Source organism: Paenibacillus sp. 7541, assembly GCF_002276395.1.
Classification (GTDB): domain Bacteria; phylum Bacillota; class Bacilli; order Paenibacillales; family Paenibacillaceae; genus Paenibacillus_AQ; species Paenibacillus_AQ campinasensis.
Map to the genome: position 1 here is coordinate 1 of NZ_NQLZ01000005.1, position 115,343 is coordinate 115,343.

Consider the following 115,343-nt stretch of genomic DNA (forward strand, 5'->3'; position numbering starts at 1 on the left):
AAGTTGCGAATGATTGACTTCATCCTATTATGTGCTTATAATGAATTTCGTGACTTCTGGAATCTAGCATTCTCTCATCTATTTTTATCGGGACGTAGCTCAGCTTGGTAGAGCACCTGGTTTGGGACCAGGGGGTCGCATGTTCAAATCGTGTCGTCCCGATTCATCGAAAGCCGTTTGCCCAAGTTCATTGGGAAACGGTTTTCTTTTTTGCTGCAATGGACTGAAAGGTGGAATCTGCTGAATATTTTAAGAACTGCCAGGCCACAATATGAAAAACATCGGATAGAAGGGGATAACCTTGAGTGTTTTTCGTATTAAAAAGCTGTTTAGAAAACGTTGGAGACGCTGGAGAAGAGCGATCTGGACATGTCTGATCCTCTTGCTCTTCGGTGTGGCGGCATGGTCTGGGCAGAATCTTCAAGAGCAGATGACCAATCTACTCACGGAATTTCGTGCGGAAGGTCCGCTTGCAATCGAAACTTTACATGTTCTGCAAAGTGAGGAAGAACAACAGCATAAGGCAGAGCTTGACGAAAAGCAACGGGAATTTATGCAGCAGCTTAATGAATCTAAAGTGAAACGTCAGGTACATCTGAAGACCACATACGTTTGCGGTGTGGAAGAGCAAAAACTAGGCCGTTTGAATGCGGACAGCATTTACGAACTGTTAAATAAAAATCCGCAATGGCAGGGGCGGATCAATGATGAAGGCGAAGTATGGCTGGAGCGCAGCATTTCGGACCTCTCGCCGGAATGCAAAAGGCAGGCATACATGAGTGTCGATGCCAATGGGAATCTAACGCTGTTTGACGGGCCGCCAGAGGAGGAGAAGGTGCTCCGCACCTTTTTTCAATTGGATATCGGTTCGATGGAGTCCTCGCTTCCGAAAGGGGTCATCAAGCAGCTTGAGGAAGGCATCCGTATTCAAGACATTGATGAGTATAACAGCGTGCTGTCCACCTTCAGCGATTATGCGCGCGATCAGGCCGAAAATGTGATGAGCCCTGCGCCTTAGCGCGGATGGGTTTCGCAAAGCCCGGGAATGTTCCCGGGCTTTTTTTTGTGCGTTCGGGGAATGTGCGCTGTTTGCCGATCGTTAAAAGTTTTTCCTCAACGAACAGCCAATCTTTTGTTATAATGGGAGGACGAATACATATGTTCGCTTCAGAGGAGAGGTTGGTTTGCGTATATTAGGCATTGATCCGGGGCTGGCTATTGTCGGTTTCGGTCTTGTAGATAAAGTTGGGAGCAAAGTGACGCCGGTACAGTATGGCAGTATTCAGACGGAGGCGCACACGCCGGAAGAGGAGCGATTGCAGCTCATCTATGAAGGGATGCTCCAGTTGATTGAGAAGTATGAACCTGAGGCGGTGGCGTTTGAGAAGCTGTTTTTTAACCGCAACGTCACGACAGCCATGGCAGTATCTCAGGCTCGGGGCGTCCTCATTCTTGCTGCTGTCCAGAAAGGATTGCCTGTGGCCGAGTATACCCCGATGCAGGTCAAGCAGGCGATTGTAGGCTATGGTAAAGCCGAGAAGAAGCAGGTGCAGGAGATGGTGCGGATGTTCCTGAAGCTGCAAAGTGTTCCAAAGCCGGATGATGTGGCGGACGCGCTTGCTGTTGCGATCTGCCATGCCCATTCCTACACGCTCAATTCCAAGTTAAATGAGGTATTGCGAAAATGATGGATTACTTGCGAGGCCAGGTGGCCTATTTGGAAAGTGAATATATTGTGGTTGATGTGCAGGGGATCGGTTATCAGGTGTTTTGTCCGAATCCTTATGCTTTTGCCAAAACCGAAGGGACTGTAACGGTCTACACCCATCAGCATGTTCGTGAGGACGCCATCTTGCTGTTCGGGTTTCCAACCCGGGAAGAGCAGAAGCTGTTTCGAAAGCTGATCGAGGTATCCGGCATCGGTCCGCGCGTAGCGCTCGGCATATTGGGCGGCGGTTCACCGGATCATGTGGTATCTGCTATTTATCAAGAAAATGTATCATTTCTTGTTAAGCTGCCGGGGATCGGTAAGAAAACGGCGCAGCGCATGATTTTGGATTTGAAGGACAAGCTGGAGGGTTTCGGAAATGCGGCGTTTACAACGGGGCTGTTTGCGCCACAGGAAATGCAGCCTGAAGACAGCTCGGCGTGGATGGAGGCCCGTGAAGGCCTGAAAGCGCTCGGCTATACGGATGGAGAGCTGGACAAGGTGTGGCTATCCATCAAGGACTCCACAGGCATGAGCGACTCTGTGGACGTGCTGATGAAGCGGGCGCTTCAGCTGTTGTATGCCGGCTGACTGGCCCGGCAGGAAGGAGCTTAACAGATGGATGATCGAATTATTACCGCCAATTTAATGATGGAGGACCAAGCGGTGGAGCTTAGCCTTCGTCCCCGTTATTTGGCTGAATACATTGGACAGAACCAGGTCAAGGAGAACCTCAAAATTTATATTGAAGCGGCCAAAATGCGCAAGGAGGCACTCGATCATGTGCTGCTCTACGGACCGCCTGGTCTTGGGAAAACGACGCTGGCTAACATCATCGCCAACGAACTGGGCGTTAGTCTGCGCACCACGTCCGGACCGGCCATTGAGCGGCCAGGCGATCTCGCTGCCCTGCTGACGAATCTGCAGGAGGGAGACGTGCTGTTTATCGATGAGATTCACCGCCTTCACCGCACGGTGGAGGAGGTTATGTATCCCGCGATGGAGGATTTTGCGCTGGATATTATGATTGGCAAAGGCCCGAGCGCCCGTTCCGTGCGTCTTGACCTTCCGCCATTTACATTGATCGGGGCGACAACAAGAGCGGGGCTGCTTTCTGCTCCATTGAGGGACCGCTTTGGCGTTGTCAGCCGGCTTGAATTTTATTCGGTCGATGAGCTCAGTTATATTGTTTCCCGGGGCGCGGACATTCTGGGCATTGAGATTCTGGGCGATGCTGCAACCGAGATTGCTTTAAGATCCCGGGGAACTCCGCGTATCGCCAACCGATTGCTGAAGAGGGTGCGCGATTATGCCCAGGTGCGAGGCGACGGCATGATCACGCCGGATATTGCACAGGAATCGCTCAAGATGCTCCAGGTGGACCCGAGGGGGCTCGATCTGATTGACCATAAAATGCTGAACGCCATGATTCACAGCTTTCGCGGGGGACCGGTCGGTCTAGATACGATTGCGGCAACCATTGGTGAGGAAAGCCAGACGATTGAGGACGTATATGAGCCGTACCTGCTCCAGATCGGGTTTCTTCAGCGGACGCCGCGCGGCCGCGTAGTGACTCCTCAAGCTTACCAGCACTTAGGTGTGCCAATGCCGGAGGATCGGCGATAATGCATCTTTTACGTCCCTGCTGAATTCGATTGTTATGCGTAACACGAACGTCATCATACGTACACGGATATAGGGTCAGGAGGAGAAATAAATGAAACGAAATTGGAAACAAGCACTGGGATGGTGCGTTAAAGGATTGCTGGCCTTAACCCTGGTAGGAGGGGTATGGCAGAGCCCGGCAGCTGATGCGGCCGGAACGGATTCCATTCGAGTGGCGATGTTTTTGGATCTTGGCAGCACTTATCGCTCAACAACGAATGCTGTGACTTTAGTGCCGGAGACAGCCATGACGGCTTCTATCAAAGCTTCAGGCGGACAAGAACTGGCGCTTCTGCCTGCGGGAAGACAGGCGCGCTTCAGCATTGACGGATTTAGAGTCAAGGTGCTGGAGACGGCGGATTGGCGAGTGGCTTCGGAGGCAGCCAAGAAGCTGCAGGGAACGAATGATAAGCCGCTGCTCTATGTAGACAGCACAAGCGCAGGGCGGGTGTATCAGCTCTATACTGGTATGTACGCCAGCGAGCAGGCAGCAAGAGATGCCGCTTCAAGGGTGGCACAGACGGCGGCCGCGTATTTGAACGGGCAAAATCCGATGGTGAAGGGTGGACTTCATTTGACGGCAGGCCAGTTCAGTTCTGCAGCCGAGGCGGATGCTGTCCGTCTTGCATATCGAGATGCGGGACTCGAAGCCTTCACAGTGATTGTGCCGGTGGGAGCCGGGAAGGCTTATGAGGTATGGGTTGGTGAAGCTGCGAACCAGGCGGACTTGGCTGCTGTTCAGAGCGAAGCCGGCAGAGCGTCTTCTGCAGCTTTGCAGGCCGTACGTGCCGGAACGCATGGACTGATCCTGAGACAGGATGCTTCGCTTAATCTGGACAGTCTTCAACTGGTTGAACACTACACCCTCGCCGGAGACGGCCAGCTGTGGATACAAGGCAACGCAGGGTCACGCACGCAGGTGAAGGAACGCTCTGAACGCACTTACCGGGGGGCCGTCGAGATTGGCAGCCATAACGGTCAACTGTACCTGGTAAACGAGCTTCCGCTGCAGGAGTATCTATACTCTGTCGTCGGCGCAGAGGTGCCTTCGTCATGGGGAGCAGAGGCTCTAAAGGCCCAAGCCGTCGCTGCCCGGAGCTATGCGCTATTCCAAGGGAACAAGTTTCAAGTTGCGAATGTGGTAGATACTACCCTAAGCCAGGCCTATTATGGAACCTCCTATGAGTATCCGTCGATCATTCAGGCGGTTGACGCCACTGCGGGCGAAGTGCTGCTGAGCAATGGGAGACTGGTGGAAGCCGTATTCTCCTCCAACAGCGGCGGCATGAGTGCCGATCCGCTGGAAGTATGGGGGAATGCCAATCCTACATTCGGTGCGGTAGAAAGTCCGGGAGATGCTTCAGCGCAGGCTGAGCTGCATTCCTGGTACCATGTCGTGCTTCCGAGCGGGATCACCGGATATGTGCGGGAAGATAACGTTAAGCTGACCGGCAACACTACGCTAGCCGGGCTTCCTTACATGACGGTAACCGCGAATAATACGAATGTTCGCCCACTGCCCTTGATTCAATCGAGTGCTGAGCCTGTTGCCCGGTTGAATCCGGGAGACACCGCTGTCGTGCTGGAGCTTGTGGCGGAGTCTAACAGTTATGAATGGATTCGAGGTCCCTTTACTTCGGAGCAGTTGGTATCTTCCTTGAATGGAAGGGTGACCGGTTCGCTTCCGGCCAGCATCACATCTCTTGAGGTTGTCGAGCGTGGCCCTTCCGGCCGGGTGTTAAAGGTCAGAGCCAACGGCCAGCTGCTGGAAGTTAGATATCCGGATCTATATCGCTCGGCACTGAACGGCTTGCCAAGCACGATGTTTGATATTGAGCCGACAGGAAGCTATACTGTATTGGGCGCAAATGGCGCGGCCACGACCGTTTCTGCCGGTCAGACTGTTTCGGTTATCTCCGCCAGCGGGACGGGGCCAGTCAGAGGAGCAGGGACGACGGTGCTGAATGGCGAAGGAAAGGCCCGCATCGTTGACAATACCCAGCGCTTTAAGTTTATTGGCAGAGGCAATGGGCACGGTCTAGGTTTATCCCAATGGGGCGCCAAGGGGATGGCTGACCAAGGGTATGATTATAAGCAGATACTGCAACACTATTACCGCAACGTAACTATTTCAAAGGAATGACTTCGAATGAACGTGGACTTGTATGATTTTGATCTACCTGAACATTTAATTGCGCAGACACCGCTGCCTGACCGCAGCGCGTCCCGGCTGCTGACGCTGAACAAAGCGACAGGCCGGATTGAACATCAGGTGTTTGCTGATATTCTGAATGATTTGAACCCGGGTGACACCCTCGTATTGAATGATACCAAGGTGATACCAGCCCGGCTATTTGGAGAGAAGGAGGACACCGGTGCGAAAGCGGAGGTGCTCCTCCTGAAGAATCTGGAGGGAGATCGCTGGGAAGCTTTGGTGAAGCCGGGGAAAAAGCTGCGCAAAGGGAGTGTCATCTCCTTTGGCAGTGGAAAGCTGAAGGCTGTGATCGAGCAAGAAGGCGATATGGGCGCACGGACGCTGTCTTTTGCCTATGAGGGAATTTTTCAGCAGATCCTGGATGAGCTGGGTCAGATGCCGCTTCCTCCTTACATCAAGGAACGGCTTGAAGACCGCGACCGTTATCAGACCGTATATGCCCGTCATGAAGGCTCTGCGGCTGCCCCAACGGCCGGTCTCCACTTCACGGAGGAGCTGCTGGAGCAGATCCGTGGTAAAGGCGTGGATATTGCATTCATCACGCTGCATGTTGGACTCGGGACGTTTCGGCCAATGTCCGTTGATCGGGTCGAAGACCACGTCATGCATGAAGAATACTATATGATGTCCCAGGAAACGGCGGATTTGCTGAATGAAACGAAGAAGCGCGGTGGACGAATTGTTGCTGTAGGTACGACCTCCTGCAGAACGCTGGAGACGGTCGGGAATCAATGTGCCGGCGGCCCGCTTAAAGAAAGCAGCGGCTGGACGGATATCTTTATCTATCCGGGGTATACCTTTACTGTCGTTGACGCGCTGATTACGAATTTTCATCTTCCGAAATCAACACTGGTGATGCTGGTCAGCGCTTTGGCCGGACGGGAGCATATTATGAAGGCGTACAAGGAGGCCATAGAGCGGGAATACCGCTTCTTCAGCTTCGGCGACGCGATGTTTATTTACTAATTCGGAGGTTGAATATCACAATGGCACCAGCTGTTACTTATGAACACATCAAGACCTGCAAGCAATCCGGCGCCAGACTCGGGCGGGTGCATACCCCGCACGGAATTATCGAAACGCCGACATTTATGCCGGTCGGAACGCTTGCTACAGTAAAATCCATGAGTCCTGAGGAACTGAAATCGATGGATGCTCAGATTATATTGAGCAACACGTATCATCTGTTTCTCCGCCCGGGACATGACATTGTAAAAGAGGCCGGCGGGCTTCATCAATTTATGAACTGGGATCGTCCGATTCTCACCGACAGCGGAGGCTTCCAGGTATTCAGCCTGGCTGAGATGCGTAAAATCTCCGAAGAAGGCGTGCATTTCCGCTCCCATCTGAATGGGGACAAGCTGTTTATCTCGCCTGAGGTCGCCATGGACATTCAGAATGCGCTTGGCTCGGATATTATGATGGCTTTTGATGAGTGCCCGCCATATCCGGCGGAATATGATTATGTGAAGCAATCGACAGAACGGACGTCGCGCTGGGCGGAACGATGCTTGAAAAGCCATGCCCGTCCCGAGGATCAGGCTCTGTTCGCTATCGTTCAGGGCGGCATGTATGAAGACCTGCGCCGCCAAAGCGCGCGCGATTTGACTTCCATGGATTTTCCGGGTTATGCTATTGGTGGACTTAGTGTGGGAGAATCCAAGCAGATCATGTATGAAGTGCTGGATTACACGGTACCCCTGCTACCGGACAACAAGCCTCGTTACTTGATGGGGGTCGGATCACCGGATGCGTTGATTGAGGGCTCCATTCGAGGTGTGGATATGTTCGACTGTGTGCTTCCAACCCGAATCGCACGCAATGGGACAACGATGACAAGTCAAGGCCGTCTTGTCGTTCGCAATGCTCAATATGCCAGGGACTTTGGACCGTTGGATCCGGAGTGTGACTGCTATACCTGCCGTCACTACTCGCGCGCTTATCTCCGTCATCTGATTAAGAGCGACGAGATGTTTGGGCTTCGGCTGACCACCTACCATAATCTGCATTTCTTGCTGAATTTGATGCGCAATGTGCGTCAAAGCATTATGGAGGACCGTCTGCTTGATTTCCGCGATGAGTTTTTTGATAAGTACGGCCTGCATGATAATGAAAAAGGTTTTTAATGGTGCATGGTATGCACTAGGGGGTTATGAAAGGAGGGAAAGATATGTTTGAACTTGCAGGAGAGGCAGCACCGGGTGGAAGCATCCTTGGGATGATCCTTCCGTTCGTCTTGATGTTTGTTGTGTTTTATTTTCTGCTTATTCGTCCACAGCAGAAGAAACAGAAGGCTCGTACGGCGATGCTGAGTGCCCTGAAAAAAGGGGACAAGGTCGTGACGATTGGAGGCCTTCACGGTACGATTGTGGAAATTACCGATGATATTGTGGTATTGAAAGTAAACGATGTCACAAAGCTGACGTTTGACCGCAACTCGATCAGCCATAGTGTCGGCTCTGATACATAATCTGCGCTGCACATTATGTGGCGGTTTATAACAAAACAAAGACCGGTTCCTATATGGAATCGGTCTTTGTTTGTTTACGTGTGCATAATGCCCGCATCCAAGTAACATACTAGAAATTCATAGCTGGAGCAGCCGCTGTTTTCCGCATGGTCAGTTCCCCGAAGTAGACACCAAGCGATGCAGCCATCACCCCAAGCATTGTTCCCGCGATCATGTCTGTCAGCCAGTGAATGCCCAAATAGAAAATACTGAACACAATAATCGCTGCGCTGATGCTGGTGATCAGCATCCAAATCTTATTTCCCGACCGAGCAGCCAGTACCGCCATCGTAATGGACAAGGAGGTATGTAGGCTTGGAAAGCAGTTGTCGAGTCCAGACAAAGGCCGGTATACGGCTTCAAAATCAGGGAATGCTTCCAGCATGAAAAAGGAAACCCCAGCAGGCTCGAAGTTCCATGTCTCGTGAACAGGGAAAAACAGATAGAATGGCATCGCCACCACATAATTGATTAAAACAGCATAGCCTGTGGCATAAGCGAACTGATGATTTCGCTGGAACAGATACACACCGAAAGAACCGATAATAAGCGCCTGAAATACGGTGATGTAAAAGTAGACCAGCACTGGCGTCAGCCAGGGAGCATGAAAGAGATGCTGAACCGACTGAACAAACGCCCCTTCAAGCTGAAATACCCAAGGAGTAAAGTCCAGCCTGCTGGCTACCAACAAAGCCTCCAGCTGCTGTTCCAAATAGTTCAACAGGAAAATCGAGACCAGTGCTGCAAGCAGGAGCAAATATCGCATGGAAGAGAACAACTCGCGTGCAATGCCCAGAAACACGTAAACCGGATTTCGCTGTGTGCCCATCCAGAGCAGAAGTACAACATTGATGGATGTGAGTAACGCAATGGCAGTCATAGATTGATACAGCAATACATCATTTCCTTTCTTCCCGAAAACACCAGAATAGTCTATCACAGGTTTCGGAAAGAATATTAACAAATTATTTACTTAAATTAACACCAAACATTCCGCCGATCGTTCCGGCAACAAAAACCGAAAGCAGCAATGTCAGATCGCCCAGGGAAATGGAGCTATTGAGGGCGAGGAAGCCTATGATCAGCAGCAGAATTCCATACATGAGGCCTGTAAGGCATCCATAATACCAGCCTCTGCTGCCCGCACGCTTGCCGCTGACACAGCCACCGATAAAAGCAGCCACGGCATGTACAACAAAGGTGTAAAAAGACAGATCATCCTCTGCAAGTCCGCTGCCCCATAGCAGGAGGGATAGCACAAGCGCGCCAAGCAGCATCCACAAGTAGGAATGAAGCAGCCCTGACAGAATCGGATTGGTGATCCTGATCGTGAAAATGCGACGGATCGGTTCCATGAATCAGCCCCCTTAACGAATCTTGATTACTACACATTGTATGGCCAAGCCTGTACAGATAGTACAAACAAAACAGGCTCTGCACATGAAAAAATACGTATCTGCTCCAGGATACAAACTCCCAGGATCTCTTGAATTGACAGCGGGTCCGTACAACGGATGAGTAGATCGACCAGGAGGAAAACCAATGCCTTATATGCTTAATCTGATTTTGCGAACGATTCTGATGTATGCCGTTATTTTTGTTACGATGCGGATTATGGGAAAACGGGAAATCGGTAAACTGTCGATTTTTGATCTGGTTATCTCCATCATGATTGCCGAAATTGCGGTGTTTGTCCTGGATGATGTGAATAAACCGATCTGGCATGGTCTGGCTCCTATCGCCGTGCTCGTGACGATTCAGGTAGGTCTGGCCTATTTCAGTCTGAAAAGTCGCAAGCTGAGAACATTTGTGGACGGAAGGCCGAGCATTATCGTCTCCAATGGTCAGCTGCACCGCCGGGAAATGGCCAGACTGCGATACAATCTGGACGATTTGATGCTGCAGTTGCGAGGAAAGGATATCGACAGCCTGGCAGACGTGGATTTTGCCATACTGGAAACATCGGGACAATTGACCGTCATCCGCAAGGACTCCGTGGATAAGGACAAGACCTCCCGCTCGAGCGCCAGCTCAGACACAAGTTCCCGCGCTGGCTCTAACACCAATTCAAGTTCCGATTCTGAATCAGGCTCCAAGGACAGTTCCCATTCCGGCGACAGCGAACCGAGCGGGTCTTCGTCGGTGATCAATACAGAAGAACCCATTGAAATCCCTTATGACTTGATGTCCACACAGGGACTCCCCATTCCGTTAATTCTGGATGGTGAAGTGCAGGATGAGAACTTGAAGATTCTTAAGAAGTCGCGCTCCTGGTTGAAAGATCGAATCAGGGAGGGGGGCGCCGACAAGTTTGAGGACGTGTTCCTGTGCTCCGTTGACCATAAAGGGCAATTTTATATTGACCGCAAGAAAACGAATTAACGGGATTTTCGGTCATTCAGCCAGGTGCCAATCAGCGGCATGCGCTCCAGATCACGCAAGGTGACCAAGCGTGTGATGAAAATCAACAAAAGATACATCAAAATTCCACATGCCGTGGCCAGGAGAAACTGGAGCCAGTTCATATTGGCAAAGGGGAGATGACGATAAGCATACAGTACGCCTGAACCCATGATCAGCATGACGGCAGCTGTTTTGATGTAATCCAGAAAGCGGAAACGGAACCCGATTAACCGGGATACGCTGATGCCGTGCAGAATCGTAACGGCTATACTGTTCACGATAATGGCGATGATCGCTCCACGAATGCCGAAGGCCGGATTCGACGCCAGATAGACGATCAGACCCATCTTGATGACAGCGCCCGTCAACGTATTGATCAAGGCCCTACCCGGCCGGTCCAGTGCCTGCAAGGCTGCCTGCAAGGGAGCCTGTACGTAGATGAACAGGGCGAACGGAGCCATCAGCTTCAGCATGGTGCCAACCTCTTTATTGTTATATAACAGCAAACATAGCGGTTCTGCCAGCACGTACATAATGGTAGCGAATGGAGCGCCGGTGACGAGCGCTAGCCTGAGCGCCTGATTCATCCGTTTATGAATCGTCGCCCGGTCGTCGCGTGCCGCAGCTTCCGATAAGGAAGGAACGAGCGAAGTGGCCAGCGACATGGCCATCGCTCCGGGTAGAAGCAGGAGCGGGATGGCCATTCCTTGCAGTGCGCCGTATTGTGCGGTTGCGATACCGGTAGCGATGCCGGCCAGGGCGAGGCTTCTGTTCGTCAGAATCGTCTCCAGCAGATAGGAGAAGGAGCCGATCATTCTGCCGCCGGTCACCGGAAGAGCGATGCCCAGCATACGCCTGAGGATGTGTCTACCCGGCTCGCTTGCTTCAGGCTTGGCGTCGGCAGGCTGAACCGCGTGCTGTTGAGGGGACAGCTTGGATCGCTTGCGATCATCACCGAAGTATTGAAGCAAAATCGCGATCATGCCAATCAGTTCGCCGACAGCGGTTCCGAGCATCGCCCCGGCTGCACCGTAAGCAATCCCTTTGGGCATAAGCAGATGGGCAAACCATAGCATGCAAATTATTCTCACAATCGTTTCAATGACCGAGGAGCTGGCAGAAGGAATCATATTCTGTTTGCCCTGGAAGTAACCCCGATACACAGCCGACACGGCGATGATGATCATCATGGGGGTCATGCTCACAAAGGTTTGGAATACACGCTCGTCCGGAAGCAGCACCGTCGTTACCCATGGTGCCAGCGCCAGGCTGAGCCCCATGAATAAAGCGCCGGTCGTAACCGTCAAAGTCAGGCTGACGCGCAAAATTTGCTTGGAGGCATCCGGCTTGCCTGCCCCTTCAGCTTCTGCGACCATCTTGGCGATAGCCAAAGGAATTCCACCCGTAATGATCGTGACCAGTACAATAAAGAAGGGGTATCCCAGTTGATAAATGCCGACCCCTTCCGGACCGATGATCCGAGGCAGGGCGATGCGGGGAATGAAGCCCAGCAGACGGTTCAAGATTCCGGCGGCCAGCAAGATAAGGGTCCCTTTAATAAAAGATTGCTTCGTCACTGTCCATCCCACTCCCTGGTTATTTAAATACGGCGTGGCCTCTGGCGCAAAAACTTCCAGAACGGTTGCCTTTACAAGGACTGTCCACTTTGGTTACTCTTATGGATATGCCTAACCTGTCCATTCTAATGACTTTACTTTTTTGTGAAAGCACGCTGCGAAAAGAAGGAGTGTGGCGTTTTCAGTCGAAAGTATTCTAGGTAGGCAACAGGGAGGAGGCAATAGGGATGGAACCGGTGGACATGAACAGCGAAGAATTGATGCGTACCATTGATATGATATGTCAAAGCAAGGTCGAGGAATTTCGGCTAATCGGTTACGAATATGTGACAACAGTAGATATATGGAACTGTGTCAGCAGCAAGTATGAGAAGGATGGACTCCCCTCTTTACACAAGCTAGTGAATGATATTCTATCATTGAAGGCGACGGCTCTTATGAATTATATGACAATATCAGCATATAAGGGATCTCCTTTCGGATAGTGGAAGAGGTCCCTTTTCCCTTGCGGTCAACAGGGATATTGCGATACAGCGACAAATTTTGATAAATTGACTGGGTTATATGACATAGCTATAATAGGAATATTGAGTAAAAAGGGGGAAATAGGAACGGCATGAAAAGAATCATCAGTTTCATCGCTACCGTACTCGGTATCACTATTTTAATGGCCGTTACAACTCCGGGCTTGCTGAAAGATGTCCGCCTGGGATTGGATCTGAAAGGCGGATTTGAAATCCTCTATGAAGCGCAGCCGCTGATGGAAGGACAACAGGTGACACCTGAAGCGCTTCAAGAAACAGCAAAAAGCCTGCAGAAGCGTGCAGACGCGTTAGGAACGACCGAACCGGAAGTCACGCCGGAAGGATCGAACCGGATTCGGCTTAAGGTTGCCGGCGTAACCGATGAGGCCGAGGTTCGGAAGACGATGAAAGAACCTGCGAACCTCACGTTTAGAAGTAACGATGGTTGTGAAGAAGGACAAGAGTTCTGCAAAATCGAGCTTCGTGGTGATGATTTTGTTGAGAACGGTGCTTCCATTTCCTATAACCAATTGAACCAGCCTGTAATCGATATTAAAGTGAAGGACAAAGCGAAATTTGCTGAAATTACGGGGCGGCTTCTCGGCAGGGAGCTTGCGATCTTTATGGACGACACGATGCTGTCCGCACCTACGGTTAACGCAATTCTGACTGATGGTAGTGCACAGATCACTGGCTCCTATTCGCTTGATGAAGCGAAGGAGATTCGGGACACAATCAATCTTGGTGCGCTGCCGCTCAAGCTTGAAGAGAAGTATTCCCAGAGTGTCGGGGCTACGCTCGGCATGCAGTCGCTTAACAAAACACTGCAGGCCGGCATCATTGCATCGATCGCTATCCTACTATTTATGATTCTCCGCTACCGGGTACCAGGATTGCTGGCCAGCTTCGCGCTGATTCTGCACACCTGGCTGCTGATTCTTATCTTTGTATTGGCAGACTTCACCTTAACGCTTCCGGGGATTGCGGCACTTATACTCGGGATCGGGATGGCGGTTGACGCTAATATCATTACCTATGAACGCATCCGGGAAGAGATCAAGACCGGCAAAAGGGTATCCTCTGCAGTTAAGGCCGGAGGCAAGTCGTCACTGCGTGCGATTATGGACTCTAACCTGACCACAATTCTAGTAGCGTCGGTTATGTTCGCGTTCGGTACCGGTGCGGTCAAAGGATTTGCGCTTGTATTGATTCTGGAGATTATCGTAAGTATTGCCACGAACGTATATTTCTCCCGCTTCTTGCTCAACCTGCTTGTGAATATCGGTTGGGCTAGCAAACCGAGCCACTACGGCGTAAAGGAGCGTGACATTCGTGAGCTTTAAACAATATGACTTCGTAGGCAAAAGCAGAATTTTCTATATCATTTCCATCGTCATCACGATTGTTGGTCTTCTGTTTCTGTTGACGCGCGGACTTAACTATGGCGTCGATTTCCGTTCCGGCTCGAACGTGGACATGGCATTCTCGCAGCCGGTGACGACCGAGCAGATTCAGTCTGTTCTTGAAGAAGTCGGTATCTCCGAAGGGGCAAGCATTACCCCGGGCAACGACCGGGTAAATGTCCGCTTTAGCGAAGTGTTGGCCGAGGAACAGGATCTGCAGCTTAAAGCAGGTGTCGAGAAATTGGACCCGGAAGCTACCTTTGAGATCAACACGGTAGATCCCGAGATGGCGAAGGAGCTTGGCCGCAATGCGATCTATGCCGTGCTGCTGTCCAGCATCGGGATTATCATCTATGTCAGCATTCGTTTTGAATGGCGGTTTGCGATTGCAGCCATCGTTGCGCTGCTGCATGATGCATTTGTCGTGATCAGTATCTTCTCCATTCTCGGCCTTGAGGTATCGTTGACCTTCATCATTGCGGTGCTTACCATTATCGGTTATTCGATCAACGATACGATCGTTATCTTTGACCGGATTCGTGAGAATTTGAGATTTGCCAAAATCAAGCGATACGCTGATCTGAAAGATCTGGTGAACAAAAGTTTGGCCCAGACGCTATGGCGCTCTATCTTTACGGCTTTGTCCGTGTTCATCGCCGCCTTCTTCATGCTTCTGCTTGGCGGCGAGTCGATCCGAATGTTCTCGCTGGCGATTTGTATCGGTCTGGCATTCGGGGCTTACTCTTCGATCTTCATTGCCAGCCCGCTGTGGCTGACACTGAAAGGACGTAATGTAAGCAACAAACCAAAGGCTCCGAAGCCGAACAAGGACAAAATCGAGGTTTAAGCGACGGATGTTGCTGTAGTTTGAAGAAATGAACTTATACCCGGGAAAGCCGCGTCGCTGGCGACGCGGCTTTCTAAACATTATAAGGATCAATATGGAGGTTCATTCCCGGGGTCCCCGCAAAGTACCTGAATGAACTCGAAGCTAAACCTCTTTTTTGTGGGGTTGTCTTAAGTTAGCATGTATGTTGATGAATGGTGACGACGCGAAAGTGAGGGGCCACAATTGAGTCAAGAACATATAAATACGACTGAGAAGGTTGTCTGGACCGGGATTTTCAGCGATTTGGCACTTGCCATCGTCAAAGGGGCCGTCGGGTTTCTGATGGGCAGCAAGGCGCTGATTGCAGATGCTATGCACTCGGCAGCTACTGCGATGTCGCTGCTTGCGGACCGATGGACGAACCTTGAACGTCCGAGCCGTAAAGGCCGCTGGAGAAACAGGAAGTCTGCGGAACGAACGGAGTTTATTATTCCGATACTAATTGCGGTGTTCCTGATCATGGGGGGCTTGCAGCTGGTTGTTCTGGCGGTGCAGGAGATCTCCACGGGCAATCCGGCCGCGCCGGACCGGTGGGTTTTAATTGCGGGCGTGATCTCCCTGGCGGTGAACGAGGCATTTTTCCTTTTTCAATATCATCAGTTCAAAAAACATAATGACCGCACGTGGGTCACGCTGTCCGAAGACCATCGGTACGGTCTTTATTCCTCATTAACGGTCATTATCGGGGTGTCCTTGTCAATGGCTGGAGGCTATTTTGAGTGGTCTGGTCTGTTGTACATGGATTCCATTGCGGCAATCATCGTTGCATTGCTTGTTGTACGAAAAGGCTATATACTGATTGTTCGTTCGGTTTACGGAACTTTGGTCAAGGAAGCCCGGCATGAATTTGAAGACGAGTTCATGGACACCATTCAGCGCGTACACGGAGTCATTACCGTGGAAGATCTGAAGGTACAGGAGTTCGGACAAATCAAGCAGATCAGCATTGATGTAAAAATCAGCGTTAATCCTCGAATTACCGTATTTGAGGCCAACGAAATTGCGGAGCGAATCCGCAAGCTGTTGATGCATCGTTTTACCCGGGTAACCGAAACGAAAGTGATCGTCGTTCCTTACGACCCTGGCTATCCCTACAAAACCAATTTTGATCTGATGGATAATGATCTGCCAACATTGCCGCAGTGACATCAGATCCATTCAGACCGCTGGGAGAAGGCAGGAAGGAAGGTGAGTCTAAATTGTTGTTTTCCAAATATAAGTGGCAGGTGCAGCGGCCGGAAATGCAGACCGCGAGTATGCTGGCCAAGGAGTTGTCGGTGTCTCCGTTTGTAGCAGCATTAATGGCTGGGCGGGGGATTCGTGATTCCGAGGAGGGGCGCCAATTTCTGAATGGCTCTCTTGAACATAGTCATGATCCGTACCTGATGCAGGGGATGGCTGAGGCGGTTCCGCGCATTCGAAAAGCGCTGGAGGATCAAGAGCACATACTGATCTACGGGGATTATGATGCCGACGGCGTGTCGAGCACATCCTTGATGATCCATTTGATGCGCCATCTAGGGGCTTCATACGATATTTATATTCCTCATCGTTCCAATGAAGGATACGGGCTACATAATCATGCGCTGGACTGGGCTCATCAGCAGGGAGTGAGCCTGATTATTACCGTGGACACAGGCATCAGTGCCGTGGACCAGATCGCGTATGCGAATCAGCTTGGTATTGATGTTATCGTCACCGATCATCATGAGCCGCCTGAGCAATTGCCGGAGGCTTATGCGCTGATCAATCCGAAAATTCCGACCTGTCCATATCCGTTCAAAGGACTTGCTGGTGTGGGTGTTGCCTATAAGCTGGCCCAGGCATTGCTGGGGGACCCGCCCAAGGAGTGGCTGGAAATTGTTGCGATTGGAACCATTGCCGACCTGATGCCGCTGATCGGGGAGAACCGCATACTGGTCAAGCATGGCATTGATTCAATGAGACAGACCCGGTTTGTCGGCATCCGCAGCCTGCTTGAAGTGGGCGGGGTGGAGGTCGATAAAGTCAATGCCGTCAACATCGCATTTTCGATGGCTCCACGCATCAATGCCAGCGGGCGGCTCGACCATGCAGGAAGAGCGGTGACGCTGCTGACGACGGAGAGCCCGGAGGACGCAGACCGGCTGGCCTGGGAACTGGACGGACTGAACAAGGAGCGGCAGCAGGTAGTTGAGCTGATCGTTCAGGAAGCGCTTGGCATGATTGGGGAACGATATGGAGCAGGAGAACTTCCTCCTGTTATAGTCGTCGCCGGTGAAGGCTGGAATGTTGGTGTTGTGGGCATCGTCGCCTCCAAAATATTGGAGAGATTTTACCGGCCTGTCGTCGTGCTTGGCATTGATCCAGAGACAGGCAATTGCAAAGGATCTGCCCGCTCCATCCCTGGACTTGATATATACGAAGCGTTATGTGCCTGCAGGGATTCGATGGACCATTTTGGCGGCCACCCTTCGGCTGCAGGCATGAGTCTTCATCGCGATCAGCTTGCTGCCTTTGAGCAAGGGCTGCATGAATTTGCAGGCCAGGTGCTTCGGGAAGAGCATTTCGTGCCGGTATGCGAAGCGGATGCGGAATGCACCATCTCGGATGTGACGATTGAAGTGATCGAGCAGCTGGATCAGCTTGGGCCGTTCGGGATGGCCAATGCCGTGCCGAAGATCATCATCCGGGAAGCGATGGTGAAGGAAGCGAAGAAGATCGGCAAGGAAGGCAAGCATCTGAAGCTGCGGCTTCAGCAAAATCAGGAGCAGCTGGACGCCATCTCCTTCGGGATGGGGCATCTCGCCGATATTTTGCCGGAGGGGACCAAGGTCGATGTGCTGGGAGAGCTATCCATTAACGAATGGAACGGCAGCCGCAAGACACAGCTTATGCTGCAGGACATCAGCGCGCCGTATCGGCAAGTATTTGATTATCGGGGGATACAGCAGCCTGTCGAGGAAATAAAACGCTGGAGAACGGAGCTGGAGCCGCATCTACGCTGTCCGGCTCACCGGAGCGCCATCGTGTACACGAGGGAATCGAGTCCGGAAATAAAAAGCCAATTGTATGAGATGTGCCTTTGGGTATATGATAGAAATGCTGGCGTTTTGCCGGATAATGACGCTGCCGAAGAACACGGCGCTGATGACATTTCCGTATTGTTCGTATTGGATGTACCGGAGACGGCGGAACAGCTTCAAACGCTGCTGACCGTCTTCCAGTCCGTTCCGAATATATTTTTGGTTCATCCGACCCGGATGCCAAGGGAGAAGCTGCTCATTCCAAGCCGGGATCAGTTCAAACAGCTGTATATCCTGCTGGCTGGAATGGCCGCATCCCCGGTTTCCGAGAATGAAGTCATTGCAAGACTTCGCCAGAAGACGGCGCTGTCTTCCCGAATGCTTGCGAAGGTGCTGGATGTTTTTGAGGAGCTTGTGTTTATCGAGCGCTCCAAAGGGCTGGTCACGTTTATCCCGAAGCCCGAGAAGAAGCCGCTGGATGCCTCCCGTCATTTCCGGGAGCTGAGCGAGCTTGCAGAGATGGAGCAGCATCTGCTGCACGCCGATACGAAGCAATTAACCCACTGGATGATGTCCCGCTCTAAAGGTGTTTCTTAGCCGTTAATTGTACAGGAGGAGATTAGTTTGGATTTTAAAGAGTACATTCGTGTTATCCCGGATTTCCCGCAGCCGGGGATCAGCTTCAAGGACATTACGACTCTGTTGATGAACGGGGAGGCGTACCGGAAGGCGATCGAGGAACTGAAGACGATGGTAGGTGATCTGAAAATCGACGTGATCGCTGGACCGGAAGCTCGTGGTTTTGTTGTTGGAGCGCCGCTCGCTTACGCGCTTGGCGTTGGATTCACACCGATTCGCAAAAGCGGAAAGCTGCCGTATGAAACAATCGAAGCGGATTATGATTTGGAGTACGGCAAAGATAAGCTTGCTATGCATGTCGACGCGGTTAAAGAAGGACAAAACGTTCTGATTGCCGACGATCTGCTGGCTACAGGCGGAACGATTTCCACCTCGGTGAACCTGATCCGCAAGCTTGGCGGCAATGTGGTTGGCGCTGCATTCCTGATCGAGCTTGAAGATTTAAAGGGCCGGGATAAAATGCCGGGAGTGGACGTATTCACGCTGATGAAGTACGATCACTAATTTCAACTGAATTAATTCATGAATCAATCATTCATGAATCCATGCAGCAACATTAAAAAAGCGCGAGTGAAGGGGCAACTGCTCCCTCAGCTCGCGCTTTTGCATATGCAGGCTTTCGCGGGTGAAGCCTGCGGTGTACAGCTTAATCCGGTATTTTCTCAACAATCGGCTGTTCGTTATTCTTCTCGTTGGAAAGGCCGGTAATTTCGAATACTTTAAAGAGCAGAGCCAGCGCAACACCAACGATGGTGGATAAAGCCATCCCTTTTAGCTCGACATTGCCGAACTTTAACGTAACTCCGCTGATGCCGACTACAAGGACGATCGTAGCCAGGATCATGTTGCTGGCTTTGGAGAAGTCCACCTTCTGTTCGACAAAGATCCGCAGACCCGATGCGGCGATGACGCCAAACAGCAGGAGGGACACGCCGCCCATCACCGGACGGGGAATGTTAGCCACGATCGCAGAGAACGTTCCCGAGAACGACAGCAGGATCGCAATGACGGCTGCGCCAGCGATCACGCGAATCGCGTAGACCTTGGTCAACGCCATCACTCCGATGTTCTCACCATACGTGGTGTTGGGCGTTGAGCCGACAAAGCCGGACAGCACCGTCGAAATCCCGTTGCCAAGCAGCGAGCGGTGCAGTCCCGGATTTTTGGACAGATCCTTGCCAACGATGTTGCTTGTGACGAGCAGGTGTCCGATATGTTCGACGATGACCACGATGGAAACCGGAATGATGGTCAGAATCGCTGCTATATCAAATACCGGAGTTGTCACTGTCGGGAACGACAGGAAGCTAGCACTTGTTATTTTCTCAATTTCCACTTCCCCGAGAGCAAAAGAAAGGCCATAACCAGCCACGATGCCGATCAGGATGTGGATGATTTTGGGGAATCCGCGGAATAATACCGCACCGAGCACAGTGACGCCAAGTGTGACAAGCGCGATCGTCACCGTCTTCGGGTTCATGGCCCATGTTTCGGCTTGCACGGGATCTGACGGAGGCAGGAAACCGGCCATATCAGCCGCAACCGGCACCAATTCGAGTCCAATCATGGCGATGATCGCGCCCATGACGGCTGGTGGAAACACAAAATCGATCCAGCGGGTGCCGGCATATTTGACGATTAAGGCGACGGCACAGAAGATCAGTCCGGTTATGATAAAGGCGCCAAGCGCCTTTCCGTAGTTCGCACCCGGATCATCGACAAGCACGAGGCCTACCGGAGCGATAAAGGCGAAGCTGGATCCGAGATAAGCGGGTATTTTTCCTTTACACAGAAAAATATAAAGAAGGGTGCCAATCCCGTTCATCAACAGAATCATGCCAGGATCTACACCGAAAATGTTCGGAACGAGCACAGTGCTTCCGAACATGGCGAACAGATGCTGAAGACTCAGCAGAAAGCCCGGGCCAAACGGAAGCTTTTCATCTACCTGAATTTCGCGTTGCAAGTTATTCCACTCCTCTTATAGGACTTTAAATATAGACCGTTCGCGTACGATCTTTACTAGATTAAATACTATTGTTCGTTTTTTCAAGAGAGGATTTTACAAAAAACCGAAAAGATCGGCTTGATCCTGCAAATTTAGTTCGAGAGAATAAGGGTAAATCAACAGAACCTCCCAGTATGCGTACGGTTGACGTAAACAGGGTTAAGCGTCATAATGATAGGAAAACCAAATTGATAAGGGAACCTGCACGTTTAGACAAAGGGCGGGTTCCATTTTATATAGAAAGGGAAGAGAAGGACTCGAAAATGGGCATAGAGCGATTACTCGAAAAGGCCGGCGCCTATATAAAAGAACCCGATCTTCTCCGCATCCAGGAAGCGTACGAATTTGCGGAGCAGGCCCATCACGGGCAAGTGCGAAAGTCGGGAGAACCTTATATTCTTCATCCGCTTGCGGTTGCAGACATCGTGGTCAACATGCAGATGGACACGTTGTCGATCATAGCTGCTCTGCTCCACGATGTTGTGGAGGATACGACGGTTTCTCTCGAAGAAATTCGCGAGCGCTTCGGTGAGACCTGCGCCATGCTGGTGGATGGTCTGACCAAGCTTGAACGCATCCGGTTCAGGTCGAAGGAAGAGCAGCAGAATGAGAACTACCGCAAGATGTTCATTGCGATGGCCCGGGACATCCGCGTCATCGTAATCAAGCTGGCTGACCGGCTGCACAATATGAGAACCCTAAAGTATCAGTCGGAGGAAAGCCAGCGCCGAATCTCCTATGAAACGCTGGAAATTTTCTGTCCGATTGCCCATCGTCTCGGTATATCCGCGATCAAATGGGAAATGGAGGACATTGCGCTTCGCTATCTGAACCCGCAGCAGTATTATCGGATTGCTAATCTGATGCACAAGAAGCGGGCGGAGCGTGAGCAGTACATTGATAACGTCATTGTCTGTATTCAAGAGAAGCTGGACGAAATGGGGATTTCCGCAGACCTGTCCGGCAGACCCAAGCATATCTACAGCGTGTTCAAAAAAATGACCGTAAAGAACAAACAGTTCAACGAAATCTATGATTTGCTTGCAATCCGGATTATTGTCGACAACATCAAGGATTGTTATGCCACACTCGGAATCATTCACACCTTGTGGAAGCCGATGCCCGGGCGGTTCAAGGATTATATTGCCATGCCCAAAACCAATATGTATCAGTCGCTTCATACAACCGTCGTCGGTCCGAATGGGGAGCCGACCGAAGTGCAGATTCGGACATGGGAAATGCACCGCACGGCGGAGTTCGGGATTGCGGCCCACTGGGCTTACAAAGAAGGAACCGCCGCCGCCGGAAATTTCGACAACAAGATGACGTTCTTCCGCGAAATTTTGGAGCTTCAGCATGAAACGAAGGATGCCTCCGAATTCGTTGAATCTCTTAAAATGGACTTTTTCTCGGATCTCGTATTTGTGTTTACGCCGAAGGGGGAAGTCATTGAATTGCCGGCTGGCTCGGTACCGCTCGATTTTGCCTACCGGATTCATACCGAGGTTGGCAATCGCACGATTGGAGCGAAGGTCAACGGCAGAATCGTGCCGCTGGATCATCAGCTGAAGACCGGCGATATCGTGGAAATCTTGACCTCCAAGCATTCTTACGGCCCCAGCCAGGACTGGCTGAAGATTGCGCAATCCTCGCATGCCCGCAGCAAGATCAAGCAGTGGTTCAAGAAGGAGAAGCGGGAAGAGAATGTGGAGAAGGGGCGTGAAATGCTAGAGCGTGAGCTCAAGCGACTCGGCCTTGAAGTTTCGGAATGGATGACAGACGACAAATTGCTGGAGGCAGCCAAGAAGTTTGCCTTTAACGATATTGAAGACATGCTGTCCGCCGTTGGCTTTGGCGGCATTACCGCCGCCCAGATCTGTACGAAAATCACCGAGAAGCTTCGCAAAGAGCAGGAGGAAGCCAGCCAGCTTGAGCTGACGTCGGAGATGAAGGAGATCAAGCCTGCGGAGAAACGCAGCCGTCCGACCAACGGTGTGCGGGTCAAAGGCATTGATAACTTGCTCGTCCGTTTTGCCCGCTGCTGCAACCCGGTCCCAGGCGATGATATTGTCGGCTATGTTACCCGCGGACGGGGCGTATCGGTCCACCGTTCGGACTGTACGAATCTTCCTTCGGTCATCGAAGGGGAGGATGCAGCGCGCGTCATTGAGGTAGAGTGGGAATCCTCAGTTGAAGCGAATTACAGTGTCGACATCGAGGTTACCGGTCACGACCGGAACGGGCTGCTCAACGAGGTGCTTCAGGCTGTATCCGAGAGCAAGACGAATATTTCGGCGGTGACGGGCCGCTCGGACAAAAACAAGATGGCGATGATTCATATGACGATCCTGATCCGGAACACCGATCATCTCCACGCGGTAGTGGAGCGGATCAAACGGGTGAAGGATGTGTACACCGTCCATCGGATTATGCAGTAAACAGCCATGCGGTTTGCGTTCCTTAGTGGGAAGGCAGGCCGCTATATTTTTGTGCAAAGGAGTAGGTATGAGATGAGAGTCGTTGTTCAAAGATGCAAGAATGCGAAGGTGACCGTAGGTCATGAGACGGTAGGCAGCATTGGAGAAGGGTTGATGGTGCTCGTAGGCGTCACGCATGAGGATGAGGAGAAGGATGCAAAATATGTGGCGGATAAGGTGGCAGGCCTGCGGATTTTTGAAGATGCCGACGGGAAGATGAACGATAGCGTTCTTGATGTGGGAGGGGCTGTACTGTCGGTCTCCCAGTTCACCTTGTACGGCGATTGCCGCAAAGGAAAGCGGCCGAATTTCATGGCGGCGGCCAGACCGGATCATGCCAAGCTGCTGTATGAAGCATTCAACCGGGAGCTGAGAGAGAAAGGCCTCGTTGTGGAGACCGGGGTGTTCGGGGCGATGATGGACGTATCGCTAACCAACTGGGGGCCGGTAACGCTTATCATCGACAGCAGGGCTTAAGCGCAATCCTCCGCATGGAGACGACAACAATCGGGCATCCTGAAGAAAGCGCAATTGATGGTTCTCCAATCTTTCGAAGGAGCTGGCATTCATGCGGCAATCTCCCAAGTTTACGATGTGGCAAAGCGTGGCTGCCGGCGGATGGTCTGGCGGCATAAGAGAAACGTCAAGCCTGGCGCGGCTGACATCTGGACCGGTCAGTCCGGACAGGGATATCATGCAGAAGGGCAGTCCCCGCCAATCGCTTCCACGAAGCTGAACGGCATAGCTGAAATGCAAGGAACCAGAAATTCTCCCGCACTTCATGATGGCCGGGATTTGCAAACAGCTGTTAGTAATGATTTCGGATGGGGTAATAACATCATGTGAACATCACTAGTCGAAGGAGGAGTTAGCAGATGGGCAAAATTGCATTTCTACTCGCCAATGAGTTTGAAGACTCCGAAATGACAACCCCTTACGAGGCTGTCAAAGATGCAGGACATGAAGCGGATATTATCGGACTGAAGCAGGGGACAGAGCTGAAAGGGAAGCAGGGCAAGGCAACGTACACGTCAGATAAAGCGATCGCTGATGCCAACATGAATGATTATGATGCGGTGGTGATTCCTGGCGGTTCCTCTCCGGAGAATCTTCGCCTGGACCCGAATATCCTTCAATTTGTGAAGGAAGCAGACCGTGCAGGCAAGCCGATTGCTGCAATCTGTCACGGACCGCAAATTCTGATCAGCGCGGATCTGTTGAAGGGGCGTACGCTGACATCTTATCCGCCGCTGAAGGACGATGTGGTGAATGCCGGAGGCCAGTTCAAGGATGAGGAAGTGGTGGTTGACCGCAATCTGATCACTTCCCGCACCCCGAAGGATGAGCCGGCTTTTGTCCGCGAACTGCTGAACGCACTGAAAAAAGTCACCGCTTAAGCAGGGCGTATGAGAAGGTAATTACACATCCTTTTACCGGATGAAAGGAGGAATGAACATGTCTAAGCTGATTCAAGCCTATTTCAGAACAGAGGATGATGCCGAAGGGGCAAGAACAAGTCTGCTGGCTTACAACACCGAGCAGCTTGAGGTAGGTGCCCTGCAGGAAGGGATCTCCAGCCGGACGAACCTGCTCGTTCCGCTGGTGCCGTGGACGACGAATACCGGAGGCGGGGGTTCATCGGCAACGACCGGGGTGTTTGGCGGCGGACCTGTCATGGGTGTCGCCCCGCTGCGGGATACGTCGCCAACCGGAGCGACGACGGATCAAGAGCCAGCCACCGCAGATGCTGTGGATGACTTGATGGGCAACGACAACGACGAACTTCGGTATGTGTTGTCGGCCAAGGTTCAGGATGAAGACTACGAGGAAATTGTCCAAAAGCTGCGCGAAAATCACGCGTATGTCGAGCGGCTGGACGATTAACAGGGTGATTCGGTCAAGAGAAACCGTTTTCACTCTTGTAACATAACTGTAATGTTCGTTCAATGTTCTGTTAATATAAGCTGTCTATAATAACAGCATGACCCCCTTTTTATATACTATATTTTGAACCTACAGACGCGGTTTGTAGGTTTTTTTCTTTTTATCGACATTTTATGAATCAGCTTCTTGACTTTATTCGATCGGTTGATTAGAATCTAAAAATATAATGTTTGGGATAAACTATAGTTAGTAATATCTGATTTGATGACGGGAACAAGTACTCCATCCCCACAAGACCAGAGAGGAATCCCCTTAGGCTGTAAGGATTCTCTTGATGAATGGACGAATGACCTCCCCGAGAACAGGCGGCGAAGCAAGCACCGGAAGGCCGGTGGGATAGACAGTAGCCGTTATGCGACAGCCGGGCGTTAACCGGTTAAGCGGACTGGAACACAGCAGCGATAGGAAGCTTGTTGTTCTCTGGCCGGAATGTGGGTGGTACCACGGGTGATATGTCTACACAATCTCTCGTCCCTGTTGTCTTCGATCAGACGACAGGGCGGGAGATTTTTTAATTTTCAGAGAATCGGGGCCGATTTGTAGTGTACAGATCCAGGTCCCATGGAGGGAAGAACGATGGCGAATCAACGATTTGAAAAGCCGACGGGAACCCAGGATATTCTGCCGGGAACCGTCGAGAAATGGCAATTCATTGAACAGAAGGCGCGCGAGCTGTGCCGGCGCTACAACTATCATGAGATCCGCACTCCGATCTTCGAGCAGACGGAATTGTTTGAGCGCGGTGTCGGTGAGACCACGGATATTGTCGAGAAGGAAATGTACACCTTCAAGGATAAAGGGGATCGCAGTATGACCCTCCGTCCGGAAGGAACGGCCGGTGTCGTTCGGGCGTATGTGCAGAACAAGCTGTATGGCGAGCCGGATGTAACGAAGCTGTATTATATCGGGCCGATGTTCCGGTACGAGCGCCCGCAGGCAGGACGTTACCGCCAGTTCCATCAATTCGGGATTGAGGTGTTTGGATCGAGCGATCCGGCAATCGATGCGGAAGTGATCGCGCTGGGCTACTCGTTCTATAAGGAGCTGGGACTTCAGGGCGTCAAGGCCGAGATCAACTCGGTCGGCACACCGGCGGTGCGTGCAGCATACCGGGAGCAGCTATTGGCATTCCTGACGCCGATGAAGGAGAGTCTCTGCGCCGATTGCCAGTCCCGCATGGACCGCAATCCGCTCCGCGTCCTGGACTGCAAGAAGGATCAGGACAAGTTCGGAGGCGCGCCGTCCATTCTCGATAGCCTGGATGAGGAATGCAGCGTACATTTTGAGAACGTGAAATCGTATCTGGATGCGATGGGCATCGAATATGAGATTAACCCGCGGCTTGTGCGCGGCCTCGATTATTATACGCATACCGCGTTTGAGTTCAAGGCACAGGGCATCGGCGCAATCGATACGGTTGGCGGCGGCGGCCGATTTAACGGGCTCGTAGGCGAGATTGGCGGACCGGACCAGCCGGGGATCGGCTTTGGCATCGGTCTGGAGCGTATCCAGCTTATTCTGGAACACCAGCAGGTGGATCTGTCCGGCATGCAGCCGCTGGATGTATATCTGGTGGCCCTTGGTGAAGCGGCGGAGCGTGAAATTGTCAAAATCATCTACGATCTCCGCAGCCGCGGCATTTCGGCCGAGCGGGATTACCTCGGGCGCAAAATGAAGGCGCAGATGAAGTCGGCAGACCGTCTTCAGGCCCGTTACACCGCCATCCTGGGTGACGATGAGCTGGCCCGGGGCGAGATCGCGGTCAAATCGATGGAGACCGGGGAGCAGCGCACGGTGAAGCTTGAGGAGCTGTACCGCGAGTTTATGTAATGCCGCTGCTTGCTGTAAGGCAGCACGGCTTCACAATATAAGCAATTGAATCCACTAAAGGGGAATGATGAGCAGATGAAAAGGACGCATCAATGCGGGCTTCTGACAACCGCAAACATCGGAGAAATCGTAACACTAAGCGGCTGGGTGCAAACCCGCCGGGATCTGGGCGGCGTATTGTTTATCGACTTGCGCGACCGCAGCGGCATTATGCAGGTTGTATTTAATCCGGACTTTTCCGGCGAGGCGCTGGCCGTAGCCGACAAGGTGCGGAGCGAATATGTGATCGCGGTGACAGGCAAGGTGGTCAAGCGTGATCCTGAAACGTACAATCCGAACCTGCCTACAGGTGAAATTGAGGTGCAGGTGACGGAGATCGAGGTGCTGAACGCTGCGAAGACCCCTCCGTTCTTCATCGAGGACGGCGTTGAGGTTGACGAGCAGCTCCGTCTGAAGTATCGCTATCTGGATCTTCGCCGTCCGGAAATGCAGAAGACACTCATGCTGCGTTCGAAGGCAGCCAAGGTGTTCCGCGACTACCTCGACGGCGAAGGGTTTGTGGATGTGGAAACGCCAATTCTGACGAAAAGCACGCCGGAGGGCGCACGCGACTATCTCGTGCCGAGCCGGGTGCATCCGGGCGAATTCTTCGCGTTGCCGCAATCGCCGCAAATCTACAAGCAGCTGCTGATGGTCAGCGGACTGGAGCGGTATTACCAGATCGCCCGCTGCTTCCGTGACGAGGATCTGCGCGCAGACCGTCAGCCGGAGTTCACACAGGTGGACATCGAGACTTCCTTCATGGAGCGCGATGACCTGCTGAACATGATGGAGCAGCTGATGGTGAAATTGTTCAAGGAAACGATCGGCGTCGAGCTGTCCACTCCGTTCCAGCGTATCAGCTATGCGGATGCGATGGGCAAGTACGGTTCAGACAAGCCGGACCTTCGCTTCGGCCTGGAACTGATTGAGATGAACGACATCGTAGCTGGCAGCGGTGTGAAGGTGTTCTCTTCCGTCATCGAAAAAGGCGGCGAGGTGAAATGTCTGAACGCCAAGGGCTGCGGCACTTGGACACGTAAGGAAATTGACGATCTCGGGCCATATGCCGCCAGATACGGGGCGAAAGGACTGGCCTGGATTCAAGTGAAGGAAGGCGAGTTCAGAGGCCCGATCGTGAAGTTCTTTACAGAGCAAGAAATCGAAGCGATCAAGGAACGTACCGGCGCCGAGGAAGGTGACCTGCTGCTGTTCTCTGCCGACACGAAAAAAGTGGTGGCTGATGTGCTTGGAGCGCTCCGTCTGAAAATCGGGCGTCAGCTTGGCCTGATCAACGATAATGAATACAAGTTTGCATGGGTGCTGGACTTCCCGCTGCTCAGCTATGATGAGGAGCAGAAGCGCTATGTTGCCGAGCATCATCCGTTCACCCGTCCGAGAGACGAGGATCTGGAATTGCTCGACTCCGATCCGCTGGCCGTACGTGCTCAGGCGTATGACCTCGTATTGAACGGCTATGAAGTGGGCGGCGGTTCCATGCGGATATACAAACGCGACATTCAGGAGAAAATGTTTGCGGCACTGGGCTTGTCCCCGGAGGAGGCGCACGAGAAATTCGGCTTCCTTCTCGATGCGTTTGAGTACGGCACTCCGCCGCACGGAGGAATTGCCTTTGGCTTCGACCGTCTGGTGATGCTGCTGGCTGGTCGAAACAACCTGCGTGAGACGATTGCCTTCCCGAAAACGGCAAGCGCAACAGATCTTTTGATGAACGCGCCTTCCGAGGTGGACACAGCTCAGCTGGAGCAGCTTCATATCAAGCTGGCGAAGAAGCCTGTAGAGTCGAAGTAATACCGTATTTGCAAAAGGAGGTTGGCATCCTAGCATGCTGCATCAATTTTCCCGGACGGAACTGGCGATCGGTCCCGAAGGCCTTGACATAATGAAGAACAGCACGGTAGCCGTGCTTGGCATCGGCGGCGTGGGCTCCATTGCGGTGGAGGCTCTCGCCCGTACCGGCGTAGGACGTATCATTCTGATTGATAAAGATGTCGTAGACATTACCAACATCAATCGCCAGATTCATGCGCTGACCACGACGGTCGGACAGAAGAAGGCGGATCTGATGGTGGAGCGGTGCAAGCTGATCAATCCGGAATGCGAAGCGATCGCCCTCAACATGTTTTACACGGAGGAGACTTATGAAGAGCTGTTTAAGTACGAGCTGGACTATGTCATTGACGCCTCCGACACGATCATCTACAAGGTTCATCTGATCAAGGAATGTCTGAAGCGCGGCATTCCGATCATCTCCAGCATGGGCGCGGCGAACAAGATGGACCCGACCAAGTTCCAGGTTGCCGACATTTCGAAGACGTCGATGGACCCGATCGCCCGCATCGTTCGCACGAAGCTGCGCAAGGATGGCATTAAAAAAGGGGTCAAGGTTGTGTTCTCGATGGAGGAGCCGATGAAGCCCCGCAAGGACGTCACAGACAAAATTGTGCCGGAGAACGCGCCGAATATTCGCAAGGCGAAGCAGCCGCCGGCCAGCAACGCGTTTGTGCCGCCGGTTGCCGGTTTGATCATGGTCAGCGTGACCGTGCGGGATCTGCTTGAAAAAGGCGGAATCTCCGTATAATTCGATAGCGACAGCCGAGAGAGGCTATAGGAAAGGGTGTCCCGATGAGCAGATTATCTGTCTGCTGCCGGGGCACTCTTTTTTTTTACGTCAAGGACAGAAAGAAGACAGTAGTATAACCTGCGCGGTTATGCTACAATAGAACTCCTTTTTGTGTCACGGCCTGGAAATAACAACCGGATGCAGAAAAATCGTTTCTTAGGAGGTAACTGAAAGTATGAGTGCTTTTCAAAGTGCCTATCAAGAAGAGCAGCAACGGCTACAAGAGGTGATTGTCGAAATTGACCGTCAGCTCGAACGGCTGCGAGGCATTCCGGTGTATACCGGCCATGATTTTACGGAGCAGGTGCTGGAGGCAGGGCGAGAGGAGAAGCGTCAAGCGCTGGCCAAAAGCTTGCCGGAGCCCTATTTTGGGCGATTGGATTTCCAAGAGAACGGAGTCGGGGAGCGCAAGCGGCTGTACATCGGCAAGGTTGGCCTGGATAAGGAAGAGGCCGGGGAATACCCGCTCGTTATCGATTGGCGGGCCCCGGTGGCCAGCTTGTTCTATTCCTTTACCGGTGGAACGGAGCCGGCTTCCTTCGAAGCGCCGGAGGGGATCATTGAAGGGCTGGTTTATTTAAAGCGCAATGTGGTCATCCGAAAGCAGATTTTGGAGCGGGTATCGGACACCTATGATCGGGAAAGCGGCGGTCCTGCTGTGTCAGACGAATTTCTGGTGTATCGTCTCGGGGAGAACAAGGATCACCGCCTGCGCGATATCGTTTCTACCATTCAGGCTGAGCAGGATCAGATTATCCGCGCTGCCAGAAATACGGCGCTCATTATCCAGGGGGTTGCAGGAAGCGGAAAGACGACGGTAGCGCTGCATCGGCTCGCCTATTTGCTGTACCAGTACAAGGAGCAGGTATCGGCGGATAAAATGATCATCTTCGCGCCGAACCTTATGTTTCTGGACTATATTTCGGACGTGCTTCCTGAGCTGGGCGTCGGGGATATTCAGCAGCGCACCTTTGCCGATTGGGCGGCCGAACAGCTCGACATCCACGTAACATCACAGGATCGGCTGGAGACGATGGCACAATGGTTCGAAGGCGATCCTCGTCTTGGGACGCCCGATGTTGACGGGCATACAAGCGGCCGCTACAAAGGCTCCCTCGAGCTGATGAAGCTCATCCAGACCTGTGTGGAAACGCTTGAGGCCGGTGCGCTGCCTGGCGATGATTTCTCTCCTTGGGACGGAGCGGTGCTGCCGCGGGAGACGATTGCGGAATGGTACTTCAAGGAATATCGCCCTTATCCGCTTGCGAAGCGGAAGGAGCGGGTGCTGACCAGAATTCATCGCTGGGTCGAGATGGAGCTCAAGAAATCGCCGTCGGCGGCCGTGATGAAGGAACGGAAGAAAAAAGCAGCCCAGCGTGAAAAATCCTATGCCGGCAAATGGCCGAAGTTTGAACCGCTGGCGTTGTACAAAATGCTGTTCGGGGCGGTCAAATCCTCCGGCCTATGGCCAGAAGAGCTGACCTCTGCGATTCCGGACAGCGTCAAATCAGCGACACGCAGTGATTTGAAGCAGAATGTCGTACGGGAAGAGGATCTGCCGGGGCTGTTGTATTTTCACTGCCTGCTGAACGATATTGCAAGCGACCAGCGCTTTGATCACATCGTCATTGACGAAGCCCAGGATTTCTCCCCGTTTCAGGTAGCGGTGCTGGACATGTACGTCAGAGGCCATTCCTTTACGATCCTCGGTGATCTGTCCCAAGGAATTCATGCTTACCGCGGCGTGCATGCCTGGGAGGAGATGAGCTCGCTGTTCTCGGAGGAGAACACGGCGTATTACGCGCTGACACGGAGCTACAGGTCCACGATGGAGATTATTGAATTTGCCAACCGCGTGCTGGAAAATGGGGTGCGCAGCGATCTATTGGCCGTGCCGGTATTCCGCAGCGGAGATGCGGTGAGGCTCATTCCATACAGCGATCCGGCCATGCGGGAAGAGGATATCAAGCAGGCGATGCGAGCGCTGCTGGAGAAGGAGTACCGGACTGTCGCTGTCCTGACCCGGACGCTGCAGGAGGCTAAGGCGCTTCATGCCGCGCTGAATCCGGAGTGGCCGGAGCTGAACCTGATCGATGGCAGCGAACAGACGTATCAAGGGGGCTTGTCCATCCTTCCCGTCTATCTCTCCAAAGGCTTCGAGTTTGACGCCGTCGTGATGGCCGATGCCGATACGAATCATTATGCGGACAAAGCGTGGGACGCCAAACTGATGTATGTTGGCTGCACGCGTGCGCTGCATGAGCTGTGGCTGCTGCACGGAACGCATGTGCCGCGCTATGTGGATGCTGAGCCGTCCGAGATTGTGGCCAAAGGCTGGCCGCCGGCTTAAGGCAAGCGGCAGCTCACTATTAGACAATCAGCGGGCTGCCCGTTCATGAAAGAGCTGCCAGCTATACGAGGAGCCGTGGAAGGCGGGCCGCGTGGACGGATATGCGCAGCCTGTTCTGACCGGCAGAATGTCACCACCTCCGAAACCATGGTCCCAAGGGCTGTGGTTTCGGTTTTTTCTTTGTGTCCCCCGGGTTTGTTCACCTTCATCCAGCAGCTATGATGCTGAATCGCAATCATCCACGGATGATGGGCGCGGCCTCGGTGAATATGTTATGATATAGGCTGATAAATAGAAACGCATGTTCACATATCGGCATGGATGGACAAGCTTGAATTCAGACAAGGAAGTGTTAAACGGCATGGATTTGTTCAGTTTAAGTCGCGAAGAGGACCGGAACGGACGGCTGCTGGCTGACCGTATGCGTCCGCAAACGCTGGATGAATATATCGGGCAGGAGCACATTATAGGCCCGGGCAAACTGCTGAGAAGAGCCATTGAAGCTGATCAAGTCTCCTCGATTCTTCTCTATGGCCCGCCTGGATGTGGAAAAACAACGCTCGCTCACATTATCTCTACACAGACGAAGGGCGCTTTTGTGCGGCTGAATGCCGTTGAGGCGTCTGTGAAGGATGTCAGGGAAGTGATTGAGCAGGCCCAGAGCAACAAAAGTTTGTACGGAACGAAAACGATTCTGTTCCTCGATGAGGTCCATCGCTTCAACAGCTCCAGACAGGATGCGCTGCTGCCGGCGGTGGAGAACGGGACGATTATTTTTATCGGCGCGACTACGGAGAACCCGTTTCACTATGTGAACGGGGCCTTGATGAGCCGCTCAACCTTGTTTCAGCTGGAGCCGCTGAACAGGGATCATGCCATGATCGCTATGCGAAGAGCGCTGGCGAACGAGGACAGAGGGCTGGGCTTTATGGATCTTCAGGTGGATGATGCGGCGCTGGATCATATTGCTTCCATGGCTAACGGCGATATTCGCCGCGCGCTGAATGCACTGGAGCTGGCCGCGCTCACCACGCCCCCGGGGCAGGACGGCAGCATCCACATTACGCTGGAGGTGGCGGAGGAATCGATTCGCAGACCGACCGTGCGGGCGGATGAGTCTACGCAGTACGATGTATTGTCCGCTTTTCATAAGAGCATCCGCGGCTCCAGCGATGCGGCGCTGTTCTGGTTTCTGTATGCGGTTGAGAAGCTCGGGATGGACCCGATGGTGTTCCTTCGCCGCCTGATCGCCGCCAGCAGCGAGGATATCGGCCTTGCCAATCCACAGGCGATGGTGCAGGCGGTCAGCGCGTTGGAAGCGTACCGGAACAACGGCTGGCCGGAGGCAAAGCTGAATATCGCCCAGGCGATTCTGTTTGCGGTTGAAAGCCCGAAATCGAATGCGGTTGTGGATGCGATATCCAGAGCGATGTCTGCCATGGATGAGGTGAAGTCGGCCGAGGTTCCGCTTCATCTGCGGGATGCGCATTATAAAGGCGCGGTGAAGCTGGGGCATGTTGGCTACAAATACCCGCATGATTATCCGGGGCATTATGTGAAACAGGATTATTTGCCGAAGGAGCTGAACAATCGGGTGTTCTATCAGGCTACGGAGCAGGGGAATGAGGCCAAGATCGCCCATAACCAGCGCCTTCGCCGGAGTGAGTAACCAGGCCCTGCGCTTCGTATGAACGATTCATTGTGCTGGAGGGGAAATAGGAATGACAAGAAAGATGTCGCGTTATATGATTCTGCTGCTGTCCACAGCGATTGTGCTGGGCGGCTGCCAAGCGGGCAAGACGACCGACTCTGATAGCGCTGCGGCCGGCTCGCCCGCCGGGGCTGAGCAGGAGTATCATGCAGCCGGGGACACGCCGGGGGAGCATGACCATCTCCATCATGCGAGCGGAGATTTGCGGGAGGTCACCGCTTCGATCGAGGAACTTCCAACCTTCCTGGATGGGGCGGTAAGCGAGATGCGGACGATTTATGCTCTGGCTGCCCAGGTCAGCGATGTGCTTGAATACATGCCATGCTACTGCGGCTGCGGCGATAGCGCCGGTCATCAGAGCAATCTGAACTGCTTCATTCATGAAATCCGGGAGGACGGCAGTGTCGAGTGGGATGATCATGGCACCCGCTGCGGCGTCTGCCTGGACATTGCGGTGGAATCCGCACTGATGAGAAGCGAGGGAATGCACTTGTCCGATATCCGGGCCGCCATCGACGAGAAGTACAAGACAGGTTATGCCGCCCCAACCCGGACGCCGCTGCCGCCGGCAGAGAGTTAATATATCCATAGATAACCGCTGAACAAAGGAGCTGGCTCGGATCACTATCGTGATTGGAGGTCAGCTTCTTTTTGCGTGTCTCATTCGGACTCGGGGTGTTCTCCATGTATGTGACTTCTCTACGGATGATATGGATCATAATTTTTTTGAAAAACGCCGTCAGGCCAAGCCTCGCCGGCACTTAAACAGAGCCGTTCGGATCCTGCTCGAACAAACAGTGACTTTTGTTACAGAATAAATCAACATATTGATGTTATCTTGTTCTGGCATACAATATATTGATTTGTTTGAATTTCGGCAGGGGAGTGATTGATCAAGATGTTGCAGGTAATGAAGCGGGATGGGAGCTTGACTGAATTTGATATGTCACGCATCGTGAGAGCGGTGAACAAGGCCTTTCGGGCAGTCAAAGGCAGCGCTGAAGACGATGTGTCGGTCCGCATCGGGCAGCAGGTGACGGATCGGGTAGCGGAGGCAGAGAGCCTCACGGTGGAATATATTCAGGATTGTGTCATCCAGGCTCTGAGGGAAAGCCAGTATGGGGAAGTGGCGGATGCCTACAGCCAATATCGGGATGCCCGCGATCTGGAGCGGATCAGGAGAGGGGAGCTGTACAAAATCAGCAGTGATGTGATCGGTGCAGCGAATCCTGATCTGCTTCGGGAGAATGCCAATTTGAACGGGGAATCCTTCAGTGGAAAGATGAGCCGCATCGGATCCGAATACGCCAAATGGATCGCCAACCGCTTTGTTCTTCCTTCGGAGCTGTACAAGGCGGTGAAGGACGGCTATGTGTATGTGCATGATCTGGATCAATATGCGCTCGGAACGACCAACTGCATCTTTATCCCGTTTGACCGTCTGCTGGCTAAAGGCTTTAATACCGGCAACGGATCGGTGCGCCCGCCGCAGAGCATCATGACCGCGATGGCGCTTGTGGCCATTATTTTTCAGTCCCAGCAGAACAGTCAGTTTGGCGGGGTTTCGGCCAATAAAATCGACTGGGATCTGGCCCCATATGTCGGAAAATCATTTCGCAGACATTTCCGCAAAGGGCTGCTCTATCTCGGGGAGACGAGCGGGAAAGCTCATGAAGGGTCTGCAGACGGCAGCCTGGCCCATCTGCTCGAGGATGGTGAGCTTTACATAGACAATATGTCCCTGAAGGCCGCGTATCCGCGAACCTATGCCTATGCCTATGAGGAAACCGTCCATGAGACGAAGCAGGCAGCGGAGTCGCTGATACACAATCTGAACACGATGAGCAGCCGGGCCGGCGGTCAAATTCCGTTCACCTCGCTGAACTATGGCATGTGCACCTCCACCGAGGGAAGGCTGGTGACCCGCGCGCTGCTGGATGCAACGATCGATGGCTTGGGCCGAGGCGAGACGCCGATATTCCCGCAGCATATTTTCCAGTGCAAGCAGGGTGTGAACCAGGCCGAAGGGGAGCCGAATTATGATCTGTTCCTGAAGGCGGTGGAATGCTCCAGCCGGAGGCTGTATCCGAATTTTGTCAATGTGGATGCTTCCTTCAACCTGCCGTATTATCAGCCGGATGATCCGGATACGATCATTGCCACGATGGGCTGCAGGACCCGCACCATTTCCGACCGGTTCGGACGCAACCGGCTCAGCGGCAAAGGCAACCTGTCCTTCAATACGATTAATCTGGTTCGCCTCGGGATGGAATCCGGCATCGTATTTGGCAAACGAACTGAACCGGATCTGGAAGGCTTCTTCCGTCAATTGGATCGCTATATGAACATCGCGGTGGAAGGTCTTGTCCACCGGTTTGAGATTCAGGCGAAGCAGCCGGCCAAAGCATCGGATTTCATGATGCGCGAAGGGGTATGGGAAGGCGGAGACTCGCTGGGTCCTGACGATCAGGTTCGCGAGCTGATCAAGCATGGCACGCTTGCGCTTGGTTTTATCGGACTGGCCGAATGCCTCAAGGCGCTGACAGGCAAGCACCACGGGGAGGACGAAGGCAGCCATCGCCTTGGTCTCGAGATGATTTCCCGCATGCGCCGCTTCTGCGATGAGATGAGCGACAAGTACAATCTGAATATCTCGCTCTTCGCTACCCCTGCTGAGGGTCTGTCCGGTAAATTCACGGCGGTCGATCAGGCGGAGTACGGGAGCATTCCCGGCGTGACAGACAAGGAGTACTATACAAATTCCTTTCACGTTCCGGTGTATTACAAGCTTTCGGCCTTTGAGAAAATCAAGCTGGAGGCGCCGTTCCACAAGCTGTGCAACGCCGGGGCCATCTCCTACGTGGAGCTGGACGGGAATGCGAGAATGAACACCGCCGCTTTCAAGCGTATCGTGCAGTTTGCCCTCGAGGAAGATATCGGTTACTTCTCCGTCAATCATCCGCTCGACCGCTGTCCTTCCTGCCATTATGAAGGCATTATCGGTTCGGCGTGCCCAGGATGCGGCGCAGGCGAGCAGGAGGTGCACTTCCAGCGGCTGCGCCGGGTGACCGGGTATTTGACCGGCAATTATACCGAGCGCTTCAATTCGGCCAAGCAGGCCGAGGTCCGGGACCGGGTGAAGCATCTGTGAACATCTGCGGCTATATTCCGGAAAGCATCAATGAGGGCGCAGGGCTGCGGGCGGTGCTGTTCATCAGCGGCTGCAAGCATGCCTGCCCCGGATGCTTTAATCCGGCGTCCTGGGATTTTCAGGCTGGGGAGCGGTTTACGGAGGAAATGGCCGGGCGAATCATCGGCGACGTGAAGACCAACTCCCTGCTGGACGGTATTACGCTGTGCGGAGGCGATCCGTTCTTCTCTGCCGAGGAGTGCGCGGAATTCCTGATCAAGTTTAAAGCGCGCTGTCCGGACAAAAATGTGTGGGCATACACCGGCTTTACGTTCGAAGCGTTGGTGAAGCGTCCGGAGCTGAAGCAGCTGGCGCTGCTGTGCGACGTTATTGTGGATGGAAAATTCATCGCCGCAGAGAAGGATGTGTCCCTTCCCTTCCGGGGCAGCCGCAATCAGCGTTTGGTTGATGTGCGCGAGAGTGTCCGGCAGGGACGGGTGGTGGAGATTGAATTGTAGCGTTAAGGATGAAACGGGACGACAAAAGACACGCATTGCGCAAGCTTCAATGCCTGCTGCAATGCGTGTCTTTCTGTATCGTATGAGCCTGTTAATAAGGGACTTTATCAGCAGATTCAATCGTTCCGCCGCCGAGACATTCGTCACCTTGATAGAACACGACCGCTTGACCTGGCGTAATGGCCTTCTGCGGTTTGGCAAAAGCGACATGGACGTTGCCGTCTTCCAGGCGGGTGACGGTGACCTCCTGATCGGGCTGGCGGTAACGGAATTTGGCGGTGCAGGTGAAGACGTCTTTGGGCATGGCGTCTTCCCCGGCTATCCAGCTGATCCCGGAAGCGGTCAGACCTGTGGAATACAGGCTGGGGTGATCCCCCTGCACGACATAGAGAATGTTCTTCTCCAAATCCTTGTCGGCTACAAACCAAGGCTCTCCCGTGCCTGATCCCCCGATGCCAAGACCTTGGCGCTGTCCGAGCGTATAATACATCAGCCCGTCATGGCGGCCCTTAATCTCGCCGGATACGATATCAACCATATCACCCGATTGGGCAGGCAGGTAGTGGCTAAGAAATTCCTTGAAATCCCGTTCGCCGATGAAGCAGACGCCGGTGCTGTCCTTCTTCTTGGCCGTGTACAGGCCCGCCTCTTCGGCCAGTCTGCGCACCTCCGGCTTCGGCAGATGCCCGATCGGGAACATCGCCTTGGAGAGCTGGTCCTGATTCAGCGCATTGAGGAAGTAGGTTTGGTCCTTGTTGCTGTCCACGCCCCGGAGAAGGCGATATTGACCGTCCTCCTCAATGACCCGCGCATAGTGGCCGGTCGCGACATAGTCAGCACCCAGATCAAGCGCTTTGTTCAGAAACTCTCCGAACTTGATCTCCCGGTTGCACATGACATCGGGATTTGGCGTTCGTCCGGCCTTATATTCATCAAGAAAATAGGAAAATACTTTATCGTAGTATTCCTTTTCAAAATTGACAGTGTAGTACGGTATATCAAGCTGTTCGCATACCCGGCGGACATCTTCGGCATCCGCTTCAGCGGTACAATGACCGAATTCATCAGTGTCATCCCAGTTCTTCATGAAGATGCCGATGACTTCATAACCTTGCTGCTTCAGGAGCAGAGCGGTTACGGAGGAATCGACGCCCCCGGACATGCCGACAACGATACGCGTGTTTTGTTTGTCTTTTGACATCGTCATCACCATTTTCGTATGAAATTGTGCCCATGGACGTATTTTAACACACTTTTGCAAGCTTAGACATGTCTCGTATTGTCCACCCACGGTGAACAATTTATGTAATTTCCGACGGAAGATTACCCATTTGCACCCTAGATATGTTACCATAAGCTGAGGGTAATGATCGGAATAAGGAGAAAACTTGGGGTTAACGGTCCAAGCATCGGCATCAGGGTCAGATTTCGGCTAATACCCGCTTAATGTACAACAACAACCAAACGATAAGGCACGGTTATAAATTTGAAGTGAGGTGTCACCTTTGAAGATATCAACTAAAGGAAGATACGGTTTAACCATCATGATGGAGCTGGCGGCCAAATTCGGTGAGGGTCCGACTTCGCTGAAGAGCATCGCCGAGAAGAATCAGCTATCCGAGCATTATTTGGAGCAGCTGATTGCGCCGCTGCGCAATGCCGGGCTGGTCAAGAGCATTCGCGGAGCATACGGCGGATACATCCTGTCGCGCGAACCGGAATCCATTACGGCCGGAGACGTGATTCGCGTTCTGGAAGGTCCGATCTCGCCGGTGGATTTCACGGAGGAAGACGATCCGGCCAAGCGGGACCTGTGGCTGCGCATCCGGGACAGCATCGCTGAGGTGCTTGATTCCACCACCTTGGACAACCTGATTAATTATCACGAGCAATCGGCTTCGGATAATTACATGTTCTATATATAAGGGTGGTTGTCATGAGTTCAATTTATCTGGATCATGCCGCTTCGACGCCGGTTCATCCTGAAGTTGCGGAGCGCATGATCCATATACTAACCACACAGTACGGCAATGCATCCAGCGTCCATCAGTACGGCCGTTCGGCCAAAAAAATAGTGAATGGCGCCCGCGACAGCATTGCCGCCAGACTCGGTTGCCTGCCGGAAGAGCTTGTGTTCACCTCCGGTGGAACCGAAAGCGATAATCTGGCGATATTCGGGGTAGTGGAATCGCTTGGCCTGAAGGGCAAGCATATCATTACCTCTGCGATTGAGCATCATGCGGTTCTGCATACCTGCGAGGAGCTGGAGAGCCAAGGCTGTCAAGTGACCTATGTCCCTGTGGACGCCTACGGACGCGTGGCGGTTGAGGATGTGGAAGCGGCTATGCAGGACAACACCGTGCTGGTGACTATCATGTATGGCAACAACGAGGTTGGCACCATTCAGCCGATCCGCGAGATCGGGGAGTTATGCCGAAGCCGCGGCATTTTGTTCCATACCGATGCGGTCCAAGCTTTGGGTGCGGTGCCCATCGTCTGCCATGAGCTTCCGGTTGACCTGTGGAGCTTCTCTTCCCATAAGATTAACGGCCCGCAGGGCATCGGCGCACTTGTCGTACGGAGCGGAATCGGTCTTAAAGCCCGGCTGTTCGGAGGGCTTCAGGAGAAGAAGCGCCGCGCGGGTACAGAGAATATGGCGGGCATTGCCGGCTTTGCCGCTGCCGTGGAACTGACGGTATCGCAGGCGGAAGCCAAGCGTGCCGGACTGGAGGAGCTTCGAAGCTCGCTGATTGCAGCGCTGCGCCGGGAGGTCGGCGAAGAAGCTTTTGTCATTAACGGACACCCTGATCATTACCTTCCTCATATATTAAACATCAGCTTTCCCGACGTGGGAACAGAGACGATGCTGATGAACCTCGATATGGAGGGCATTGCCGCAGCCAGCGGCTCGGCCTGCACTTCAGGATCTCTGGAAATCTCCCATGTACTGCAAGCGATGAAACTTCCGGATGATGTTTTGCGTTCGGCGGTTCGATTTAGTTTCGGTTTGGGTAATACTACTCAAGAAATGGAGTATACTGCCCAAAAAATTGGAACCATCCTTAATCGGCTGCGTAAATAAAGGTTAGGATTTCTCCGTGGACTTGGAAGGGGGCATGAATGTATCCATTTCATCCGAGGATATCAAACGAGGTTTTGACCAGCTGGTGATGGCTTTGATCATAAAGCCGCCTGGCGTTTGAGATCCAAATTACGATAGGATGAGGAGGTGTCCGAGCGTTATATGAAGCTTCAAGAAATGATAGGACTGGCTGTATTCGACGTGGAGAGCGGCAAGGAAGTTGGCAGAATCCACGATTTTATACTAGATGGTAAATGGCTGATAACCGGTTTGGAGCTGGAAGGCAAGGCGCTGTTCTCTTCTTATGTGAAATTCATCGCATGGGAGGATATTACGGCTTACGGTGAAGATGCTGTCATGATCCGCAGCCGGGAGGCGGTCCAGAAGCTTGGGACAGGCCACATCCCTTATACGTACCATGTCGGGAAGCGAAGGCTGAAGGAGATGCAGGTCCTGACAGAGGACGGCGTACTGCTCGGGCGCATATGCGATGTTTATTTTGAGCAGGAAAAGGGCAATACAATATTAGGATTGGAAATTTCCGACGGTTTTGTATCGGATCTTATTGAAGGCCGGAAATGGCTGCCTTGCACCATGGACATGGTAATCGGTGAACATGCGGTGATGGTGCCGCCGATGAGTGAACAGCGACTGGAAAAAGCCATTAATTTTGTGAACGGATAGGGTGAAGTAGGATGAAGTGTCCAAACTGCAATTCCAAGGATATTGGAAAGATCGGTTCCCACCAATTTTATTGCTGGGGCTGCTTTATTGAATTGACGGTAAACGGTGAGAAAATGTCTGTTTATCAGGTAGAAGAGGATGGAACGCTCAGCTCGCTGGATGATCTGTTCTTCGGCGATGAGGTTCAGGAGTTTCCTCATATTCACGCGTCCTCCTGATCGCGGGCGAGGGCGCTACATAGCGAGTTTTACTTGCTTTCAAGGGTCTCTGATCAAGCTGCTTGGCTTGCGGAGGCCCTTTTTGTGATGGTGCGGACGGGCGGGACCGATTAATTCTGAGGTCTTGAACACATACTACAGGGGAAGTCTGGAAAAAAGGAGAGATGGCCCTGTGGAACAGCTGACGGGGAGCAAGTGGTTCCGCTTCATGATCTGGCTGCTGATCGGATTGATATCTTTATATTTTGTCTGGCTATTGCGGCCGATGTTTATGGACATATACCGGTTCCTGAAGGCGATTCTCGCCCCGTTCGCGGTCGCCATGATTATATCCTATGTGCTGAATCCGATCGTCTGCATGCTGTCGGAGCGCAAAGTGCCGCGCAGCATCGCCGTCCTGCTCATTTATGCCGTGTTTCTGACGCTGCTGGCCGTTGTGCTGATCAATATGATCCCGATGCTGATTCGCCAGCTGGAGGAGCTGAGCGAGCATTTGCCTGAAATTTCGATGAACGCGCAGACTCTGATGACGAACCTGGATAGCCGTTTGATTCCGCCGGGGGTGCGGACAGGGGTCAACAGCTGGTTTTTTCAGATGGAGAACAGGCTGGCACAAGGGATATCGACCTTTCTTAACAATATCGGGGATACGATCAGCGTGTTGTTTAATGTGATGATTATTCCGTTTTTGATTTTTTATATATTGAAAGATTTCGACGTGTTCCAGCGCACCGTGGTCGCCTATCTGCCGCGGGGACACCGCCGGGCGATTGTGACGCTGCTCAAGGAGATCGATACGGCGCTTGGCAATTACATTCGCGGACAATTTCTGGTGTGCCTGATCATCGGAATTCTCGCCTACATCGGCTACATGCTTATTGGGATGCCGTATGCGCTGCTGCTCGCCAGCATTGTGGCGATCTTCAACATCATTCCGTATCTCGGCCCGTTTCTCGGGGCGGCTCCGGCCTTGATTATGGCGTCTACGATCTCGTGGAGAATGGTGCTGATGGTGGCGATCGTCAACATGATCTGTCAAACGCTGGAGAGCAATGTCATCTCCCCGCAGGTGGTTGGGCGCAAGCTGCATCTGCATCCGATTCTGATCATCTTTGCGCTTCTCGTTGGCGGGCAGCTTGCCGGAACGATCGGCCTCATCCTGGCCGTGCCAGTGCTGGCGGCGCTCAAGGTGCTGCTTCAGCACGTGTTTGCCTATTATGTACGGAGAAAGTCAGCCTGACAGGTTGGCTGGGGTGCGGCGGTCCATTGACAGATAGAAGAGGCGTCGATATACTTAAAAATGCAAAATCATCTTATAAGTTGTTATAAGTATGGAAGTTAACCGCGATAGGAAATCGCATATGGATGAAAACGATGAGAGAATCAAGTAGGCTGGTGTGCCTTGCCCAGAGAACAGGTTCCTGACGTAAATGACCGTCTGGCTGCGAGAACCTGAAAGTGTCCCAGACCGAAACGCTAATTTTCGAGTGTGAGTCAAATTCACCGGGAGCCCCCGTTATCAGCAGCAATAAGGCGATCGTCTGCGTTCGCCAGGCAGCCCTTCCGTGCGGGGGGCATGTCCTGGAACAGCGGCCGATAACCAGGGTGGTACCGCGAGAATATTCGTCCCTGATTTATTCAGGGGCGTTTTTGCGCTTTCGGCGATATTGCCGAAGCGATACATTATGAACTGGAGGATTAGATGATGAAAGCTAGTGAGATTCGTTCCAAATGGCTGGAATTCTTTGCTTCAAAAGGTCACAACATTGAACCAAGTGCTTCTCTTGTTCCGCACAACGATCCGTCTCTGCTGTGGATTAATGCAGGGATGGCGCCGCTTAAGCCTTATTTTGACGGGCGTGTAAAGCCGGATAATCCGAGAATCGCCAACTCCCAGAAGTGCATTCGCACCAACGATATCGAGAATGTCGGCAAAACCCGCCGCCACCACACCTTTTTCGAAATGCTGGGGAATTTCTCGATCGGTGATTATTTTAAAGAAGAAGCGATTGTATGGTCGTGGGAGTTCCTGACAGACAAGAAATGGATCGGCTTTGATCCGGATCGCCTGTCGGTGACGGTGTATCCGGAGGATGAAGAAGCCTTCAGACTGTGGAAGGAGAAAGTAGGGCTTCCAGAAGATCGCATCATCAAGCTGGAGGACAACTTCTGGGATATCGGGGAAGGCCCTTGCGGTCCTTGCTCCGAAATCTTCTACGATCGCGGTGAAGAATACGGCAAGGGCGCACCGGAATCGGAGCTGTTCCCTGGCGGGGAGAACGAGCGCTACCTTGAGGTATGGAATCTCGTATTCTCCCAGTTCAATCATAACAAGGACGGCAGCTACACGCCGCTTCCGAACAAAAACATCGATACCGGCGCAGGCCTGGAGCGTTTCGCTTCCGTTCTGCAAAATGTGGACTCCAACTTCGACACAGACCTGTTCCAGCCGATCATTCAGGCAACAGCGAAGCTTGCCGGGGTACAGTATAAGGAGAAGGAAGAGTACGATGTGGCGCTGAAAGTGATTGCTGACCATATCCGTACCGTGGTCTTCGCTGTCGGAGATGGCGTGCTTCCTTCCAATGAAGGCCGCGGATATGTAATCCGCCGCTTGCTGCGCCGCGCTGTTCGCTACGGAAAGGTGCTGGGTCTGGATAAACCGTTCATGTATTCGCTGACCGAAATCGTCGGGGATATCATGGGCGTGTACTACAAAGAGGTTATTGAAAAGCGGGATTACATCGAAAAAGTGGTCCGGACAGAGGAAGAACAGTTCCACAAGACGCTGTCCGACGGCTTGAATATTCTGGCCGATATTACGGCCGAGGTGAAGAAGCAGGGCAAAACGGTCATCAGCGGCAGCGATGCGTTCAAGCTGTATGATACGTACGGCTTCCCGTTTGACCTGACTGAGGACTATGCGGCCGAGAACGGGCTGACCGTGGACCGCGAAGGCTTCGATGCGGCGATGCAGGAGCAGCGCGAGCGTGCCCGTTCTGCCCGGCATGAGACTGGCAGCATGAACATTCAGGGCGGCGTGCTGTCGGATTACACGGAGAAGAGTGCTTTCGTTGGGTACAGCGACATGGTCCATCAAGCGAAGGTGCTGGCGATCGTTGCCGGCGACCAGTTCGTGGACAGCCTCAGCGAAGGCGAGACGGGACAGGTCATTCTGGATGCGACACCGTTCTACGCTGAAAGCGGCGGCCAGGTAAGCGACCAGGGGATGATCGAAAGCGGCTCGGCCCGGGCTCGCGTCGAGGAGCTGTTCAAGGCTCCGCATGGACAGCATGTCCATGTCGTTACGGTGGAATCCGGGGAGCTGAAGGTCAATGAAACGGTACAAGCCCAGGTTGACCGTTCGCAGCGCCAGGACGTTGTGAAGAACCACACGGCGACACATCTGCTGCACAAAGCGCTGAAAGAAGTGCTCGGCGACCATGTCAACCAGGCGGGATCGCTTGTGGAGCCGCAGCGACTGCGCTTCGACTTCTCTCACTTCGGCAGCATTACGCCAGAGGAGCTGGCGGACATTGAGCGCCGTGTGAATGAACAGATCTGGAAGGCGACGCCGGTCGTCATTGACAACAAGCCGATCGACGAAGCGAAAGCGATGGGCGCGATGGCGCTGTTCGGTGAGAAATACGGCGACATCGTGCGCGTCGTCCAGGTCGGTGATTACAGCATCGAGCTGTGCGGCGGCTGCCATGTGGACAATACGGCCCAGATTGGCATCTTCAAATTGCTCGGCGAGAGCGGCATCGGCTCCGGCGTGCGCCGTATTGAAGCTGTCACCGGCCGTTATGCTTACGAATATACGGAGGAGCAGCTTGATCTTCTCAAGCAGTCGGCCGGGCTGCTCAAGAGCAGCGTGACCGATGTGCCTAAACGGATTGAAGGTCTGCATCAGCAGGTGAAGGAGCTGGCGCGTGAGAACGAATCGCTGCAGGCGAAGCTCGGCGCGATTGAAGCTGGACAATTGACGGATAAAGTGAAGCAAGTGGGAGATACTTCCTTACTGGCGGCTGAAGTTTCGGCAGGCGGTATGGACGCCCTGCGCACCATTGCAGACGAGCTGAAGACCAAGCTGCCGGATGTTATTCTGGTTCTTGGCGCCAAGGCAGGAGAGAAGGTCAACTTTGTAGTCGCGGTGCCGCAGGAGCTTGTGAAGAAAGGCTACCATGCCGGGAAGCTGGTTAAAGAGGTTGCTTCTGTATGCGGCGGCGGCGGCGGCGGACGTCCTGACATGGCTCAGGCCGGAGGGAAAGATGCCTCGAAGCTTGCGGATGCACTGAAGCGTGCGGAGGAACTTGTCAGCGCGGGTGTATAGTTTCAAGCGGCGCTTCCTCTGTAAGCGATCCTGAATTTTTTGGAGAAGTCTCTAAAAATTTGGGTTGGATTTCCTTACTGAGGAAGGATTATGTTATGATAGAAGGAAAGATCAAAGCTGGTTACATCCATTCGGGCGAAGCATGGTTAACATGTTCTTTGAAGAAGCGAGGTGTCACACATGGACTCCATGGATAAGACAGTCAAGTTCAATGTAAAAGGTGATGAGAAGGAGGCTTCTGCCCAGGACATACTCCTCTCGGTATACGATTCGCTGGTCGAGAAGGAGTACAACCCGATCAATCAGATTGTCGGGTATCTACTGTCCGGGGACCCTGCGTATATACCTCGGCACAACAACGCCAGAAGTTTGATCCGGAAGAAAGAACGAGATGAATTGATTGAAGAGCTGGTCCGGTTCTATCTAGCCAATCATCGTTAGGAGTGCATGCATGAGGGTTATGGGTTTGGATTACGGGGATCGCAGAATCGGCGTTGCCCTGAGCGATGCGTTCGGCTGGACGGCCCAAGGGCTCGAAGTGCTGGAGCGGCGCAAGGACAGCGGCGAGCTGGACAGAATCGCTGAGCTCGTTAAGGAACACGAGGTCAGCGAAATCGTGGTCGGTCTGCCTAAAAATATGAACGGCACGATTGGTCCCCGGGGTGAAATCTGTATGGAATTCGCGAGCACGCTTCGTGAAGCCCTGTGTTTACCCGTTCACCTTTGGGATGAACGGCTGTCAACTGTATCTGCTGAAAGGACATTGCTTGAAGCCGATGTCAGCCGTAAGAAGCGCAAACAGGTCGTGGATAAAATGGCCGCAAGCTTGATTTTGCAAAACTACTTAGATTCTAAAAGGTAAAGGTGAGGGTGATATCACATGGCGAATGAATTTATTGGCATGGAAGAGGAACCGGAAATTATTTATATTCCTGATGACGAGGGCAACGAGGAAGAGTTCGAAGTCATCATGAAGTTTGAGGTGGACGGCTCGGATGCCAGGTACCTGATGGTTGTGCCGAGGGAAGCTGCCGACGAGGAGACCGATGAGGTGTATGCGTTCCGCTATGAAGAGGATGGGGACGATCTCAAGCTGTACATGATCGAAGACGACGAGGAATGGGCGGTTGTCGAAGAGACTTTCAACACCCTGGTTGAAGAGTTGAACGGAGGCGACTAAAGAAGTGGCAGATTTTTCAGTGGAGAACATCGTATGGACTCAGGTGCTGAGAGAAACATTCGGCGAGAGCGTTGAGCTTGAGGATGAGGATGGCCGTATTGAAGTCTATGATATTGCTGCCGAGTTCGAGGTGGACGGTCAAGGCTATGCGATATTGGTTCAGCCGGACCGCAGCGCTGAAGAGTATGAGGTGCTTCGTATTGTGAAGGAGTCTGACGGCAGCCTGAAGCTTGCCACCGTCGATGATGATGAGGAATGGGAGAACGTGTCCGAGCTCTATGATGAGCTGACATTCCCCGAAGGTGACGAGGACTAGGGCAAGAATCGGCTGAAAGGCCCATAATTTCAAATGAAAGTCTGGAAAGGGCGGAGTTCTTCGCCCTTTTTGGTTGTGAAGGGATGAGAATATTGAAAAAGCTGGGTATTGTCATTCTGGTGCTGCTGCTCATTGGCGGCGGAGGCGCCTTTTATATATGGAACGGTCTTCAGCCTGTTCCAGATTCGGATACGCCGGTTGAGTTTACGGTGAGTCCGGGGATGGGCACGGCGGCGATTGCCGATCTATTAGAGGAAAAGGGACTTATTAAGAATGCATTATTGCTGAAAGGTTATCTGAGGCTGAAGGACGAAGGCAGAAATCTGATGGCCGGCACTTATGAAGCTTTACCGGGCACCAGCTTCGAGCAGCTCTTGTCGATGATGAACAATGGCGAGGTCAAGCCGGAGGAGATGATCCGCTTTACGATACCGGAAGGCTACACGGTGAAGCAGATGGCAGAGACGATTGCACGCGATGGGGATGTGGACAAGGAACAATTTCTTCAGCTGGCCGATCAGCGGGCGGGCTGGGACGTGCCGATCATCGAAGAAATTCCGGATAACGAGGATCTGACGCATGTGCTGGAAGGTTATCTGTTCCCCGCGACCTACGAGATTCCGAAGAAGAATGCCTCTGCCGAGACGGTCATCAAGACGATGCTGGCGGAAATGGACAAGCGTCTGGCGGAAATCCCGGGCTGGGAGGATATGCTGAAGGAGCGGGGTGTCACGCTGCATGAGCTGATGACCATCGCCTCCCTGGTGGAAAGGGAAGTTGTTGTCGATCACGAGCGCCCGCTTGTGGCTGGCGTCATCTATAATCGATTGGAGCAGGATATGAGGCTCGAGATCGACGCGACGGTTCAGTATTTGCTTGACAAACCGAAGGAGCGGCTGCTGTATGCCGACCTTGAGGTTCAGAGCCCTTATAATACGTATCGCAACAAGGGGCTTCCGCCTGGGCCGATTGCAAGCCCGAGCCTGGAGTCGATCAAGGCCGCATTGATGCCGGAGAAGTCCGAGTATTTATTTTATGTGACCAAGAAGGATGGGACGCAGGAGCACTTATTCGCTAAAACCTATCAGGAACATTTGAAAAACATCGAAATCAGCAACAAGACGGCACAATAGGTGTAGGAGGAAACGCTCATGATTAGAAAACCAGAGCTGTTGGCGGCGGCTGGTTCTGTCGCTGAAGCGAACGTTTATTTCGAAGCAGGCGCAGATGCCCTTGTCGTCGGTGAAGACCGGTTCGGGATGAGACTTCCCGGCAGCATGAATCCGGATCATATCCGAGAAGTTACGGAGCTGGCCCATGCCAGCGGTCGAAAAATTTATGTATGCATGAACAATCTGATGACCAATGATCTGCTTGCCGATCTACCGGATTATGTAAAGACGCTAGGAGCGATCGGCGTGGATGGGGTAGAGTTCAACGATCCGTCGGTGCTGACGTCCGTGAAGACGATCGCGCCGCAGATCAAGCTGCACTGGAATGCCGAGATGACGGCCACGAATTATTCGACAGCCAACTATTGGGGCAGCAAGGGAGCATCGCGAGTCATTCTTGCCCGTGAACTGAACATGGATGAAATTACGGAGATGAAGCCGCAGCTGCAAGTGGAGGCGCAGGTTCAGATTCATGGTATGACCAATATCTATCACTCCAAGCGCCGCCTGGTCCAGAGCTACATGGCGCATCAAGGCAGACCTGTAGGTGACGAGGAGAATCTGGGGAAAGAAAGAGGCCTGTTTCTGATCGAGGCCGAAAGACAGGAAGAGAAGTATCCGATCTATGAGGATGTGAACGGAACTCATATTATGAGCTCTGAAGATATCTGTATTCTCGAGGATTTGCATCTGCTGATGTCAGCAGGTATCGACAGTTTCAAGGTAGAGACGCTGCTCAAGCCGCTCTCCTACAACGAGAAGGTGCTTCGCATTTACCGGAATGCGATAGACCTGTATGCGGCCGATCCGAATGCATACGCCTTTCAGGAGGCGTGGATGGACGAAATTCGCGCCATTCAGGACCCTGAGCGTGAACTGTCGTTTGGCTTTTTCTATAAGGAACAAGTTTATTAAGGAGTGGACAGCATGGAAGCTATGGCGAAGCCACAATATAAAGGCAAACGTTACCGGTTGGCTAAACCGGAGCTGCTTGCGCCTGCCGGCAACCTGGAGAAGTTGAAGTTTGCGGTGCACTACGGTGCAGACGCTGTATATATCGGCGGCCAGAAGTATGGTCTCCGCTCGAATGCGGACAATTTCAGTTTTGAAGAGATGAGAGAAGGCGTCGAGTTTGCCAACCGTTACGGGGCGAAGGTGTTTGTAGCAACCAATATCTATGCCCATAATGAAGATATCGAGGGCATTGAGGCGTATTTGAAGAAGCTGGAGGAAGTCGGCATTGCTGCGATTATTGCGGCAGACCCGGCGATCATCGAAGTGGCTAAACGTGCCGCTCCGAAGCTTGAGGTTCATCTGAGCACACAGCAATCCACGCTGAACTGGCAAGCGGTAAAGTTCTGGAAGGACGAAGGACTGCCTAGGGTCGTACTCGGGCGGGAGACGAGTCTGGAAGAGATTGCGGCGATTAAAGAACATGTCGATATCGAAATCGAGGCTTTCATTCATGGAGCGATGTGCTCTTCCTTCTCCGGGCGCTGCGTGCTCTCGAACCATTTTACCGATCGGGACTCCAATCGCGGCGGCTGCTGCCAATCGTGCCGCTGGAAATACGATCTGTTCGAGGACGGCAGAAGCGAGGAGAGCTGGGTGTCCGAAGAGAGTATGATGGAGCAGGCTCCACCGGCGCTGTCGCCGTTCAAGCCGGGCGTAACCCAAATTCCGCTGTTTCAGCCGGAAGACAATCTGTTTACGATGGGTTCGAAGGATCTGTGCATGCTTGAACATATCCCCGATCTGATCGAGGCAGGCATCGACAGTTTCAAAATTGAAGGACGGATGAAGTCGATTCATTATGTTGCCACGGTCGTCAATGTGTACCGCCAGGCGATTGATTCGTATATGGCAGATCCGGAAGGCTATGTTCTGAAGCCGGAATGGGTGGAGGAGATCAACAAGGCGGCCAACCGTCCGCTGAACACCGGATTTTTCTATGATACCCCGGACCATGAAGATCATATTTATGAGCCGGAGGAGAAAGCGGTGCCGTATGATTTTGCAGGACTGGTGATGGAATATGACGATAGCACCGGAACCGCGATCATCCAGCAGCGCAATCATTTCAAGCCGGGAGACGAAATCGAATTCTTTGGTCCGGAAGGCACCTTCTTTAAACAGAAGGTAGGCTCGCTTGAAGATGAGAGCGGGGCTCCGCTTGACGCGGCGCGTCATCCGCTTCAGCTCGTTCGGATGAAGGTGGAGCAGCCTTTGAAGAACTTTGATATGATGCGCAAACGGAAAGGATAGTCGGTCCGTAATGGACTGGTTCTAGGTCATATTAACTAGGTTTGACATGAATCCGGGTCGCCCGACGCCCCCCGGATTCTTTTTTTATTCAAAAAAATAGGGATGTTGTATTAATTTTTTTGCGAAAAGCCAAAGAAAAACGCCCCTACCTGACGAAATAAAATAGTAAAGGGGAGTTGTGTCACGTCAACTAACCATATCATAAAAAGAATGTGGCAGGTGAACAGCAAATGTCAGATGTAGAACAGCAGGAAAAGAAACCGAAACAAGACAAGCTGAAGGACAAGAAGAACAGGGAGAAGAAGGACAAGAAGCCGAAGGAAGGAAAGGGCCTCTTCAGTTCTTGGTCATCCAAGGGAATACATAACGTGAAATCGGTTGCATCATCGGCGGTTACCGCGTTTGGTAAGACATCCTTTAACCCGGCTAAGTCGGTAGGAATTCGTTTGTTCCTCGTGTTTTTCACAGCAATCGTAGCATTTGTGGTGATTTTGGGATGGCTCTCCTATAATCAGGCGCGGAACACGATTGTGAAGAACGCAGCCAACGCCAACCAGCAGATGATTATCCAGACGTCGGAGAAAATCGATATTATTCTGGATAAGTACGAAAATATGGGGCGGCAAATTTTTTACGACAACGATCTGCAAAAACTGCTTTATTCTTTCAAGCATGACAATTTGAGCGATTACGACAAATTTACGGTTGAACGGAGCATTCGTGACAGGCTGTCCAACCAAATTACGTCGGATTCGGTCATTAGAGCCATGTATCTGATCCCGACCGATCAGGAAATTATGATCTCGGCAGGGCAGGTATCTGCGGATGCTAAGTCGGTATACGAAGAGCCTTGGTTCATCGAACTGAAGGAAGGAACACAGAAACTGACTTGGGTTCCGACAAAGGCGAACAGCGGAGCGCCTTATTTCACCGTAGCGCGTGCACTCGGCTCCATGAATGATCTGAACAGCACGTATGTCGTTATGATTGATCTGGACGTCAGTGTGCTGAATGAGCAGCTCGCGGGCATCAACCTTGGTGACCAGGGGCAGCTGCAGCTGGTAAGTCCGGAGGGAACGGTCGTATCAAGCTCTGTCATCGGCTTGAACGGAACAGAGACGAATCTGAGCTTCCTGCAAGAGCTTCCTGAGGATAGCAGAACGGACAATCTGACGACAAGAGACGAAGAGCACCGTTCGGTCCTTGCCGTGTACAACAAGCTCGCCACGAACGATTGGAAGCTGGTAGGGGTTGTACAGGAAAGGGAACTGACTAAGGATGCCACCTCGATCCTTTTCATTACTTGGATTGTAGCTGCGGTAGACGTTGTGGTTGCGATTCTGATCGGCATATGGATGGTACGTATGATTGCCCGTCCGCTTGGCAAACTGAACCTTCTGATGAAGGAAGGGGCCAAAGGAAACCTGAACGTTCGTACGGATCACAAAGGCCAGGATGAAATCGGCCAGCTATCGGCCAGCTTTAACGATATGATGGAGCAGATCACCAAGCTGGTGCAGCAAACGAACAATACGGCGCAGGATGTTCTGAGTACGGCGGCTGAGCTTAGCGACGCCTCCAAGAAAACAGCTATTTCCGCTAAAGAAATTGCGGTGGCCACCGAAGAGATTGCCAACGGCGCAAGCAGTCTTGCTGTGGAAGCAGAGCGCGGCAGCGATCTGACCAACCATATTTCCCAGCAGATGAAAGTCGTTGTTAACGCCAATGAAGAGATGGGCAAATCGGCTCGTCATGTTGAAAGCTCCAGTGAGCTCGGTACGAAGCATCTTAACGACCTGCTTGATAAAACGCATCAGACGGAAGATATGACACGTTCGATGATGCGCAAGGTTGATGAACTGAAAGAAACGACATCTTCGGTTGTGAAGGTGCTCGATGTGATGCAGAACATTACGAAGCAAACGAATATTCTGTCGCTTAATGCTACGATTGAAGCAGCTCGAGCTGGCGCTGCCGGCCGCGGGTTCATGGTGGTTGCCGATGAAATTCGTCAGCTGGCAGAGCAGTCCAGACAGTCGATTGACATGGTTAGCCAGATTACAGACCGCATCATGACAGAGATGAATGAAACGGTTCAAGTGCTGCTGGATGCGAACCCGCTCTTTAAAGCACAGATGGATGCGGTGAAGGAAACCAGCGATATCTTCCTGTCGGTAAGACAGCAGATGGGCGAGTTCATCGAGCGGCTGGATTCCGCTACAAGCTCCATTGGTGAACTGAACGATTCTCAGAATGTATTGTCTGAAGCGATGAGCAATGTGAGTGCGGTGGCTGAGGAGTCTTCGGCGACGTCCGAAGAGGTGGCTTCGCTCTCGAACGAGCAGCAGAACATCAGCAATCAGCTTGTGAACCTGTCGAGCAAGCTGGAGAACGTATCGAAAGAGCTGAAAGAAACGCTGTCTCGCTTCACGGTTTAAGTCTAGAGAGAAAGACTCGCCTAAACGCGGGTCCGGGATATGTTAAGGTTAGTCATCCTACGAAACGTCCTTTCAACATGGGGCTTCATGCCCCCATGCGGGAAGGGCGTTTTTCGCATTTATTGGGTTGATCGGGGAAGGCTCCTTTCAGAATGGCAGGTTGCGGGGCGCTGCTACGGGCAATACTGAAAAAGAAATCTTACAAGCGGAGGGATGTTGGATGAAGCTTGACCGCAAGCAGCGGGTCGTCTACGGCTGGCTGATTCTGACCTTATTCATTCTCATACTTGCCGGAAGGCTGGCCTGGGTGCAGCTTGTCATGAAACATCAGCGTATGCCGGGGAGCAATCATACGATGATTGAGGCGTCCTTGTACCAGAGGGAACGGGGCGTGGTGCTGGATTCCGGCCGAGGTCATTTTACGGATCGCTATGGGCAGCCGCTAACAGGGCATCTGATATGGACGGCCGTTCTGTTCCCGATGAATAAGGCAGAGTGGAGCGAGGCTCAGCCCAAGCTGCGGCAGTTGTCCGATATTTTGAATACCGATTATGATGCGCTGACTGACCAATGGCATAAGAGTCATGAACCGATTCTATGGCATGCCCAATCGTCGCCTGTGCCCACCGCTTTGTCTAGTGAACAGATCGCACGGATTCATGAGCTGGAGCTGGAATATATTCAAGTGCTCCCTTATCAGCAGCGCTATCCTGCCGGGCTTTCCGGCATGCAGTGGCTTGGCTATGTGTCGGGGCAGCGCAAGGAGAACCTGTTCTATAAAGATGATCCCGAGATCAAGGGAAACAGCGGGCTGGAGAAAGCGCTGGACCCGATTATACGCGGTGATGAACCGACCATTGTATATTTCCCGGTGAACGGCGGCAACCATGTTATTCAGGATATGGAACCGATGGTGAAGGCTTCGAGTAATCCCTATTATCCTCTGCGTGTACAGAGCACCATCGATGCAGGGATGCAGCAGGCGATTGAGGATTTAACCGAAAAGGCCAACATGGGCAAAGGGGCAGTTGTTGTGCTGGATGCCCGCAATGCTGACATTTTGGCCATGGTATCCAGGCCTTTCTATAATCCCGAAGACATCCATCCGGAAGCGGGGGAATGGGAGAATCGGGCGGTTAAGGCTGCGGTGCCGGGTTCAATCTTTAAGCTGGTCACCGCAGCGGCTGCGCTGGAGCATGGCGTCGTCAAGCCCCGGGAGAAATTTCATTGCAGCGGTGAATACGGAAAATACGGTCTGTCCTGCTGGAAGGAAGGCGGCCATGGGACGATTACGGCTGAAGAAGGGTTTGCGCATTCATGTAATGTTGTGTTCGCCACACTGGCCGAACGGCTGACGCATGAACAGCTTGAAGCGGCAGCGAATTCGCTTGGACTTGGACAAACCGTGGGCTGGCAAGCTAAAGATCTGCTTGGTTTAAGCGTGTTGAAGCCGCTGGACCATGAGGAGCAAGGGACAATATTCGACAAATCAGCGGACAGATCAGATGCCGGTGAGCGGGTACAAACGGCCATCGGACAGCGTGATACGGCGATTAGCCCGCTTCAGGCTGCCAATATGGTCGTTACGCTGCTTCATGGAGGCGAGGTCCATAGACCCCGTTTGATGGACAAGCTGACCTATGCCAATGGTCAGCTATTGTATGAAGCGAAACCCGTGGTTATGGGGAAGCTGGGCGGCAACGGAAATATTTCCCGGGAAACATCCGCTATACTGCGTAAGTGGATGGAGGATGTAGTGCGTGAGGGGACAGGAAAATCACTGTTAAACCACAAGGCCAGATGGGCAGGAAAATCGGGTACCGCGCAAGTTAAAGTAAAGGGCCGCGCCCGGAATAACCAATGGTTTATCGGGTACGGCCCTGTCGAACAGCCACGGTATGCGGTGGCCGTGCTTGTGGAAGATCGCTCGCCTGACAGCAGTCATCAGGCTACGCAGCTGTTCGGTCAGGTGATTGATTTGTTGGCTTCTCCGGACTTTTCTGTTTCCGGCTCAGGATCGGCACGTTGAGTCATATCGAATGGAGATACATCAAACTCTTCGCTGGGCAGATGAATCCACTTTTGCAAATATCCTTGCTGAAGCAACTCTTTAAGCAAAATTAGCAGAATCGGGGCCAAGATAAGACCTGCCACGCCGAAGATAGACAAGGAGATAATCATGAAAGACAGCATAAGGAACGCAGATGAGATGCCGATGGAATTTCCTGCAATTTTCGGTTCGAGCAGCTGACGGGAAACCATGACGACTGCAAGCAGCACAATCAGACCGATCGCAAGGCCGCTATTGCCGACAATAAACAGATAAATGATCCACGGAATAAAAATAACCGGTACGCCGAGCAGTGGCAAAATATCAAAAACGGCACTGAACAGGGCGACAGAAAGCGCATTTGAGGTTCCAAGGATAAGCAGACCGACATATACAATGACAAAGGTAATGCTGACCAGTTTCAGTTGGGCCTTCAGGTAAGCGCCAATCGCTTTGAATACGTGGTCCTTCAGAAACTGAAAAGCGATTTTGATCGTTTTCGGTGTCTTGTCGGTGGCAATTTTTCTCCAGCTTGTAATTTCAATGCTAAGGAAGAAGGCGAGAATCATCGCGATCCCGAAATTGGCGATAAAACTGGAGAATGAACCCATGAAACCAACCATAAATAGAAAGAAAGACTTTGCGACGTTGGCACCGAAATTCGTGATGTTCTGGAAGAAGCTGTTCAAACGGTCGGTCAAATCCGGCGGCAATGCATCCAGCCTGGATTGAAGCACAAGCAGCCACTCCTGGAAATGGGTTTGCAGCGTGCGGGTGTATGCCGGAAGATTATCGTTTAAATGTGTAATTTGAGAAATAATGAGCGCGCCTGCTCCGAGCAGCAGCCCGGCTATAATCATTAGAAAGAGCAGGACGGATATGGCTGCAGCAATCGGTTTTGGCAAACCGCGGCGATGCAGAAATTTCGCAAGTGGCTCTATAATCAAAAATACCAGAAAAGACAGAAATACAGGCGCCGCAATTTGGTAAAGTTTACTAAAAATAAACATAATCAGGTATACCGTTAGTACAACTAAAGCGATGTCAAATGCGGTTCTCCAGTATTTTTTGTATAAGGGAAGCATGGTCTGGCATCGGCTCCTTTTTTTAGAAATGATCAATGATATCATTGTACACGATTTTCTAAAAAAAAGCCTATTTCTTTATGGGCTGTGATAAAATATGATAGTATGTTACAGAAATATAGAGATAAAAGCGGGGAGTTTGTATGCAGACAATACTGCTTTGGCTATTTTACCTTTCATCGTTTTATGCATTTATTCCCGGTATATTAACCCGGATTTTTGGCTTCCGAGTATTCCGCAGGGGGTCCGGGGAGAACGAGTTCGCTTTAACGTTTGATGATGGACCTGATCCTCATTATACGCCCAAGCTGCTTGATCTGCTGCGGCGTTACGATATGAAGGCTACCTTTTTTGTGGTTGGTTCCCATGCGGAGCAGCATCCTGAAGTCGTTCGACGCATTCATGAGGAAGGTCATCTGATCGGTATTCATAATTATGTTCATAAGAGCAATTGGTTGATGAGACCCGTGACTGTTCGCCGGCAAGTCCAGCGGACCGATGATATTATATTCTCGATCACCGGAGAGCGAACAACTTATTACAGACCTCCCTGGGGGATCGTAAATCTGTTTGATTTCGCTAAGAATACAGGCTGCAGAATTATTCTATGGTCATCCATGTTCTACGACTGGCGCAGCAAGATCGGCGCTGACCGGCTGACGCAGCGGATGCTAAGCAAGCTGCGTGATGGAGAGGTCATGCTGCTGCATGATTGCGGGACGACGATGGGGGCTAACCCGGATGCTCCCGAGCAGATGCTGATTGCGCTGGAACGTGTGCTTAAGGTGGCGAAGGAGAAGGGGATGAGAAGCATTCGTATCGACCGTATGTTGGAGAAGGAAGGCAAGGCTAAGGCCAAGAAGCTGTCTCCGGCCAAAAGAATGCTGGTATCAGCGTGGCTCCTGTGGGAGAAAGCGTTCCATGCCCTGTTCACACTTCGGACTGTAACCCCGTCCGACCCGATGCTGCACTTCCGTGTTCGCCCTTATCGGGGGCAGCCGGTTACGCTGGAGGATGGCAGCCGGATTGAGAAGGGTGACAAGATTGTTGAGTTGCATTTTGACAACAAAAAGCTGTTTGAGCTTGGCAGTCGTTCGAGATCGGAGATGCAGCTGGCGATTCAGATGATCCGTGCAGTTCAGAAGGATCTGCCGACACTTGCAGATATGGTGCTGGAGCGGCCGGAGCTTCAAGGATCCAAAGGATTGTACGGTGTGACCATGATTTCCCGGGGGCCGGAGCAATTCGGGTTTCAAATTCTGGATCTGCCGTCAGGCTGGTTCGCCAGCTCGACTCGAATCTATCTGAAGCTGCTGCTTAGCGTCATTCATCCCAAAGGCAAATCGCGCCTGAAGGATGGGACCCAGGCGATGGAGCCCAAAATGCTGTATATGCCGGTTGAAGTATTGATTGAGCGCTACGCCAGCAAAAAGAGGCCATCCTCTGCCGTCGCCGCCATTGCCGACGAGGCTCACGAGCATGACGAGATGAGTGAGCTGACCGCCATGGCAGGCGCTTCTTCCAAGGGCATTACCGCAGTGCCACGATAATAAGGTTCACGCACTTATTCATGGAATACCGTTCGTTAGTTCGTTATATAAGATAAGGGGTTATCCCGTCCGTACCATCTGTGTACGGAACGCGGATAACCCCTTTGATGTTTCAGGCGAAATTCGGTTAGATTTTCAATACGCCGCCGGAGCTGGCGTTAGTGACAAGCTTGGAATAGCGGGCGAGATAGCCTGTTTTTACTTTCGGCTGGAACTCAACCCACTTGCTGCGGCGACGCTCCATCTCTTCATCGCTTACGCCCAGCAGCTGGATGACACGATTGTTCAGATCAAGCTCGATAATGTCACCGTCTTCTACGAAGGCAAGCGGTCCGCCTTCCGCAGCTTCAGGGGAAATATGCCCAATGCTGATCCCGCGGGAAGCTCCTGAGAAGCGGCCGTCTGTGATCAGGCCGACTTTGGCGCCGAGACCCATACCTGCAATCTGGGAAGTTGGGGCCAGCATTTCCGGCATGCCGGGGCCGCCCTTAGGGCCTTCATAGCGGATGACCACCACATGGCCTTCCTTGACTTTGCCGTTCGCGATGCCTTCCAGCGCTTCGTCCTGGGAGTTGAAGCAGATGGCCGGGCCTTTATGGTATCCACCAACCGACGGATCAACAGCGCCGACCTTGATGATGGAGCCTTCGGGCGCCAGGTTGCCGTATAGGACAGCGAGGCCGCCTTTCTCCGAATAGGGCTGATCGATCGGATGAATAACGTTGGTATCCTGGATCTCGCAGCCGGTCACGTTCTCGGCCAGCGTCTTGCCTGTTACCGTAATGCAATCGCCATGCAGCGCACCCGGCTTCTTCAGCAGCTCGTTCAGAACGGCGCTGACACCGCCGGCGATGTGCACATCCTCAATGAAATAATCCGAGGCAGGTGCCAGTTTGGAGATGTGAGGCACGCGGTCAGCTACTTCATTGATCCGCTCCAGCGGATAGTCGAGTCCGGCTTCATGTGCGAGTGCAAGCGTATGAAGCACCGTGTTGGTCGATCCGCCCATAGCCATATCGAGCGCAAATGCGTTGTCGATCGCTTCAACCGTCACGATGTCGCGCGGCTTCAGATCCATCTTCACGAGCTCCATCAGCTGGCGAGCCGATTGCTTCACAAATTCCTTGCGTTCTTCGGCTACTGCGAGAATGGTGCCGTTGCCTGGCAAAGCCAGACCGAGCGCTTCCGCGAGGCAGTTCATCGAGTTGGCGGTGAACATGCCGGAGCAGGAGCCGCATGTTGGACAGCCGAACTGTTCTAGCTCGAGCAAATCATCATCGCTGATCTTGCCGACCTGATGGGCACCTACGCCCTCGAATACGGAAGTGAGGGAAAGGCGGCGTCCTTTGCTGTCCACGCCTGCTTTCATCGGACCGCCGCTGACAAAGATGGTCGGAATGTTGACCCGCAGCGCACCCATCAGCATGCCCGGTGTAATTTTGTCACAGTTCGGAATGCAGACCATGCCGTCGAACCAGTGAGCCGATACGACGGTTTCCAGGGAATCCGCAATGATCTCGCGGCTTGGCAGCGAGTAGCGCATGCCGATATGCCCCATCGCGATGCCGTCATCAACGCCGATGGTATTGAACTCGAAAGGCACGCCGCCGGCTTCGCGGATCGCTTCCTTCACCAATTTGCCGAATTCCTGCAAATGCACATGGCCCGGCACAATATCGATATAAGAGTTGCAGACGGCGATGAACGGCTTGCCGAAGTCCTCTTCCTTAACCCCGGCTGCACGCAGAAGACTGCGGTGCGGCGCACGGTCAAAACCTTTTTTGATCATGTCTGAACGCATTTTTTTTGCTGTCATGATGTCAGTTCTCCCCCCAGATCATTCTAATATTACCGCGCTTTAGTGCGGTTATCCGACAAAGCAATCGGGTACCTGTGAACAAGTACACGATTCGGTTTTAAATGAGTCTATCACAAAAAGGGAGGTTTTTCTACCAGGTGTTCATAGGGAAGAGGGGGAGTTTTATGGTAAACATGAAGAAGCCTGCTCCGGTTGCGAAAGAGCAGCAGGCTTGAAGGGATGGGCGGGACGGGATCAGCGTTTGCCGCCTTTGCGCCCGATTTTCTGATAAAACTCACGGTCATGATTGCGGGAAGTCGCTTCGCCGCCCTTCTGGCCGATTTCCTGATAAAATTCACGGCTATGGTTTCTGGAGGTGGCTTGTCCGCCTTTCTTGCCGATTTCCTGATAGAACTCGCGGCTGTGATTTTTGGCTGTAGCCTCGCCTCCCAAGCGTCCAGCTTCTTCTCGCGTCATTTTTCGTTTATTGTTGTTGGCCACGGTTGTTCACTCCCTACTTGTAGTTGTTATGCTGATGTTATAGGTTACTTACCACCGCCTATTTGTCATGAATCACAATATTTAACTAAAGAATGGAAAATTAACAAGGGATATTCGGCATTCAATTTTGCGGCCGCAAACATCAAAAGTTCATGTTGACCGGCGAAGTGCGCTGTTGAAAAATAAGGAAAAGGTTATGTACAATCGGAGAGTACGATAAAACTTAAATTAAGCTGGCTGAAATAGAAGGAGGACACGCCTTGGCACGGTTGGAGGCAGGAGGGCGCGTAGTACCCTGTAGAGGAGTTTTATTTGACAAGGACGGGACTTTGCTGCATTTCATGGCGCTATGGGGAGGCTGGACCGATTATGTGCTGAACGATTTGGAGCAGCTCCTTGAAATGATGGGCGCCAAGCTCACCTGTCCGCGCGAGCGGCTGCTTGGCACCATGCATGATGCAAGCGGCAGGGTGTGCGATTATGACGTTCAGGGGCCGCTTGCTATGGCCACGGTTGAGGAATCGATCGGTTTGTTGGCCTGGCAGCTGTATGCGGCTGGCATGCCATGGAATGAGGCGACAACGCAGGTACGGCAGATCACCAAAAATGCGATGCACGAGGTGCGGCGTCAGAAACCGGCTTTCCCGATGCCGGGGCTGCAGCATTTTTTGGAGGCATGCCGCAAGGCTTCGCTGCCCATGGGGGTAGTGACCTCGGACAACACGGACGGGACGCTGGAGCAGCTGGAATGGATCGGACTGAAGCCGTATTTCCCGGTTGTTCTCGGACGGGATCGGGTAAGCAGCGGCAAGCCTCATCCGGAGATGGCCGAAATGGCGTGCAGCATGCTTGGCATCGATCCGGCTGAAGCGGTTGTGATCGGGGACAGCAATGCCGACATGCAGATGGCGAAGCAGGCCGGAGCGGCGCTGGCCATCGGGCTGTACCAGGGGCAAGGGGAGCCGGTTCATCTGGTGGATGCCGATGTTGTCATATCGGATTATAATGAATTAAAAGTACTTGTTTGAAAAGCACAGGTGTTATTCCTATATTGGCTGGACGGAGGTGTGTGGAATGGAAAGCAGGCAAAAGATCGAGCAGTTGGCAACTTGGATCGAATCAAGCGAATACATTGTTTTTTTCGGAGGCGCCGGTACCTCCACGGAAAGTGGTATACCTGACTTCCGTTCGGCTGCGGGCCTGTATCAAAGCGAGCATCAATCCCCGTATCCGCCGGAGGTGATGCTGAGTCATTCGTTTTTCATGAAGCATCCGGAGGTGTTTTTTGATTTCTACCGGAGCAAGATGCTGCATCCCGATGCTCAGCCAAACGGCTGCCACCGGCTGCTGTCCAGACTGGAGGAAGCAGGCAAGCTGAAGGCGATCATCACGCAAAATATCGATGGGCTTCACCAATCGGCAGGCTCGAATATGGTTCTGGAACTGCATGGCTCGGTTCATCGCAATCATTGTATGGATTGCCGCCGCTTCTTCTCGCTTCAGGACATCATGGGCATGGATGACCTGGTTCCGCGTTGTCCGGATTGCGGGGGAATTGTGAAGCCGGATGTCGTCCTGTATGAGGAGGAGCTGAACCATCAGGTGCTGACCCGGGCCATTGCAGAAATATCGACGGCGGATCTGCTCATCATTGGAGGAACGTCGTTGACCGTTCATCCTGCCGCCGGACTGGTGACTTATTTTCATGGCTCCAAAACCGTGCTTCTGAATGCGGACCCGACCCCCTATGATCACCGCGCAGGCCTGATCATTACCGACCGCATCGGTCAGGTCATGACGGAGGTTGACAGATTGATTCGCTAGCGGCTGGGACCGGATTCGGTCCATGTCCTAAGCGGCAAAGGCCGGCAAGCAGGTGCAGAGCTTGTCCATGATGCCGCAGGCCGAAGCAAGCGAGCCTGCTGCGGGATCAGGCATGCTGAAATCGGTTTCTTGTAAAAGGATAGGCAAACGGGATAAGATGTACATGTAGTATATACGTTGATAACAGAGAGGCAGGGATCGCACGTGACTTATGTGGCAAGCGAGGATCGCTATGAAGGCATGATATACAATCGCTGCGGCAAATCGGGGCTCAAGCTTCCGGCTATTTCTCTTGGATTATGGCATAATTTTGGCGGTGTCGACACGTTCGAGAATGCGCGCAATATGATTACACGAGCATTTGATCTCGGCATTACGCATTTTGATCTGGCGAACAATTACGGTCCTCCTCCAGGCTCAGCCGAAGAGACGTTTGGCAGAGTGCTGGCGCGAGACCTGAGAAGCTACCGGGATGAGATGGTCATCTCCTCCAAGGCTGGATACTATATGTGGCCGGGCCCATACGGGGAATGGGGCTCCCGCAAATATCTCATTTCCAGTCTGGATCAGAGCTTGAAGCGGCTGGGCGTCGACTATGTGGACATTTTCTACTCACACCGGTTGGATCCCGAAACGCCGCTGGAGGAAACGATGATGGCACTGGATCATATCGTGCGCTCCGGCAAGGCGCTGTATGTCGGGATTTCCAACTATTCACCGGAAAAGACAGAAGAGGCGATTTCGATTCTGAAGAGCCTTGGCACACCGCTGCTCATTCACCAGCCAAGCTACTCCCTGCTGAACCGGACGGTGGAAAACGGGCTGCTGGATGTGCTTGAAGAGCATGGGGTCGGCAGTATCGCATTTACTCCCCTTGCCCAAGGCCTGTTAACGAACAAATACTTAAACGGGATTCCGGTGGATTCGCGTGCGGCAGGCGCCTCGGTATTCCTGAACGAGAAGCATATTACGCCTGAAGTGCTTCGCAAGATTCGAGCGTTGAACCAGATCGCCGCAGCCCGAGGGCAAAGCCTGGCCCAATTCGCGCTGGCCTGGGTGCTTCGAGGCGGAAGAGTGACCTCAGCCTTGATCGGAGCGAGCAAGGTCAGCCAGATTGAAGACAATGTGGCGGCTCTGAACAATCTGGAATTCTCGAAGGAAGAGCTGGATCGGATTGAAGCCATTCTGAAAACGGAGAATGAAGGAGCTTAATCGATCCGATCGGACGTGACGGTATTGAACGGAGTGACTTATAATGAATGAACAAGGCATCCTTGAGGGCAGGACATCACCCGACGGGATGCCTTGTTTATTTGTCTGGCGACGATGAGCGGCCTGCTATTTTTTGGCGGTAGCTGGTGGGAGATTGACCGAAGAAGCGCTTGAACTGTCTTGAAAAATAAAGCGGATCGGTTAAGCCGACCGAAGCGGATACCTGCTCCACGGACAGCTCGGGCCGCTCGCGCAGCAGCCGTTTGGACTGGTCGATTCGAAGCTTGAGCAGATAGGCTACCGGGGTCATGCCCGTTTCCTTCTTGAAAATGCGGGACAGGTAAGCCCGGTTGTAGCCAAGGCTGGCGCACATCTGTTCAATCGACACCGGATGGGCATACTGTGAGGTCATATAGTTGATCATCTGCTTGACGGTGCGCTGAATCTGGGGCTCGGCCATCGTCAGCTGCGCCGGCCTTTCCACGTGGTCCAGGCAATCCGCCAGGATCAGATGCAGGCAGCCGATGGCGGCCATATGTGCGCTTTCCCGCCGGGAGTTGAACCTGGACTGGATCATTGCGATATAGTGAGGAACCTGGCTGTCCAGCGTGACATGCAGAACCGGGTGCTCGGGGGAGAAGCCGGCAGCCTTCGCCTGCTCGCCGGCAAGCTCGCCATCAAAGGCGACCCAGCGATAGCGCCACGGGTTTCCTTCATCGGATACATAGCTGACAAGCTGTCCGGGATGAATGAGAAAGCAATCCCCGGGACCGAGATGATACACATCCGTTTCGGTCCGAAATACACCTTGTCCTGACTCAATGGCGTGCATCAGGTAATAGTCGTATATTTTCGGCCCGAGTGCATGCTTCGGCGGCGTCTGGCTTTCCCCGGCAAACAGCACACGGAGGGTTCCGTTCTCGGTCTGGGCTGGGTTTGAAGCGACGGAGTAGGTTTGAGCATTCATACAAGCATCGTCCTTTGGTTGAGAGGATGGCCTTTACATTGCGCTGATCGAGCGGTGCATGTTTGTTAACATTGTAACTTCAAAAGTCACATAAATCCATATCTAACACACAAGACTTCATTATCGGGCCCTACGTTTCATTATATACTGAGAACAGTGAAAGCACCTTATATAACGGGATGGAGTGATATCGTGAACACACAACTGCTAATAGATCGCTTTATGGAAAAGTATGGAGAGGCTGAACAGGAACTGCGGATTTTTAATGCCCCTGGCCGGGTCAATCTGATTGGCGAGCATCTGGATTACAACGGAGGCTATGTGCTTCCGGCAGCGCTTGAATTCGGAACAACATTGCTGATCCGTCCGCGCAAGGACGGGAAGATTTCGTTTGCTTCCACCAATCTGCCCTATGAGGCGGTGGTCAGCGCCGAGCCGGACTTTGGAGGAAAGAGCGGGGAATGGACGGATTATCCGGTCGGGGTCATCACCGAACTGAGCAAGCTGGACATTCGTTTGTCGCAAGGCTATGACCTGTTGTACCACGGGGACATACCGAACGGAGCAGGCCTGTCTTCTTCCGCTTCGATTGAGGTTGTCACCGTCTACGCGCTTATGACGATGGAAGGCCAGCCGGTGGATACGGTGGAGATCAGCAAGCTGTCCCAGCGCGCCGAGAATCTGTTCGTGGGCGTGAACTCCGGCATTATGGATCAGTTCGCGGTCGCGAACGGCAAGCGGAACCATGCCATTCTGCTGATGTGCGACACGCTGGAATATGAGCTGGTTCCTTTTGAGACAGGCGACTACAAAATTGTGATCGGCAATACCAACAAACGGCGCGGACTGGTTGACTCTAAGTATAATGAGCGCCGCAGCGAATGTGACCGGGCGCTGGAAATGCTGCAGGCTAAAGTGCCGGAACTGCGCTATCTGGCAGAACTGAATCCGGTCTCCTTCGCAGAAGTAGCGGATGCGATTACGGATGAGACGGTGCTCAAGCGGGCCAAGCATGTTGTCGAGGAGAATCAGCGGGTGCTGGATTCGGTGGCTGCACTGAAGAACGACGACCTGGAGGCATTTGGACAATTCATGAATCAGTCCCATGATTCCCTGCGGTATCAGTATGAAGTGACGGGTGATGAGCTGGATGCGATGGTAGAGGAAGCGCAGCGCGTTCCGGGCACGCTCGGTTCCCGAATGACCGGCGCAGGCTTCGGCGGATGCACGGTGTCGCTCGTTCACCAGGATGCCGTAGAGGAATTCATTCGGGAGGTAGGCAGCCGGTATGAGGCAAGAACGGGGTTGAAGCCGGACTTCTATGTGTGCGGTGTAGGCCAGGGTGTGCATGAAATGACCGAAGTGAAGGAGGGCAACTGATCATGGCGATTTTGGTAACCGGGGGAGCAGGGTATATCGGTTCGCATACGGTGGCGGAGCTGCTGGAGCGCGGAGAAGAGGTTGTGGTCATCGACAATCTGCAGACAGGTCACCGGGAGGCATTGCTCGGCGGAAAGCTGTATGAGGGCGATCTGCGCGACAAGGCGCTGCTCAAGAAGCTGTTTGCAGAGAACGACATTGATGCGGTCATTCACTTCGCGGCCAACTCCTTGGTGGGCGAGAGCATGAAGGACCCTGTGAAATACTATGACAACAACGTGTTTGGTACGCTCTGCCTGCTGGAAGCGATGAATGAAGCAGATGTGCGCAAAATCGTATTTTCATCAACAGCCGCTACCTACGGGGAGCCGGAAAAGGTGCCTATCGCCGAATCCGACCGGACCCAGCCAACAAATGTGTATGGTGAAACGAAGCTGATGATGGAGCGGATGATGTCCTGGTTTGATCAGGTGCTTGGCATTAAATATGTATCCCTTCGTTACTTCAATGCGGCGGGATCCCATGCCAGCGGCAAAATCGGTGAGGATCACCGTCCGGAGAGCCATCTCATTCCGCTGGTGCTGCAAACGGCACTGAAGCAGCGCTCGCATATTTCCGTCTTCGGTGAAGATTACGACACGCCGGACGGCACATGTATTCGCGACTACATTCATGTCAGCGATCTGGCGGATGCCCATCTGCGGGCGGTCGACTATCTGCGCCGCGGCGAACAGAGTAATGTGTTTAATCTGGGCAACGGCCTCGGCTTCTCGGTCAAGGAAGTGATCGAAACGTCCAAGCAGGTGACAGGGGTGGACATTCCAGTCGTAGTGGAGGCCCGCCGCGCCGGGGACCCGGCTGTTCTGGTCGCTTCCTCGGAGAAGGCGCGCACGGTGCTGGGCTGGAACCCGGTTCGCGTGAAGCTGGAAGACATTATCGAAAGCGCCTGGAGATGGCATAGCAGCCATCCGAACGGATACGGCGACAATTAAGGGGGACTTGACGATGGAGCAAGTGACAACCAGCGTTCCGGATGATCAGCAGGTGCTGCACGCGATTGAACGGCTTGTGCTGTTTGCCCTTCGCCAAGGGCTGATTCAGGAAGCGGATGTGGATTACTGCCGGAATCTGCTGCTTGACGATTTTGGCTTCAGCGAGCCTTATGCCGGCGAAGTAAGCGAGGAGCATCTTGATGGACCTCAGGCGCTGCTCGATGTGCTGATCGATTACGGCGCAGCTAAAGGTCTCATTCCGGAGAACACCGATACCTTCCGCGATCTGCTTGACGCCAAAATTATGGGCAGAGTGATGGGGCGGCCGTCCGAGATTACAGCCGCGTTCAAGACAGCGGAGCAGGAGCGGGGCATCGAAGCGGCGACCCGTCAATTCTACGAGCTGTGTATCGCTTCGAACTATATCCGGATGGACCGCATATCCCGGAATGAATACTGGAGATATGGCAGCGAGTACGGGGATATCGAGATTACGATCAATCTGTCCAAACCGGAGAAGAGCCCAAAGGAAATCGCGATGGCGAAGCTTCTCCCGCCGCCCGTTTATCCGAAGTGCCAGCTATGCCGGGAGAATGTCGGTTATGCGGGCCGGGTGAACCATCCTGCCCGGCAGAACCTGCGGATTATTCCGCTGGAGCTGAACGGTGAACCGTGGTTTTTCCAATACTCGCCATACGTTTATTATAATGAGCATTGCATTGTCTTCCATCGCGACCACATTCCAATGAAACTGACCAAGGATACGCTGGCCAGACTGCTCAGTTTTGTGGATGCTTTCCCACATTATTTCCTTGGGTCGAACGCCGATCTGCCGATCGTTGGCGGCTCCATTCTGACGCATGATCACTTCCAGGGCGGGCGGCATACGTTTCCGATCCAGCTCGCGCCTGAAATTGCGGAGTTCAAGCATGCCCAATATCCGGATGTAGCCGTCAGCATTGTCAAATGGCCGATGTCGGTCATCCGGCTGTCAGCTACAGACAGAGACGTGCTGCTCGAGTGCGCGAACGGCATCTATGAGGCCTGGAAAAGCTACAGTGATCCTTCGGTCGATATTATCGCCTCCACCGATAGCGAAGAAGGCCCTGTCCGCCACAATACGGTGACACCGATTGCCCGCAGAAATGCGGAAGGCGTGTATGAGATGGATCTGGTGCTGCGCAACAACCGGACCAGTGATGAACATCCGGAGGGCATCTTCCACCCGCATCGGGAAATGCATCATATCAAGAAGGAGAACATCGGCCTGATTGAAGTGATGGGGCTGGCGATCCTTCCTGGGCGACTGAAGGAGGAGCTCGGGATGATTGCCGACATTCTGTCCGGCAACGAGGAGCTGCTGGAGGCGAGCGGACAAGACAGTCATCCGCTGTTCGTCCACCGCGACTGGATTCAGGAACTGAAGGAGCGGACGCCAGGAGCTGCAGACCGGGAGCAGGCCGCTGAGCTGATTCGTCAGGAGGTTGGCCGCAAATTTACGACCATCCTCGAACATGCGGGAGTCTACAAGCAGACAAGCGAAGGGCAGCAAGCGTTTCGCGGATTTTTGGAGAGCATGGGCTATACCGCTCTGTAAACTTATATTCAATAGACAGACGGACGGTCGTTCTTTCCCCTCGGGTGAAAGGAACGGCCGTTTGTATTGAGAAGCGGAAGTGATATAATGAAAATCGTAGCACAAGTTATCAAAACATGATCTTTAATATATGGAGTACGGAGGTAGAGGCGCGATGAGAGCTTTTGAATTTCATAATGGCACACGATTGATTTTCGGTCAGGGCAAGCTGAGCTCGCTCAAGAATGAGGTTCCGAAATACGGAACGAATGTGCTGCTTGTCTATGGCGGCGGAAGCATCAAACGGAGCGGGTTATATGATCAGGTTATCACGCTGCTGAAGGAAATCGGGGCTGTTGTGACCGAGCTGAGCGGTGTGGAACCGAATCCTCGTCTGTCCACGGTTCATAAAGGCGTAGCCCTTTGCCGCGAGCATCAAGTGGATCTTGTGCTGGCTGTTGGCGGCGGCAGCGTGCTCGATTGTGCCAAGGCGATTGCCGTTGGTGCCAAGTACGAGGGAGATATGTGGGATTTCGTTGAGCGCAAAGCGATCCCGCAGGATGCGCTGCCGCTTGGAACTGTGCTAACGATGGCGGCGACCGGCTCGGAGATGAACGGCAACTCGGTCATTACGAACGAGGCAACCCAGGAGAAGATGGGCTGGGCAAGTCCATGGGCTTATCCTGCATTCTCCATTCTGGATCCTGTACATACGTATACGCTGCCTAAGGACCAGACGGTTTATGGCGTCGTCGACATTATGTCGCATGTGCTGGAGCATTATTTCCATCAGGATACCAACACGCCGGTTCAGGACGGCTTCTGTGAGACGCTGCTGCGCACGGTCATTGATACCGCTCCGAAGCTGATCGATGATTTGGAAAATTACGAATTGCGTGAAACGATCCTGTACTGCGGCACGATGGCATTGAACGGAATGGTCAGCATGGGTCTTGCCGGCGACTGGGCAACGCACAATATCGAGCATGCCGTATCGGCGGTATACGATATTCCGCATGGCGGCGGTCTGGCTATCATCTTCCCGAACTGGATGAAGTACAACTTGAAGGCTGATCCGGCCCGCTTCAAGTCGCTCGCTGTGAATGTGTTCGGCATCGATGCTGCGGGCAAATCGGATGAGCAAGTCGGACTTGAAGGGATCGAGGCGCTCCGCAGCTTCTGGAGCTCGATCGGCGCACCGAGCAGACTTGCGGATTATGACATTGACGACAGCCAGATCGAAGTGATGGCTGAGAAGACGGTTCGTTTCGGCCCGTTCGGCAATTTCCGTAAATTGCAGCGCGAAGACGTCATCGAAATTTATAAAATGTCGCTGTAATTTACTGTGCAGATGCTATAATAAGGTCGAAGGCAACGCTTTCCAGAGCTGCTGCCTTCGACCTTTTCTGCGTTTATGTGACATCCGGGACCGGGTGCAGACATTCCATGAACGACAGAAAGTTACATAGCACATTCGGGCTCAAGTTAATCATTCGTGCCAGACATCATCACGGGTCAGAAGTAAGGGTGTAGAGGATCGGGGAGAAGCGAAGCGCTCGCTCTTGTCCCTGACTTCAACCGCTGAGGCGGTAATATCAAGAAACCTGGGGGTGAGCAGCGACCGGAAGTCCCTTCGTTTCCCAAGAGCGGCATACTCCGCTTGATGTCAAACACTGACTTCTGATATGAGCCAATATTTGAACTAGGAATGTCAGGTGTAAAATATTGAAACAAAACGAACTTTTTGCCGTATTACTTGTTATACACAGTGAGGATTCTTGAGAGAGGGGCAGTGCGTATGGAGGCGTTATATTGGGGTTGCCTGTTCGGCGGCATATTGTTTGCGATAGTTTCCGTGTTGCTGGGCGATGTGCTTAGTTCCGCGATGGACGGGGTGCTTGATTTTTTGTCCTTTGATTTCTTCAACCCGATGGTCATCGCAGGCGGAATCACCGTATTCGGCGGAGCAGGAATCATGTTCACACAATATACGAATATGGCGGCAGGTGCTCATGTAACGCTCTCCATTCTATCGGCCATCGTCGTCTCGATTCTCGTTTACTTCGGCTATGTTCGGCCTATGGAGAACAGCGAGAATTCGACAGGCTTCTCGGAGAAAGAACTGGCAGGAAGAATCGGAACCGTCACCGTGCCGCTTCCGGCAGAGGGGTTCGGTGAGGTCATGGTTCGGGTGGGAGCGGGCAATACAGCCCATATCGCTTCCAGCTTTGACCGCAAGATTCTTCCCGCAGGTGCCCGGGTTGTTGTGATCGACGTAGTGGAAGGTGTCCTCCGGGTATCTGAACTGGAAGAACGAAAAGGAGATGAGTAAACAGTATGCCTGAATTTATGGTAATCCCCTCTATTGTCATAGGGGTCATCGTCGTACTGGGTCTGGCGTTTTGGGCCCGCTACAAGACGGTCAGTCCAGATGAAGCAATGATTGTAACAGGTTCATTTCTAGGCAGCAAGAACATTTCGGAGGACGAAACGGGGCGCAAGATCAAAATCGTCCGCGGCGGAGGCGCGTTTATCTTACCGATATTCCAGCGTTCCGAATTCGTATCGCTTCTGTCGCATAAGCTTGACGTAATGACACCGGAAGTTTATACGGAGCAAGGGGTTCCGGTTATGGCTGACGGGGTTGCGATCATCAAGGTAGGCAGCTCTATCGAAGATGTCGCTACCGCTGCCGAGCAGTTCATGGGCAAGCCGATTGAGGCGTTGAAAGGGGAAGCCCAAGAGGTGCTTGAAGGTCATCTGCGGGCCATTCTCGGCTCCATGACCGTGGAAGAGGTATACCGTAACCGCGACAAGTTCGCTCAAGAGGTGCAAGGGGTAGCAGCAAGAGATTTGAAGAAGATGGGTCTTCAGATTGTTTCCTTTACAATCAAGGATGTTCGCGACAAACACGGATACTTAGAGGCGCTTGGTAAACCGCGGATTGCCACGGTGAAACGCGATGCAGAAATCGCAGAAGCTGAAGCGGTTCGTGATGCCCGGATTCAGAAGGCGCGTGCGGAGGAAGAAGGTCAGAAGGCCGAACTCTTGCGCGATACGAATATCGCCGAGGCGGAGAAAGAGAAAGAGCTGAAGGTCGCTTCCTTTAAGAAGGACCAGGATACAGCCAAGGCCGAAGCCGACCAGGCGTATCATATTCAGGAGGCCCGTGCGAAGCAGACGATGGTCGAAGAACAGATGAAGATCGAGCTCGTTCGGAAAGAGCGGGAAATCGACCTTCAGGAAAAAGAAATTATGGTTCGCCAGAAACAATATGATGCTGAAGTGAAGAAAAAGGCCGATGCTGATCGCTATGCGGTCGAGCAGGCTGCGGAAGCGGAAAAGGCCCGCAAAATGCGTGAGGCCGATGCCGTACAATATTCCATCGAGACACAGGCGAAGGCCTCTGCCGAGCAAAAGCGTCTGGATGGTCTTGCAGTAGCCGATGCGGAGCGTGCGAAAGGTGCTGCCGAGGCAGAGGTTATCCGTCTGCGCGGTCTGGCCGAAGCGGAAGCGAAAGAGAAGCTGGCCGAAGCGTTCCAGAAGTATGGCGAAGCCGCGATTCTCGACATCATCGTCAAAATGCTGCCTGAACTCGCTGGCAAAATTGCCGAGCCGATCTCCTCGATCGAGAAGCTCACGGTCGTGGATACCGGCAAGGGCGACGGCGCAGGTGCTGCCAGAGTCAGCAACTATGTTACTGAGCTGATGGCAACCGCACCGGAGATGCTGAAGAGTGTATCGGGCATCGACGTCGAGGCTTTGATCCACGGATTGACGAAGACGAAGTCCCCTGTGCAGCCGCTGGAGCAGCCAGCTGCCATTGAGCAGGATCTCGTCGGGATGGAAGCGAGCGCTGCCAGAGAAGTGAGAGAATAAGGGCGGATGCCTTTTACAGGAAAGCAATGAAGAGCAGCCGGACAGGGCAGGAGGGGAACCTTTGCTTTGTCCGGTCTTTTTATAATAGGTTGCTTGATGAAGTGGAATCGTAGCGTTTCCGCCTGGCATACCGGCAGACGAGGCGCGCCACCTTAACGGCTGCAGGACAGGCAGAATGCCGCTATGAATTGGCTTTGCTGCATCCGCGTATTTCTGTTAAGATTACCGAGTATACGTGTTGATCAAAAGAGGTGCGAATGTGAGCAGCTTACAAGTAGCAAAAGTATTAAATAACAATGTTATTATAGCGAAACATCCACAGCATGATGAGGTTGTCATTATCGGCAAGGGGATCGGCTTTAACCGGAAGAGCAAAGATATGATTCCTGTCTCTGCAGCTGAGAAAATGTTTATTTTGACGAAGCCGGAGGAGCAGGAGCAATACAAACAGCTGGTTCCTTATATCGACGAGAATCTGATTGAGGCGGTCAATGACATTATTATGCATGCGGTGAAATCTACCCAGTCGCCTCTGAATGAACATATTCACATCGCGCTGACAGACCATATTGCCTTTGCTATTAAACGGCATGCTCAAGGGCTCTATATACACAATCCTTTCATATATGAAACGAGAGAGCTGTATCCGGAGGAATACGCGATGGCTGATTATGCGGTTCGCGTCATTCACGAACGACTCGGGGTTGATCTTGGTCAGGAAGAAATCGGATTCATCGCCCTTCATTTTCACAGTGCCCTGACCAATCAGCATATTTCCGAAGTGCGTAAAAACTCGGAGCTGATATCGGACCTGGTGTCAACGGTGGAGCAGCAGCTGGAGTATGAAATTCCGAGGGATTCCCTGGATTATTCGCGGTTATTGACGCATTTGAGGTTTGCCATGGAGCGAATCCGCAGGGGAGATGAAGTGGAAGAGACCAGCTCGCTTGACGGTCTCATGAAACGGGAATATCCTGAAATGTATTCTTTGGCGTGGAAGCTGATCAAAATTATGGAGAAGCGACTCCGTAAGGCCGTATACCCGGCTGAGGCGGGGTACTTGACGATCCATCTTCAGCGTCTCAATCAGCGGAAAGAGCAGGGTGGATAAAAAACGTGAAGTTTTTATGAACATGTCGATTGCTGTTGCAAGCTGTCATGACGGGTGCTACAATAGTCAACAGCCAAGTAAGTTAAAACTTCAGATCTAACGTGTAACTGATTCGATCAGGCATGAGTATTCAACAAGAATTTGGTTGGTATTACCCAATTCTGGGTAATCTAATCCGTGTGATTAGGACCAATCCGTTTCTTGCGCATACTCATGCCTTTTTTTGATTTACTTGGGCAGTATTAATATACATCTTAACCAAATATAGACAGAGGGTGAGATCATTTATGTTCAAACGACTTTTTGGCGTGCTTCAAAGAGTCGGTAAAGCATTGATGCTGCCTGTAGCAATTTTGCCTGCTGCGGGGCTCCTGCTGGGGCTGGGCAACATGCTGATCAATGAGGACTTCCTTCGCTATGCGTCATGGCTCGATACAGCCTGGGTGCAAGCGGCTGCTACCGTTATGATGAATGCGGGGCAGATCGTGTTCACCAACCTGCCGCTTCTGTTTGCGGTCGGGGTCGCGGTCGGATTGGCTGGAGGCGAAGGGGTTGCGGGTCTGGCGGCCATTATCGGTTATCTTGTCATGAATGTGACGATGGGGACCGTTCTGGGCGTTACGCCGGAATCATTGACCGAGTCAAGTTATGAATATGCCAATGTATTAGGCATACCGACACTGGCAACAGGGGTGTTCGGGGGGATTATCGTCGGAATATTGGCAGCCAGTATGTACCAGCGATTCTTCAAAATTGAGCTGCCATCCTATTTGGGCTTCTTTGCAGGAAAGCGCTTTGTCCCGATTATGACGGCGGCAACCTCCGTTCTGCTTGGCTTGCTGATGGTGGTCATCTGGCCTCCGATTCAGGCAGGGCTGAATACGGCTTCACATTTCATGCTGGAGCAAAACCGGACGCTGTCCGCATTTGTATTCGGTGTTGTGGAGCGTGGGCTGATTCCGTTCGGACTTCACCATATTTTCTATTCGCCGTTCTGGTTTGAATTTGGGGAATATGTGAACCAGGCTGGCCAGCTCGTACGGGGTGACCAAAATATCTTCATGCAGCAGCTGCGTGATGGCGTGCAGTTTACAGCCGGTACGTTCATGACGGGTAAGTTTCCGTTTATGATGTTCGGTCTGCCGGCAGCAGCGCTGGCGATTTATCATGAAGCCAGACCGGAGCATAAAAAATATGTTGCCGGCATCATGGGCTCTGCGGCGTTGACGTCGTTCCTGACAGGGATTACAGAGCCGCTTGAATTTGCATTCTTGTTCGTAGCTCCGCTGCTGTTCGCTGTGCATGCAGTATTTGCAGGCCTGTCCTTCATGACCATGCATATTCTGGGGACGAAAATCGGTATGACATTCTCTGGCGGTTTGATCGATTTCCTGATCTTCGGGGTTGTTCCGAACCGAACACCTTGGTGGAACGTCATTATCGTTGGTTTGATTCTGGCGGCGATTTATTACTTCGGATTCCGGTTTGTTATCCGCAAGTTCAACTTGAAGACACCGGGACGCGAAGACCCGGCAGCCGACGGGGGCGAAGGGGCTGGCGGTGAAGAGAAGTCAGGAAAAGGCGGCGATCTGCCGGCCAACATCTTGAGCGCTCTTGGCGGACCTGGCAACATCGCGCATCTGGATGCATGCATTACCCGTCTGCGGGTTGAGGTGAAAGACAAGGGCAATGTCGACAAGTCGCGGCTGAAGCAGCTCGGCGCATCCGGCGTCCTAGAGGTCGGCAACAATGTTCAGGCGATCTTCGGGACTCGTTCGGATACGATCAAGTCACAGATCCAGGACATCATGTCCGGGAAGGCGCCAGCAGCCGAAGCTCCGTCCATCGAGGAGAAGCCAGCCGTTGTTGAGCAGCAGGCCGCCCAGGAGGGGGATGCGCTCATCATGGAAGAGATCGTCTCTCCAGCGGATGGTGAGCTGATGGATATCTCGCTTGTTCCTGATCCGGTGTTCTCCGAACGAATGACCGGGGACGGATTCGCCATCTTGCCAGAGAGCAGCACGATTGCGTCGCCGGTCAACGGCAAAGTGTTCAATGTGTTCCCTAGCAAGCATGCCGTTGGCATCATGTCAGACGGCGGCAAAGAGGTGCTGGTGCACATCGGTGTCAACACGGTGAAGCTCAAAGGTCAGGGATTCAACGTCCTCGTTCAGGAAGGGGACATCGTGACCGCCGGCCAGCCGATCATGGAGGTTGATCTGGAATATGTGAAGGAGAATGCGAAGTCGCTTATTTCTCCGGTCATTTTCTCCAACCTGCCGGAAGGAGCCTCGGTGACGCTTGATAAAACCGGCAAGGTGAAAACTGGCGAAGCTAAAATCATTACGATATCATTGAAGTAACCGCCTTAAAGGTTACTGTTGGGGATTGTTATAAATCCTAGCAGGTACTAACTTATGGTTCACATACAATCAAACTAAAAAAATAGGAAAGTGGGATGAATACAATGCAAAAAACATTCAGAATTATTGACGAAGACGGAATTCACGCACGCCCGGCAACGGCTCTGGTTAACACCGCGAACAAGTTCAAAGATACCGAGTCCTTTGCTGAAGCCAACGGCAAAAAAGTAACGCTTAAATCGATCCTTGGCGTGCTGTCCCTCGGCCTGGAGCAAGGTGACACGCTGACGCTGATCACTGAAGGCGGCAACGACGGCGATGCGCTGGCTGCACTTCAGGAAGTGATGATTAACGAAGGGCTGGGCGAGCTTCATGAGTAATCTCAAGGGGATCGCGGCTTCGGCCGGAATCGCGATTGCCCGGGCGTTCGTGCTGGAGCATCCGGACTATTCCGTCAGCCGCAAAGACGTAAGCGATGTTCAGGCAGAGCTTGCGAAGCTGGATGATGCTCTGGCAAAGTCCCAGGCTGAGCTTGAGGATATCAAGGCCCGCACGCTTCAGGAGCTCGGGGAGAAGAAGGCTGAGATTTTCGAATCTCACCTTCTCATCCTGAATGATCCGGAGCTGATCGATCCGGTGAAGGAGAAGATTACCTCCGAATCGGTCAATGCGGAGTATGCGCTTAATGAAACGGCGTCTCAGTTCATTCAGATGTTCGAAAATATGAAAAGCGCCTATCTGCAAGAGCGTGCCGCCGATATGCGGGATGTGACCAAGCGCGTGCTCAAGCATCTGCTCGGTCTCAATTATGTGAACCCGTCCGAGATCAGTGAAGAAGTGGTTGTTGTCGCGGAGGATTTGACACCTTCCGATACAGCGCAGCTGAACCGGAAATATGTAAAGGGCTTTACAACGAACATTGGCGGCCGCACATCGCACTCGGCAATCATGGCGCGTTCTCTTGAAATTCCTGCTGTCGTTGGCACCAAGAATGTGCTTTCCTCTGTTCAAAGCGGCGATCTGATCATCGTGGATGGACTGGAAGGCGATGTCATCATTAATCCTTCTGAGCAAACGGTAGCCGAGTATCGCGCGAAGCAGGAGGCATACGCCAAGCAGGTGGAAGAGTGGAGAAAGCTCCGTACCGAGCCTACCATCTCCCGTGATGGCGTCCATGTCGAGCTGGCTGCCAATATCGGAACTCCGAACGACGTTGCCGGCGTACTGGACAATGGCGGCGAGGGCGTAGGCCTGTATCGTACAGAGTTCCTGTACATGGGCAGAGACAAGCTTCCTTCCGAGGAAGTGCAGTACGTTGCGTATAAAACGGTGCTGGAAAAGATGGAGGGCAAGCCGGTCGTTGTCCGCACGCTGGATATCGGCGGTGACAAAGAGCTGCCGTATCTCGATCTTCCTAAAGAGATGAATCCGTTCCTTGGCTTCCGTGCGGTACGTCTGTGTTTGGAACGGCAGGATATTTTCAGAACGCAGCTGCGCGCCTTGCTGCGTGCAAGCGTTCATGGTAATCTTCGGATCATGTTCCCGATGATCGCCACACTCGGAGAATTCCGCGAAGCGAAAGCGCTGCTGGAAGAAGAAAAAGCGAAGCTCGCAGCGGAAGGCATCCCGGTATCCGAGGAAATTCAGCTCGGTATTATGGTTGAAATTCCTTCGACGGCGGTTCTGGCCGATCAGTTTGCGAAAGAGGTTGATTTCTTCAGCATCGGCACAAACGATCTGATCCAATATACAATGGCTGCTGACCGAATGAATGAGCGTGTTTCGTACTTGTACCAGCCGTACAATCCGGCTATTCTCCGCTTGGTCAAAATGGTAATTGATGCTGCTCACCGTGAAGGCCGCTGGGTCGGCATGTGTGGAGAAATGGCTGGTGATTCCACCGCCATTCCGATTCTGCTCGGCCTCGGCTTGGATGAGTTCAGCATGAGCGCGACCTCGATTCTTCCGGCACGGAGCCAGATTCGCCGCCTGTCCCAGGCAGAGATGAAGGATCTTGCTGCACGGGCGCTTGAGATGAGCACTGCTGAGGACGTTGTGGCCCTGGTGGACTCGATCTCTGCCTCCGCTGAATGATGTTTTTTTGAGGCGTTTAGATGTCTCCATATCTTTTTTCCAACAAGTATGCTTTTTCTGTTTATAGCATCTGTCCTACCGGGACGGATGCTTTTTTTTTCTATAGCCGATAATCCGGGGCGGCAGGCAACAGAGACAGCTTGGCACGAACCTTGTATAATGCCTAAATATAAGGTTATATGGGATGGACCCAAGCCGGATCAGGACATATGGCATACAATATCCTATGAAAGCGTTTCTTGCATTTCAGCTGCGAGAGGTCTGTCTTATGATTCAGGCGCCTATACTATGAAGTATATTCTACTTTTAAAGTGACGGTGATAGTGATGAATATGGACACGATCCCAAGCAGTGTCGAGGCGAAGCTCGGGGCTGTTTATCATAGTGAGGAGACTGCCTTTCATGTGTGGGCACCTACGGCTCCTCAAGTGACGCTCGTATTGTACGAGGATGCTGGCGTCTACAATGAGGAAGGCAAGGTAACCGACCATGAAGGTGGTATGGAGTATGAGATGGTTCGGACACCAGACGGTGTATGGAGCGTCAAGGTCGCTGGAGATTTGCACGGCACCTATTATATGTACCGGATAGCGTGGGAGCAGGGACGCTATACCTATGCGGTCGATCCCTATGCGCGGGCAGTGTCAGCGAACGGCTGCCGCGGAGCCATCGTGGATCTGGCAAGAACGAACCCGCCGGGATGGGAGAACGATATCAAGCCACCGCTGCTGCAGCCTACCGATGCTGTTGTGTATGAGCTGCATGTACGCGACTTCTCGGTGGATGAACATTCCGGCATGAAATATAAAGGGAAGTACAAGGCTTTTACCGAGACCGGACTTCGGGATGCATACGGGAATGCGATAGGCATTGATCATTTGGTTGAGCTGGGCATCACCCATGTGCATCTGCTGCCGGTGTTCGATTTCAGAACAGTCAACGAATTGGCAGACCCGGATGACCGCACGGGTGATATCTACAATTGGGGATATGATCCGCAGAACTATAACGTGCCGGAAGGGTCGTATGCAACAGACCCGGCGGATCCGGCAGTGCGCATCCGGGAGCTTAAGGAAATGGTTCAGGCCCTCCACAAGCAAGGGATCCGGGTCGTGATGGATGTTGTCTACAATCACACCTATACCGTGGATGATGGACCTTTTGAGCCGATCGTTCCCGGATATTATTACCGACAAGATGCCAGCGGCCGTTTATCCAACGGCTCCGGTGTCGGAAACGAATTGGCTACCGAAAGACCGATGGTTCGCAAATTCATTAAAGATTCGCTGCGTTATTGGGCTGAGGAGTACCATATTGACGGTTTCCGGTTTGACCTGATGGCACTGATCGACACAACAACGATGGCTGACATTGCCGAGGAGCTTCGGCGCGAAGTGGACGAGACGATTATGCTGTATGGAGAACCTTGGACTGGCGGCGACAGCCCGCTTACAGAGCAGACCGTCAAGGGGACTCAGCGCGGAAAAGGCTTTGCCGTATTCAACGATCATTTCCGGCACGCCATCAAGGGAGATAATGACGGTGCGGGCAAGGGTTTTGCCACAGGCGCGGACTGGCACGAGGGAGCTGTTATTGAAGGGATGATGGGATCGATTCATGATTTTGCTCACGAAGCAAGTGAATCGGTCAATTATGTAACGGTCCATGACAATCTGAATCTGTGGGATAAAATTCTGGTGTCCCAAGGTTTAGCCGAAGAAGCAGGGCTGCTGCACATGGCAGAGGGAGAGCTGCCGGGCGGCGGGGATGTTCAGGGAGCGGTCACGGCGGCAGCGCCTTATAGCTGTGTGGATCCGGCCAACCCGCTTGCTTCCATGGCGGTCCGGCGCGCAGTGCTGGCGAACGGCATCGTTCTTCTCTCGCAGGGCATCCCTCTGCTCCATGCCGGTGACGAGCTTCTTCGTACGAAATATGGCGATCATAACAGCTACCGAAGCGGAGATGCAATCAACGCGATCCGTTGGGAAAATAAGCAGCGATTCCGGGCGGTATTTGACTATTACAAGGGGTTAATCACGCTGCGCAAACAATATCCGGTATTTCGAATGTCAGCAAGAGACAGGATCGAGCAGCATGTGGAGGTGCTGCGCTCGAGTGACCAGCTGATTGTGCTTCGTCTGACGGAGCCGGAGCTGCCGATCGAATTGAATCCGCCGGGCGATCACAGCGGGGAAGCGCAGATGGTGGTCATCATCAACGGGAATGCATCCGATATGAAGGTGGAGCTTCCGCCCAGCCCGTCCATGTGGGGGATTCTCGCAGATGACCGCTGCGCGGGGGCAGAACCATTTGCTGTAGTGAACGGTGCTGATGTCATCGTTCCTGGGCTGTCGATCATGGTGCTGCGGGAAGAGGTGACGCAGCCGAAAACCCGGCTGACCCGGATTGAGCTGGAATATGAACGCGATGATCAAGCCTATGATGGCTGGAATGTGTGGGTATGGGGCACAGGCGTGCGCGATGGCCGGATTGATTTTACGCGGCTGCATAACGGCAAGGCGGTGGCGGTTATTCATGCTGCTGAAGGTGTGAGTCGGGTCGGATGCATCGTCAGATATAAGGAGTGGGAAGATCGCGAGGGAGAGCATGACCGGTATATGGAGATTCCGCCGGGTGTCCAGCATGTCAAATGGAGGATTCGCAGCGGCGAAGCCGGGTGGAAGCCGGAAGTGCCTCGGCCGGATATGGCAAGCTAGCAAGACCCGTGTTTTCTATCCAAGCCGGCAAGAAAGTATCACATTCAAAGAGAAGACATGCATGGAAGGGATGGATGATCCGGACTCCGGGGAAGAATGAACGCGGAGACCAATCTGTGTGTCAGCGTAAGCAAAAGCCCTCATCTTCATTAGAAGGTAAGGGCTTTTGATGTTTTTCGTGGATGTGGAAAAAACTGATTCATGGCCGTACGGTGCGGGTAATTATTCGTTAGACTTGTTTTCAGAAGGAGGATATAATTTATGTCGTCAAAAGGAAACAATGTTCAACTTAAAGCCGAACTCCGGACGGAGTTTACCCGTGCATCCCGTCGCAGAATCCGTGAAGGCGGAGGGGTACCGGCTGTCGTATACGGCGCGCAATCCGAGAGCATTCCGGTTGCCGTTAATCTGAAGGAGACATCCAAACTGTTTGTAACAGGACGTTCGGAGGTATTCCATCTTGATGTGGCCGGAAAGGGTTCAGTTCCCGTTCTGATTAAAGATGTTCAGAAAAGCCGCGGGGATGTCGCCCATATCGATTTTTTGCGAGTTTCGATGAACAAGCCGGTTCGTGTCAGCATTCCTGTCGAATATAAAGGAACGGCTGCAGGAACCAAAACAGGAGGCATTCTGCAGACGCAGGTAACGGAAGTGGAGGTGGAAGGACTTCCGTCCGATCTGCCGACCACGCTGGAGGCCGATGTATCCGCGCTGGAGGTTGGAGACAAGCTTACGGTGGCTGATTTGCACATTCCGGAAGGTGTAACCGTCGTTGCATCAGAAGAGGAAGTGCTGGTCAGCGTCATCGTCCCTCGTGCCGTCTCGGCGGCTGAAGAAGTGGCTGAGGGCGAGCAGGAGATCGCTGCTTCCGAAGAATAAGAGAGGCCATAATCAACATCACAACTCAAGTATAAAGGTCGAAGGCCGGCTCGGTTCAGAGCGGGGGTCTTCGACCTTTTGGTGTTTCAAGCGCAGACGGGTGTCCTCTCCTGCGGCTGGTTTAGGGGTGCTGCTGCTCCTCTGGCATCCTCTGATCGTTCGGGGGTGTGCTGCCGAAATACTTTTCCCATATTGCTGCGTAAGTGCCGTCACTTTTCATCGTCAGCAGGGCGTTGTCGATGGCGGCAAGCAGATCGTTGTTGCCTTTGGTCATCGCAGCACACACCTGGTACACATGATCAGAGGACTCCACGGTACGCAGCTTCCTATCCGGAAACTGCAGCATCAGGTTGGCCGCTGATAAGTTGTCCATGACGGCGGCGTCTACCGCGCCCTCCATTAATTGCCGGACCCCCTGTTCTGCATGCTGGACCTCTCTGATATCTGCGCCGATCTGTTCGGCTATATCTCTATAGCTTCCTACGATGGGGACGGCAGTTCGCTGCCCCTTCAGATCAGAGAAGGAACGGATGCGGGTCTCCTCATCGCGAACGACAACCACTGGAAACGAGGTCATGTAAGCATGGGAGAAATCGTACAGCTGCCTGCGATCGTCCCGGACTGCAATCTCGTCGAATACAACATCATATACTCCTTCGCTCAGACCGGGAAGCAGCTGCTCCCAGCTCATCTCTATGAATTCCGGATTCAGCTCCATATGGTATGCCACTTCTTCGGCAATATCAACATCAAAGCCTTTCAACCTTCCTTCCGCATCATGGTAGCTGAACGGGGGATAGTCGCGCTCAATGCCGATACGAAGCGTTCCGCGTTCGACCGCATCCTGCAGCAAGCCCCCGGTGTTGATCCGGTAAGGTCTTACGCCCATATTGGGCGTTGGCACACGATCATGGGAACGGGGGACACATCCTGGCAGCAGCATACAGGTTAAGACTAACAACAGGATGATGTTCATGTACCATCTCCTGCTTCTGCTTCCTCTTCCGCTCATATCGATACCTTCCTTTCTGTCGTTCACGGTCCATCATTATGTTCCATGGCATGGGGTCACAGGTTAGCATACCCCAACCGATGGCAAGGAATTCGCAACCAGTCTATAAGGGGATCAAGGCATAATAAAAAGCCCGCAATGAGGCTGAAATGCAGCATCATTACGGGCTTGTGCTCCTTAACGAAAATGATATAGTCTATCGTGCCATCCAACCGCCATCTACACATAGAATGTGGCCGTTCATATAATCCGAAGCGGAAGAGGCCAGGAAGACGGCAGGGCCTCCGATATCCTCAGGTTTTCCCCAGCGTCCTGCAGGAATTCGGTCGGTGATGGACTTATGACGTTCAGGATCCTGACGAATCTGAGCGGTGTTGTCCGTTTCGATATAACCTGGGGCGATGCCGTTGACCTGTACGCCGCCAGCTGCCCATTCATTCGCAAACGCTTTCGTTAATCCGGCTACGCCATGCTTGCTGGCGGTGTATCCCGGAACGTTGATGCCGCCCTGGTAGGACAGCATAGAGCAGATATTGATGATTTTTCCACTGCCCCGCTCAAGCATATGCTTGCCGGCAATTTGGGACAACAGAAACACCGAATTCAAATTCAGATCGATCACGTCAAACCAATCCTGGGCGCTATGATCCTTGGCTGGTGTGCGGCGGATGATGCCGGCGTTGTTCACCAGAATGTCCACGTGGCCCGTCAGCTCCAGCGCTTGATCGAAGGTCGCTTGCAGCTTCGTGTGGTCGCTAAGATCGACGCTGATTTCGGATGCTTTTCTTCCAACGGACTCAATCTTGTCTATCGTCTCCTTGCTGCTGCTCATGGACACAGCCACAATATCTGCGCCTGCTTCAGCCAGCGCGATGGCGATGCCCTGACCGAGCCCGCGGGCGGCCCCGGTAACGATGGCCGTTTTGCCAGACAAATCAAATAAATGCATGGCCGTACACACTCCTCGTCTTTTTCAATCTGGAACTATTGCATAATCGATACTCCAGTTTCAAGGTAGGCTGCTGCTGTAGCCGCCTCCAGTCCCCGGTCTGTAATAATGGCGGTTAGCTCTTTCAAGGATGCGAAGGTTCTAAGGGCGGTTTGTCCGAATTTATGATGATCGACAACGGCATATACCTCACGCGAGGTCTCCACCAGTGCCCGCTTGAAATCGAGCAAATCCCCCGTATATATCGAAAGTCCATGTTCAGGATGAACCCCGGTTGCCGAGATAAAGGCTTTTTGAATATTAAGCTGACGAACGTAGGCTGCGCCCTCCGGGCCTGCCAGCATGTTGCGGACACGGTAACCGCCGGGAACGACCAGCCGGATGTTGTTCTTGGGCGCGAGTTCACTGATGATGTACACATCATTGGTGATGACAGTCAGTGACTCGTTCTGGAGCTGACGCGCGATTTCGAGCGTTGTGCTTCCTCCGTCCAATGCTACAATGTCGCCGGGGTGTATGCACGCTGCCGCCTTTTGAGCAATCTCGAGTTTCTCATCCGCATGTTTGGTAAGCGGCTCTTGGGACGGAAGGATGCCAAAATGGTCCTTCTGCGCGAGCACGGCTCCGCCATGCACACGCGTAATCAGCCCCTGCTCCTCCAGCTTGGATAAGTCCTCGCGAATCGTTTTCCCAGTGACCTCCAGGCGCTCGCTCAGCTCCGCAACGGTGACCTCTTTCTCGGTTAACAGATATTCCATTATTTTCTCGTAACGTCGTATCGGGTTCATCTGAATTCTCATCTCTTCCGTCGGTAATGATGTTCCTCTCTATTGTAATTCCTTCATCGACACAGGGTCCATATCATCGTATTTTTTATTGTCACCGGCCATGCCCCAAATAAATGTGTAGTTGCTGGTTCCTACGCCACTGTGGATCGACCAGCTCGGGGAGATGACAGCCTGCTCATTGCGCATAACGATATGGCGTGTTTCCGACGGCTGACCCATCAGATGGAAGACAACCGCATCTTCCGGCAGGTCAAAATACATATAAGCCTCCATACGGCGCGGATGCGTATGAGCTGGCATCGTATTCCACATGCTGCCTTCCTTCAGCAGCGTCATGCCCATCACAAGCTGGGAGCTTTGGATGCCGTTCTGATGAATGAAGCGGTAGATGACACGGTCATTGGAATTTTTGAAGCTGCCGAGGGCGCTGGAGTCGGCTTCCTCCAATGTCGCCTTCACGGTAGGGAACTCCTTGTGAGCCGGAGCCGAGTTGAGATAGAATTTGGCCGGATTATGCGGATCATGGCTGGTGAATTTGACTTCCTTGGTGCCCATTCCAACGTACAGACATTCCTTATGGTTCAGCTCGTACGCGGTTCCGTCTGCGGTGACGGTCCCCGTCCCGCCAACATTGATAATGCCGATTTCTCTGCGCTCCAGGAAAAAGCCGACACCAAGCTCCTTCAGATCGGTCTCCAGCTTGACTTCCTCCCGGACCGGCAAGGCACCGCCGATAATCAGTCTGTCTTCATGCGTAAGGACAAGCTCAAGCTTATCAGCGGTAAACAGAGTCGGGATATGAAATTCCTTGCGAAGCCGAGCCGTGTCGAATTGTTTCACTTCCTGCGGATGTGAGGCATAACGTCTTTCCATAATGAAGATCCTCTCCTTTGGAACTGATTTAGGTTCATATATGTACAAATTACTCCATTTAGGTTCATTTTACAAGAGAATATTTAGAAAATGAACTCAAAAAGAGGGGGGGGCATGCGTTGCTTGCGTACATTCAGGCTAAGCAGTGCCTGTAAAATGGTGCTTCTCTCTTGCTTCTGCTGCAGGATTCAAATGATGACTGCTTGGAAAAACTAAATATAGCTGCACAGATCGGTACTTCTTATGGAAGGCGGGTGAGAGAAGCTTATGAAAAAAACATTACTGCTCATCGTGCTGGCCCTTGCCGTCTCCGGGTTACGCATCACATGCAACGCCATTTACGGATCAGGGATTCCGGTCCATCGGTTGGAGTCCTGGACAACAGCCGTAGAGCGCGGGCTGATGACGATCGCACATCGCGGAGCGTCCGGTTATGCTCCGGAGAACACAATCGCTGCATTTGATCAGGCGGTGAATATGCGGGCGGATATGCTGGAGCTTGATGTTCAATTCAGCCAAGACGGCCATGCCGTCGTCATTCATGATCCGACGGTTGACCGGACCACGGACGGGAAGGGAGCTGTTCAGAGTCTCACATTGGCGCAACTGCAGCGTCTGGATGCCGGAAGCTGGTATGAAACGTCTTTTCGCGGAGAGCGGATACCGACGCTGGCGCAGGTTCTTGAGCGGTACGGTGGGGAGGTCGGACTGTTGATTGAAGTCAAGGAAGCGGTCGCCGCAGAAGGAGTCGAGCGGAAATTAGTGGACATTTTGCAGCCGTATATGGCAACGGGCGAGGAGAATCGCCCCCGCGTCCCGCTGGTTGTACAGTCTTCGGACACGGCTTTTCTTGAGCGATTGCACAAGCTTGCGCCGGAGCTTCCGCTTGGTGTCGTGATTACGCGTGCGGGAAGATTGTCGCATGACGATATATTGGGTTATGCCCAGTATGCGGACTATATCAGCTTGCCGATCCGGCTTGTGAATAAAACGTCGGTGGGAAGGATTCATCAGATGGGATTGAAAGCCTTCGTCTGGACGATGCGGAATATACTGCAGGTGCCGTTGGTTGTGGAAGCCAGTGTTGATGGGATCATTACTGACTTCCCGGATATGGTGCCGACCCATATGAGAACATACAGTGAGCCTTAGACTCAATTGTTAGAGGATGGAAGGAGGCGTATTTTAGAAGCAGACAGTTATTCAAAGAGGTAGATGGTAGATGTGAAAATGTATCCTCAATATGTCGCGTCATATATCTGTTATATAAAATTACATATAAAGATACTGATAACAAATTTCAAGCAGAATAAAAGAATGAAATGAAGAATTTGAGTGAATTTAATTTACATAGGCAGTATTTTGTTATAATATAAAATAAATTTACGTCAATGTAATTGACACAAGAGGTTGGCGGTCATTATAATAGATGTTAATTAGCAGGTATATATGGTTATATATGGTTATGAATACGTGGGAAGGGAGGAGCGGATCGCCAATGGAGAAACGGAGTGTCATTATTAAAGGTTGGGCCTCGATTGTGTTGTGCATGATCTTAGTGTCAAGCCGTAGGTTAGAGCAGGAAGCTTCCCCAGGCAGCACGAATCGAGATCCCGATCGTACGCTTAATGCATAACGGTTAACTTGGTTATATGAATCTGAGCCCCGAGCGTCAAGCCGGGGTTGTTTTATTTGTCTTCATGCAGTTTATTGTGACAGAGGATCTTGATCTTTTATGCTTCCAGGCTTACAATATAGTCAACCAACTTGTACGTACAAATTTGTTATATATACATTGTTATAATTATATGTATGTACAAGATAAAGGCAGCAATTATACAGGAGGCGTCGTAATTATGGAATTGAAACCGCATTCTTTTTGGTTTGTCACTGGAAGTCAGCATCTGTACGGCCCGGAAACGCTGGATCAGGTTGCAGAGCATTCTCGAATCATTGCATCTGAGTTGGCTAAAGATTCTGTATTTCCGTACCCGATCGTATTCAAACCGATCGTCACGACATCTGATGAAATTTACAGCCTCATTCTGGAGGCGAACAACGATGAAAACTGCGCGGGCATTCTAACCTGGATGCACACGTTCTCTCCGGCCAAGATGTGGATCGCCGGATTGTCTCAGCTGCAGAAGCCGCTGCTTCATTTTCATACACAATTCAATCGCGATATTCCGTGGGAAACCATTGACATGGACTTCATGAACCTGAACCAGTCAGCCCACGGGGATCGCGAATACGGTCATATCGGGGCGCGGCTCGGCATCGCCAGAAAGGTGGTTGTCGGTCACTGGGAAGATGGGGAGGTCCGGGGCAGCATTGCCGGCTGGATGAAGACGGCTGCCGCATATGCGGAAAGCCGCAGGCTGAAGGTGGCGCGGTTCGGCGATAATATGCGTCAGGTTGCGGTAACGGAAGGGGATAAGGTTGAAGCTCAGATCAAGCTGGGCTGGTCCGTGAATGGTTATGGCATCGGGGATCTGGTACAGGTGATGAACGAGGTTAGCGATGCGGAAGTGAAGGAGCTGCTGGACGAATACGCCGAGCGGTACACGCTGACGAAGGAAGGGCTGACCGAAGGTCCTGTCCGGAGCTCGATCGCTTATCAGGCCCGCATTGAACTGGCGCTTAAGCGATTCCTGGTGGAAGGCGGCTTTGGCGCGTTTACAACGACCTTTGAGGATCTTCACGGCATGGAGCAGCTTCCCGGCCTTGCGGTGCAGCGCCTGATGGAGGCCGGCTACGGCTTCGGCGGGGAAGGCGACTGGAAGACAGCGGCACTGACGCGCGTGCTGAAGGTGCTTGCGAACAACCAAAGCACATCCTTCATGGAAGATTACACCTACCATTTCGAGCCTGGCAATCATATGATTCTCGGTTCTCACATGCTGGAGGTGTGTCCGACCATTACAGCTGAGAAGCCGAGCATCGAGGTTCATCCGCTTGGCATCGGCGGAAAGAGTGACCCGGCCCGCCTCGTATTCAACGGTCAGGACGGTCCTGCAGTCAATGCATCTTTGGTTGATCTGGGGCATCGTTTCCGTCTGCTGGTTAACGTGGTGGATGGCGTCAAGGTCGAGAAGCCGATGCCGAAGCTGCCTGTAGCTCGCGTGCTGTGGAAGCCGCAGCCGTCGCTGCGTGAATCGGCCGAAGCCTGGATATTGGCCGGAGGTGCGCATCATACGGTGCTGTCGTATGCGATTACCGCAGAGCAGTTGGCGGATTGGTCCGAGATGGTAGGTATCGAGTCCGTTGTCATCGACAAGGACACGAACATCCAGCGGTTCAAGAATGAGCTTCGCTGGAGTGAAGCCGCCTACCGTCTGAGCTAAACGGATCTGTCAGCATTCGCCCGGCCTATGATACAATAACGAGATAACTTTGCAATTTTTATCCTGACTTTTACGATTCGTAGGGCTAGAGGTGGATGATAAATAGATGAGCAGACGGATTCCGAAGTATATGGCATTAAAAAACGAGCTGTTGTCCTGGTTCGAAGCCGGAAGGCTGGAGACGGGCAAGCAGGTTCCCTCCGAGCATGAGATTGCGGAGCAGTTCGGCGTGAGCCGCCAGACGGTTCGGCAGGCCTTCGGCGAGCTGGAGAAGGAAGGCTGGCTGGAGCGAATTCAGGGGAAAGGGACTTTTGCGCGAAATCCGAAGCGGCGGGAAAGCGAGAAGGTAAAGACGATCGGCATCATTACGACGTATATCTCCGACTATATCTTTCCCCATATCGTACGGGGCGCAGAGGCGGAGCTGCGGAGCAAGGGCTATCGGCTTCTGCTGTCCAGCACGGACAACAACAAGGAGAAGGAGATGGAGAGCCTGCGGCTTATGACAAGCCAGCCCCTGAGCGGCCTGATCATTGAGCCGACGAAGAGTGCGGAGGGCAATCCGAACCTGGGTTATTTCCTGTCGCTGCAAGAGCGCGGGATTCCCTATTTGATGATTAATGAAAAGTACAGGGAGCTGGAGTGCCCCTGCCTTAAAGTTGACGACGAATCCGGCGGTTACATGGCTGCCAAGCATATGCTGGAGAAGGGACATACCTCCATTGCAGGCTTTTTCAAGCGAGATGATCTTCAGGGCGTGAACCGGTTAAAAGGGTTCTTGCGGGCACATCGTGAAGCAGGAATATCCCCGGCTCCCGAGCGAGTAATCACATATACGACGGAGCAAAAGGCGGATCTTCCACTTAAGCGGGCTGTGGAAATGCTGCGTCTTCCAGCCGAGGGTCGGCCGACGGCAATGGTGGGCTATAATGACGAGCTGGCTGTTCTTCTGATGCAGGCCGCATCACGGTGCGGGCTGCGAATTCCGGAGGACGTGTCCATCGTCGGCTTTGACGATTCCTCGCTGGCATCGGGCTTGAAGCTTACAACCTTGACGCATCCGAAAACGCAAATGGGGGAAATGGCAGCCAGACAACTGATTCAGATGATTGAGCAGGGCGGAGTGTTTGAGGACACCGTATACCTGCCTGAATTGGTAGAGCGGGAATCTGTCGCTCGGCGTTAAGCAGCAGCTGTATCGCTAAAGGGTGGCGGCGAAGGGAATGGCCGCCCCGAAGCGAGCCAGAGGTCCTGTACTTGTACGTACAACTATGACCTGTGTTAAGCGCGGAGAGGAGCGATGTTTCATGTTGGAGGCATTGAAGGAGCAGGTGCTGCAGGCGAATCTGGACCTGCCTAAATACGGATTAGTGACATTTACCTGGGGCAATGTGAGCGGCATTGACCGAGAGCGGGGCTTGTTTGTCATCAAGCCAAGCGGCGTGCCGTACGAAGAATTGAAGGCAGAGGACATGGTGGTGCTTGATCTGGAGGGCAATGTGGTGGAAGGGCATCTGAAGCCGTCCTCCGATACACCGACCCATCTGGTGTTATATCAGAATTTCAAAGAAATCGGCGGCATTGTTCATACTCATTCTCCTTGGGGAACGAGCTGGTCCCAGGCCGGGCGAGCCTTGCCGGCATACGGAACAACACATGCGGATTACTTCTATGGCGAAATTCCGGTGACCCGTCCGATGACCCGTTCGGAAATCGAAGGCGCTTATGAGCTGGAGACCGGAAAGGTGATCGTTGAACGGTTTGCCGATCTTGATCCGAATCAGATGCCGGGCGTTCTCGTGCATTCGCACGCCCCGTTCACATGGGGCAAGGATGCCCATAATGCCGTTCATAACGCAGTCGTTCTGGAGGAGTGCGCCAAAATTGCGGCGAGAATGCTGCAGATCAATCCGGACAGCCAGCCGATGGATCAGGTATTGCTCGACCGGCATTTTCTAAGAAAGCATGGGGCGAATGCGTATTACGGGCAAGGCTGAGCCGCAGCCTATCGTTATGCTCGGGGAAGGGAAGCTTGTGAACTTATAAGGAACTGACGGGGAGGAATGAAAGATGGGGAAGAAGTATACAATCGGCGTCGATTACGGCACACAGTCCGGCCGAGCCGTGCTGGTGGATCTGTCCAATGGGATGGAAGTGGCGGATCATGTGACACCATATCCGCATCATGTCATCGATGAGTATTTGCCTGGCTCTGGCCGCAAGCTGGAATACGACTGGGCGCTTCAGCATCCGGGAGATTATTTGGAGGTGCTTAGAAACTCCGTGCCCGCTGTGCTTAAGAAATCGGGAATCGATCCGGAGAGCGTGATCGGCATCGGGATTGATTTTACCGCTTGTACGATGCTGCCGGTGGATGAGCAAGGCGAGCCGCTGTGCTTCAAGCCGGAGCTTGCGGATCATCCGCACAGCTGGGTGAAGCTGTGGAAGCATCATGCAGCACAGCCGGAGGCAGACAAAATCAACCAGATTGCAGCAGAACGAGGGGAGAGCTTTCTGCCGCGCTACGGCGGGAAAATTTCGTCTGAGTGGATGATCGCAAAAATCTGGCAGATTCTTGATGAAGCTCCGGAAATATATGAGCGTACCGATATGTTCTTGGAGGCGACAGACTGGGTGATTGCCCAGATGACCGGGAATATCGTTCGCAACAGCTGCACCGCAGGTTATAAAGCGATCTGGCACAAGCAGGACGGATATCCAAGCAAGGATTACTTCAAGGCGCTCGATCCCCGACTGGAAAATCTGACAGACACGAAGCTGCGGGGCGAGGTGATTCCGCTTGGTACGAATGCAGGCGGCTTGACCGCGCCGATGGCCGAGATGATGGGCCTGAAACCTGGTATTGCCGTTGCGGTGGGCAATGTCGATGCTCATGCAGCCGTTCCGGCCGTCGGTGTGGTTACGCCAGGCAAGCTGGTTATGGCGATGGGAACGTCGATCTGTCATATGGTGCTCGGAACCGAGGAGAAGCAGGTTGAGGGCATGTGCGGCGTGGTGGAAGACGGAATTATTCCCGGGTTGTACGGGTATGAGGCTGGTCAATCGGCGGTCGGAGATATTTTTGAGTGGTATGTGAATGAGTCGCTCCCGGCCTATGTGGCCGAAGAAGCTGCCAAGGAAGGCATCGGCGTCCATCAATGGCTGGAACGAGAGGCAGCGCGCTACAAGCCAGGCCAGACAGGGCTGCTGGCTCTGGACTGGTGGAACGGTAATCGCTCCGTACTGGTGGATACGGATTTGACCGGCATGATGCTGGGCATGACCTTGCTTACCAAGCCGCAGGAAGTGTATCGTGCGCTGCTGGAGGCGACCGCCTATGGCACTCGCAAAATTGTGGATGCCTTCCATCAGAATGGCGTAGCGGTTGATGTCCTGTATGCCTGCGGAGGGCTGCCGCAAAAGAACCGGCTGCTCATGCAAATTTACGCGGATGTGACCAATCGTGAAATTATCGTGGCCGATTCCAAGCAGACACCGGCGCTTGGAGCGGCGATGTTCGCGGCTGTCGCGGCCGGCGAAGAGGCGGGCGGGTACGCCTCCATTATCGACGCAGCTGCGAGCATGGCGCGCGTGAAGGAAGAAACCTTCAAGCCGATTCCGGAGCATGTGGCCGTATACGAGCAGCTGTACCAGGAATACAGCAGACTGCATGACTATTTCGGACGCGGTGAGAACGATGTGATGAAAAGGCTGAAGCGAATTAAACAAGCAGCTGAATGATCATCATGTGACCGGATAGGTGACTTAAAAAGGTGAATCAATTGAAGCGGTGATTCGTTTGAAGGCTCTTGAAGCAGGCTTCCTGAGCTCGGGATCGGGAAGCTGCTCCATCAGTCAAGCGAAGGGAGGAATAGACGGTCATGTCAGATGCTTTAATGAATGCACGGCGTCTGCTGGAGCAGATGAAGCAGCGGGGAACGGCATTTCACGGACTGGAGCTGATGCTGCTGGAGCGCGGGGCACTTGCCCAGGTGGGAGGCTATTTACGAGAGCATGGTCTTGCCCAGCCTGTCGTGGTCGCCGATGCTCACACCTACAAAGCGGCAGGCAAGGAACTGCTCGGCCGCTTGAAGGATGAAGGAATTGACGTCCGACTCATTCTGATTGAGCCAGACGCCCAAGGCGACGTGGTGGCTGATGAACGCTCGCTGATGCAGCTGTTTATCGAAGCGGCGCCAGAGAAGACGGGATGTCTCATTGCCGTCGGATCAGGCACGATTCATGACATTACCCGCTTTGTAAGCCATCGGAGTCAGCTGCCCTTCCTGTCGGTTCCGACCGCACCGTCTGTGGATGGGTTTACTTCGGCAGGGGCTCCGATCATTGTGAAGGGGGTTAAGCAGACGTTTCAGGCTTCGGCGCCAGCAGCGATATTTGCGGATCTGGACGTGCTGATGAAAGCCCCGCAGTCTCTGGTGGCTGCCGGCTTTGGTGATATGCTGGGCAAGTACACCTCCCTGTTTGATTGGAGGCATTCATCCTCCATCGGTGGCGAGCCTTATGATGAACAAGTAGCGGCGATTACGGAAGCGGCGCTGCTGGCCTGTGTCGAGCATGTCCAGGACATCGGACAGCGTTCGGAGACGGGCATCCGCGTGCTGATGACCGCGCTGATCGAGTCCGGGATCGCCATGCTGTTGTTCGGGCAGTCCCATCCGGCATCCGGGGCAGAGCACCATCTGTCTCATTATTGGGAGATGGAGTTCCTAAGCGAGGGCAGACGAGCGCTGCTGCATGGCGCGAAGGTCGGTGTGGCTGCCGCAGAGATTTCACAGCTGTATCACGATGCGGTCGACAGCGGCATTTTCCCTTATGCAGAGCCGGAAGGGCTCGCACGCCATCGGGAGCGAATTCAGGACTGGCTCACCAAGGTGCCTTCGCCGGACCGGCTTCGTTCTTTGCTGAAGCAGGCCGGAGGGCCGTCCACCCATGAAGAGCTGGGGATCGAGGAGAAGCTGGTGCAGCGCAGCCTTCAGGAGGCGCACACCTTGCGGAACCGCCACACCCTGCTTCGGGCGCTGAATGAAGTGAGATAATACCTAAGACAATCAGACCTCATGCTTGGAAGGGACCACAGGGATGTCCTGTACCTCTTTTCCAGTGGCATGAGGTCTTTTTTGGCTGTGACTCTGATGAACTTTAAACAGGTAGAATTTTTATTCGGAAAGATAAGTGTCTTGATAGGATTTAAGCTAGCTTTAGCCTAGATCTCATATATAATTCGGTTTATCAAAATCTGTGACTGTATATGTATTGTATATATGTATTGAAGTCATCGGTGTAACATCAACGACTAGACCATTATCTAATGCAGCACTTACTGAATGAACCCCAAGGATAGAAACGGTTAAGAAGCTCATCAAAAGAGAGATAATAAGATAGCTAATCCTCTTCATTTATACACGTCCTTGTCATTGTGGCGTATACGGGAGCCCAAACATAACCAAAGTATTACCGCTCCCCAATTCTCCGCCATTATCCCCTAGATATCTGTGCATCCAGAAACGACGGGGAACGTCTTTTTTAAAGAAACCCGTGGTCAGAAAGTTGTCTCTCTCTGGCAAAACAGTTATACCGTATTTGGAAATAGTCCCACTTTCAAATCCAAAACCTTGCGTAAAGTTGTACAACGTGGAACTCGGGAAAGCTGCATTGCTTAAGGATGTGTTATCATTTGGAACTACTGTAACCTCAAGGAAAGTGTTATACGCATCATCAAATATTGGCCAGGAGAAATCTTTATCAACAAACATTTTCCCGTACAAATTTTTTGAATTTTTCGACGAATCAGCATCCACCACAATCATGCGGTGAACCGTCATCATACCTCGGTTGTACATCATTTTGTATGGCTTATCCTTAATACGGTCAAAGCTTGTCTCCTTATCAGTCCCAGAAAATTTACGGTACCTATGCGGCGTGGCTGTCGTCAGATTTGTGCCGGTCAGACCGACTTCGCGCATCTCTCTCAAGTCCTGAAATTCTTCCGGATCTTTATTCTGAACGTTTACGTATCTCGCCAGGATGACGGCCACTTCGGCGCGTGTTGTCGTTTTCCCTGGCCCAAACGATCCGTCCGGATAACCGGCCATCAGCCCCGTACCAAGCGCGACGGAAACATAAGGATAGTCTGCTTTATTCAACCCGCCTTTGAAATACTCGGCCACCGGCACGAGCGTGTCTTTGGTATCGGATAGCGCCTGCTTGAAGTCGTCATTCTTGGCAGCCAAACCAGACGCCATCCACTTGGCCATTTCTCGTCGTGTCAAAGCCGTGCCTGGTTTAAATCCGTTTTTGTAATCCGCAGCTAAAATGAAGCCCTTCGTGGTGGCTTGCTGAATCGCAGATTCCGCCCAATGGCCTTTAATGTCTGGATAGGTTCCCTGGCTGCTCATACTCTCGTTATTAGACACTCTGGCCATCAATGCAGCAAACTCCGCTCGGGTAATATTCGCGTTGGGACGGAAGGTTCCGTCCCCATAACCTTTGAAGTAGCCCTTTTTCACGGCAGAATCGATAGCGCTCTTGGCCCAATGGTTCGCAGGCACATCTTTAAATCCCCCGGAAGCTTGCACTTCATGGACGGGAATCCCTCCGACTGTAGTAAGCGCGATTATACCGGCTAATAGTCCTTTGATCAGTTTTTTCATAAATAAAGCGACTCCTTTTATTAACATCTTTCCTAATATCAATATATCAAAATGAATTCGAATTCGTCGAACCCATTATAGATCACCTAAACGAACAGACGGCGGTGCTGAATCCGTGATGCAGGAGAGAGATCCGGGAGATTTACTTTCGTTTCTCGTTGACGAATTTGAAGGTCGTCTTTTACAATACCGAGGTAAGCGCTTTCTTTTACGGTGACTAAAAAGTGTCGGTTAAGCATGGCAAGTCCACAGGCGTTTGAGGATCGGAGGGGTGAAATGAAAAAGAACTGGTATCGGCGAATGTTATTATCTTATTTCCCTATTTTTTTCGTAACGATGGCTGTGCTCATATTCATTTTTATTATTGTCGTAAGTGATATTTCGTACAAGCAAACGGTCAAAGCCGACCGGATCACGACCGATTACGTGGTAGGCCGGCTGAGCAGTTCGCTCAAAGGAATTGAATTGGACGTGCTGAAGGAAATCGAAAAAAATAAACGTTACGAAGATTTTCTGAACGTGGCGCTTACCGAGCAGAACAGCCAGATTATCATTGACGTGGCGGGCAGCTTGCGCGAGCTGGTAGCCAGCGACAGCTTGATTCACTCGATATACATTTATCGCATTCAAGACGAAAAGGTGCTGACACGGAGCGGGCTCGTGGACTCGGACAGGTTCGCCGACCGCTCCTTCATCGAACAAGCGTTGATCAGGCTGGATACCCGAAGCTGGTCACCTATCCGAAGCTATAGGGAATTCGGCTTGGACCAGGAGAAGCAGGTTGTCTCCATGTATAAAAGGGAACCTCTGCCCTTCGGCAATGATGGCCTGGTGGTCATCAATATTGATGTCTACGCTGTAGAGCAGATGATTCGCTCGATGAACAGCAATGAGGTTTCCTTTCTGGATGTGCGGGATGCTTCGGGAGAGCTATTGTTTTCTACCCGTTCAGCCGATGCAGGCAAGGATGATCAGCAAGGGAAAGTTGTGAATCGGATCACGCTGGATTTGCTCGGCTGGCAGTTTGAGAGTGGCATTGCGGCCGGTCACCTATTTTTATGGGTATCGCTTATTTCTTATATATGGGTAGTAATCGGTATCGTTACGGTTGTGCTCGCTTTGATCTACATCGTGTTTATTACGAAAAGAAATTATAAGCCGATTCGAACGATGATGAGCCGGATTGAGTCGCTTCACGAACGGGAGGATGCGCCGAGTCTAAATCGGGATGAGATGGCCCTGATTGATCAAACGCTGGAGAATCTGATACGTCAGGCAGCCGATTTTGAGAAGCAGCAGCGGGAGAATCTGCTGGTTAGCCGGCGTCAACTGTTCTATGACATTATGCTGGGCGAGAAGCTAAGCAGGCTGGATGAACGCTTGAAGAAGCTCGGGGTGCATCCTGATATGGAGGATCCTCAGTTGGCATTCGTGGTGGTGGAGATCAGAAACTACCATGATTTTCGCAGCACATTCTCGGAGCGGGACCAGCGCACGTTGAAATTTGCCTTAACCAATGTGCTGCAGGAGCTTGCTCAAATGGAGGGCATGTATTGCTGGGCGGAATGGGTTGCCGAGGAGAGGATGGGCATGATTGTTGGCGTAAGCAACAGTCATTCCTCCGCGTTACATCATATCAAAGGGTTTGCGGATAAAGGAAGGGAGTGGGTTGAGCAGCATCTGCGCTTTTCTCTCTTGTTCTGCATCGGGCAGCTGGAGGTGGATTGGCAGCATATGAAGCGTTCCTATAAAGCAGCGGAGGATGTGCTGCAGCATAAGTTATCGCTCGGGAAAGAAGCGATTATGATCAGCGAGGACTTGCCGGAGGCGTCGGACCGCAGATGGTATGAATATGTATTAATCAGCTCGGAGTTGGTGAAGGAATTTCGGCATCTGGACGGCGAGTGGCGCAACTGCATGGAGAGGCTGTTCGAGCAAATGAAGAAGGATTGCTTGAAGGATGAGGACATTCGTACGGTGCTGCAAATGATGATGGATATGCTGGGATATGAATTGTCCTCCATGTCTGATGATTTATATGGCCATCTTAAGAACCCGAAAATGGTCACACAGCTGAATGCTGATGGAACGGCAGGATCGCTGGAGGATTTAAAGGCATGTTACTTCGAGCATTTAACGGAAGTATACCGCTTGTACGTGGCGCACAGCGAAACGAAAAACCATCGTGCGATGATCGGCGAGATCAAGGCTTATATCGAAGAGAATTTTGAGAATCCAGACCTGTCCCTGAAGCATTTAAGCGACCGGTTTCATATTTCCCCGAAATACGCCAGTTATTTGTTCAAAGAAGAATTCAACCTGAAATTTGTTGATTTTATCGTGAAGCTGCGAATGGAGCGGGCACAGCAATTGCTTGCTGAAACCAATGAGACGATACAGAATATTTCGACTCAGGTCGGCTACGCCAATTCGATTACGTTTGGCCGCGTGTTCAAACGAGTGGTAGGTGTTACGCCGGGAGAGTACCGGAGATTGAAGATAAGGCCCGACAAAACCCGCCATTGACAGCATTTCATGAAAAAAGTTTATTGCGCGAATCCGCTTTATCCCACCACTGAAAAGCTAAATCCACAACAGTTTATCGCTTTGAAACAAGTTTATTGCCGCTTTATCCGGTATCATGCCATACTTTGGTCATTCCGAAGAGACCGACAACCACGATTATGAAAACGCCATCATTCATGGGCTCGTCGGATGAACATCATATCGAAGAAGGGGATGGTAAGATGCTTGGAAATACAAAAAGAAACGGGATGGCGATGGTTTCTGTCATTCTAGCGGTCCTGCTGCTGTTCACGGCCTGCTCGTCAAATTCAAACTCCAATGAGTCAGGCGGATCAAGCGGGTCGGAATCCGGACAACGGGTGACGCTCAAGATCGAAGTGTTCGATAGAGGAAACTCTCCAGCAGGGTCCACCATCACGGACAACTACTTGACAAGATACGTTCAGGAGAACTTCGGCGATCCCAACAATATCGATGTTGAATTCGTACCCGTACCCCGCTCCGAAGAGGTGGAGAAGCTGAATGTGTTGATGGCAAGCGGCAGCGATGTGCCGGATATCGTGTTCACGTATGATACGAATACATTTAACCGCTATGCTTCACAGGGAGGCTTGACCGATCTGGCTCCGCTGCTGGAAGAGCATGCTCCGAATTTAACGGCTTTCCTCGGTGAAGACATCCTGCAGTACGGCCTTTATGAAGGCACACAATACGCGGTTCCGGCCAAGCGCTCGCAAGTCGGCAAATATGCTTCCTTTATCCGCCAGGATTGGCTTGATAAGCTGGGGCTTGATGTGCCGAAAACGACAGAGGAGCTGTATGAAGTGCTGAAGGCTTTCAAAGAGAAAGACCCGGGTGAGACGGGGGGACAAGTCATTCCGTTAGCCATGACGGTGGCAAATGCCCAGTATGAGCCGCTGATCTGGTCTTTCATCGAGCCGCTCACGGAAGAACAGAGTTACACGCTGACGCAAACACTCGGCTCCAATGATTATCCGACCCTTCTGCCAGGCTTTAAGGAAGCGCTGCAGTTTATGAATAAGCTGTACAACGAAGGATTGATGAGCAGGGACTTTGCGCTGGATACAGATAAGAAAAAGCTAGGCGAGGACGTTTCTTCAGGCAAAGTAGGCTTCTTCAGCGAGGACGATGTTAATCCATTCTACGAGAACGGCATGTATGCTACTTTGCAAAAGAACGTCCCAGGTGCCACCTTATCTGCGGTGGATGTCTATTTAAATCCTGAAGGCAAGTATGCCAAACCGATGTACAATCCGAACGGCATGTATATTATGGTGCCGAAATCGAGCAATCGTGCCGTTGAAGCCATCAAGTATCTCGAATGGATGGCCACCGACGATCACCTGTTCCACATGCAGAACGGCGTTGAAGGAGAGAACTACACGATGGTAGACGACGTTCCCGTTGCGATGGAGAATCAAACGGAGGAAGCGCTGAACCGCCTGTACAATAGTGGCGACATGGCGATCATCTCCAACGGCAAGCAGCTTGGAAGCGAGGAGCTGAATCTGAGAGCGAGAGCGATGCAATTCCCGAAAGAATATCAGGATATTGTAGCGATCGCGCAGGAGCTTGCCAATACCGATCTGATTGAGCCGGTGGTCCTGAGCAGACCTATTGAAGCCCAGACGAAATACGGGACAACATTGCAGGAGAAATTCAAAGAGATGCTTGTAAAAACAACGATGGCAAAGCCGGACCAATTCGACAACGTGTATGAAACGATGATGAAGGACTATATGGCAAGTGGAGGACAGGCGATCCTCGACGAGCGCACAGCTGTCTATCAAGAGATGCAGTCCAAATAAAGTCAGGTTTGGTCATAACGGGAGACTGAGCTCGGGTGATCTCTCGATCTCTCGTCTCCTGTGTGAACCAATCGCATAGGGAGGGGCCGCTGTGAGTTCAAAAGTATATTTCCGCAGATATTGGCAGCTGTATGCGCTGGTTATGCTGCCGCTGGCATTTTTCATCATATTCAAGTACGGTCCGATGTACGGGATCCAAATCGCGTTTAAAGACTTCAACTTTTTTCAAGGGATCCAAGGAAGCGAATGGATCGGGTTCGAGGCATTCCGAGAAGTATTTGGCATGCGGGACTTTTACCTTACACTTCGCAATACGCTGATGCTCAATTTTCTGGATTTAGTCGTCTCGTTCCCGGCACCGATCATCCTGGCTATTCTGCTCTACGAGATGAGGACCGTCTGGTTTAAGAAGCTATCCCAAACCATTCTGTATATCCCTCACTTTATATCCTGGGTAATTATCGGCGGTATCGCTGCCCAGGTGTTCGGCACACAGTCCGGCATGATCAACAATGTTATCACTTCACTGGGATATGAGGCTATACCATTTCTCACAGAGAAAAATATTTGGCTTGTGACGTACTTACTGATCGGCGTATGGCAAAGTGCGGGCTGGGGAACGATCATCTATTTAGCGGCGTTGACCGGCATCAATAGAGAATTGTTTGAAGCGGCAAGCATCGATGGCGCCGGCAGAATGAAACGGATATGGCATATTACGCTCCCGGGTCTCAAACCGACGATTGTTATGCTGCTCATTATTAATCTGGGGCATTTGATCACGATCGGCTTCGATCGCCCGTATGTGATCGGCAACTTGGCCGTACGCGAGTACTCTGATGTATTAAGCACCTTTGTATATCGGATTGGTCTTCAATCCGGCCAATATACGCTGGCTACCGTCGTTGGCTTATTTCAGGCTGTCGTAGGGCTGGTTATGGTTCTTTCGGCCAACTATATCTCTAAGAAACTCACGGACGAAGGCATTATGTGAGGGGAGTGGGATACGGTGAAATGGCTGCCAATGCAAGGGATGATTTACTGGAAAGGAGCGGACGTCTGTGAGTGAGCAAACAGCCAATCGCGTGTTCAATACTGTCAATTTTATAGTTTTAACGATCGCCACACTGCTGTGTCTGGCTCCATTTATTCATATATTAGCAGTTTCCTTAAGCTCACCAGGACCTATTCTATCGGGAAAAGTCAATCTGATTCCGGTTGAGATTAATTTTGAATCCTACAAGCAGGTCTTTACCGATTCTTCGATGATACGTTCCCTTGGCTTCACGGTGATGCTGACCACTCTATTCACAGTGCTCTGCATGATCATGACCATCGCGGCCGGGTATCCATTGTCGAAGAGAAAGCTGAGGGGGCGCAAGCTGCTTATGACCGTCGTGGTCATCACGATGTTCTTCAGCGGCGGCATCATACCGGAGTACATTCTGGTCCGTAGTCTGAATTTGCTTGATACGATCTGGGCGCTCGTGCTGCCCGGTTTGATTAATCCGTTCTATTTAATCATATTGATCACCTTCTTTAATAATATTCCCGAGAGTCTGGAGGAGTCTGCGGAGATCGACGGCAGCAGTCATTTCCGAACGTTGATCGGCATTATCCTTCCGCTGTCACTCCCCGTCATCGCCACGCTCAGCCTGTTCTATGCGGTGGGACGGTGGAATGGATTTCAAGATACGCTCATGTACATCAACAGTCCGGAGCTGTACCCGCTGCAGCTGAAGTTGTACCAGCTGATCCAGAATAACATGATTACCGATCTGCTGGCGGCGGAAGGAGCGGGAGCTGTTGCGAAGCTCGTGCCCGAAGGATTAAAGGCGGCAAGCGTCATGTTTGCTACGGTTCCGATTCTGCTTGTGTACCCGTGGCTGCAGCGTTATTTTGTCAACGGAGTCATGATTGGCGCAATTAAGGGATGACATGACCAGCGTTACCGTGACATTTATAAGAAAGTGTGGGGAGATATGTGGCGATATATGACAAGTTAGTTGCAGCGAATGATGAATTCGCACAGATGGCGATGGAGCATCAGGTGCTTGATAAGGAAAGCCGCTTCCACGGAGGCGTCGTTGATCCGGCAAACGGCCTAGCCTGGCCGAGTCACGGCGGAACACCAAAAGATATGGCAACCTGGGCCTGTGCCCTCGTGAACAAGGATTCCCGATTTTATCACGATGATGAGCTGGTGCATCGTTTGGAACTGGCTGCGGAGTTTATGCTCCGGTCCCAGCATGAAGACGGCTCGATTTCCCCGCCATGGACCAATCTTCATTCCCCGCCGGACACGGCCTTCGTTGTAAGCGGGCTAGCCCAAGTGTATGCGCTGCTGAGCAGCCATGCTGACCGATATGAGCGGTTACAGAAGGTGGTGGCGGATATTTATACGTTTCTGGAGCGAACGATTCCCGTTCTGCTCACGGGCGGATGCCATACTCCCAATCACCGATGGGTGATATCCTCAGCGCTCGGATTTATGTATAAGCTGACAGGGCGGAAGGAGCTAAAGGCCAGGGCGGAAGAATGGATTGCGGAAGGAATGGACTGTACGGAGGATGGGGAATGGACAGAACGAAGCAACGGCATTTATAACGCGGTCAGCAATATTGTGCTGTATTATGCTGCGGAGCAGCTGGAGCGGCCCGAGCTGCTCGAGCCGGTGCGCCGGAATCTTAGGATGATGGCCTATCTGGTCCACCCGGACGGAGAAGTGGTCACCGATTATTCCGGACGTCAGGATTTTGGGCATGCGCACGATATGAGCGGATATTTCCTCTGTGCCAAGCTGATGGCTCACCGCGATCAGGATCCGTTATTCGAGGCGCTTGCCGAGCTGGCGGGCCGGTCGCTTAAGCATCCCGGCGGGTTGCCCAATCATGCGCTGCTCGGGCTGCTGCGCTATCCGAAGCTGCTTGAGTCCACCGTAGAGGCAAGTGCCTTGCCTGACTCCTACGGCGTAATTCTTAACGGCGGATTCGCACGGGAGCACTACCTGAGCGGGATGGAAGCCGCCGGGCATCATGGCCGGATTTATCACAGCAAGCTTCATCCTGACTTTGGCGCTCCGATTGCCCGCTATCGACGCGGAGCGACCAGCACGACCGTCATGACAGAGACGAACTCGTTCTTCGCGCTGCGCCATGGGGCTGTACGGCTGCTGGGGGTTCAGATTGCGTCGTCCTTCGGTCCAGGCTTCGTCAAGCCGAGCCGGTTGGAGACATTAGATCAGGGTGTTCGTTTAAGTGCGCTTGAGAAAAAAGGATATTACGGCCCCGTTTCTAAGGAGGACCTGCCCGAAACGGCAAGCGGGCTTGTCAGCCCTTGGTATTTGCTGCCGCATCATTTGCGGAAGGTGACCCACGAACAGCAGCATCAGGTTGAAATCATGCTGGAGGAAACCGAACGAGGCTGGAGCATTCGAGTCCGCTGTCAAAGGGAGGAGCCGATTTTGACACAAATTTCATTTGTCCTGGGCAAGGAAGGCGTATTGGCTGGCGGAGATCTTGAGCAGATCGCGGGCGAAACGTACTTTTGGAAGCAAGGGCCGGTTCGTTTGGCAGCAGGAGCGGATTGGATTGAACTTGAAGGCGGCGCATATGAGCATTGGGCCATGGGCATCAACAATGCCGGTTACCCGGCCGATTACCGGACACTGCTTGTGAACGTGCTTACGCCTTATGACCGGACGTTCGAATTAAGATTATCTCGTTAATGGGCATGCCTTTAATTCACGTGAAGGATGGGAGGAGAGAGACGCATGATCGGGTACGTAGAGGAGAGGGAAAGCGCCCGTTATTGGTTCGGGAATGAGGATGAACGGATACTGGAGCTCGTGGCCGGACGCTATATGGGGGCGAACCCTCCGGTCCCATTTGCCCTGCGGGCTTTTTCGAAAGCGGGGATATTGCAGAATAGGGACGGCTTATATGACCTGGATTTTTCCGAAAGGCTCCCGCAGGCGGAGGAAGGCGACTATGTGTATGCCTTCGGCCTCGTTTGGAGCGAGGGCGAGCGATCGATTGATGGTGTCATGGAAGTGCTTGGCCCCGTGCGGCTGTTCGTGAATGAGAAGCTGGAGTATCGCTCGACCGTGGTAGACGAGCTTGACCCGAACGCTTGGATCAAGCTGCCTTTGACTTTCGGCTATGGGTGGAACACGCTGCTGATTGAAGCGAGAAAGACGGCGTCTGGCTTCGGCTGCCGGTTTGGCGCCGATGAGGCGAAGGTGCGGATCATGCAAGTGCTCGCCCCATTCGCCGATCGGAAGGGCAGCGCGGGCTGGGTGTATTCGGAGCCGGTCAAGTCTGCCGATTTCGGTGAGGCCGGTCAAGCATTTCCGGATTGGCGGAAATCGGAAGCGGATAGTGGACGGAAGTGGCTGCCTGCTGTCCAGTGGCAGCATCGCGAGCTGGCGCTGCCGAACCTGGAGCGCATGTACGGCCGCCCGGACCGTACCGCCGCCGGTTACGGCTGGAGTTCCATCCGCGTGCCGGCCTCGGCAGCGAAGCTTGAACTGAGCGGCAGGAGCTATGGACCTGCTCAAATCTGGCTGGACGATCGGATGGTGGTCCGTGTTGCGGAGAGCGGCGCGTTTCGGGCAGAGATCGACGTTACACCTGGCGTGAACCAGATATTGGTCCGGGCAGTATCTTCACACGACGGCTGGGGCTTCGAGCTGCAGGCAGCTGCGCAGGGACGCACCTTACCGTTGTCCCAACCGGTGACGGTTCACGGTAATACGAGTCCGTGGCTGTACCTGGCTCCGCTGCCCGTTGAGGCGACGTACACGCCAGCTCAGATCCGCTCGATCCAGTCCCCTTTCGCCGGTCTTGACGGCTTCGTATATTGGACTGTTGACGCGCCGTCCACGCGTGTTCGGCCCTACTATGAGAACGCCATGTTGAGTAACAAATGGACGACCGGAGGGGCAACCAACTATGGACGGTGGGATTATCCGCTTGGCGTTACGATGTATGGCCTGCTGCGAACGGCACAAGCATTGGATCGCCCGGATATGGAGAAATATGCGCTGTCCCATATCGAAAGCTGCGCGCAGATGTATGAATATTCGCTGTGGGATCTAGAAGAGTATGGCTTTCCGGCGATCAACCATCAGCTGGTGCTGATCAAGATGCTGGACAATTGCGGTTCCTTCGGATCAGCGATGCTGGAAGCTTATCTCTCAGGAGGCCAGCCCGAATTTCGGAAGATCGCGGACACCATCGCCGATTTTATGCTGACACAGCTGGAGAGGCGGGAGGATGGAGCGTTCTATCGCTTGTGCGAAGGAGAGTACTCCGCAAACACGATGTGGGCTGATGACCTGTATATGAGCGGACCGTTCCTGATTCGTTATTCCCAGGCGACGGGCGATCCTGCGGCGATCAATGAAGCAGCGAGGCAGTTTCTGCTGTACCGGCGTTATTTGTTGATGGAGGATCAAGGCGTGATGTCCCATGTCTATGATTTCAAATACGGGAAGCCCACCCGCATTCCATGGGGTCGCGGCAACGGCTGGGTACTGTTCTCGCTGAGCGAGCTGCTTGAGCGGCTGCCGGAGGATCATAAGGATCGTGAAGATTTGCTCGCCATGTTTCGGGAGCTGAGCGCAGGAATTGCAGCACTGCAGTCGGACTCAGGGCTGTGGCATCAAGTTCTGAACCGTCCTGACGCTTACTTGGAGGCGTCGTGCACTGCCATGTTCGTATATGCCTTTTCGCGAGGGGTGCGTATGGGATGGCTGGATCGAACGGGCCCTTACGCCGAAGCAGCTATGAAAGGCTGGGAGGGGCTTGCCAGGCATGCGATCGACCTGCAGGGGAATGTGCACGGTGTATGCAGCGGCTCCAGGTACTCCTATTCACCTTATTACTATATGGATGATTTGCGGACCGTGCTGAATGATAACCACGGTATCGGGATCGTGATGCTGGCCGGCGTTGAAATTATGCAGCTTAAAGCCGCGCTGATGCGATCAGCGGATGAACGCTCTTGACGCAGTCGCTTTTTTGATGACAGGGACAACATATTTTCCACGGATTCAGGAATATAAATATTCATCATATGGCTGGAGCTGGCCGTATGATTCTTCAGCGAGTTAAGCGCTTAACCCAATAATCGTAAGGGGATGAGTTCACAATGAAGACAAAGACTGTTCGGCTGACGATGGCCCAGGCGCTTCTGCATTTTCTGGATAACCAATATGTCGTGCTGGACGGAGTGGAAACGAAATTCGTCAGAGGAATCATGGGAATCTTCGGGCATGGCAATGTGACGGGAATCGGTGAAGCGATCGAGCGGGAACAGACAGGGCTATGCTACATCCAGGGCAAAAATGAACAGGGCATGGTGCACGCTGCAGCGGCCTACGCCAAACAGAAGCGCCGCCGGCAAATTTATGCATGTACAACCTCAATCGGCCCAGGCGCGCTGAATATGGTCACTGCGGCAGCGACAGCCACGGTGAACCGGATTCCGGTGCTCTTGCTCCCTGGCGATAATTTTGCCTGTCGCCAGCCCGATCCGGTGCTGCAGCAGCTTGAGGTGCCTGGGGACTATACGGTATCGGCAGCGGATGCTTTCCGCCCAGTTAGCCGGTACTGGGACCGGATCACCCGTCCCGAGCAGCTGATGAGTGCGGCGCTGCAGGCGATGCGGGTGTTGACCGACCCTGCCGAGACCGGTGCGGTGACCCTGGCGCTGCCTCAGGATGTGCAGGCCGAGGTGTACGACTATCCGGCCGAATTCTTGCGTAAGCGCATTCATGTTATAGACCGCAGGCCTCCTGCACGGGAAGCGATCCAGCGCGCCAGCGAACAGATCGCCGGCAAACGCAGGCCGCTGATCATTGCAGGCGGCGGCGTCCACTACAGCGAAGCCGCTTCCGAGCTTATGGCTTTCGCGGAAGCATTCGGGATTCCGATCGCTGAGACCCAGGCAGGCAAGAGCGCCATTTCCTGGAAGCATCCGCTCAGCATGGGCGGGATCGGGGTGACGGGAACAGCTGCAGCCAACCGATTAGCACGAGAAGCGGACGTTATCATTGGCGTGGGGACCCGGTACTCCGACTTTACGACTTCCTCCAAGTCTGCCTTTGGAGACAACGCCGTGTTCGTGAACATCAATGTGAACGGCATGGATGCGGTGAAGCTGGACGGCGTATCGATTGCGGCGGATGCGAGGGAAGGGCTTGAGGCGCTCCGAGAGGCTCTATCTGAACGAGCCTATCAAAGCGGGTATGCCGCTGAGGAGCTGGCTGATCTGAAAGCAGCGTGGGATGGGGAGGTTGACCGGTTGTATGAAATCGAATGTGCTGAGGGACTTTCGCAAACCCGTGCGCTTGGCATCATTAACCGCAGCCTGACGGAGAAGGATGTGGTGGTGTTCGCGGCGGGAAGCCTCCCCGGGGATATGCACCGCTTGTGGCGGGCCGCGCAGCCGGGCACCTATCACGCGGAATATGGTTTTTCCTGTATGGGTTATGAGGTCAGCGGAGCGTTTGGTGCGAGCCTCGCCGAGCCGGACCGCGAGGTATACGCCGTCTTGGGAGATGGAAGTTACTTGATGCTGCACTCGGAGCTGGTGACCAGCCTCCAGGAAGGAACGAAAATCACCGTCCTGCTGTTTGACAACCACGGCTTTCAGTGCATTCACAATTTGCAGCGCAGCCACGGAAGCGACGGGTTCGGCAATGAGTTTCGCCGACGTGTGCCCGGAGGCAATCTGACAGGCGAATATATGCCCATCGACTATGCCGCTCATGCGCGGAGCATGGGAGCCAAAGCTTATACGGCAACAAACGCGGAGGAGCTTCAGGAGGCACTGGTCAAGGCGAAGCGTGAGGCGATATCCACGCTGATTGACATCAAGGTGGTGCCTGGCACCAATACCGGGGATTATGAATCGTGGTGGAGGGTTGGCGTGCCGGGGGCATCGTCCAGCGAGAAAGTGCTTGCTGCGCACCGGGAAATGCAAAAGCGAATTGAGCAAGCGAGGCCTAGATAAGGATGTGCTTGTCCATAGAGCTGCTGCAATAAGCGCAAGTGGAAGCCTGAAGGAGCTCATGCTGTTTTGTGATTTCACACCACGAAGTCGTCATTTTCAAATATGAGGAGGCTGGCGGGAGATGCGAAGAGGCTTAAAGATGAAGCTGGGCATTCATCCGATTAACTGGGTCGGCGAGGACGTCCGCGAGCATGGGGATAACACCACCTATGAAGAGATTATCGATGATATTCAAAGACTGGGGCTGACGGGAACGGAAATGGGCCGCAAATTCCCGAAGGAGACGGATGTACTCAAGCAAACGCTGGTAAGCCGGGGGATACGTCTGGTTTCTCAGTGGAAGTCGGTGCTGTTCTCCGATCCGGCGTATCACCAAAGCGAGTTAGAGGCGTATCGGCTGCATGCTGCTTTTTTACATGAAATGGGGAGCACGGTCATCAGCACGGCGGAGGTAGGCGGCTCGCTTCATTTCGACCCGCGCCGGACGCCGAATGAGAAGGAAGTAATCCGGCTTGATGAAGCCGGCTGGGAGGCTTTGGCGGAGGGACTGAATGCTGCTGGGCGCATCGCCGCGGAATACGGGATGAAGCTGGCTTACCATCATCATGGCGGGACTGTGGTGGAAAGTCCGGAAGAAATCGACCGTTTAATGGCGCTTACGGATCCTTCGCTGGTGCACCTCTTGTATGATACAGGCCACGCTTATTATGGCGGTGCCGATCCGCTGAATCTGCTGCAAAAGCACTACGACCGGATCGCTTATATCCACTTGAAGGATGTGAGGGACGCAGTTTTGGAGGAGGCCAGCCGGGAGGGTGCCGATTTTGTGACCTGCATCCGCAAGGGGGTCTTTACGGTACCGGGCGATGGCTGCATTGATTTTGCCCCGATTATGGCGCTGCTCGTCCAGCGCGAATATGATGGCTGGGCGATGCTGGAGGGAGAGCAGGATCCGGCGCTCCATCCCCCCTACGAGTATGCGCGGCGATCCCTTGAATATTTAAAGGCATGGCTTCCGGCCAGCAGGGAAGGAGAGGAGTAGATGGTCACGATGAGCACACTGGCATTTGATTTCAGCAAGCCGGTTGATTTTGTTGCGATCGGGCGGCTGTGCATTGATCTGAACGCCAATGAGATCAATCGGCCGATGGAGGATACGGTCACTTTCACCAAGTATGTCGGCGGCTCGCCGGCTAACATCTGCATCGGAATGTCGCGTCTAGGGATGAGCACCGGTTTTATTGGCAAAGTGTCAAATGATCAGATGGGGCGGTTTATTACGCGATATTTACAACAGAACAGCATCGATACCCGCAATGTGGTAACCGATCATTCCGGCGCTGTCACCGGACTCGCTTTTACAGAGATCAAAAGTCCGACAGACTGCAGCATCCTCATGTATCGCGACAATGCCGCCGATCTGCTGCTGACGCCGGGCGAGGTGCAGGAGGAGCGGATCGCCGAGGCGAAGTTGCTGCTCATCTCCGGCACGGCGCTGGCGAAGAGCCCGTCACGGGAGGCGGTGTTCCAGGCGCTTCAATATGCGCGAAGGCATGGGGTTGTCGTTGCTTTCGATCTGGACTATCGGCCGTACACCTGGAGCTCTGATGAAGAGACAGCGGTTTACTACAATTTAGCCGCAGAGTACTGCCATATTGTGATCGGTACGCGCGAGGAATTTGATATGATGGAGCGTTTCGAATCGAATCCGGACAAAAGCGACCGGGTGACGGCCTCCAAATGGTTCGATTATCGGGCTGAAATCGTTGTGATCAAGCATGGAAAGGAAGGCTCGATTGCCTACACCAAGGACGGATCAAGCCACCGCGCGCGAAGCTTTAAGGCGCAGGTAATCAAGACGTTTGGAGCTGGGGATTCGTATGCCGCGGGGCTGTTATACGGCTTGATGAAGGGCTGGCCGATCGAACGCAGCATGACTTACGGCAGCGCGGCGGCGGCGATCGTCGTGTCCAGCCACAGCTGCTCGGATGCGATGCCGACAGCCCGGCAAATTGATGAATTTATAGAATCCAGCCAGGCAGATGAATAAACAAGTCCAAGAGCTAATAATCGTAGGGGAGCGTGTACCATGGCAACAGAAGCAACGAAGATCAAAAACTTGATTGGCGGACAGTGGACGACCTCAGTTTCAACACACACACTGCCGGTTGTTAATCCGGCAACAGAGGAAGTTCTCGGTTATGTGCCTTTATCGACAAGAGAAGAGCTGGATGCTGCGGTAGCCGCGGCGAAGGACGCGTTCAGCGCCTGGAGTCAGACGGCGGTGCCGCGCCGGGCGCGCATTCTGTTCAAGTATCAGCAGCTGCTTGTGGAGCATTGGGAGGAGCTTGCGCGCATTGTCACGACCGAGAATGGCAAGAGCTACGAGGAAGCTTACGGTGAGGTTCAGCGCGGCATTGAATGTGTGGAATTTGCAGCCGGTGCCCCCACGCTGATGATGGGCAGACAGCTTCCCGATATCGCCACCAATCTGGAATCGGGAATGTACCGCTACCCGATCGGGGTTGTCGGCGGCATTACGCCGTTTAACTTCCCGATGATGGTGCCTTGCTGGATGTTTCCGCTGGCGATCGCCTGCGGAAACACATTCGTGCTGAAGCCGTCCGAGCGGACCCCTCTCTTGGCCAATCGCTTGGCCGAATTGTTTATGGAGGCGGGCCTGCCCCCAGGCGTCCTGTCCGTTGTACACGGTGCGCACGAAGTGGTTAACGGCCTGCTGGAACATCCGGATGTGCGGGCCATTTCCTTTGTGGGTTCCCAGCCGGTCGCCGAGTATGTCTACAAGACCGGCGCGGCTCATGGCAAGCGGGTTCAAGCGCTGGCAGGCGCGAAGAACCATTCCATCGTCATGCCGGACGCCGATCTCGATGCTGCGGTGAAACAGATTATCAGCGCGGCCTTTGGCTCGGCCGGGGAACGCTGCATGGCTTGCGCGGTTGTGGTGGCTGTCGGCGAAGCGGCGGATCCGCTGGTGACCAAGCTGAAGGAGGCGGCAGATGCAATCGTGATCGGCAATGGCCTGGATGAAGGGGTGTTTCTGGGTCCCGTTATTCGTGACGCGCATAAAGAACGAACACTACAATACATCGAAATCGGCGAGAAAGAGGGCGCTCTGCTGGTTCGCGACGGACGCAAGGATGCAGCCACGGACGGCAAAGGCTATTTTGTCGGACCCACGATTTTCGATCAGGTATCTTCCGACATGAAAATTTGGCAGGACGAGATTTTTGCTCCAGTGCTTTCGATAATCCGGGCGGATACGCTGGACGAGGCGATCGCGATCGCGAACAAGTCCGAATTTGCGAACGGTGCTTGCTTGTTTACGACAAACGGCAGCCATGTCCGGAAGTTCCGGGAAACGATCGATGCAGGCATGCTGGGCATTAATTTGGGGGTTCCGGCGCCGATGGCCTTTTTCCCGTTTTCGGGCTGGAAAAATTCGTTCTACGGTGACCTGCACGCGAACGGTCCGGATGGCGTTGAGTTCTATACCCGTAAGAAAATGGTTACGGCGCGTTGGTAGGAGGAAGGATGTGGGAAGGGCGGCCCGGGAGCAACGGGAACATTCCTTCTGACATACAACTGACGAATTCGGGAGACAAGGGGACGTTAAGCCTATGGGAACAATAAAGGTCGGCATCATCGGTGCCGGACGGATCGGTAAAATACACATTGAGAATTTACAGCGTCAAGGAAATGCAGAGGTGGTCGCCGTAAGCGATCCGTTCGCTGACGAAGCGCTGCGCCAGTGGGCAGCGGAGCGGGGGATCCGGACCGTAACGAAGGATGCAGCTGAATGGATGGACGATCCGGCGATCCAGGCCGTGTTCATCTGCTCGCCAACGGATACGCATGTGCCATTCATTAAGCTGGCGGCTGCTGCTGGCAAGCATATCTTCTGCGAGAAGCCAATCAGCATGGAGGTTTCGCAGACGGCGGAGGCGCTGGAAGCGGTCAAGGCCGCAGGGGTACAGCTGCAGGTCGGATTCAATCGACGATTTGACCATAATTTCAAACGGATTAAGGAGATTGTGTCCAGCGGCGAAATAGGGCAGCCGCATATCGTGAAGATCACATCTCGCGATCCTAGTCCACCCGGGGAAAGCTATATTCGTTCTTCCGGCGGGATTTTCATGGACATGATGATTCATGACTTTGACATGGCCCGTTATGTAAGCGGAGAGGAGGCGGTTACGATCAGCGCGGTCGGCAGCGTGCTGGTTGATCCCGTGTTCGAACAGTGCGGGGACGTGGATACGGCCGTCGTGACGATTCAGTTCGCAAGCGGTGCGATAGGCATTATCGACAACAGTCGAAAGGCAGTGTACGGCTACGATCAGCGCGTTGAAGTATTCGGATCGGGCGGAGCTGTCGGGGTTAACAACGACTATCCGAATACGGCCGAGATTCATACGGAAGACGGCGTTCGCCGCGACAATCCGCTGCATTTTTTTCTGGAACGATACAATGAAGCCTATGCGGATGAATCCCGGCAATTTATTGCCTGCCTTGCGGAAGGGCGGCAGGTTCCGGTTAACGGCGAGGATGGCATGCAAGCAGAGCTGATGGCCTGTGCTGCGGCGGAGTCTCTCCGTCTGGGCAGGCCGGTGCCGGTGAAGCTGTCCATAGCTGCCGAGTAGTGGCAGGCTATATGATTAAAATCGATAATTCAATAGATCACCCGGTATTCAGATGCATCGAGCAATCCCTGGGTACCGGGGGAATCAGTAAAGGAGCGGATACGGATGCAATCCAAACTGATTGTTCCTGAAGCATCGCAGCCGAATCAGGAGGGCGTTGTGCTGCGGGTAACGCCGGAGTCGGCGGGATGGAGCTACGTCGGTTATGAAATGGTCAAGTTGAAGAAGGGCGAAGCTTTGATGCGGGAAACAGGCCGGTTGGAGGCATGTCTGGTTTTTCTTAGTGGAAAAGGCGATGTCAGGACGGCGGAGAAACGCTGGACCGGGATCGGCCAAAGAATGAGTGTGTTCGAGAAAACGCCACCCTATTCCGTTTACGTCCCAAGCGAAGACCGCTATGAGGTGGTGGCCGAGACGGACGTGGACCTCGCGGTCTGCACCGCTCCGGGGGGCGGCGAATATGAAGCCAGGCTCATCGAGCCGGGGCATGTGGGGGTTGAACATCGGGGCAGCGGCAATATGGCACGGCTTGTTCACAATATTCTGCCGGAATCCGAGCCTGCGCACAGCCTGCTGGTGGTCGAGGTGTTTACACCGGGCGGCCATTGGTCCAGCTATCCGCCGCATAAGCATGACCGGGATGCGCTGCCGGAGGAATCGCTGCTCGAGGAGACCTATTATTATCGTATCCAGCCCGAGCAGGGCTTTGCCGTTCAACGCGTATATACGGATGACGGATCATTGGATGAAACCTTGTGCGTAAGAAACGGCCAGGCAGTGCTCGTGCCCAAGGGCTATCATCCTGTAGCGGCGCCTGCCGGCTATGAGGTCTACTATTTGAATGTGATGGCAGGGCCGCGCAGAACTTGGAAGTTCTACAATGATCCCCATCACGAGTGGCTGCTTAAATAAGCGATGGCAGGCGGTTTCGCGCAAGGGGCTGGGTGCCCGGGTCAGGATAGATTCTGATCTGTCATACCGGCGAAGTTCTTTACGATGGGTCGTTTCCTGATCATAATAGAAGGATAAAGATGGAAAGAGGCGGATCAGGATGAAAGCAACGATCTATGATGTTGCCAGAGAAGCTGGGGTGTCCATAGCGACAGTTTCTAAAGTTATAAATGGCAAAGGAAAAATCAGTGAAGAACGGCGCAGGGAAATTATCGAGATTATGGATCGTCTTCACTATCAGCCCAGCGTCATCGCATCAGCTTTGACCGGAAAGCATACCTATACGTTCGGGCTGCTCATACCGGACATTTCCAATCCTTTCTTCGCCGAGGTGGCAAGGGCGGTGGAGGACCGGGCCCATCAGCTAGGTTATAGCGTCATTATTTGCAGTACCGACAATAAGGATGATCGGGTCGAGCGGTATATCGGTTTACTGAAGCAAAAAAGTGTAGACGGGATCATTATGGGAACAGGCATAGAAAGGGTGGATATGGCAGCTGAACTGAGCGGCTCGATGCCGGTAGTTGCCATTGGCCGCGAATGGTCGTCGGTCCCCGTCCATACAGTTGTAGCCGATGATTATCAAGGCGGGAGGGCGGCGGCTTCGCATCTACTGGGACTTGGACATCGCCGGTGTGCTGTGCTGTCGGAGAGCATGACGATCATTAGCAGCCGGGAGCGGGTTCAAGGATATCGGCAGGCGCTGGAGGAAGCGGACATTCCCTTACATAATGACCACATCCGAATATGCAAGTTTACGATTGAAGACGGCAGAAGGAACACCGCCTTGCTCCTCGCCGATGAGAATCGTCCTACGGCGTTGTTCTGCTGCAATGATCTGCTTGCCGTAGGGGCGCTGCAGGCGGCTAGAGAGGCGGGTGTAAGGGTGCCTGAACAATTGTCGATCGTAAGTTTCGACAACACGATACTGGCAGCGGTAACGGATCCTCCTTTGACCTCGGTAGCACAGCCGATGGAACAGCTTGGCGCCATGGCCGTCAATCTGTTGGTGAGAGAGCTGGAAGAGAAACCGTCGGATAAGCAGAAGATCGTGCTGCAGACGGAGCTGATTGTCCGCGAGTCTACCGCGGGCTGGCGGTCATAGCGCCAGACTGTTGAAATGGAAAGAGTGACTTCAAATACGCATGAAGGGCTACCCCCAAAGCCAGCTTATAACGGCTTAGGGATAGCCCTTTTTATCATACGGATATGCATGAATACAGCTCTAACCCTCTCTTACATCATAAAGCACACGGGCCAGCAGGTCCTGGCTGTAGTTGCCAAAGTGCTTGCCATAGATCGTAAGCCCGCGCTTGTTCACAGACTTCTCCGTGACTGCGACGCGAAAAGTAAGCTCACTCTTATAATCCAGCTGGATCTGGTCCAGCGTGACATCGGAGATGCGGCAGCCATCAATAAAGCTGCCTTTTTTGTTGATCCGGATCAGCTTGAGCATCCCGTATTGGTTCAGCTGAGGCGGCCACCAATCCGGGTTGAAATTGCCGCGTGTGTCACCGAAATCGCCTGGGCTGGTCCAGCTGCCGATCTCGATCCCGTTGATATAAAAGTAAATGTCGGACGGGTAGTTATCGCAATAGCCGGGAGCTTCGGAGCCAAGTTCCAGCGAGAACTGGATTTCCCGGAAGGACTGGTTGGACTTCAAATAATTCGGGATCCGATACTCCAAATATCCCTCGGTGAGCCAAATAATTTCGGCATCGATCCGGTCAGGGTCGGCGAAATAGCGGGGATCGTCAAAGTCGCCGATGATGCTGTCCTTAGTCGCGAGACCGCATGTTGGCATAGCCTGGTAGTCGCTGTAATGGCCTACCTTGATCTCAACCTCGTATAAATTCTCCGCATCCTTGCTCCGAAGGTCGACCATCAGCTTGTCTTTGTTCAGATAACAAATCTTCTGAATGCCATGCTTCCCCCCGGTCGTTTGAATTTCGATAAGGCCGCTGTCCTCCAGCTTCTTAATATGCATTGTAATCGCACCGTTGCTTAAATTCAGTCTATTGGCGATTTCATTCAGGTTAAGGCTCTGGTTGGTAGCCAGCAGCTCAAGGATCTGGATCCGGATTTCAGAGCTAAGCGCTTTGAATATATCCAGTCCGCTCTTTAAGTCTTTGATGTAAATCATACGATTTCAACCCTTCTTCCACGTATAGGGATCGCCATTCGTACCTTAAATCGGACGGATGACGGTTTGTTTTAAATGAGTATAAATCAATATGGTCGCGAAATAAAGAACTTCATCTGAAATGGACTAGGATTGAAGCTGAATCCGTCGAATTTTGACCGGACTTTACTTGTTTTATTTATATTTACTTGAATTAAAAGGAGACCGGAATAAGATGACGGCTTAAATCACTAAACAATAATTCTGTGCTATATGTACTACTGAAGAGTGATCGTGCGAATGTTCCGATTAAGCCGATTCTATTATTTTTAATAAACATAAAACATTTTATATTTACAACGATTATACACCTATGCTATGTTAATTTTGCAAACGGATTCATATTGGTTTTATTAAAAAGTTTCAAGAAAAACTAAACTGGAAGGTGAAGCGTTTTGACAGCTGGGACATTGAAGGCACGGATGACCATTGACAAGTCATTTCGAATTGCGCAAGTAGACAACCGAATATATGGCTCGTTTATCGAGCATCTTGGACGCGCCGTATACGGCGGGATCTATGAGCCTGGGCATGCGTCCGCGGATCAGAGCGGTTTTCGGAAGGATGTAAAGGAGCTGATTCAAGAGCTGCAAGTTCCGATCATTCGGTATCCAGGCGGGAATTTTGTGTCCGGATACAATTGGGAGGACGGTGTGGGGCCAGTAGCGGAGAGACCGAAGCGGC

Annotated in this window: 93 protein-coding genes, 1 tRNA gene and 1 pseudogene (1 of these 95 running past the window's edge); 80 read left to right on the forward strand and 15 right to left on the reverse strand. The window is 52.8% G+C overall.

The window, feature by feature from the left end; genetic code table 11:
* The first annotated feature begins 88 nt into the window (after nucleotides 1-88).
* From CHH75_RS02330 to yajC, 9 genes are all read left to right on the forward strand, one after another.
* Nucleotides 89-162 (forward strand) — tRNA-Pro (locus CHH75_RS02330).
* Between the two features lie 139 nt (nucleotides 163-301).
* The gene (locus CHH75_RS02335; protein ID WP_095397365.1) at nucleotides 302-1,018 is read left to right on the forward strand and encodes a BofC C-terminal domain-containing protein; all 717 of its coding nucleotides are present in this window, start codon (nucleotides 302-304) and stop codon (nucleotides 1,016-1,018) included.
* Nucleotides 1,019-1,184: 166 nt separating this feature from the next.
* Entirely contained in the window at nucleotides 1,185-1,688 is a 504-nt protein-coding gene (ruvC, locus tag CHH75_RS02340) for a crossover junction endodeoxyribonuclease RuvC (RefSeq protein WP_095262927.1), read from the forward strand.
* Nucleotides 1,685-2,299, forward strand: coding sequence for a Holliday junction branch migration protein RuvA (gene ruvA, locus CHH75_RS02345; protein ID WP_095397366.1), 615 nt, complete (start codon nucleotides 1,685-1,687; stop codon nucleotides 2,297-2,299). Before ruvC ends, ruvA begins: the two co-directional genes overlap by 4 nt.
* 27 nt (nucleotides 2,300-2,326) lie before the next feature.
* Nucleotides 2,327-3,334 carry a Holliday junction branch migration DNA helicase RuvB gene (gene ruvB / locus CHH75_RS02350; protein WP_095262929.1) on the forward strand — a complete coding sequence of 336 codons (1,008 nt, stop codon included), beginning with the start codon at nucleotides 2,327-2,329 and terminating at the stop codon, nucleotides 3,332-3,334.
* Between the two features lie 91 nt (nucleotides 3,335-3,425).
* Nucleotides 3,426-5,516, forward strand: a complete 2,091-nt coding sequence (locus tag CHH75_RS02355) for a SpoIID/LytB domain-containing protein (RefSeq protein ID WP_095262930.1) — start codon at nucleotides 3,426-3,428, stop codon at nucleotides 5,514-5,516.
* 6 nt (nucleotides 5,517-5,522) lie between these two features.
* The gene (gene queA / locus CHH75_RS02360; RefSeq protein WP_095397367.1) at nucleotides 5,523-6,554 is read left to right on the forward strand and encodes a tRNA preQ1(34) S-adenosylmethionine ribosyltransferase-isomerase QueA; all 1,032 of its coding nucleotides are present in this window, start codon (nucleotides 5,523-5,525) and stop codon (nucleotides 6,552-6,554) included.
* A 20-nt stretch (nucleotides 6,555-6,574) separates the two neighbouring features.
* The gene (gene tgt / locus CHH75_RS02365) at nucleotides 6,575-7,714 is read left to right on the forward strand and encodes a tRNA guanosine(34) transglycosylase Tgt (protein WP_095262932.1); all 1,140 of its coding nucleotides are present in this window, start codon (nucleotides 6,575-6,577) and stop codon (nucleotides 7,712-7,714) included.
* Between the two features lie 44 nt (nucleotides 7,715-7,758).
* On the forward strand, nucleotides 7,759-8,058 hold the full coding sequence (yajC, locus tag CHH75_RS02370) for a preprotein translocase subunit YajC (RefSeq protein WP_095262933.1): 300 nt from the start codon (nucleotides 7,759-7,761) through the stop codon (nucleotides 8,056-8,058).
* A 109-nt stretch (nucleotides 8,059-8,167) separates the two neighbouring features.
* Here yajC and CHH75_RS02375 read toward each other — a convergent pair whose 3' ends face one another.
* Nucleotides 8,168-8,977, reverse strand: coding sequence for a phosphatase PAP2 family protein (locus CHH75_RS02375; protein WP_095262974.1), 810 nt, complete (start codon nucleotides 8,975-8,977; stop codon nucleotides 8,168-8,170).
* Between the two features lie 85 nt (nucleotides 8,978-9,062).
* Entirely contained in the window at nucleotides 9,063-9,452 is a 390-nt protein-coding gene (locus CHH75_RS02380; protein WP_095262934.1) for a TIGR04086 family membrane protein, read from the reverse strand.
* Nucleotides 9,453-9,639: 187 nt separating this feature from the next.
* Here CHH75_RS02380 and CHH75_RS02385 point away from each other — a divergent pair, with 187 nt between their 5' ends.
* Complete coding sequence (locus CHH75_RS02385; RefSeq protein WP_095262935.1) at nucleotides 9,640-10,479, forward strand: DUF421 domain-containing protein; 840 nt, start codon at nucleotides 9,640-9,642, stop codon at nucleotides 10,477-10,479.
* Here the strand turns inward: CHH75_RS02385 and spoVB are convergent.
* Nucleotides 10,476-12,077, reverse strand: coding sequence for a stage V sporulation protein B (gene spoVB, locus CHH75_RS02390; RefSeq protein ID WP_095262936.1), 1,602 nt, complete (start codon nucleotides 12,075-12,077; stop codon nucleotides 10,476-10,478). The genes CHH75_RS02385 and spoVB overlap by 4 nt on opposite strands.
* 227 nt (nucleotides 12,078-12,304) lie before the next feature.
* Here spoVB and CHH75_RS02395 point away from each other — a divergent pair, with 227 nt between their 5' ends.
* From CHH75_RS02395 to CHH75_RS02420, 6 genes are all read left to right on the forward strand, one after another.
* A complete protein-coding gene (locus CHH75_RS02395) occupies nucleotides 12,305-12,562 on the forward strand; it encodes a post-transcriptional regulator (protein WP_095262937.1) in 258 nt (85 codons plus the stop codon).
* A gap of 131 nt (nucleotides 12,563-12,693) precedes the next feature.
* The gene (gene secD / locus CHH75_RS02400) at nucleotides 12,694-13,944 is read left to right on the forward strand and encodes a protein translocase subunit SecD (protein ID WP_095262938.1); all 1,251 of its coding nucleotides are present in this window, start codon (nucleotides 12,694-12,696) and stop codon (nucleotides 13,942-13,944) included.
* A complete protein-coding gene (secF, locus tag CHH75_RS02405) occupies nucleotides 13,934-14,851 on the forward strand; it encodes a protein translocase subunit SecF (protein WP_095262939.1) in 918 nt (305 codons plus the stop codon). The genes secD and secF overlap by 11 nt, the downstream gene beginning before the upstream one ends.
* Before the next feature lie 225 nt (nucleotides 14,852-15,076).
* Nucleotides 15,077-16,039 carry a cation diffusion facilitator family transporter gene (locus CHH75_RS02410; RefSeq protein ID WP_095262940.1) on the forward strand — a complete coding sequence of 321 codons (963 nt, stop codon included), beginning with the start codon at nucleotides 15,077-15,079 and terminating at the stop codon, nucleotides 16,037-16,039.
* A gap of 53 nt (nucleotides 16,040-16,092) precedes the next feature.
* Nucleotides 16,093-18,495, forward strand: a complete 2,403-nt coding sequence (gene recJ / locus CHH75_RS02415) for a single-stranded-DNA-specific exonuclease RecJ (protein ID WP_095397368.1) — start codon at nucleotides 16,093-16,095, stop codon at nucleotides 18,493-18,495.
* Nucleotides 18,496-18,522: 27 nt separating this feature from the next.
* Nucleotides 18,523-19,041, forward strand: a complete 519-nt coding sequence (locus CHH75_RS02420) for an adenine phosphoribosyltransferase (RefSeq protein WP_095262942.1) — start codon at nucleotides 18,523-18,525, stop codon at nucleotides 19,039-19,041.
* 142 nt (nucleotides 19,042-19,183) lie between these two features.
* Here the strand turns inward: CHH75_RS02420 and uraA are convergent, their stop codons facing one another.
* Nucleotides 19,184-20,503 (reverse strand): uracil permease, encoded by a 1,320-nt coding sequence (gene uraA / locus CHH75_RS02425; RefSeq protein ID WP_095397369.1) that lies wholly within the window; start codon nucleotides 20,501-20,503, stop codon nucleotides 19,184-19,186.
* 305 nt (nucleotides 20,504-20,808) lie between these two features.
* Here uraA and CHH75_RS02430 point away from each other — a divergent pair, with 305 nt between their 5' ends.
* From CHH75_RS02430 to nrdG, 13 genes are all read left to right on the forward strand, one after another.
* Nucleotides 20,809-22,983 carry a RelA/SpoT family protein gene (locus tag CHH75_RS02430; RefSeq protein WP_095397370.1) on the forward strand — a complete coding sequence of 725 codons (2,175 nt, stop codon included), beginning with the start codon at nucleotides 20,809-20,811 and terminating at the stop codon, nucleotides 22,981-22,983.
* Nucleotides 22,984-23,055: 72 nt separating this feature from the next.
* Nucleotides 23,056-23,499 (forward strand): D-aminoacyl-tRNA deacylase, encoded by a 444-nt coding sequence (gene dtd, locus CHH75_RS02435; protein ID WP_095262945.1) that lies wholly within the window; start codon nucleotides 23,056-23,058, stop codon nucleotides 23,497-23,499.
* Between the two features lie 91 nt (nucleotides 23,500-23,590).
* Nucleotides 23,591-23,758, forward strand: coding sequence for a hypothetical protein (locus tag CHH75_RS24735; RefSeq protein ID WP_176475439.1), 168 nt, complete (start codon nucleotides 23,591-23,593; stop codon nucleotides 23,756-23,758).
* Between the two features lie 139 nt (nucleotides 23,759-23,897).
* Complete coding sequence (locus tag CHH75_RS02445; RefSeq protein WP_095262947.1) at nucleotides 23,898-24,419, forward strand: type 1 glutamine amidotransferase domain-containing protein; 522 nt, start codon at nucleotides 23,898-23,900, stop codon at nucleotides 24,417-24,419.
* Nucleotides 24,420-24,477: 58 nt separating this feature from the next.
* Nucleotides 24,478-24,906 carry a hypothetical protein gene (locus CHH75_RS02450; RefSeq protein WP_095262948.1) on the forward strand — a complete coding sequence of 143 codons (429 nt, stop codon included), beginning with the start codon at nucleotides 24,478-24,480 and terminating at the stop codon, nucleotides 24,904-24,906.
* 636 nt (nucleotides 24,907-25,542) lie between these two features.
* On the forward strand, nucleotides 25,543-26,796 hold the full coding sequence (hisS, locus tag CHH75_RS02455) for a histidine--tRNA ligase (protein WP_095262949.1): 1,254 nt from the start codon (nucleotides 25,543-25,545) through the stop codon (nucleotides 26,794-26,796).
* A gap of 75 nt (nucleotides 26,797-26,871) precedes the next feature.
* Nucleotides 26,872-28,647, forward strand: a complete 1,776-nt coding sequence (gene aspS / locus CHH75_RS02460; RefSeq protein WP_095262950.1) for an aspartate--tRNA ligase — start codon at nucleotides 26,872-26,874, stop codon at nucleotides 28,645-28,647.
* A gap of 34 nt (nucleotides 28,648-28,681) precedes the next feature.
* Complete coding sequence (locus tag CHH75_RS02465; protein WP_095262951.1) at nucleotides 28,682-29,437, forward strand: tRNA threonylcarbamoyladenosine dehydratase; 756 nt, start codon at nucleotides 28,682-28,684, stop codon at nucleotides 29,435-29,437.
* Between the two features lie 217 nt (nucleotides 29,438-29,654).
* On the forward strand, nucleotides 29,655-31,829 hold the full coding sequence (locus CHH75_RS02470) for a HelD family protein (RefSeq protein ID WP_095262952.1): 2,175 nt from the start codon (nucleotides 29,655-29,657) through the stop codon (nucleotides 31,827-31,829).
* A 361-nt stretch (nucleotides 31,830-32,190) separates the two neighbouring features.
* Entirely contained in the window at nucleotides 32,191-33,498 is a 1,308-nt protein-coding gene (locus CHH75_RS02475; RefSeq protein WP_095262953.1) for a replication-associated recombination protein A, read from the forward strand.
* A 52-nt stretch (nucleotides 33,499-33,550) separates the two neighbouring features.
* Nucleotides 33,551-34,120, forward strand: coding sequence for a PCYCGC motif-containing (lipo)protein (locus CHH75_RS02480; protein WP_255222945.1), 570 nt, complete (start codon nucleotides 33,551-33,553; stop codon nucleotides 34,118-34,120).
* A 363-nt stretch (nucleotides 34,121-34,483) separates the two neighbouring features.
* On the forward strand, nucleotides 34,484-36,691 hold the full coding sequence (locus tag CHH75_RS02485) for an anaerobic ribonucleoside triphosphate reductase (RefSeq protein ID WP_244908041.1): 2,208 nt from the start codon (nucleotides 34,484-34,486) through the stop codon (nucleotides 36,689-36,691).
* Entirely contained in the window at nucleotides 36,688-37,188 is a 501-nt protein-coding gene (gene nrdG, locus CHH75_RS02490) for an anaerobic ribonucleoside-triphosphate reductase activating protein (RefSeq protein WP_095262954.1), read from the forward strand. Before CHH75_RS02485 ends, nrdG begins: the two co-directional genes overlap by 4 nt.
* Before the next feature lie 91 nt (nucleotides 37,189-37,279).
* Here the strand turns inward: nrdG and mnmA are convergent, their stop codons facing one another.
* Nucleotides 37,280-38,395 (reverse strand): tRNA 2-thiouridine(34) synthase MnmA, encoded by a 1,116-nt coding sequence (gene mnmA, locus CHH75_RS02495; protein ID WP_095397372.1) that lies wholly within the window; start codon nucleotides 38,393-38,395, stop codon nucleotides 37,280-37,282.
* A gap of 298 nt (nucleotides 38,396-38,693) precedes the next feature.
* On the opposite strand from mnmA, the gene cymR reads away from it, so the two are divergent.
* From cymR to CHH75_RS02570, 15 genes are all read left to right on the forward strand, one after another.
* Nucleotides 38,694-39,113, forward strand: coding sequence for a cysteine metabolism transcriptional regulator CymR (cymR, locus tag CHH75_RS02500; protein ID WP_095262956.1), 420 nt, complete (start codon nucleotides 38,694-38,696; stop codon nucleotides 39,111-39,113).
* Nucleotides 39,114-39,124: 11 nt separating this feature from the next.
* Nucleotides 39,125-40,270, forward strand: a complete 1,146-nt coding sequence (locus tag CHH75_RS02505; protein ID WP_095262957.1) for a cysteine desulfurase family protein — start codon at nucleotides 39,125-39,127, stop codon at nucleotides 40,268-40,270.
* A 162-nt stretch (nucleotides 40,271-40,432) separates the two neighbouring features.
* On the forward strand, nucleotides 40,433-40,954 hold the full coding sequence (locus CHH75_RS02510) for a PRC-barrel domain-containing protein (protein ID WP_095262958.1): 522 nt from the start codon (nucleotides 40,433-40,435) through the stop codon (nucleotides 40,952-40,954).
* 11 nt (nucleotides 40,955-40,965) lie between these two features.
* Nucleotides 40,966-41,172, forward strand: coding sequence for a hypothetical protein (locus tag CHH75_RS02515; protein WP_095262959.1), 207 nt, complete (start codon nucleotides 40,966-40,968; stop codon nucleotides 41,170-41,172).
* A gap of 172 nt (nucleotides 41,173-41,344) precedes the next feature.
* On the forward strand, nucleotides 41,345-42,412 hold the full coding sequence (locus tag CHH75_RS02520) for an AI-2E family transporter (protein ID WP_095262960.1): 1,068 nt from the start codon (nucleotides 41,345-41,347) through the stop codon (nucleotides 42,410-42,412).
* A 465-nt stretch (nucleotides 42,413-42,877) separates the two neighbouring features.
* Nucleotides 42,878-45,505 (forward strand): alanine--tRNA ligase, encoded by a 2,628-nt coding sequence (gene alaS / locus CHH75_RS02525; protein WP_095397373.1) that lies wholly within the window; start codon nucleotides 42,878-42,880, stop codon nucleotides 45,503-45,505.
* A 180-nt stretch (nucleotides 45,506-45,685) separates the two neighbouring features.
* A complete protein-coding gene (locus tag CHH75_RS02530; RefSeq protein ID WP_095262962.1) occupies nucleotides 45,686-45,946 on the forward strand; it encodes an IreB family regulatory phosphoprotein in 261 nt (86 codons plus the stop codon).
* Nucleotides 45,947-45,956: 10 nt separating this feature from the next.
* On the forward strand, nucleotides 45,957-46,367 hold the full coding sequence (gene ruvX, locus CHH75_RS02535; RefSeq protein WP_095397374.1) for a Holliday junction resolvase RuvX: 411 nt from the start codon (nucleotides 45,957-45,959) through the stop codon (nucleotides 46,365-46,367).
* An 18-nt stretch (nucleotides 46,368-46,385) separates the two neighbouring features.
* Complete coding sequence (locus CHH75_RS02540) at nucleotides 46,386-46,685, forward strand: DUF1292 domain-containing protein (protein WP_095262964.1); 300 nt, start codon at nucleotides 46,386-46,388, stop codon at nucleotides 46,683-46,685.
* Between the two features lie 4 nt (nucleotides 46,686-46,689).
* The gene (locus CHH75_RS02545) at nucleotides 46,690-47,001 is read left to right on the forward strand and encodes a DUF1292 domain-containing protein (RefSeq protein WP_095262965.1); all 312 of its coding nucleotides are present in this window, start codon (nucleotides 46,690-46,692) and stop codon (nucleotides 46,999-47,001) included.
* A gap of 83 nt (nucleotides 47,002-47,084) precedes the next feature.
* A complete protein-coding gene (gene mltG, locus CHH75_RS02550) occupies nucleotides 47,085-48,134 on the forward strand; it encodes an endolytic transglycosylase MltG (protein WP_176475441.1) in 1,050 nt (349 codons plus the stop codon).
* A gap of 18 nt (nucleotides 48,135-48,152) precedes the next feature.
* Nucleotides 48,153-49,088, forward strand: a complete 936-nt coding sequence (locus CHH75_RS02555) for a peptidase U32 family protein (protein ID WP_095262967.1) — start codon at nucleotides 48,153-48,155, stop codon at nucleotides 49,086-49,088.
* A 12-nt stretch (nucleotides 49,089-49,100) separates the two neighbouring features.
* A complete protein-coding gene (locus CHH75_RS02560; protein ID WP_095397376.1) occupies nucleotides 49,101-50,438 on the forward strand; it encodes a peptidase U32 family protein in 1,338 nt (445 codons plus the stop codon).
* A gap of 230 nt (nucleotides 50,439-50,668) precedes the next feature.
* Complete coding sequence (locus tag CHH75_RS02565) at nucleotides 50,669-52,876, forward strand: methyl-accepting chemotaxis protein (RefSeq protein ID WP_095262969.1); 2,208 nt, start codon at nucleotides 50,669-50,671, stop codon at nucleotides 52,874-52,876.
* A 220-nt stretch (nucleotides 52,877-53,096) separates the two neighbouring features.
* Nucleotides 53,097-54,905 carry a peptidoglycan D,D-transpeptidase FtsI family protein gene (locus CHH75_RS02570; protein WP_095262970.1) on the forward strand — a complete coding sequence of 603 codons (1,809 nt, stop codon included), beginning with the start codon at nucleotides 53,097-53,099 and terminating at the stop codon, nucleotides 54,903-54,905.
* Here the strand turns inward: CHH75_RS02570 and ytvI are convergent.
* The gene (ytvI, locus tag CHH75_RS02575) at nucleotides 54,842-56,011 is read right to left on the reverse strand and encodes a sporulation integral membrane protein YtvI (protein WP_095262971.1); all 1,170 of its coding nucleotides are present in this window, start codon (nucleotides 56,009-56,011) and stop codon (nucleotides 54,842-54,844) included. The genes CHH75_RS02570 and ytvI overlap by 64 nt on opposite strands.
* A gap of 143 nt (nucleotides 56,012-56,154) precedes the next feature.
* Between ytvI and CHH75_RS02580 the strand changes: the two genes are divergently transcribed.
* A complete protein-coding gene (locus tag CHH75_RS02580; RefSeq protein WP_095397377.1) occupies nucleotides 56,155-57,561 on the forward strand; it encodes a polysaccharide deacetylase family protein in 1,407 nt (468 codons plus the stop codon).
* A 127-nt stretch (nucleotides 57,562-57,688) separates the two neighbouring features.
* Here the strand turns inward: CHH75_RS02580 and ilvD are convergent, their stop codons facing one another.
* Together ilvD and CHH75_RS02590 are read right to left on the reverse strand one after the other, a co-directional pair.
* On the reverse strand, nucleotides 57,689-59,377 hold the full coding sequence (ilvD, locus tag CHH75_RS02585; RefSeq protein ID WP_095397378.1) for a dihydroxy-acid dehydratase: 1,689 nt from the start codon (nucleotides 59,375-59,377) through the stop codon (nucleotides 57,689-57,691).
* 243 nt (nucleotides 59,378-59,620) lie between these two features.
* Nucleotides 59,621-59,860 (reverse strand): annotated as a pseudogene (locus CHH75_RS02590) (KGG domain-containing protein); the annotation flags it as partial.
* 260 nt (nucleotides 59,861-60,120) lie between these two features.
* Here CHH75_RS02590 and CHH75_RS02595 point away from each other — a divergent pair.
* From CHH75_RS02595 to mgrA, 3 genes are all read left to right on the forward strand, one after another.
* On the forward strand, nucleotides 60,121-60,888 hold the full coding sequence (locus CHH75_RS02595; protein ID WP_095397379.1) for an HAD family hydrolase: 768 nt from the start codon (nucleotides 60,121-60,123) through the stop codon (nucleotides 60,886-60,888).
* 46 nt (nucleotides 60,889-60,934) lie between these two features.
* Nucleotides 60,935-61,684, forward strand: a complete 750-nt coding sequence (locus CHH75_RS02600; RefSeq protein WP_095397380.1) for an NAD-dependent protein deacylase — start codon at nucleotides 60,935-60,937, stop codon at nucleotides 61,682-61,684.
* A 204-nt stretch (nucleotides 61,685-61,888) separates the two neighbouring features.
* Nucleotides 61,889-62,896 carry an L-glyceraldehyde 3-phosphate reductase gene (gene mgrA / locus CHH75_RS02605; protein WP_095262980.1) on the forward strand — a complete coding sequence of 336 codons (1,008 nt, stop codon included), beginning with the start codon at nucleotides 61,889-61,891 and terminating at the stop codon, nucleotides 62,894-62,896.
* A 97-nt stretch (nucleotides 62,897-62,993) separates the two neighbouring features.
* Here mgrA and CHH75_RS02610 read toward each other — a convergent pair whose 3' ends face one another.
* A complete protein-coding gene (locus CHH75_RS02610) occupies nucleotides 62,994-63,863 on the reverse strand; it encodes an AraC family transcriptional regulator (RefSeq protein WP_095397381.1) in 870 nt (289 codons plus the stop codon).
* 192 nt (nucleotides 63,864-64,055) lie between these two features.
* Here CHH75_RS02610 and CHH75_RS02615 point away from each other — a divergent pair, with 192 nt between their 5' ends.
* From CHH75_RS02615 to CHH75_RS02670, 12 genes are all read left to right on the forward strand, one after another.
* Complete coding sequence (locus CHH75_RS02615; RefSeq protein ID WP_095397382.1) at nucleotides 64,056-65,243, forward strand: galactokinase; 1,188 nt, start codon at nucleotides 64,056-64,058, stop codon at nucleotides 65,241-65,243.
* A gap of 2 nt (nucleotides 65,244-65,245) precedes the next feature.
* Entirely contained in the window at nucleotides 65,246-66,235 is a 990-nt protein-coding gene (galE, locus tag CHH75_RS02620) for a UDP-glucose 4-epimerase GalE (RefSeq protein ID WP_095397383.1), read from the forward strand.
* A 13-nt stretch (nucleotides 66,236-66,248) separates the two neighbouring features.
* Nucleotides 66,249-67,832 (forward strand): UDP-glucose--hexose-1-phosphate uridylyltransferase, encoded by a 1,584-nt coding sequence (locus tag CHH75_RS02625; RefSeq protein ID WP_095397384.1) that lies wholly within the window; start codon nucleotides 66,249-66,251, stop codon nucleotides 67,830-67,832.
* Between the two features lie 154 nt (nucleotides 67,833-67,986).
* Nucleotides 67,987-69,150, forward strand: a complete 1,164-nt coding sequence (locus tag CHH75_RS02630; protein ID WP_095262985.1) for an iron-containing alcohol dehydrogenase — start codon at nucleotides 67,987-67,989, stop codon at nucleotides 69,148-69,150.
* A gap of 459 nt (nucleotides 69,151-69,609) precedes the next feature.
* Nucleotides 69,610-70,143, forward strand: a complete 534-nt coding sequence (locus CHH75_RS02635) for an NfeD family membrane protein (RefSeq protein ID WP_095397385.1) — start codon at nucleotides 69,610-69,612, stop codon at nucleotides 70,141-70,143.
* A gap of 5 nt (nucleotides 70,144-70,148) precedes the next feature.
* Nucleotides 70,149-71,690: a flotillin lipid rafts scaffold protein FloT gene (locus CHH75_RS02640; RefSeq protein WP_095262987.1), complete on the forward strand. Its 1,542-nt coding sequence runs from the start codon at nucleotides 70,149-70,151 to the stop codon at nucleotides 71,688-71,690.
* Between the two features lie 259 nt (nucleotides 71,691-71,949).
* The gene (gene glcT / locus CHH75_RS02645; RefSeq protein WP_095262988.1) at nucleotides 71,950-72,801 is read left to right on the forward strand and encodes a glucose PTS transporter transcription antiterminator GlcT; all 852 of its coding nucleotides are present in this window, start codon (nucleotides 71,950-71,952) and stop codon (nucleotides 72,799-72,801) included.
* Between the two features lie 287 nt (nucleotides 72,802-73,088).
* Complete coding sequence (ptsG, locus tag CHH75_RS02650; protein ID WP_095397386.1) at nucleotides 73,089-75,164, forward strand: glucose-specific PTS transporter subunit IIBC; 2,076 nt, start codon at nucleotides 73,089-73,091, stop codon at nucleotides 75,162-75,164.
* 104 nt (nucleotides 75,165-75,268) lie between these two features.
* Entirely contained in the window at nucleotides 75,269-75,544 is a 276-nt protein-coding gene (locus CHH75_RS02655; protein WP_095263002.1) for an HPr family phosphocarrier protein, read from the forward strand.
* Nucleotides 75,537-77,258, forward strand: coding sequence for a phosphoenolpyruvate--protein phosphotransferase (gene ptsP, locus CHH75_RS02660; RefSeq protein WP_095262990.1), 1,722 nt, complete (start codon nucleotides 75,537-75,539; stop codon nucleotides 77,256-77,258). Before CHH75_RS02655 ends, ptsP begins: the two co-directional genes overlap by 8 nt.
* Before the next feature lie 332 nt (nucleotides 77,259-77,590).
* A complete protein-coding gene (gene pulA / locus CHH75_RS02665; RefSeq protein ID WP_095397542.1) occupies nucleotides 77,591-79,975 on the forward strand; it encodes a type I pullulanase in 2,385 nt (794 codons plus the stop codon).
* Between the two features lie 261 nt (nucleotides 79,976-80,236).
* Nucleotides 80,237-80,854, forward strand: coding sequence for a 50S ribosomal protein L25 (locus CHH75_RS02670; protein WP_095262991.1), 618 nt, complete (start codon nucleotides 80,237-80,239; stop codon nucleotides 80,852-80,854).
* A gap of 121 nt (nucleotides 80,855-80,975) precedes the next feature.
* Here the strand turns inward: CHH75_RS02670 and CHH75_RS02675 are convergent, their stop codons facing one another.
* The 4 genes from CHH75_RS02675 to kduI form a co-directional block, all read right to left on the reverse strand.
* Nucleotides 80,976-81,830: a transporter substrate-binding domain-containing protein gene (locus tag CHH75_RS02675; RefSeq protein WP_255222946.1), complete on the reverse strand. Its 855-nt coding sequence runs from the start codon at nucleotides 81,828-81,830 to the stop codon at nucleotides 80,976-80,978.
* Nucleotides 81,831-82,062: 232 nt separating this feature from the next.
* A complete protein-coding gene (gene kduD, locus CHH75_RS02680; RefSeq protein WP_095397388.1) occupies nucleotides 82,063-82,815 on the reverse strand; it encodes a 2-dehydro-3-deoxy-D-gluconate 5-dehydrogenase KduD in 753 nt (250 codons plus the stop codon).
* A 35-nt stretch (nucleotides 82,816-82,850) separates the two neighbouring features.
* Nucleotides 82,851-83,603 carry a DeoR/GlpR family DNA-binding transcription regulator gene (locus CHH75_RS02685; protein WP_095397389.1) on the reverse strand — a complete coding sequence of 251 codons (753 nt, stop codon included), beginning with the start codon at nucleotides 83,601-83,603 and terminating at the stop codon, nucleotides 82,851-82,853.
* A gap of 39 nt (nucleotides 83,604-83,642) precedes the next feature.
* Nucleotides 83,643-84,476, reverse strand: coding sequence for a 5-dehydro-4-deoxy-D-glucuronate isomerase (gene kduI, locus CHH75_RS02690; RefSeq protein WP_095397390.1), 834 nt, complete (start codon nucleotides 84,474-84,476; stop codon nucleotides 83,643-83,645).
* Nucleotides 84,477-84,743: 267 nt separating this feature from the next.
* Between kduI and CHH75_RS02695 the strand changes: the two genes are divergently transcribed.
* The 6 genes from CHH75_RS02695 (at nucleotide 84,744) to CHH75_RS02720 (ending at nucleotide 92,877) form a co-directional block, all read left to right on the forward strand.
* Nucleotides 84,744-85,628 carry a glycerophosphodiester phosphodiesterase gene (locus tag CHH75_RS02695; RefSeq protein WP_095397391.1) on the forward strand — a complete coding sequence of 295 codons (885 nt, stop codon included), beginning with the start codon at nucleotides 84,744-84,746 and terminating at the stop codon, nucleotides 85,626-85,628.
* A gap of 704 nt (nucleotides 85,629-86,332) precedes the next feature.
* Nucleotides 86,333-87,820: an L-arabinose isomerase gene (gene araA / locus CHH75_RS02700; RefSeq protein WP_095397392.1), complete on the forward strand. Its 1,488-nt coding sequence runs from the start codon at nucleotides 86,333-86,335 to the stop codon at nucleotides 87,818-87,820.
* Nucleotides 87,821-87,926: 106 nt separating this feature from the next.
* Complete coding sequence (locus tag CHH75_RS02705) at nucleotides 87,927-89,006, forward strand: GntR family transcriptional regulator (RefSeq protein WP_095397393.1); 1,080 nt, start codon at nucleotides 87,927-87,929, stop codon at nucleotides 89,004-89,006.
* Nucleotides 89,007-89,127: 121 nt separating this feature from the next.
* Nucleotides 89,128-89,817 carry an L-ribulose-5-phosphate 4-epimerase gene (gene araD, locus CHH75_RS02710; RefSeq protein ID WP_095397394.1) on the forward strand — a complete coding sequence of 230 codons (690 nt, stop codon included), beginning with the start codon at nucleotides 89,128-89,130 and terminating at the stop codon, nucleotides 89,815-89,817.
* 73 nt (nucleotides 89,818-89,890) lie between these two features.
* Nucleotides 89,891-91,561, forward strand: coding sequence for a ribulokinase (locus CHH75_RS02715; RefSeq protein ID WP_095397395.1), 1,671 nt, complete (start codon nucleotides 89,891-89,893; stop codon nucleotides 91,559-91,561).
* 140 nt (nucleotides 91,562-91,701) lie between these two features.
* The gene (locus CHH75_RS02720; RefSeq protein WP_095397396.1) at nucleotides 91,702-92,877 is read left to right on the forward strand and encodes a sn-glycerol-1-phosphate dehydrogenase; all 1,176 of its coding nucleotides are present in this window, start codon (nucleotides 91,702-91,704) and stop codon (nucleotides 92,875-92,877) included.
* Between the two features lie 375 nt (nucleotides 92,878-93,252).
* On the opposite strand, the gene CHH75_RS02725 is transcribed toward CHH75_RS02720, so the two are convergent.
* Nucleotides 93,253-94,491, reverse strand: coding sequence for an S-layer homology domain-containing protein (locus tag CHH75_RS02725; protein WP_176475442.1), 1,239 nt, complete (start codon nucleotides 94,489-94,491; stop codon nucleotides 93,253-93,255).
* Between the two features lie 276 nt (nucleotides 94,492-94,767).
* Here CHH75_RS02725 and CHH75_RS02730 point away from each other — a divergent pair, with 276 nt between their 5' ends.
* The 13 genes from CHH75_RS02730 (at nucleotide 94,768) to CHH75_RS02790 (ending at nucleotide 113,582) form a co-directional block, all read left to right on the forward strand.
* Nucleotides 94,768-97,017, forward strand: coding sequence for a helix-turn-helix transcriptional regulator (locus CHH75_RS02730; protein ID WP_095397398.1), 2,250 nt, complete (start codon nucleotides 94,768-94,770; stop codon nucleotides 97,015-97,017).
* A 221-nt stretch (nucleotides 97,018-97,238) separates the two neighbouring features.
* Nucleotides 97,239-98,846 carry an extracellular solute-binding protein gene (locus CHH75_RS02735; RefSeq protein WP_095397543.1) on the forward strand — a complete coding sequence of 536 codons (1,608 nt, stop codon included), beginning with the start codon at nucleotides 97,239-97,241 and terminating at the stop codon, nucleotides 98,844-98,846.
* Between the two features lie 91 nt (nucleotides 98,847-98,937).
* On the forward strand, nucleotides 98,938-99,840 hold the full coding sequence (locus tag CHH75_RS02740; protein ID WP_095263006.1) for an ABC transporter permease: 903 nt from the start codon (nucleotides 98,938-98,940) through the stop codon (nucleotides 99,838-99,840).
* A 67-nt stretch (nucleotides 99,841-99,907) separates the two neighbouring features.
* Entirely contained in the window at nucleotides 99,908-100,783 is an 876-nt protein-coding gene (locus tag CHH75_RS02745; RefSeq protein WP_095263007.1) for a carbohydrate ABC transporter permease, read from the forward strand.
* Between the two features lie 47 nt (nucleotides 100,784-100,830).
* On the forward strand, nucleotides 100,831-102,573 hold the full coding sequence (locus CHH75_RS02750) for a hypothetical protein (protein WP_369680142.1): 1,743 nt from the start codon (nucleotides 100,831-100,833) through the stop codon (nucleotides 102,571-102,573).
* Nucleotides 102,574-102,618: 45 nt separating this feature from the next.
* The gene (locus CHH75_RS02755; RefSeq protein WP_095397399.1) at nucleotides 102,619-104,856 is read left to right on the forward strand and encodes a glycoside hydrolase family 88/105 protein; all 2,238 of its coding nucleotides are present in this window, start codon (nucleotides 102,619-102,621) and stop codon (nucleotides 104,854-104,856) included.
* A gap of 143 nt (nucleotides 104,857-104,999) precedes the next feature.
* The gene (gene iolD, locus CHH75_RS02760) at nucleotides 105,000-106,865 is read left to right on the forward strand and encodes a 3D-(3,5/4)-trihydroxycyclohexane-1,2-dione acylhydrolase (decyclizing) (RefSeq protein WP_095397400.1); all 1,866 of its coding nucleotides are present in this window, start codon (nucleotides 105,000-105,002) and stop codon (nucleotides 106,863-106,865) included.
* Nucleotides 106,866-106,986: 121 nt separating this feature from the next.
* Complete coding sequence (gene iolE / locus CHH75_RS02765; RefSeq protein ID WP_255222947.1) at nucleotides 106,987-107,907, forward strand: myo-inosose-2 dehydratase; 921 nt, start codon at nucleotides 106,987-106,989, stop codon at nucleotides 107,905-107,907.
* 9 nt (nucleotides 107,908-107,916) lie between these two features.
* Nucleotides 107,917-108,915 (forward strand): 5-dehydro-2-deoxygluconokinase, encoded by a 999-nt coding sequence (gene iolC / locus CHH75_RS02770; RefSeq protein WP_095397545.1) that lies wholly within the window; start codon nucleotides 107,917-107,919, stop codon nucleotides 108,913-108,915.
* 39 nt (nucleotides 108,916-108,954) lie between these two features.
* Nucleotides 108,955-110,409: a CoA-acylating methylmalonate-semialdehyde dehydrogenase gene (locus tag CHH75_RS02775; protein ID WP_095397401.1), complete on the forward strand. Its 1,455-nt coding sequence runs from the start codon at nucleotides 108,955-108,957 to the stop codon at nucleotides 110,407-110,409.
* A 94-nt stretch (nucleotides 110,410-110,503) separates the two neighbouring features.
* Entirely contained in the window at nucleotides 110,504-111,526 is a 1,023-nt protein-coding gene (gene iolG / locus CHH75_RS02780; RefSeq protein WP_095397402.1) for an inositol 2-dehydrogenase, read from the forward strand.
* A 105-nt stretch (nucleotides 111,527-111,631) separates the two neighbouring features.
* The gene (iolB, locus tag CHH75_RS02785; protein WP_095397403.1) at nucleotides 111,632-112,438 is read left to right on the forward strand and encodes a 5-deoxy-glucuronate isomerase; all 807 of its coding nucleotides are present in this window, start codon (nucleotides 111,632-111,634) and stop codon (nucleotides 112,436-112,438) included.
* Between the two features lie 139 nt (nucleotides 112,439-112,577).
* Complete coding sequence (locus tag CHH75_RS02790; protein ID WP_095397404.1) at nucleotides 112,578-113,582, forward strand: LacI family DNA-binding transcriptional regulator; 1,005 nt, start codon at nucleotides 112,578-112,580, stop codon at nucleotides 113,580-113,582.
* A 120-nt stretch (nucleotides 113,583-113,702) separates the two neighbouring features.
* On the opposite strand, the gene CHH75_RS02795 is transcribed toward CHH75_RS02790, so the two are convergent.
* Nucleotides 113,703-114,620: an ArsR/SmtB family transcription factor gene (locus tag CHH75_RS02795; RefSeq protein WP_095263014.1), complete on the reverse strand. Its 918-nt coding sequence runs from the start codon at nucleotides 114,618-114,620 to the stop codon at nucleotides 113,703-113,705.
* 461 nt (nucleotides 114,621-115,081) lie between these two features.
* Here CHH75_RS02795 and arfA point away from each other — a divergent pair, with 461 nt between their 5' ends.
* Nucleotides 115,082-115,343, forward strand: partial view of an arabinosylfuranosidase ArfA gene (gene arfA, locus CHH75_RS02800; protein ID WP_095397405.1) — the 5' portion only. 1,226 nt of this gene lie beyond the right edge of the window; only the first 262 of its 1,488 coding nucleotides appear in the window; its start codon is at nucleotides 115,082-115,084; the stop codon falls past the right edge of the window.

Coding starts and splice junctions, on each gene's coding strand:
- kduD (WP_095397388.1), bottom strand. CDS start 82,815: ATGCATTTATTTGATTTGTCTGGCAAAACGGCCATCGTTACCGGGGCC.
- CHH75_RS02725 (WP_176475442.1), bottom strand. CDS start 94,491: ATGAAAAAACTGATCAAAGGACTATTAGCCGGTATAATCGCGCTTACT.
- CHH75_RS02580 (WP_095397377.1), top strand. CDS start 56,155: ATGCAGACAATACTGCTTTGGCTATTTTACCTTTCATCGTTTTATGCA.
- CHH75_RS02630 (WP_095262985.1), top strand. CDS start 67,987: ATGAGAGCTTTTGAATTTCATAATGGCACACGATTGATTTTCGGTCAG.
- CHH75_RS02670 (WP_095262991.1), top strand. CDS start 80,237: ATGTCGTCAAAAGGAAACAATGTTCAACTTAAAGCCGAACTCCGGACG.
- ytvI (WP_095262971.1), bottom strand. CDS start 56,011: ATGCTTCCCTTATACAAAAAATACTGGAGAACCGCATTTGACATCGCT.
- CHH75_RS02380 (WP_095262934.1), bottom strand. CDS start 9,452: ATGGAACCGATCCGTCGCATTTTCACGATCAGGATCACCAATCCGATT.
- CHH75_RS02720 (WP_095397396.1), top strand. CDS start 91,702: ATGTCAGATGCTTTAATGAATGCACGGCGTCTGCTGGAGCAGATGAAG.
- CHH75_RS02775 (WP_095397401.1), top strand. CDS start 108,955: ATGGCAACAGAAGCAACGAAGATCAAAAACTTGATTGGCGGACAGTGG.
- aspS (WP_095262950.1), top strand. CDS start 26,872: ATGAAAAGGACGCATCAATGCGGGCTTCTGACAACCGCAAACATCGGA.
- CHH75_RS02695 (WP_095397391.1), top strand. CDS start 84,744: ATGAAAAAAACATTACTGCTCATCGTGCTGGCCCTTGCCGTCTCCGGG.
- CHH75_RS02625 (WP_095397384.1), top strand. CDS start 66,249: ATGGAGCAAGTGACAACCAGCGTTCCGGATGATCAGCAGGTGCTGCAC.
- CHH75_RS02790 (WP_095397404.1), top strand. CDS start 112,578: ATGAAAGCAACGATCTATGATGTTGCCAGAGAAGCTGGGGTGTCCATA.
- CHH75_RS02355 (WP_095262930.1), top strand. CDS start 3,426: ATGAAACGAAATTGGAAACAAGCACTGGGATGGTGCGTTAAAGGATTG.
- CHH75_RS02445 (WP_095262947.1), top strand. CDS start 23,898: ATGGGCAAAATTGCATTTCTACTCGCCAATGAGTTTGAAGACTCCGAA.
- CHH75_RS02715 (WP_095397395.1), top strand. CDS start 89,891: ATGGGGAAGAAGTATACAATCGGCGTCGATTACGGCACACAGTCCGGC.
- CHH75_RS02560 (WP_095397376.1), top strand. CDS start 49,101: ATGGAAGCTATGGCGAAGCCACAATATAAAGGCAAACGTTACCGGTTG.
- CHH75_RS02730 (WP_095397398.1), top strand. CDS start 94,768: ATGAAAAAGAACTGGTATCGGCGAATGTTATTATCTTATTTCCCTATT.
- queA (WP_095397367.1), top strand. CDS start 5,523: ATGAACGTGGACTTGTATGATTTTGATCTACCTGAACATTTAATTGCG.
- CHH75_RS02470 (WP_095262952.1), top strand. CDS start 29,655: ATGAGTGCTTTTCAAAGTGCCTATCAAGAAGAGCAGCAACGGCTACAA.
- CHH75_RS02465 (WP_095262951.1), top strand. CDS start 28,682: ATGCTGCATCAATTTTCCCGGACGGAACTGGCGATCGGTCCCGAAGGC.
- iolG (WP_095397402.1), top strand. CDS start 110,504: ATGGGAACAATAAAGGTCGGCATCATCGGTGCCGGACGGATCGGTAAA.
- tgt (WP_095262932.1), top strand. CDS start 6,575: ATGGCACCAGCTGTTACTTATGAACACATCAAGACCTGCAAGCAATCC.
- ruvA (WP_095397366.1), top strand. CDS start 1,685: ATGATGGATTACTTGCGAGGCCAGGTGGCCTATTTGGAAAGTGAATAT.
- CHH75_RS02600 (WP_095397380.1), top strand. CDS start 60,935: ATGGAAAGCAGGCAAAAGATCGAGCAGTTGGCAACTTGGATCGAATCA.
- CHH75_RS02505 (WP_095262957.1), top strand. CDS start 39,125: ATGAGTTCAATTTATCTGGATCATGCCGCTTCGACGCCGGTTCATCCT.
- araD (WP_095397394.1), top strand. CDS start 89,128: ATGTTGGAGGCATTGAAGGAGCAGGTGCTGCAGGCGAATCTGGACCTG.
- CHH75_RS02540 (WP_095262964.1), top strand. CDS start 46,386: ATGGCGAATGAATTTATTGGCATGGAAGAGGAACCGGAAATTATTTAT.
- CHH75_RS02375 (WP_095262974.1), bottom strand. CDS start 8,977: ATGACTGCCATTGCGTTACTCACATCCATCAATGTTGTACTTCTGCTC.
- CHH75_RS02430 (WP_095397370.1), top strand. CDS start 20,809: ATGGGCATAGAGCGATTACTCGAAAAGGCCGGCGCCTATATAAAAGAA.
- dtd (WP_095262945.1), top strand. CDS start 23,056: ATGAGAGTCGTTGTTCAAAGATGCAAGAATGCGAAGGTGACCGTAGGT.
- CHH75_RS02755 (WP_095397399.1), top strand. CDS start 102,619: ATGATCGGGTACGTAGAGGAGAGGGAAAGCGCCCGTTATTGGTTCGGG.
- ilvD (WP_095397378.1), bottom strand. CDS start 59,377: ATGACAGCAAAAAAAATGCGTTCAGACATGATCAAAAAAGGTTTTGAC.
- yajC (WP_095262933.1), top strand. CDS start 7,759: ATGTTTGAACTTGCAGGAGAGGCAGCACCGGGTGGAAGCATCCTTGGG.
- hisS (WP_095262949.1), top strand. CDS start 25,543: ATGGCGAATCAACGATTTGAAAAGCCGACGGGAACCCAGGATATTCTG.
- CHH75_RS02385 (WP_095262935.1), top strand. CDS start 9,640: ATGCCTTATATGCTTAATCTGATTTTGCGAACGATTCTGATGTATGCC.
- secD (WP_095262938.1), top strand. CDS start 12,694: ATGAAAAGAATCATCAGTTTCATCGCTACCGTACTCGGTATCACTATT.
- CHH75_RS02450 (WP_095262948.1), top strand. CDS start 24,478: ATGTCTAAGCTGATTCAAGCCTATTTCAGAACAGAGGATGATGCCGAA.
- mnmA (WP_095397372.1), bottom strand. CDS start 38,395: ATGACGATGTCAAAAGACAAACAAAACACGCGTATCGTTGTCGGCATG.
- CHH75_RS02555 (WP_095262967.1), top strand. CDS start 48,153: ATGATTAGAAAACCAGAGCTGTTGGCGGCGGCTGGTTCTGTCGCTGAA.
- ptsP (WP_095262990.1), top strand. CDS start 75,537: ATGAGTAATCTCAAGGGGATCGCGGCTTCGGCCGGAATCGCGATTGCC.
- mltG (WP_176475441.1), top strand. CDS start 47,085: ATGAGAATATTGAAAAAGCTGGGTATTGTCATTCTGGTGCTGCTGCTC.
- CHH75_RS02635 (WP_095397385.1), top strand. CDS start 69,610: ATGGAGGCGTTATATTGGGGTTGCCTGTTCGGCGGCATATTGTTTGCG.
- ptsG (WP_095397386.1), top strand. CDS start 73,089: ATGTTCAAACGACTTTTTGGCGTGCTTCAAAGAGTCGGTAAAGCATTG.
- araA (WP_095397392.1), top strand. CDS start 86,333: ATGGAATTGAAACCGCATTCTTTTTGGTTTGTCACTGGAAGTCAGCAT.
- kduI (WP_095397390.1), bottom strand. CDS start 84,476: ATGGAAAGACGTTATGCCTCACATCCGCAGGAAGTGAAACAATTCGAC.
- ruvB (WP_095262929.1), top strand. CDS start 2,327: ATGGATGATCGAATTATTACCGCCAATTTAATGATGGAGGACCAAGCG.
- CHH75_RS02705 (WP_095397393.1), top strand. CDS start 87,927: ATGAGCAGACGGATTCCGAAGTATATGGCATTAAAAAACGAGCTGTTG.
- CHH75_RS02640 (WP_095262987.1), top strand. CDS start 70,149: ATGCCTGAATTTATGGTAATCCCCTCTATTGTCATAGGGGTCATCGTC.
- iolE (WP_255222947.1), top strand. CDS start 106,987: ATGCGAAGAGGCTTAAAGATGAAGCTGGGCATTCATCCGATTAACTGG.
- CHH75_RS02485 (WP_244908041.1), top strand. CDS start 34,484: ATGTCACGCATCGTGAGAGCGGTGAACAAGGCCTTTCGGGCAGTCAAA.
- galE (WP_095397383.1), top strand. CDS start 65,246: ATGGCGATTTTGGTAACCGGGGGAGCAGGGTATATCGGTTCGCATACG.
- pulA (WP_095397542.1), top strand. CDS start 77,591: ATGGACACGATCCCAAGCAGTGTCGAGGCGAAGCTCGGGGCTGTTTAT.
- CHH75_RS02565 (WP_095262969.1), top strand. CDS start 50,669: ATGTCAGATGTAGAACAGCAGGAAAAGAAACCGAAACAAGACAAGCTG.
- CHH75_RS02530 (WP_095262962.1), top strand. CDS start 45,686: ATGGACTCCATGGATAAGACAGTCAAGTTCAATGTAAAAGGTGATGAG.
- alaS (WP_095397373.1), top strand. CDS start 42,878: ATGAAAGCTAGTGAGATTCGTTCCAAATGGCTGGAATTCTTTGCTTCA.
- CHH75_RS02795 (WP_095263014.1), bottom strand. CDS start 114,620: ATGATTTACATCAAAGACTTAAAGAGCGGACTGGATATATTCAAAGCG.
- CHH75_RS02610 (WP_095397381.1), bottom strand. CDS start 63,863: ATGAATGCTCAAACCTACTCCGTCGCTTCAAACCCAGCCCAGACCGAG.
- CHH75_RS02655 (WP_095263002.1), top strand. CDS start 75,269: ATGCAAAAAACATTCAGAATTATTGACGAAGACGGAATTCACGCACGC.
- CHH75_RS02395 (WP_095262937.1), top strand. CDS start 12,305: ATGGAACCGGTGGACATGAACAGCGAAGAATTGATGCGTACCATTGAT.
- CHH75_RS02475 (WP_095262953.1), top strand. CDS start 32,191: ATGGATTTGTTCAGTTTAAGTCGCGAAGAGGACCGGAACGGACGGCTG.
- CHH75_RS02570 (WP_095262970.1), top strand. CDS start 53,097: ATGAAGCTTGACCGCAAGCAGCGGGTCGTCTACGGCTGGCTGATTCTG.
- CHH75_RS02480 (WP_255222945.1), top strand. CDS start 33,551: ATGACAAGAAAGATGTCGCGTTATATGATTCTGCTGCTGTCCACAGCG.
- CHH75_RS02675 (WP_255222946.1), bottom strand. CDS start 81,830: ATGAACATCATCCTGTTGTTAGTCTTAACCTGTATGCTGCTGCCAGGA.
- iolC (WP_095397545.1), top strand. CDS start 107,917: ATGAGCACACTGGCATTTGATTTCAGCAAGCCGGTTGATTTTGTTGCG.
- CHH75_RS02735 (WP_095397543.1), top strand. CDS start 97,239: ATGCTTGGAAATACAAAAAGAAACGGGATGGCGATGGTTTCTGTCATT.
- CHH75_RS24735 (WP_176475439.1), top strand. CDS start 23,591: ATGCGGCAATCTCCCAAGTTTACGATGTGGCAAAGCGTGGCTGCCGGC.
- ruvX (WP_095397374.1), top strand. CDS start 45,957: ATGAGGGTTATGGGTTTGGATTACGGGGATCGCAGAATCGGCGTTGCC.
- CHH75_RS02510 (WP_095262958.1), top strand. CDS start 40,433: ATGAAGCTTCAAGAAATGATAGGACTGGCTGTATTCGACGTGGAGAGC.
- iolD (WP_095397400.1), top strand. CDS start 105,000: ATGAAGACAAAGACTGTTCGGCTGACGATGGCCCAGGCGCTTCTGCAT.
- CHH75_RS02685 (WP_095397389.1), bottom strand. CDS start 83,603: ATGAACCCGATACGACGTTACGAGAAAATAATGGAATATCTGTTAACC.
- CHH75_RS02515 (WP_095262959.1), top strand. CDS start 40,966: ATGAAGTGTCCAAACTGCAATTCCAAGGATATTGGAAAGATCGGTTCC.
- iolB (WP_095397403.1), top strand. CDS start 111,632: ATGCAATCCAAACTGATTGTTCCTGAAGCATCGCAGCCGAATCAGGAG.